This is a genomic window from Streptomyces sp. NPDC031225, assembly GCF_055570355.1.
Genome location: NZ_JBVIHJ010000008.1, coordinates 214,932 through 327,603 on the forward strand (window position 1 = coordinate 214,932; position 112,672 = coordinate 327,603).

The window sequence follows — 112,672 nt, forward strand, 5'->3', positions numbered from 1 at the left end:
GGACGAGCCGCCGCAGATCGGTCTGGCCGTCTCCGGCGAGCAGTCCTGCAAGCTCGCGGGCCGGCTCGCCGACCTCGTCATCGCCACGGAGCCCAAGGCGGGTCTGCTGGAGGCGTTCGACCGGCACGGGGGCGAGGGCAAGCCGCGTGTGGGCCAACTGCCCGTCTGCTACGACCCCGACCGGGAGGCGGCCGTCAAGCGGGCGCATTCCCAGTTCCGCTGGTTCGGCGGCGGCTGGAAGGTCAACTCCGAGCTCCCGCACCCGGATGCGTTCGAGGCGGCCACGCAGTTCGTCACCCCCGACGACGTCGCGGCGTCCATCCCGTGCGGTGACGACCCGGACGACTTCGTCGAGGCCGTGCGGCCGTATGCGGAGGCGGGTTTCACCGAGGTCGCCCTGGTGCAGATCGGCGGCGACACACAGCCGGAGTTCCTGGACTGGTCGGCGAAGACGCTGCTGCCCGCGCTGCGCGACGCGCTCGGCTGAGCGGGCCGCGCTGCCCGGGCGGCACCCGGGGGTGCCATAGGCTTCCGAGCCGCACATCGTGCGGTCCCGACGAGCCTGCCCAGGAGAAGCACCCGTGACCCTAGCGATCGACCCGTCCGAGACATCGGCCGAAACGTCCGCCGAGACGTCCACCGAGGCGTCGACGGAGGCATCCGTCGAGACGCCGGTGGAGACACCGGCGGAGCCGTCCCCCGCGCCCCTGAACGACCTCGTCGCCCGCGACGCCCGCGAGTTCGGTGTCTACGCACGGACCGGCGGATGGGCCTTCGGCCTGATGGTGGCGCGCAGTGTGCGGCCCGGCGGCCAGAGCGCGGACCAGACTCCGAAGGTCTCCGCGAAGGAGTTCGCCGAGCTCGCCGGCTGCTCGCCCGAGCGCGTCATGCGCTACTACAAGGCGTGGGACCGGGCCGCCGACGACGGCATGGTCCCGCACTTCGAGGCGCTGGCGCCGGGCCAGGACGTGGAGCTGCCGGACGCGGACGTGTGGCTCGGCTACTACGTCTCCCGCAGCAGCGCCACCTCCGAGCGCGGCGCGGCGATCACCGAGGCCGCCGAGGCCGAGGGCATCCGCCCCACCAAGGCCCTGGAGGTGGCCGAGAACCCGACCGCGCTGCGTGCCGCGATCCTCGCCGACCCGTCCACCGCGCGGGCCGCGCGCAGCGCCCTCCTCGACCGGATCAAGGAGGACCCCGACCTCCAGGCCGAACTGGCCCGGGACGTCGTGCGCACGGACGACCTGAAGAAGGCCGTGGCCACCGAGAGCAGGGCGGCCGACCGGATCGGGTACGTCCGCCAGATCGCCGAGTCCGGACAGGTCAAGACCCCGGCCGGGCAGACCATCGACGCGCCCGTGGAGCTGCGTCAGGAGGCCGAGCGGCATCTGTCCCTCCTCGACGAGCTGGAGGAGGACGAGGACACCGGCGAGTGGGCGGCCGAGGCGTTCGACACGATGAAGTCCCTCGTCGTCGAGGCCGTGGAGGCCGATCCCGAACTCCGGGTCCAGGAGCGGCGGACGAAGTTCTACAGCAGCCTCCAGAAGGCCACGAGGGCGTTCGAGGAGCTGACCTTCGACGACGCGCAGGACTTCTACGAGGACGACATGCTCCAGCGCCTGGAGGAACTCCAGCAGGCCATCGCCTCGTGCCTGACCTCTTTGCGCGGCGCAAAGGGGAATCACCCGGAAGGCTGAGCATCTTGGGCTTGGGAGGGGTACTAGAGGGCTCTACATCGTGCTCCCCGGAGGCCTCCAGGTGAACTCCTTCGCCCACAAGACCGCGCACAAGACTCTCGTCGTGCAGCTCCAGACCGGCGGCACGGGTCGTTGCCCCGTGCTCGCCCACCTGGAGTACGACGCGGCGGACCCGTTCGCCGTCACCGCCGTGTTCAGCCATGACGGCCGGGTGCTGGCGCGGTGGCGGCTGGACCGGGAGATGCTCGCCGAGGGACTGACCGGTCCGGTCGGGGTCGGTGACGTGCGCCTGAGCCCCGTCTCGACAGGCGTCTGGGAGGAGCTGCGCATGGAGTTCTTCGGCGACGCCCGCTCCGACGGGGGCCGCCAGCACGCAGTGGTCTTCGCCTGGGCCCCGGCGCTGGCCTCCTTCCTCCGTGAGACCCGCGAGATCGTCCCGCCGGGCCAGGAGGAGGTCAGCGTCGACGACTTCCTGGCCTCCGTCATCGCAGGCGGCTGATACCCGCACCTGACCGGCCACTCATACACACGGGCGTTGAGTAGCCGTACTCATGTCGCGGCCGGCCCCCTGCCCGACGATGAGGACTCCTACGACGAGGAGCACCTCATGACCGCTGTGCGACGGCCCCTGCCCGTCCTGCTCGCCTGTGCCGTGGTCGTCGCGCTGGCCCTGTCCGCCTGGGGCCCGCGCGACCGCACCACCTGGTTCCTGGAGACGGTGTGGGTCCTGGTCGGGCTGCCGCTGATCGTGCTCACCTGGCGTCGCTTCCCCCTGACCGACCTGCTGTGCTGTCTCCTGGCGGCCCACGCGCTCGTGCTCATGGTGGGCGGTCACTACACCTACGCGCAGGTGCCGCTCGGTGACTGGGTGCGCGACACCTTCGGTCTCGACCGCAATCCGTACGACCGTTTCGGCCACCTCATGCAGGGCTTCGTACCGGCGGTCCTGGTACGGGAGCTGCTCAGCCGTACGTCACCGCTGCGCGGCAGTCGCTGGCTGGCACCGCTGACGGTGTGCGCGTGTCTGGCCTTCAGCGCCGTCTTCGAGATGCTGGAGTGGGCGGCCGCGGTGATCGGCGGTCAGGCGGCGGACGCCTTCCTGGCCACGCAGGGCGATGTGTGGGACACGCAGTGGGACATGTTCTGTGCGCTGATCGGCGCCACGGTCTCGGTCCTGGTCCTCTCACGCCTGCACGACCGGCAGCTGGACGCGCCGGCCCTCACTCCGTCGTGTAGCGGCGCCGGGTCCACAGCGGCAGCACGAACCAGCACAGCAGGTACCAGCCGACGACTCCCGTGACGAGCCAGGGCACCCAGTCGTCGTGGGTCGCCACCCGCAGGACCAGCAGCAGGGCGGCCGTCATCGTCGCCAGGAGCAGGACGAGGCCCACGAAGGTCAGCCGGGAGGCCCACTGAACGGCCTGCGACTTGATACGCCGGCCCGACACCAGGCGGTGCAGCGACACCGGGCCTATGAGGGCGCCGGTCGCACAGGCGCCGAGGACGACGGTCACGATGTAGATGACCTGGTCCGTGTGGGCCAGGCCGGCGTACTTCGGTGTGAACACCACGGTGAGCAGGAAGCCGAACAGGATCTGCACGCCCGTCTGCGCGACACGGACCTCCTGGATGAGTTCGCCCCACATGCGGTCCGCGCGCTCGTCCTCGGTCTCGTCGCGGCCTGTCCGTCTCACCGTCTCAACCATGCGGTCCATGTATCCGGTGACTGATCGTTCAAACAGACAGGCTCCGGAGCGGCCCTGTGGCCGCTCACGAAGCCCCGCGGGGTCACCAGCGGTTCTCGACCTGATCCTTGATCCGGCGGTCGTAGAGGTCGCGGATCGCCGAAAGGGTCTCGGCGGACAGCGGCGGCAGCTTTCCGGCGGCAGCGTTGGCGCGGGCCTGCTCGGGTGAGCGGGCGCCGGGGATGACGGTGGTGACGCCGGGCTGCTCGATGATCCAGCGCAGGGCGAGCTGGGCCGGGGTGCAGCCCTCGGGGGCGAGGGCGGAGAACTCGGCCGCGGCCTCCACGCCGGTCGTGTAGTCGACGCCGGAGAAGGTCTCGCCGACGTCGAAGGACTCGCCGTGCCGGTTGTAGGCGCGGTGGTCGTTCTCCGGGAAGACCGTGTCCTTGGTGTACTTGCCGGACAGCAGACCCGAGGCCAGCGGGACGCGGGCGATGATGCCGACGCCCGCCTCCCGGGCGGCGGGGAGCACCTCGCGCAGGGGCTTCATGCGGAAGGCGTTGAGGATGATCTGCACACTGGCCACGCCCGGCCGGGCGATCGCGGTCAGCGCCTCCTCGCAGGTCTCCACGCTCACGCCGTAGTGGGCGATGCGCTCCTCCTCGACCAGGGTGTCGAGGGCGTCGAACACCTCGTCCGTGGAGTAGACGGGCGTCGGCGGGCAGTGCAGCTGGACCAGATCGACGCGGTCCACGCCGAGGTTGCGGCGGGAACGGTCGTTCCAGGCGCGGAAGTTGTCGAGGACGTAGTTCTCCGGGATCTGGTCGACGCGGCGGCCCATCTTCGTCGCGACCAGCACATGGAGGTCGGGCCTGCTCCGCAGGAACGTGGCGATGGTCTGCTCGCTGCGTCCGTCGCCGTACACGTCGGCCGTGTCGAAGAAGGTGACCCCCGACTCGGCCGCCGCCTCCAGTACCGAGAGGGCTTCCTTGTCGTCGACGTCTCCCCAGTCGGCCCCCAGCTGCCAGGTGCCGAGTCCGACGACGGATGCGTGCTGCTGAGACCTGCCGAAAGTGCGCTCGTCCATGACGTCAGTCTGTCATTCGCCGCCGACCTGCGCGGAACCGGCCGCTCCGGGCCACGTCCGTGAATTGTTCACTCACATGGGTGACACGTATCGGCGTGGGGCATGCACGTGTCAACAGGCACCTAGCGTGACCCCGTGACTGATCGTTCCGTGAGCAACCACCCGCAGGACGACTCGTCCTGGTCCCGTCGCGGCTTCCTCATGAGTGCCGCCGCCCTGGCCACCGTACCGATTCTGCTGCCCGCCGATCCGGCGGCGGCGGCCGAGGAACTGCCCGGCTTCCCGGCCGGTGTGCCCCTCTACCGCTCCGCCTACCGCAACTGGTCGGGCGAGATCACCGCCGACGGGCTGTGGGCCTGTGCGCCGAGAGACCCGGACGAGGTGGTCGAGATCGTCAACTGGGCCTGGCGGCACGGCTGGCGGGTCCGCGCCCGGGGCTCCTCACACGGCTGGTCACCCCTGACCGTCACCGAGGGCACGGACCCGGACGCGCCCGTCCTCCTCGTCGACACCGCCGCCCACCTCACCGGGCTGTCCGTGGACTCCGCCTCGTCGGTGCGCGCCGGCACCGGCCTCACGCTGGAGGCCCTGCTCACCCGTCTGGAGGAACACGGGCTCGGAGTCACCGCCGCGCCCGCGCCCGGCGACCTCACCCTGGGCGGGGCGCTGGCGATCGACGCACACGGCACCGCAGTCCCCGCCGACGGGGAGAAGCGGCTGCCGGGGCAGACGTACGGCTCACTGAGCAATCGCATCATGGCGCTGACGGCGGTGGTGTGGGACGAGGACAGCGGGACGTACGCGCTGCGGGAGTTCAGCCGTGCCGAGGCCGACAGCGCCGCGCTGCTCACCCATCTCGGGCGTGCCTTCGTCACCGAGGTCGTGCTGAGGGTGGGTGCGGACAGCAATCTGCGGTGCGTGAGCCGCGTCGACATCCCGGCTGCCGAGCTGTTCGCCGCACCCGGCGGTGGCGGGCGGACCTTCGCGAGCTTCCTTCAGGAGGCGGGCCGCGTCGAGGCGATCTGGTTCGCCTTCACGGAGTTCCCCTGGCTGAAGGTGTGGAGCGTGGCGCCGACCAGGCCGCTGACCTCACGGCGGGTGACGTCGCCGTACAACTATCCCTTCTCCGACAACGTGCCGACCCTGGTCGCGGACCTGGCCGGGCGGATGGTGTCGGACGCGGCCTGGTATCTGGCGCCGGTGCTCGGGAACGCGCAGCTCGACGTGGCGGCGGTGGGGCTCACGGCGACGCTGTCGGCGGACATCTGGGGGCCGTCCAAGAACACGCTGCTGTATGTCAGGCCGACGACCCTGCGGGTGACCGCGAACGGGTACGCGGTGCTGACCGGCCGGGATCAAGTCCAGCGGGTGGTCGCCGAGTTCACGGACTTCTACCGGGAACGGCTGACCGCGTACGCCGCGCAGGGGCGCTTCCCGGTCAACGGGACGGTCGAGATCCGGGTGACCGGGCTCGACGATCCCGCCGAGGTGGAGGTGGCGGGTGCGCGGGCTCCGCTGCTGTCGGCGTTGCGGGCGGATCCGGCCCGTCCCGAGCGGGACACGGCGGTGTGGCTGGACATCCTGACGCTGCCGGGGACGCCGTACTCGGAGGCCTTCCTGCGGGAGATCGAGCAGTTCCTCTTCGACGGCTACGACGGGACCCGCGTCGAGTGGTCCAAGGGGTGGGCCTATACGGACGCTGCTGCCTGGGACGACGAGCAGGTGCTGGGGACGACGGTTCCCGGATCGTTCGGTGAGGCGGTGTGGGGACAGGCGGCCGGGGTGCTGGACCGGCTCGATCCGCACGGCGTGTTCAGCAACGCCTTCCTGGACCGCCTGTTCCGTTAGGGCCCTTCTGATGGATCTCCGTGGGAGAAGGAGCGGCGTTCGGTGCGTGCGCTCGGCGTGCGGTGTGGAGGGTCATGTGGCGGAGCCACCTGGCCCTTCGCGCCGTGCGGCGAGGGGGCGTGCCGGGCGTCGCGACGCCGCGGAGATCCATCAGAAGGGCCCTAAGGCGTCAAGTGGGCCTGGACCGTGGGGGCGTAGCGGTTCACCACGTCCTCCACCGCCGTCGCCCTCAGGTCGGTGGCGCGGGCGATGCCGTACATCACGCCGAGGCCCAGCAGGGTGCCCACGGCCAGTTCGGCGCGCAGCCCGGCGTCGGGGCCCGGCAGGCGCTCCGCGAGGCGTTCGACCACCTGGGTGCGGAAGTTGACGCGCAGGATGTCGCCGTGTTCGCCCTGGACCGGGGCGAAGGCGATCCGCAGCAATGGGTCGGCACCGCGTTCGATCTGGCCCGTGAGGACGTGGCGGACCATGTGGCGGCCCAGTTCGTCCAGCGGTGCGTCGAGCAGGGCGGCCGCGTCGGACTCGAAGGACATGACACGGGCGAGCAGCGCGTCCTTGTTGCCGAAGTACTTCACGATCAACGGCGGGCTGACTCCGGCGCGTTCGGCGACCGCCTTGAGGGTGATGTCGGCGTGCGGGGTGCGGGCCAGGAGGTAGCGGGCGGCCCGCAGGATGGCGGCCTTGGTCGACTCGGCGTCCCGGCGGGTGGGCGTGGCGGTGGGGGGCGTGGTGCTCACGGCACTCATGTTCCCTCCATCGCCTCGTCCCGCGCTCCCCGGGTGCTGCCCTTGGCCCGGCGGGACTTCTCGGGCGCCGAGTCGCCGGGGATGGTCAGGGCCGCCGCGCAGGCCGCGAGAGCGACCGTACCCGCCATGGCGAAGGCCAGCAGGTAGCCGTGCAGGGTGGGCACCGCGATGCCGCCGAGCGGGCTGGCGTGGTGGACGAGTACCGCCGCGACCGCCGCGCTGGAGACTGCCTGGCCGATGGTGCGCATCAGGACGTTGACGCCGTTGGCGGAGGCCGTCTGCTCGGCGGGGACGGCCCGCAGGATCAGGGTGGGCAGGGCCGAGTAGGCGAGGGTGGTGCCGGTGGCCACCACGGTGGCGCCCAGGATGATCATCCACAGGTCCCGGCTGTCCGCGATGCGTACCGCGTAGCCGCACGCGATGACGGCTGCGCCGAGGGCGAGGGTGATGCGGGGACCGCGGGACGCGGAGATGCGGGCCGAGACGGGCGAGAACAGCAGCATGGTGACACCGCCGGGCAGCAGGCACAGGCCGGTGGCCACGATCGACAGGCCGAGTCCGTACCCGGTCTCCTTCGGGGCCTGCACCAGCTGGGCCGTCACCAGGGAGTTGGCGTAGAAGGCGAAGCCGGTGAGCAGGGCGGCCACATGTGAAAGGCCCACCCGTGGCCGGGTGACGAGCCGCAGGTCGACCAGCGGCTGGGCGGTGCGCAGTTGGTGCCACCACCACAAGGCGAGGACCGCGACCGAGGTGACGAACAGCGCCAGGACCCGGGGACTGGCCCAGCCCCACTGTCCGCCCTGGGAGACTCCGAGGAGCAGGCTGATCAGTCCCACTGCCAGTCCCAGGGCCCCTGACACGTCGAAGCGGCCGGGCTGCCGCACGGGCGACTCACGGACCGCCCACGACACGGCAGCGACGCCCAGCGCGCCGAGGGCGCTGGTCAGCCAGAACATGGTGTGCCAGTCGGCGTACTGGACGACCATCGCGGCCAGCGGCAGCCCCAGGGCGGCGCCGATACCGACCGTGGAGCTCATCATCGCGACCGCCGAACCCCGGCGCTCGGGCGGCAGTTCGTCGCGCAGGATACTGATCGACAACGGCACCACGGAGGCGGCGGCACCCTGAAGGGCCCGGGCCGCGATGAGCACCGTGATGTCGGACGAGAGGGCGCACATCACCGAGCCGACCGTCATGAGGGCGAGGGCTCCGGTCAGAACCCGGCGCTTGCCGTACATGTCGCCGGCCCTGCCGAGCACCGGGGTGAGGACGGCTCCGGCCAGCAAGGTCGCCGTGACCATCCAGGACACGGCGCCCGCCGAGGAGTGCGTCAGCCGGGGCAGGTCCGGAAGCAGCGGGACGACCACGGTCTGCATGACGGCCATGAGGACGCCGCACATCGCCAGGACCGGCACGGTGAGCCGGGTCCGCAGGCTCGCTCCGCGCGGCGGGGATATGGGGCCCTGCTGGTCCATCGACGCTCCGGAAATCGTGGGTGAATGGCAATTCACTCTATCGGTGAATCGCCATTCACCCAATACCGTTTCCGAATGGCGGGACGGCGGACTGCGGCCGACCGCGGCCGACTGCTGCGGACTACTTGCGGGCGTCCGAAGCGCGGCCGTCCGAGGCCCGGGCGGACAGCTCCCGCGCATGCATGGTCCGCGCGACCTTCGGGCCGAGCCAGCGCTTGAACCTGCGCAGCGCCTCCAGCTGCCCGGCGGCCTTGTCGATCCGGTAGTACAGCTGTGGCGGGACATAGGGCAGCAGCGGTGAGTGCCGCTGCCCGAGCAGCGCGAACATCTGCTCCGGCGGGAGGTCGATGTAGCGCGTCAGATTCTCGTACCACTGGGCGCTGTAGCGGGCCGCGCTCTGGATGGAGAGCAGTTCCGACCTGCGCTGCCGCTCGTAGCGGGCGAGCGCCTGCGGCAGCGACGTGTGCTCGCGCAGGGCGTCGGCCAGGGCGATGGCGTCCTCCAGGGCGAGGGTGGTGCCGGCACCGATGGAGTAGTGGGTGGTGTGGGCCGCGTCGCCGAGGAGGACGACGTTGTCGCGCTGCCAGGTGCGGTTGGTCAGGGTGCGGAAGCTGAGCCATTGGGCGCTGCCCGAGCCGGTGGAGCGGCCGATCAGCGGGTGGCCGTCGAGGATGTCGGCGAACAGCTTCTCCAGCAGGGCCATCCCCTCGGCTTCGTCGGCCCGGTCCAGGCCGAGGCCGCTCCAGGTCTCCGGTGCGCATTCGACGACGCAGGTGCTGCGTTCGGGGCTGAAGGCGTAGCCGTAGCACCAGATCCAGCCGTGGTCGGTCTCGGCGAAGGCGAAGGTGAAGGAGTCGAAGACCTTGCTGGTGCCGAGCCAGATGTAGTGGTTGCGGCCCACTTTGGTCTCGGCGCCGAAGTGGTCGGCGTGCCGGGTGCGCAGGGCGCTGTGCACTCCGTCGCCGGCCACGACGAGGTCGGCCTCGGGGAGGTCGTCGCCGCTGATCTCGTGCTCGAACTCCAGCCGTACGCCCAGGGAGCGGGCCCGCGCGGCGAGGATCTCCAGCAGACGGTGCCGGCCGATGCCGAAGCCCTCGTCGCTGGGGCGCCGGGTGACCAGGTCCCGTACCCGGGCTTCGCCCTCGTTCCAGGTGACCGAGGCCTCCTCGACGGCGCGGGCCGACTCGGGGTCGTGTTCGTGGAGCTTGTCGAGCAGTCCGCGCCAGTAGGTGACGCCCCAGCCGTAGGTCGAACCCTCCGGGTCGCGCTCGTGGACAGTGATGTCGTGGGACGGGTCCTGCCGTTTCAGCAGGATCGAGAGATACAGGCCGGCGGGCCCGCCGCCGACGCAGGCGACCTTCACGCGCACCCCTAGGAATTACTCAGAGCGGTCAATTGGCAGCGCAGAGTAGCAGCCCGGGAGGGTGGGGCCCGCGCATCGGATCGCGTCACTTCCTGCGGGTGAGGTGGGCCACTGCCTGCACGTTCACTCGCGAAGGATCACCGGATCCGTGGTCGCCGCGAGAAGTAATTCCTCCGTCCGGGGACGGCATAGCCCTCTCTGCCGCAAGATGGCCTTCATCCAATCCCGTACGACATGTAGTCACTTGTCCGGATGAGAGCCAACCGGTCGGGGATGATTTCTCCCGCTCTCGCCGGTGCCGATAGGCGTGCGGAGTCGTCAACTCAGGAGACTCACCGCACGCCGCCACTCACCCGCCGCACCTCGGGTGTCCGCCGAGGTCTACCGGGCTGGTGCCACCACGGACACTCCGTGTCGGTCAACGGCGTGGAACTGCATCTCCAGGGCGCCCCACTGCCCGCCAACCGACCGTCCCGTACGCCCTTTTGGAGTCCGGTCGGTGGACACCTCGGTCGTGATGGCCCCGCGGACCTGCCGGCCCACACCCGTCACCGCGCCTTCGACACCGACCGAAGATCTCCTTTCGGCGGTTTGCCCCTCAGGTCGTGCGGTACCCGCGTCCGACACACCGAGAGCACGAAGGAGGGATTCATCCATGTCGCAGGTCGAGGAATCCATCGAGGTCGGCGTGCCGGTGCACACCGCCTACAACCAGTGGACGCAGTTCGAGACGTTCCCGGAGTTCATGAGCGGGGTGGAGCGCATCGAGCAGCGCAGCGACACACTCACGCACTGGGTGACCAACGTCAACGGAGTCCACAGGGAGTTCGACGCGGAGATCACCGAGCAGATCCCCGACGAGCGGGTCGCGTGGACCACGATCGCCGGCGAGGCTCAGCAGGCCGGTGCGGTCACCTTCCACCGGCTCGACGAGGACCACACCAAGGTGATGCTGCAGTTGGACTTCCACCCGGACAGCCTCACCGAGAAGGTCGGCGACAAGCTCGGGTTCGTGAAGCGGCAGACCAAGGGCGACCTGGAGCGCTTCAAGACGTTCATCGAGGAGCGCGGCCGGGAGACCGGCCAGTGGCGCGGGGCGGTCATCTGACCTGCACGGCCGCCGGACCGCTTCCGCAGCGGACTAACCGGCCTCTTCCGTACGGCACTCCGGGTGCCCCCAGCCCTGGGCGTTCTTGGCGATGGGCTCGCCCGCCGCGTAGGAGCGTCCGCACAGGCACCGGCCGGGGAACTTGGCCTTGATCGTACGGGAGGCGGAACCACCGCTCCGCTTGGGCGACTTGGCCCGGGCGGGGCGGTCGCTTTTGGGGGTGTCCGGTGACGGCGGCGGCAAGGGGGAGCCGAGGGCGCTGCTCGCGGGTTCCTGGACGATTGCCGCCTGACTGGCCGCGCGGTCGGCGAAGTCGTTGAGCCTGTCGCCGTCGACCTGGTGGGCGGGGACGTAACGGAACTCGACGGAGCGCCCGTCGAGCAGTTCGTCGATCCGGACCACGAGGTCCTGGTTGGCGACCGGCTTGCCCGCGGAGGTCTTCCAGCCGTTGCGCTTCCAGCCGGGCAGCCAGGTGGTGACGGCCTTCATCGCGTACTGCGAGTCCATCCGGATCTCCAGCGGCACATCCGGCTCGACGGCGCTCAACAGCCGCTCCAGCGCGGTGAGTTCGGCGACGTTGTTGGTGGCCTTGCCGAGCGGCCCCGCCTCCCAGCGGTCCGGCGTCTCCGTCTCGTCGGCGACGACCCAGGCCCAGGCCGCGGGTCCGGGATTTCCCTTCGAAGCCCCGTCGCACGCGGCCACCAATCGTTCACGCATGCGCCCGATCATGCCATGCGCGGACGGGCGCCCCGACCCGAACCGGGTTCACTCCGACGCGGTGACCGTGGCCGACCGTGGACGCGGCTCTGCGCCTCGTCCGGCCCGGAGGTCGGCCTTCCGCGTCGGCGAACGGCGGATGCGCGGCGCCGACGATCCCCGCGGTTCGCGTCCCGCGACGAGCGGCTGGATCAGGTGCCACCGTCGGCGGCCACGGGCAGTGGCCCTCCATCGGTCGACCACGAAGGCCGCCGGGGCGTGCCGGGCCGGCAGCGGATGCGAGTCGTCAGCGACATCCTGCTGGGCCGGACGACCGTCGAGGGGCGCCTCTTCCAGGTCCGCAGGGGCTCGACGCCCCGCTATCCGGGCGCGAAGCTTCCCGGCGCACGGCACGGCCGGGGACCCACGGCGCTGCGGACGGCTCAGGGCACGTCGGTGACCTCGGGCAGTTCGCCCTGGGTCGTGGTCACGTCGATCACCGAGAAGCTCGCGCCCTGCGGGTCGCTCAGGGCGGCGAACCGGCCGAACGGGGAGTCCATGGGCCCGAAGCGCAGGACGCCGCCGAGCTTGGTGGCGCGGGCGACGGCGTCGTCGCAGTTGTCGACGGTGAAGTAGACGTTGATGTACGCCGGTACCTCGGGCGGGAAGTCGTCCGTCATCCGCATCCGGCCGAGGACGGTGTTGTCACCGAGGTTGAACATCCGGAAGTCCATGGCGTCGTCCTGCATCTGCCGGCTGCTGTAGCCGAAGACGGCGGGGAAGAACGTGTCGGACTTCTCCGGCTCGCGGGTGTAGATCTCGGCCCAGCAGAACGCCCCGGGCCGCTCGGGCGGCGCCTCGAAGCCCTCGTGGGTGCCCCCCTGCCAGACGCCGAAGACGACGCCGCTCGGGTCGCGGCCCAGGCACATCGTGCCGAAGTCGCCGACCTGCATGGGTTCCATGAGCACTTCGCCGCCGTGTTCCCGGATCTTGCCGGCGGTGGCGGCGGCATCAGGCGACGCGAGGTACAGGCACCACTGCGAATGGCCCTCCTGGCCGGGCATCGGCGGTACGACGGCGGCGACGGCCTTGCCGTCCGCGTAGGCCTGCGTGTAGTTGCCGTACTCCGACGACGACTCGCCGAAGGTCCAGCCCAGGACGTCGCCGTAGAAGCTCTTGGCTCCCTCGACGTCGCTGAACATCGCGTCGGCCCAACAGGGGGTTCCCTCAGGTTGTACGGCCATGATCGTGGCCCTTCCCGAATCGGTGGTCGGTCCGCTCCTCACGCTAACCACGGGTGCGCCCTCCCGCGCGTCGAACCGACCGCTCCGCGACGACCGCTCCGCGACAAGCGGTCTCAGCGCACGGGCGGTCCGACCGTGGTTCCGTCCTGCGGAAACGTCGCGTTGAGCACGTCCAGCGTGCCGTGCGCCCGCAGCAGCCGCCGGGTGTCCGCGGTGCACACCACGGAGAACGTTCCCCCGCCCTCCAGCACCCGACGGCGCAGGCGCAGCAGCAGGTTCAGGCCGGCGGAGTCCACGAAGGACACCGGACGGAGGTCGACGACGTACGCCGGGGCAGCCAGGGCGGCGAGGGAGTCGAACCAGCAGCGCAGGTCATTGGTGGTCGCGAGGTCTATGTCGCCGTGCAGCTCGGCGCGTACCAGTGCGTCGGTGCCGCGCGGGATGCGACAGCCGCCGGGTGGCGGTGGCCAGGACGCGGTGAGGACTGGTTCCGGGTTGTCGTCGTGCACGCTGTGCCGTCCCCGCTGTCGTACCGGACGTCCGCGCCGGGCTCCCGCTCCGGCGCGGACGCGTACGGCGGTCGCTTCTCCCCGCGCCGCACGCGTCCGGGCCGGAACTCCCCCGGGCGGCTCCCCCCTTGAACCGTGCCGCCTACTGTTCTACCTTCGCCAGATGGTCTGGGCATCAACGCCCGCTCATCAGCGACACAACGAGCGGGTACCGGGCGGGCCAGGTGATGCGGAATGCGTCCGCACCTTGCCCTGATCGAGGACGAGCCCGACTTCGCACTGATGTGCCGTTCCTATCTGGAGCGGGCCGGTTTCACCGTCACCTGGGCCGTGGACGCCCGCGCCGGGAAGTCCGTGCTGTACGAGAGCAGCGTGGACCTGGCGGTCCTGGACCTGGGGCTGCCCGACGGCAGCGGGCTCGAACTGTTGCGGGCGCTCAGGTCCACCAGCCGGCTTCCGGTCATCGTGGTCACGGGGCGCGGCGCGGAGGCGGACCGCGTGGCAGGGCTGGAGATCGGCGCGGACGACTATCTGGTCAAGCCGTTCTCGCAGCGCGAGTTGGTGGCCCGTATCCACGCCGTGCTGCGCCGCTCGCAGCCTCCGGACCTGCCGATGGTGATCCGGGCCGGTTCCCTGCTCGTCGACACCGCGGCCCGGCAGGCCTCCGTCGACGGCGTCCCGCTGGCCTTGCGGCCCAAGGAGTTCGCCCTCATGGAGATGCTGGCCGCCGCGCCCGGCCGGGTGTTCTCCACGGAGCAGCTCCTGGAGCGGATCTGGGGGGCGTCCTGGCAGCAGCAGGCGACCGTGGTCGAGCATGTGTACCGGCTGCGCGGCAAGCTCGCCGCACTGCCCGCCCCCGCACCCCGCATCACGACCGTCCGCGGCTACGGCTACCGCCTCGATCCCTGACACCCCCCGCCCGGCCAGGAGGGCCGCCCATGCCCGACGCCCCGGACTTCCGGCACCTGTTCGAATCGAACCTGTCCCCGCTGCTCGTTCTCACCCCCGACTTCGTCATCGTCGAGGTCAACCGCGCCTACCGGACGGCCACCCGCACCGGGCCCGACATCGTCGGGCGGCTGATCTTCGACGTGTTCCCCGACAACCCCGAGGACCCGTCCGCCGACGGCGTGACCAATCTGCGCCGCTCGCTGGAGACGGTCGTGTCGAGCGGCCGTACGGACACGATGGCGCTGCAGCGGTACGACATCCCGGCGGGCGAGGAGGGTGGGTTCGCCGAGCGGTACTGGAGTCCGGTGAACGCGCCGGTCCTGGACGCCGAGGGGCGGGTGACGCACATCATCCACCGGGTCGAGGACGTCACGGAGTTCGTGCATCTGCGGCGGGTGGGCCGGGAGCAGCAGCGGGCCGTGGCCGACGCGCAGATGCGCGCCGAGGGCATGGAGATCGACCTGTTCGTGCGGGCGCGGGAGATCCGCGAGGTGAACGAGCAGCTGAGCCGGGCCAACGCCGAGCTGGACGCGGCCGGGCGCCGGCTCCGGGAGGAGCAGCGGGCCAAGGACCGGTTCATCGCCACGCTCTCGCACGAGCTGCGCAACCCCCTCGCGGCCGCGACCGCGGCCACCGAACTGCTCGCCCTCGACATGCCGGAGGGCCACCCGGCACTGGGCGTGCTGGAGCGGCAGTTGGGCACGCTGGCCCGGATGAGCAACGACCTCCTGGACGGCACGCGGGCGGTGACCGGGCGCCTGGAGCTGGTGCGGGAACCGGTCGACGTGCGCTCGGTCGTGGAGGGGGCCTGCGCGGACATCCGCGGCCAGTTCGCGCACGAAGGCCGCACGCTCGACGTACGGCTGCCGCAAGCGCCCCTCGTCGTGGACGGCGACCGGTTGCGGCTCGCGCAGGTACTGACGAACCTGCTGTCGAACGCGCTCAAGTACACCCGGCCCGGTGGACACACCGAGGTGATGCTGTCTGTCGGGGACGAGGAGGCGCGGCTGACCGTGCGGGACGACGGCATCGGCTTCGCACCCGAGCAGGCCGAGGAACTGTTCGGTGTGTTCATGCGGGCGGTGCCGGCAGGTCCCGACACCCCGGAGGGCCTGGGGCTGGGGCTCGCCGTCGCACGGACGATCGCGGAACTGCACCAGGGTCGGATCGACGCGCACAGCGACGGACCCGGCGCGGGATCGACGTTCACCATGGTGCTGCCGGCCATCGACCCGGCCGCCTCACCGCGGCCCCGGGCCCCGGCCGTCCGGTCGACGCCGGCACGGCTGTCCATCCTGATCGTGGAGGACAACGAGGACCTGGCCGCGACCTGTCACACCCTGCTGGAGCGGCAGGGCCATCGTGTGACGACCGTGCACTCCGGGACGGCCGCCCTGGCCGCGACCCTGGCCGAGCCGTTCGACGTCGTGCTGTGCGACCTGGGTCTGCCGGACATCGACGGCTGCACGGTCGCCCGGCAGGTGCGTGCCCGGCCGGACGGCGGGCGGCCCCGTCTGATCGCGGTCTCCGGCTTCAGCCAGGGCACCGACCGCGCGCTGTCCCGGGCAGCCGGCTTCGACGCCCATCTGACCAAGCCGCTGCCGCTGACCGACCTGATGGAGTTCCTGGAGGGTCCCGGCGGCGACTGAACCGGGTCACGCGTCTTCCCCCCGGTGCCGGGTTGTGCTTGCCTGGGGAACCGTTTTTCGGCGACCGGGGCGGGAGTCACGCATGCGGAGGGCGTGGATCGTGGGGGTGCTGACCGGAGTTCTGCTGCTCGGGGCCTGCTCGGACCCGTCGGACGGGCCCGAGGTGCCACCGCCCACTCCGGACGTCTCCCGGGCGGCCACGACGCATCAGCGGGCCCAGGTCTCCCCGAGGGTTTCTTCCGCGGTCGTCGCCCCGCGCGTGCTGTATCTCGGCGACTCGCTCGCCATGGAGGCGCAACAGGTCCTCGGGCAGGAACTGCGCCGGACCCTGCGGGCGACGTACACGGCCGCGCCCTACTCGGGCACCACCCTGTGCGACTACCTGGAGGGCACCGGGAAGAAGTCGCTGGTGCCGGACCGGGACAAGGCCGCCGCGCTGGTCAGGGCGCTGCACCCGGACTTCGTGGTGCTGCAGTTCTGGGGCAACGCGTGGGGATACACCTGGTGCATGGACGGGATCAGCCATGCCGCCGCGCCGCAGAAGTACTTCAGCAGGTACCGGGCGGACCTGAGAAGGCTGACCGAGCAGATCGCGGCGGCGGGCGGCCAACGGCGCCCACGGATCGTGTGGGTGGCGCAGGGCCCGGACCCGATGACCCCCGACCGGGTCCGGCGCGTGAACGAGCTGTACCAGGCGCAGGCGGCCGCCTCGGGCGACGTCGTCGCCGACGCCGGGGCCACGGTGGCACCGGCCGGCTCCCGCTACACCTGGGCGCAGTACCTGCCGTGCACCGCCTACGAGCACGAGCACCCGGACTACTGCACCCAGCCGGACCACGACCGCACGGCCCTGCACATCGACACGGACTACCTGCACTTCTGTCTGGCGGCCACGACGCCCACACCGAAGCCCTGTCCGGTCCGCTCCCCCGGCATCCTGCGGATGGCCCGGGAGATCACACGGGTGATCGGGGCATCCTGAGCCGCCCCCAGAAGTGTTCAGGCGTGCTCACTCGCCCGCGTAGGCCTTGTCCAGTGCGGCGATGTCGAACTTGTGCATCGCCATGAACGCCTCGGTCACGCGGGCCGCCTTCGCCGGGTCCGGGTCGGTGACCATGGCCTGCAGCCGGTCCGGCACGACCTGCCAGGACACTCCGAACCTGTCCTTCAGCCAGCCGCAGGGGCCGGGCTCGCCGCCCTCGGTGAGCTTGGCCCAGTAGTAGTCGATCTCCTCCTGGTTCTCGCAGAACACCATGAAGGACACCGCCTCGGTGAACTTGAACTGCGGGCCGCCGTTCAGTGCGAGGAACCTGTGGCCGTTGGCCGTGAACTCGACGGTCATCACCGAACCGGCGGGCTGGAACGCGCCCTCCGGGTACCGGGCGACCGCCCCGGTGCTGGAGTTCTTGAAGATGGACACGTAGTGGTGGGCGGCCTCCTCGGCCTGGCCGTCGAACCAGAGACAAGTCGTGAAACCTTCGGTGGCCATGCGTACCTCCCGGGTCGTGGGAACGCCCCTCGTGGGAACGTCCGTCCTCCATGTCGACCGATCCTCGCCGCGAAACTCATCGGTCGGACGAGGAAGTAATCCAGGTGGCCGATACAGCCGTCCGAACTAGCATCCCGGCATGACGTCACCGCGCCCCGACCTCGTCCGGCCCTTCCGCCTCGACATCGCGCAGAGCGACCTGGACGACCTCCACGACCGGCTCGACCGCACCCGTTGGCCCGACGACCTCTCGGCCACCGGCTGGGCGTACGGCGTGCCGGCCGGCTACCTGCGCGAACTCGCCCACCACTGGCGGCACTCCTACGACTGGCGCGCGGCCGAGGCCCGGCTCAACGAGTGGCCGCAGTTCACGACCGTCATCGACGGGACGACCGTCCACTTCGCCCACGTCCGCTCCCCCGAGCCGGACGCCACTCCGCTGGTCATCACGCACGGCTGGCCGGGCTCGATCGTCGAGTTCCTTGATGTGGTGGGCCCGCTGACCGATCCGGTGGCCCACGGCGGCGACCGGGCCGACGCCTTCCATGTCGTCGTACCGAGCATTCCCGGCTTCGGGCTGTCCGGTCCGCCCGCGGACACCGGCTGGGAGGCGGGCCGGATCGCCGACGCGTGGGCCGAGCTGATGACGCGGCTCGGCTACGAGAGGTTCGGCGCGCAGGGCGGGGACTGGGGCTCGGCGATCTCCCGCGAGCTGGGCCGCGCCCACCCCGAGCGGATCATCGGCGTCCACCTCAATCTGCTGCCGGGTGCGCAGGCGACCCATGAACCGACCGAGGAGGAACTCGCCGCGCTCGGCCCGAAGGAACGCGAGTGCGCCCTCGAATCGTGGCGCCGGTGGAGCGACTGGTCGCGTGAGGGCACCGGGTACGCCGTCCTGCACTCCACCCGCCCGCAGACCCTCGCCTACGCGCTCACCGACTCGCCGGTCGGCCAACTCGCCTGGATCGTCGAGAAGTTCCAGGCGTGGACGGACTCCGCGGAGCTGCCCGAGGAGGCCGTGGACCGGGACCGGATGCTGACCAACGTGATGCTGTACTGGCTGACCGGGACCGCCGGTTCGGCCGCACGGATCTACTACGAGCGGGCCCACGCCAGGAGCGAGCGGGCGGCCCGGCCCACCGAACCCTCGACCGCGCCGACCGCCCTCGCCGTGTTCCCCGCGGAGATCCAGATCCCGCTCCGCCACAAGGCGGAGCGCACCGAGAACCTTGTGCGCTGGACCGAGCTCGGCCGGGGCGGCCACTTCGCGGCGATGGAGGAGCCGGACCTGCTGGTGGACGACGTGCGGGCGTTCTTCCGGCAGCTGCGCGACAAGGGCTGAGCGCACCGGTCGTCCCGCGCTCTGCCGGTGGCGAATCTGCCACCGGCAGAGAAACCGCGTCAGGGCATCGTCCGAGGTCAAGAGTGGAGTCGACAGCACCCCTACGACCACGAGGACCGCCCATGACTTCCATCAGGGCCGAGGAGGGCGACACCCCTCCCTCCCGCTTCGACGACCATCTCGCCGCCCAGCTCCTCACCCAGCGCATCGTGCTCCTGGGCACCCAGGTCGACGAGGTCTCCGCCAACCGGGTCTGCTCCCAGCTGCTGATCCTGTCGGCGGAGGACCCGCGCACCGACATCAGCCTCTACGTCAACAGCCCGGGCGGCTCGGTGCACGCGGGTCTGGCGATCTACGACACCATGCAGCTCATCCCCAACGACGTGTCGACGCTCGCCATGGGCTTCGCCGCGAGCATGGGGCAGTTCCTGCTCAGCGTGGGCACGCCAGGCAAACGCTTTTCGCTGCCCCACGCGCGGATCATGATGCACCAGCCGTCGGCGGGCATCGGCGGCACCACCGCGGACATCGAGATCCAGGCACAGAACCTGGAACACACCAAGCGGACCATCGAGCGGCTCACCGCGGAGCACACCGGCCAGAGCCCGGAGACCATCTCCCGGGACGGCGACCGCGACCGCTGGTTCACGGCCGAGGAGGCCAGGGAGTACGGCATGGTGGACCGGGTCGTGGAGTCCCTCGCGGATGTCCGCCCGGCCGCCTCGAAGCGACGGATGGGACTCTGACATGGGGACGTACACGATTCCGAACGTCGTCGAGCGGACCCCGCAGGGCGAGCGGTCGTACGACGTGTTCAGCCGGCTGCTGTCGGAGCGGATCATCTTCCTCGGCACCGAGATCGACGACGGCGTCGCCAACGTCGTCATCGCACAGCTCCTGCATCTGGAGTCGTCGGCCCCGGAGAACGAGATCGCCGTCTACATCAACTCTCCCGGCGGCTCGTTCACCTCGCTGATGGCGATCTACGACACGATGAGCTACGTCCAGTCGCCGATCTCGACGTTCTGCGTCGGGCAGGCGGCCTCCACGGCCGCCGTGCTGCTGGCGGGAGGCGATCCCGGGCGCCGGTTCGTCCTTGAGCACGCGCGCGTGCTGCTCGGGCAGCCGGCCAGCGGGGGCAGCCGGGGCGTGGTCTCGGACCTCGCGCTCCAGGCCAAGGAGATGGTCCGGATCCGCTCCCAGGTGGAGGAGGTGCTGGCCCGGCACACCCACCAGGACATCGGGACCCTGCGCGCCGACATGGACCGCGACAAGGTGTTCACCGCCGAGGACGCGGTGGCGTACGGGCTGGCCGACGAGGTGGTGAGCCGGCGCCTCGTGCGGGTCTGAGGCGCCGGTCCCCGCGTCAGGCGGCCAGGCACATCCCGTCGTACGACGATCCCGGCACCGCGCGGCGGCTGCGGGCGGAGTGCCGGGTGAGCTCGCTCTGAGCGAGGGAGAGCAGATCGCCGAGGCCGAGCCCCAGGGCGTGGGCGGCGGCCGCGAGGACCTCCGAGGAGGCCTCCTTGCGGCCGCGCTCCACCTCGGAGAGGTAGGGCATCGAGATCCTGGCCGCGTCGGACACGTCCTTGAGCGTGCGCTCCTGGGCGAGGCGCTCACGGCGCAGGACGTCTCCGACGAGGTCACGCCACAGGGGCTCCCTCGTTTCTCCCGCGGCGGGATGCTGCGGTGCGATCGGACGGGGCGGTGTCGTGGCGGGGCGTTCGGACACCGGGCGGGCGGTCCCATGGCGCGCGGACTGCGGGCGCAGGGGGATCACGCGGGCTTGGTTCAACGCTTCGTTGCTCACCGTCCCAGCCTAGATTCCGTGACCGCGCTGGGAAGGGGTCGGCATTTCGCCCTGGGTGAATCGCCGCCGGGGCAGGTGCGGGATCCGGCCACTTCGCGAGGGCTGATGCCGGCCGCGTCCGAGGTCCGTCAGGACACAGCGGCGTTCGGAAGCCGCCCGGGACCTCGACATACTGCTCACCTGTTCGAGTCAGCGGAGGCCCGCCGCGAGGGCCTTCCGCGCTGTTCGGAGATCTGACCGGGGCCCGCCACGACGGTCGCATCACCAGGTGCCACCTCCACGAACTCGCCGTCGCGGGGACCAGCGATTTTGCGCCGTAGGCGAACCTCACGGACATGCGACGTCACACCCCGGGTACGCGCAGGGTGAGGGAGCTGCGGGCAGATTGGTCTGCCGGTGGCCGGGGACGCATATGTCGGCGCGTTCCGGGTACCCGGGAGACCTCACACTATTTGCAGGACCCGAGACAACCCAGGCCGAAGAGGCAGACGTCGAGCCGTGACTTTCGTGGGAGAGGCAATGCATACCGCCGTCACCGCCGTGAACCGTTCGGGGGCAGCAGCCACCGAGCTCGCAAGCGGAACCAGGACCGGTGGGACACCGCTGCCGGGAGTCGAAGAACCGCGGTCCGTCGCACCTCGGGACGCGAGGGAGCTGTCTCGCCAGTTCTTCCGCCGCCTGACGGAGCTCGAGGAGGGCACGCACGAGTACCAGTACGCGCGCAACACCCTCATCGAGATGAACATGTCGCTCGTGCGGTTCGCGGCCGGAAGGTTCAGGGGCCGCGGCGACGACATGGAGGACATCGTCCAGACCGGCATGATCGGCCTGATCAAGGCGATCGACCGGTTCGAGGTGTCGCGCGAGGTCGAGTTCACGTCCTTCGCCCTTCCTTACATCGTCGGCGAGATCAAGCGGTTCTTCCGCGACACCACCTGGGCGGTACACGTCCCCCGCCGCCTCCAGGAGCTGCGCGTCGAGCTGGCCAAGGCGCGTGAGGAACTCGCCAGCCGCCTGGACCGCGACCCGTCGGTGGCCGAACTCGCCACCCTGATGAACATCACCGAGAAAGAGGTCGTCGAGGGGCAGATCGCCTCCAACGGCTACAACTCCTCGTCCCTGGACGCCGCCCTGACCGGCGACGGCCCCGAGGGCGGCGAATCGGTGCTCGCCGACTTCATCGGCGTCGAGGAAGAGGGACTGCGGCTCGTCGAGGACTTCCAGTCGCTCGCTCCGCTGATGGCCGAGCTCAGCGACCGCGACCGCGAGATCATCCACATGCGGTTCGTGGAGGAGGCCACCCAGTCGGAGATCGGTGAGCGTCTCGGCTGCTCGCAGATGCATGTGTCCCGGCTGATCAAGCGCATCATCACGCGGTTGCGCGAGGGCATGCTGGGCGAGCTGGGCTGCGCCTGACCCGAACGCGACACAGAAGCGCCCCAGCGCACACACCGAAAGGCGGGTGCCGTCCCAGGACGGCACCCGCTGTGCGAGCGTTCGGGCTCATTCCTTGGCGCCGAACCCCACCACGGCACGTACCCGCTTGCCCACCGGCACGCGTTCCGCCGCCACCTCCTGTGCCAGGACGTGCACGATCTCCAGACCGTGCCGGCCGATGCGTTCGGGATCCCGCGGAAACCTGCGGGGCAGGGCGGCGCTGCTGTCGTAGACCGTGACGGACACTGCGACGTCGGAACCCTCCAGCTCGAGGATGTACGGCCCGTTGCTGTGCCGGTCGGCGTTGGTGACGAGCTCACTCACGACGAGGAGAACGGCGTGCTCGGAACGGTCACCGATCTCGGCACACCACTCGTTTCTGAGCCTGCCGACGAAATCCGCGGCGAACGACCGCGCCTCGGCGATACATCCCGGCTCGCCTGTGTAGTGCGCCGCCTGGCGTAGCGGTTCCACGGGCACGTCGAAACCAGTCGGTATCACTGCCCCGTCCAGGTGATCGATCATGCGTTTCTCTCTCGGAAGCCGGACTGGCCGGACGCTGCTGCATCAGTGCTCGTACCCCGAGTCTCGCGTCGCAGTCCCGCGAAGGCGTCACACCCCTGACCGCGGGGATCCGCCGGAGAGCCCCTACGTCACCGGTTCGTTGTACAGGCTCGTCCCGGGCGTGGTGTCGGAGGCGAGCGGTGACTGTGGTCCCGAGGAGTCGGGTGGCGCGGGCTCGTCACCCGAGGATGAGCTGCCGGGCGGCGACGACGAGGGGGGCACGAGGCCCGGGGCGGGCGAGGACGGGGCGGACGAGGTCGGCGGACATGTGCTCGGGCTCGCCGATCCGGAGGGGGTCCCGGTCGGGGTTCCGGCCGACGTGGAGACGCAGGGCGACGGAGAGCTGGGGGAGGTCGGTGCGCTCGGCGTGGTCGGGGGTGTGGGAGTCGTCAAGGTCACCGACGGGGAGGGGCGGACCGGCGGGCGGGTCGTGTGGTCCTTGTGGCCGGTGTCGCCACGGTGCCGGGCGATCCAGTCGTGGCGGTCGGGGTCGTAGATCACGAAGATGTTGATGATCGTCGTGGAGGGCGCGACCACGACCACGTTCGAGGGGTGATACGACGACCAGGTGTCGCCGGCGCGCTTCGGTGCGGTCTGCTGGGCGACCGGCGGGGTGAGCGGGTTGCCGCAGGCGCAGCGCGTGCGGGGCACTCCGTGGTCGTCGACGAGAACGGCGGTGCCGGCCTGGAGAACGGCCTGGTAGCCGGTGGCGGCGCCGTCGCGGTAGCCGTGGTTGGTGACGCGGGTGTCCATGCGCAGCTGGACGGGGGTCAGCGAGCGCAGGTAGGCCGGGACTCCGGACGGCTGGACGCCGGCGACCGAGGCGAAGGCGCTGTTCTTCGCGGGGGCCGCCTGGAGGGCCTTGATCTGCTTCTCGACGTCGCAGCTGGAGACGTTGCGGGTGCCGCCGTAGAGGCCGGGAGCGGCACCGTCGACACCTCGTACGGCGTTCGCGGACTCGTCGGGGGCGGTCGGGGACGCGGCGACGGGTGGGGCCGAGCTGTCCTTCGCCGTCGACTCGGTGAAGGGGTCGGGGCCCGTCTTGGCGGCGGCCTGAAGGAAGACCTCGCCGTTGCCGCTCGCCGATTTCGACCCGCTGTCGGAGCGGGTGAAGACGACAGCGAGAACCACGGCGGCGACCACCGCGGCGGCGATCATCGCGACCCTGGGCGCCGATCTCCACCAGGGGCGACGGGGTTCGGGCGGGATCGCCCCGCCGCCGCTGCCCGGGGGCTGCGAGGGCGGGCCCGAGGGCGGCTGTGAAGGCCCGGACAGCGGGCCGGAGGGCGGTCCTGTGGGGCGTCCTGATGACGGTGGTTCGACGCTCACGAGCTCTTCCTCCCGGCGCGGGATTCCTGCCCCTGTGTTGCAGTTGCCCCGAACAGGCAGCATTTTTCCGCTCCACACCTATTGTCTGCTCCGGTCCGGTGCCGACCGCAAGCGGACGCGGACGGACCTCCCGGCAGGCGAGCCGCCCCAGGGCTGTCTAGCGTGGCAGGGTGAGTCCGCGACCCCCCTCCGACCAGGCAGTCATCGCTCGGCACGGCTGGATGCCGGCCGGGGCCACGGTCCTGGGCACCCTCCTGGCCATGGGGGTGGTCGCCGCCCTCGGACTGTGGGCGGCGGGCGCCTCCGACCTCCCGGACCACGCGTTCCCCCGGATCGTCGCGGCGACCGTCGTCACGGCCGTCGGCGGCACGATCAAGCTGTCGGGAAGCGCGGGAGGAATCGCCGACAGCAAGGCCGGTCTCACCGTGATCCCCCTCTCCGTCACCCTCACCGGTGCCCTGGTGCTCGGCGCGGGTTTCCTGCGGCCGCTGCGGCACCGGGCGGTCGCCGGGGGCCGGGAGCTCGCCGGCTGGGCGGCCAGGATCGCCGTCCTGTGGCTGCTCGCCCTCCTCGCACTGGCCTACGCGGCCCGCCAGACGTTCAAGGTCTCCCTGGGCGACGACACGCTGAGTGACCTGGGCGATCTCTTCGGCGCCTCCCCCGAGGTCGGCTTCACCACGGACGTGCCGCGGACCCTGCTGTTCGGCCTGCTGTGGGCGGCCGGTGTGCTGATCCTGGCCCTGGCGGTGTCGCGCCGGGCTCCGCTCCCCGGCCGGCTGCTCCCGTTCCAGGAGTCGGTGCGGCCGGCCGCGCACGCCATGGTCGTCCTGCTGCTCGGGTACGTCGTCCTCGGCGCCCTCGTCGCCCTCGTCGTCGCCGTGACGCGAGGGCACACCCCGCAGACGCTCGCGGTGATCCTGCTGGGCCTGCCGAACCTGGTCTGGCTCACCCTGACCCTGGGCCTCGGCGCCACCTGGAACGGCCGCGTCGAGGGACCCTTCGGACTGCCCATGCCGCACGTCCTGGACGAGGTGCTGCGCTCCAAGGACACCACCGCACTCAACCTGCACACACTCGCCGAACACGACGGCCGGGTCTGGTGGCTCGTTGTCGTCGACGCGGTCCTGCTGCTGTCCGTGGCGTTCCTGATGGCGGCCCGCTCCCCCGCCCGTGTCCGCGCCTGGCAGCACGCCCTCCATCTGGCCGTCGCCCTCGCCCTCACGGTGCTGATGATCTGCCTGGTCGGCCGGATCTCCGCCCACTTCGGCCTGTCGGTGCTCGGGATCGGCGACCTCGGCGGCGGCCTGGGCGGAAAGCTCTTCCTCCAGCCGGAACTGTGGACAGCCGTCGGACTCGGCGCGCTCTGGGGCCTGGTCACCGGCTTCCTGGGCGCGCTGCTGGCCCGGCCGATCCACCGCAAAGGAGAGATCAAACCGGCTGACGTGTGACGCGGGGCGTGGCAGGGTGCCCTGATCCGAGGAAGGGGCTCCCCATGGCGTTGGCTCTCGAAGACCGCCTGGCCGTCACCGAGTTGATCGCTCTGCACGGCCACCTCGTGGACGCCGGGGAACTGGACCGCACGCACGAGGTGTTCACCGCGGACGTCGTCCACGACCTGTCCGACTTCGGCCGGGGCGAGGTCGTCGGGCTCGCCGCGCTGACCGAGGCGGCTCTCGCACTGGGCGCGGGCAACCCGGTCGCGCACCACGTCACGAACGTGGTGGTCGAGGAGGTGTCCGAGAGCCTGGTCCGGGCCCGGTCCAAGGGACTCGGCCTCATGGCGAACGGCTCGTGCGGCTCGGTCACCTACGAGGACACGGTGATCCGCGTCGGCGCGTCCGGCCGGCGCATCAGCCACGGCAGGGTACTGGCGCGCACAGTGCCCCTGAACGGCCTGGGCCAGGGCTGACTACCGCCCTCTGACGACCGGCTCGGCCCAACGGGGCGGGGGCCTCGGGCGGGTCTCCTCAGGTTCCACGGCTCTCAGGGCGACCTCCGTCGGCGCGTGACCGCCCGCCGCCGCCTTACGCAGGGCCGCGACGAAGGCGAGGCAGGAGTCGTGGCGGTCGTCGGGGCTCTTGGCCAGCGCCTTCGCGAACACGGGGTCGAGCCGCCGGCCGAACTCTGGCCGGGACTCGGAGAGCGGGGGCGGGGGGTCGTACTGGTGGGCCCAGAGCAGGGCCATGTCGTCGTCCCGCCGGAAGGGCGGGTGTCCCGTCAGGGACTCGTAGACCACGCAGGCGAAGCCGTAGACGTCGCAGCGGCCGTCGACCGGGCGGCCGGAGATCTGCTCGGGGGCCACGTAGTCGAGGGTGCCGACGAACTGGCCGACGGTCGTGAAGCCGGTGAGCGACAGGGACTTCTTCGTCAGGCCGAAGTCGGTGAGGTAGGTGTGCTCGGGGTGGTCGCTGTCGGTGCCGCGGGCGACCAGGATGTTGCCGGGCTTCACATCCCGGTGGACCAGTCCGTGCTCGTGCGCCGCGTCGAGCGCGGAGGCGATCTGGGCGGCGATCCGCAGGGCGGTCGGGAGCGCCAACGGCCCCTGCCGGTCCAGGAGATGGCGCAGATCGCTGCCCTCGACATACCGCATGGCGATGTACAGGACGCCGTCCGTCTCGCCCGCCTCGAAGACGGGGACGATGTGCGGATGGTCGATCGCGGCGGCCACCCGGGACTCGTGGCTGAAACGGTTGCGGAAGGTGTCGTTGCGGACGAGTTCGGGGGCCAGCAGCTTCAGGGCCACCGTGCGGTCCAGGCGCAGGTCCCTGGCGCGGTAGACGACGGCCATGCCGCCGCGGCCGATCTCGCGCTCGATGCGGTAGCTCGCGACCTGTCTGCCGACCAGTTCGGAGGGACGGCCCGAGAAGAGCCCTGTCTCATGTGCCATCCGGGGTCACCACCTGGGTGGGGGCGTGCCCGGGGCTGTCGGCGGCGGCGCGGGGCGCCTCGTCGGTGGCGTAGGTGTTCAGGCGGGTCCCGTCCGCGTACACCCAGCGGCCGTGCTGGGCGTCGTACAGCCACACGTGCTCCCCGTCGACGACCACCCCGATCCGCAGTCCCCGCGTGCGGCCGCGGAAGGCCTCTCCGTCGAGGCCGCCGCCGGCCAGTTCCTCGACGGCGGCCCGGTAGCGGGCGAGGGTCTCGTCGGCGCGGGCCAGCAGTGGCCGCGGGTCGGCGGTGCGGGTGAGCGGGCCTTCGGGGGCGGGCGGGTCCTGCGGGACGTCGACCAGGTGACGGCCGTCGACCCACGCCGACCAGCCGTTGGCGCACAGGACGTACGCCCAGTCGCCGCGCCGCTCCAAGAGCTGGACGGGCAGCAGCGGGTCGAGGGGGACGGTGGGCCGGGCGGGGTCCGGGGCCTCCCAGGCGGGCATGCCGTGCCCGGGTACGACATGGGTGGGCCGGAAGCCGGGGGTCGTCATCGGCGCCTACTTCCGCATGACCGCGGGTTCGTGGCGGCGCAGCAGCCGGGAGACGACGTATCCGAAGAGGACGGACAGGACGAGGAGCATGCCGATGTTCAGCAGCCAGACGCCCGTCGCGTGCTTGAACAGCGGGTCGCCGGTGAGGTCGCCGGGCACGAGCCGGGCGAGGCCGATGGTGCCGGCCATCGCGCCGAGCGCCCACCGGGAGGGCACCAGCCAGGACAGCTGCTCCAGGCCGGGCACGCCGTCGAGCTTCAGCAGGGCGCCGCAGAAGACGACCTGGACGATGGCGAGCAGCACGAGCAGCGGCATCGTCACCTCCTCCTTGCGCACCAGCGCGGAGACCAGCAGGCCGAGCATCATCGCCGTGAACGCCAGCAGGGCGACGGCGATCGTGATCTCGGCGAGGGGCGGCAGCAGCACGCCTTCGCCGCCGGGCGCGTCGAGGTCGACGCCGAGCAGGGCGACGAGGGTGAGCACCACCGCCTGCACGACGGTGATCGTGCCCAGGACGACGACCTTGGACATCAGGTAGGCCGATCTGGACAGGCCGACCGCTCGCTCCCGCTGGTAGATGACCCGTTCCTTCACGAGTTCGCGTACGGCGTTGGCCGCGCCGGTGAGGACGCCGCCGACGCACAGGATGAGCAGGGCGTTCATCGCGGTTTCCTGGGTGAGCCGGCTGCCCGCGAGGGCCCGGGCCATGGCGCCCATCACGAAGGGCAGGGCGATCATGATGGCGAGGAAGGTGCGGTCGGCGCCGAGGGCCGCGGTGTAGCGCCGGATCAGAGTGCCGAGCTGGGCGCCGCGGCTGCGGGGCCTGGGCGGAGGGGCGATGATGACCGGCTCGGAGCGAAGCATGCGGGGCTGTGCGGTGGCCTCGGCGACGTACTGGTGCTGGAAGGCCGAGAGGCGGAAGTCGCCGGCCCAGTCCCGGTCCTGGTCCCGTTCGAAGGCCTCGAAGGCCTCGGGCCACTGCTCGAAGCCGAAGTAGGCGAGGGCGTCCTCGGGCGGCCCGTAGTAGGCGATCCTGCCGCCGGGGGCGAGGACGAGGAGACGGTCGCAGACGTCGAGGCTCAGGACGCTGTGGGTGACGACGATGACCGTGCGGCCGTCGTCGGCGAGGCCGCGCAGCATGTGCATCACGGAGCGGTCCATGCCGGGGTCGAGGCCGGACGTCGGTTCGTCCAGGAAGAGCAGGGACGGCTTGGTCAGCAGCTCCAGGGCGACGCTCACGCGCTTGCGCTGTCCGCCGGAGAGGCTGTGCACGGGCTGGCCCGCGCGCTGTTCCAGGCCGAGTTCGCGGATGACCTCGTCGACCCGTTCGCGGCGCTCGGCCTTGGCGGTGTCCTGCGGGAAGCGCAGTTCGGCGGCGTAGGTCAGGGCGCTGCGGACGGTCAGCTGGGCGTGCAGGATGTCGTCCTGCGGGACCAGGCCGATGCGCTGGCGCAGTTCGGCGTAGTCGCGGTAGAGGTCGCGGCCGTCGTAGAGGACGGTGCCGTGGTCGGCGGGGCGCTGGCCGGTGAGGGCGTTGAGGAGCGTGGACTTTCCGGCGCCGCTCGGGCCGACGACCGCGAGCAGGCACTTCTCCCCCACCGGGAAGGACACGTGGTCGAGCAGGGTCTTGCGGCCGTGGTCGACGGCGACCGTGAGGTCCTGGACGTCGAGGGAGACCTCACCGGTGTCGACGTACTCCTGGAGTGTGTCGCCGACCAGGCAGAACGCCGAGTGACCGATGCCGACGATGTCACCGGGGCCGATCGGGGCGCCGCTGACGGGCCGGCCGTTGAGGTAGGTGCCGTTGTGGCTGCCGAGGTCGGCGATCTCGTACGTCCCGTCGGGCAGGGCGCGCAGCTCTGCGTGGTGGCGGGAGACGACCAGGTCGTCGATGACGAGGTCGTTGTCGTCGGCGCGGCCGATGCGGACCGTGCGGGTGGGGAGCGGGCGTACGGCGGTGGGCTGCCGGAAGGTTCCGGTGAGGCCAGGCATCGACACAGCGGCGGCCGAGGGGCGCTCGGGGGCGGGCAGGCCCAGCAGGACCGCGCAGGGGCCGTCGGCGAGACTGCCGAAGTGGATCACGCTGCCGGGGCCGACGTCCCACTCGTGGACGCGGCGGCCGTCGGCGTAGGTGCCGTTGGTGCTGTTCTCGTCCTCGAGGGTCCAGTGGTCGGCCTCGGGCCGCAGCACCGCGTGGTGCCAGGAGACCCGGGCGTCGTCGATGACGATGTCGCTCAACGGGTCGCGCCCGACATGGTAGTCGTGGCCCGGGCTCATCACCGTGGAGCCGGTGTCGGTCTCCAGGACGAGCTCGGGCGCCGTCGGTGCGGTCGATGGCTCCGCCATGCCAGAATTCTACCGATTCACCCCATTGGGCGCCCGGTGGCGGCCTCGGGAGGCGTACAGCCCGCTCAGGCGACGGGCGTGAAGAGGGTGGAGGCCGTCCGGTGCATGCGCACCGCGTCCACGGACTCGGCGAGCAGTTCGTACTCCGTGGTGTCGTCGTTGACGGCGATCCGGATCAGCCGTCCGGCCGCCAACTCGTCGGCGACCAGATCCTGTTGGTCGGGGTTCGCACACCAGGCCCGCATGACGGTGGGCACGTCGAGCACCGTGTCGCCGACCGGGGCCAGGGATCCGGCCGGGAAGTGCTCGGCCTCGGGCTGCGGGTCAAGACGGTCGGCGATCCACAGGGCCCGGTCCCGTAACCACCACAGAGCGAGGGCGAGGGTGGGTGCGCGGTAGGTCCCGAGGGGTACACCGATGCGCCGCCCGTCGCAGGTGCCGTACCCCGTGACATGACACAGGAATTCGTCGTGCACGATCCACTCCCCCGCTTGCCGTTCCCCTGTGGGCAGGGTCTCGCTTTCCGTGCGGCTCCTATGCGGTGCGCGACTCTCGCTGCTGTCCGTGACGGGCACTTCGCTCGATGTGAAGGCCCTGTCAGACGAGTATGTTCACTACTGAAACACTGTCACCACATCTTTTTGGCCAGTCTCCTGGCATATTCGCCGCTCCTCCTGGCCGAAATCTGACGGGTACACACTCAAACGTCATTACCCGAGAAGTAATCGACGATTCCCGGCCGCGCGGGCAGGGTGGTCTCACCAGGTCCCACCAGCACAGACGACCTCAATGGAGGCTGATCACCCATGCCCGCGAACACGGACCGTCACGAGAACGCCGTAGCCCGGTACTTCGAAGCCTGGAACGCCCGGGACCCGCAAGCACGGGTCAAAGCCGTGGCGGCCGCCTGGGCGGTCGGCGGCGGATACACCGACCCCCTCGCCGACGTGGCCGGCCACGAGCAGATCAGCGCGGTGATCGCGGCGGCCCACGAGCAGTTCCCCGGATTCGCCTTCCGGCTGACCGGCGCCGTCGAGGGGCACCACGACACCGCGCGGTTCTCCTGGGAGCTGGTGAGCGAGGCCGACGGTTCGGCTCCCGTCGCCGGATCCGACGTGATCACGCTGGATGAGGACGGCCGGATCAGGGCCGTCCTCGGATTCCTGGACCGGGTCCCTGCCGGCCTCTGAGGTCCACCGCGACGAGTTTCTCCCCTCGCCGACAAAAGCCGGGCACCGGCCTGATGAAGCCGGTGCCCGGTCCGCTCAGCCTCCCGTGCCGCTCACACTCCCGTCGGTCACGCCTTGACGATCGCCTCGATCCTCGCCAGTTCGTCCGCGTCGAAGTCCAGGTTGGCGATGGTGCCGACGCTGTCCTCGATCTGCTGCGGGCTGCTCGCGCCGACCAGGGCCGAGGTGACACGGCCGCCGCGCAGGACCCACGCCAGCGCCATCTGGGCGAGGGTCTGGCCGCGGCCCTTCGCGATGTCGTTGAGCTCGCGCAGCCGCTGGACCAGGTCCTCGGTGACCGCGTCCGAGTTCAGGAAGGGGCTGTCGCTCGCGGCGCGGGAGTCCTCGGGGATGCCGTCGAGGTAGCGGCCGGTGAGCAGGCCCTGCTCCAGCGGGGAGAAGACGATGGAGCCGACCTGGAGCTCGTCCAGCGCGTCCAGGAGGCCGCCGTCCTCGGGGCGGCGGTCCAGCATGGAGTAGCGCGGCTGGTGGATGAGGAGCGGGGTGCCCAGCTCACCGAGGATGCGGGCGGCCTCACGGGTCTGCTCGGCCGAGTAGTTGGAGATGCCGACGTAGAGCGCCTTGCCCTGCTGGACCGCGGTGTGCAGGGCGCCCATCGTCTCCTCCAGGGGAGTCTCCGGGTCGGGGCGGTGCGAGTAGAAGATGTCGACGTAGTCCAGGCCCATCCGGGTGAGGCTCTGGTCCAGCGAGGACAGCAGGTACTTGCGGGAGCCCCACTCGCCGTACGGGCCGGGCCACATCAGGTAGCCGGCCTTGGTGGAGATGATCAGCTCGTCGCGGTAGGACGCGAGGTCCGCCTGCAGGGCCTCGCCGAACGCGGACTCGGCGGCGCCGGGCGGCGGGCCGTAGTTGTTGGCGAGGTCGAAGTGGGTGACGCCGAGGTCGAAGGCGCGGCGCAGGATGGCCCGCTGGGTCTCGACGGTACGGTCCGCCGGACCGAAGTTGTGCCACAGGCCGAGCGAGATCGCGGGAAGCTTCAGGCCGCTGCGGCCGGTGCGCCGGTAGGGCATGTCCGCGTAGCGGTCGGGGTGTGCGGTGTACAACGCGACTCCAGAGGGGTTGGCACGGTTGTCCTGGAAAACCACGGTCGGCTGCGAACCGAGGTCGCCCTAGATCCTGCGTCCCACTCTCGCGCGACCTGGGGACATTGGTCCAACAGAAGAATCCGATGGAATTCAGCGGCTAGGCTTCTCAATCATGGAACTGCGCCATCTCCAGCATTTCGTCGCGGTCGCCGAGGACCAGCACTTCACCCGGGCCGCCGAGCGGCTGCTCGTGTCCCAGTCGGGTCTGTCCGCGTCCATCAGGTCGCTGGAGCGGGAGCTCCAGACCCCGCTGTTCGTGCGGACCACCCGCCGGGTGACGCTCACCCCGGCGGGCCGGGCGCTGCTCGGTGAGGCCGAGCGGATCCTCGCCCAGGTGCGGTCGGCGCACGAGGCGGTGGCCGCGGTGCAGGGGGTGCTGCGCGGGATGCTCGCGATCGGGTCCGAGCAGTGCATCGCCGGGCTGCACGTGGCGGGGCTGCTCGCCGCGTTCCGGCGGCAGCATCCGGACGTCGAGATCTGTCTGCGCCAGGCGGGGTCGGCCGCGCTCGCGGAGGAGGTGGCCGCCGGGCGCCTGGACCTGGCGTTCGCCGTCCGGGCGGCGCAGGAGGACACCGACCAGTTGCGGGTCGTGCCGCTGTCGAGCGAGCCCATGACCGTGCTGTGCCATCCCAGCCACCGACTCGCGGACGCCGGTGCGGCCGTGACGCCGGAGGATCTGAGCGGTGAGGTCTTCGTCGACTTCCATCCGGACTGGGGCCCGCGCCGGACCACCGACGCCGCGTTCGCCGCCGCGGGCCTGCGCCGCAATGTTGCGCTGGAGGTCAACGACGTGCACAGCCTCCTCGATCTCGTGGACGAGAACCTCGGGGTGGCCGTCGTTCCGCAGCACTTCCGGGACAAGCGGTCGTCACTGACGGCCCTGCCCGTCAAGGGCACCGGCGAGACCGTGTACGAAACGGTCGCCCTGCTGCCGCCCCCGCAGGCCACCAGTCCGGCGGCGCGGGCGCTGATGGCCCTGCTGGAGAACTGAGCCGCCGAGGGGCAACAGGGGGTGTGACACCACCCCCAGGACGGGGTCCACCACTCCTGACCGCAGCCGTCGCACAGCACAGACTTTTGACCGTCCCCGAAGCACAACTGCGGTCAGGAGTAGGGAAGATGACGAACCCCACACGACGGAACGTACTGCGCGGCGCGGCGGCGGTCGCGGCAGCGGGCGGACTGGCCGGGACGGGAGCGGTCGCGACACCCGCCTCGGCGGCACCGCGCTCGACGCCGACGCGTCACTTCCCGTTCCTGGAGGGCGCCTTCAAGCCGGTCACCGAGGAGTTGACGGCCTTCGATCTGCCGGTCACCGGACGTGTCCCCCGCGAGCTGAACGGCCGCTATCTGCGCACCGGCCCCAACGTGCTGGGCCTGGAGGATCCGCGCGCCCACCACTGGATGCTGGGTGACGGCATGGTGCACGGGGTGCGGCTGCGCGAGGGCCGCGCCGAGTGGTACCGCAACCGCTGGGTGCGCTCCTCGCAGGTGGCGAAGAAGCTCGGCGAGCCGTATCCGGGTCCGGTGCCGCCGGACGACTTCCCGTGCAACACCCATGTGATCCCCTACCGCGGCCGGATCCTCGCGCTCCAGGAGAGCGGGCCGCTGCCGTACGAGCTCGACGACGAGCTGAACACCGTGGGCACGTACGACTTCCGGGGCACCCTGGAGGGCGCGTTCACCGCTCACACCAAGTTCGACGCCCACGCGGGCGAGTTGCACGCGATCGCCTACTACCCGACCTGGGACCACGTCCGGCACCTGGTCGTGGCCCCGACGGGCCGTGTCTCGTGCAGTACGCGGATCCCGGTGGCGGACGCGCCGATGATCCACGACTTCGCGCTCACCGAGAACCACGTGGTGATCCTGGACATGCCGGTCACCTTCGACCCGGCGGGCGCCGAGCGCGGTGACATCGTGCCGTACGTCTGGAACGACCGGCATCCGGCACGGGTCGGTGTGCTGCCCCGGGCGGGGGGTGCGGTCCGCTGGTTCGAGGTCGACCCGGTGTACTACTCGCACACCCTGAACGCGTACGAGGAGGGCCCGAACCTGGTCATCGACATGACCAACTTCGACGCACCCTTCCTCGTGGCGGGAAACGGGTCGGGCGGCCCGTACTCGCCGGGCACCCCCCGGCTGGACCGCTGGACGGTCGACCTGCGTCAGGGCCGGGTGCGGACCCGCACCCTCGACGACCGCCCGCAGGAGTTCCCGCGGGTCAACGAGGCGCTGGTGTCGCGCCGGCACCGCTACGGCTACTCGGCGGCGTCCGCGGAGATGGCGGTGGCCTATCAGGCGGTCGACGGCAACCCGCCGCCCGACCGGGCGTTCAGCAACGCGCTCATCAAGCACGACCTGCTGCGGGGCACCTCGCAGGTACACCGGCTGCCCCGGGGCGCGGCGGCGAGCGAGGCCGTGTTCGTGCCGTCCGACCCCTGCGACGACACGGCCGCCGAGGACGACGGGTACGCGATCGCGTATGTGCACAACCCCGATCGCGGGGCCTCGGACCTGGTGATCCTCGCCGCCCAGGACTTCACGGCCGAACCGGTCGCCCGCATCCATCTGCCGGGGCGGGTGCCACTGGGTTTCCACGGGAGCTGGATCGCCGACGCGTGACGCGGGAGCGGGATGCTCGGCAGACGCCCCGGGGCCGGGGTCCGGCGCGGGACACGGAAGCTGGAATCCCGGCACGACACGGGAGCCCGACACTCGGCGCACGCCCCGGGGCCGGGGTCCGGCGCGGGACACGGACTCCGGAGGCCCGGCACGACGAGAAAGCAGCCGTCCAGCTCGCCACGCGGGAGCCGGATGCTCGGCGCACGACCCGGAGCCGGGGCCCCGACGCGGGACACGGACACCACAAGCCCGGCGCATGACGCGGAAGCCGCAGCTCTGACGCGAGACACGGGAGCCGGATGCTCGGCGCACGCAGGGCCGGGGCCCCGACCCGGACACGCAAGCTGGAATCCCGGCACGACACGGGAGCCCGACACTCGGCACACGGCCCGAGGCCGGGGTCCGGCACGGGACACGGACACCGCAAGCCCGGCGCATGACGCGAAAGCCGCAGCCCCGACGCGGGACACGGGAGCCCGACACTCGGCGCACGACCCGGAGCCGGGGCCCCGACGCCGGACGCCGGACGCCGGACGCCGGACGCCGGAGCAGAATTCCCGGCGTCACGCGGCGCGATGCGCGAGGGTGGTTGTCATGCATGCAAAGGACATCCTCATCGACGGTTTCAGCCGCATCCAGGAAGAGGTCCACGCCGCCGTCGAGGGCCTGACCCTCGACGACCTCCACCACCGCCCCGGCGCGGACACCAACTCCGTCGCCTGGCTGGTCTGGCATCTCACCCGCGTCCAGGACGACCACGTGGCCGGCGCCTTCGGCCTCGACCAGGTCTGGCTGACGCAGGACTGGGAGAAGCGCTTCGGCCTCGGCCTGAAGCCCCGCGACATCGGTTACGGCCACACGTCCGCGCAGGTCGCCCAGGTGCGGGTCGACTCGGCCGACCTGCTGACCGGCTACTACGACGCCGTGCACGCCCAGAGTCTGCAAGCCCTGCGTGGCCTGTCCGCCGAGGACCTGGAGCGGGTCGTGGACGAGAGGTGGGATCCGCCGGTCACCCTGGGCGTGCGCCTGGTCAGCGTCCTGTCCGACGATCTCCAGCACGCCGGACAGGCCGCCTATCTGCGGGGGCTGCTTCAGAGCGCGTAGCCCGGCAGGACGACGTCCTCGATGAGGGCCCTGCGCTCGTCGAACGGGAGGAAGGCGCTCTTGAGCGCGTTCACCGTGACGGTGCGCAGGTCCTCGACGGTCCAGCCCGCCTCCTCGACCAGCAGGGACATCTCCCGGGTCATCGTCGTGCCGGACACGAGTCGGTTGTCGGTGTTGAGGGTGACGCGGAAGCCCAGGTCCTTCAGGGCCGTGATGGGGTGCTCGGCGATCGAGGTGGCCGCGCCGGTCTGGAGGTTGGACGTCGGGCACATCTCCAGGGCGATCCGGCGGTCCCGGACCCAGCCCGCGAGCCGGCCGAGCTTGCCGCCCGCGAGGTCGGGGATGTCCTCGGTGATCCGCACACCGTGGCCGATGCGCTGGGCGCCACACACCTGCAGGGCCTGGTGGATGCTGGGCAGGCCGTGGGCCTCGCCCGCGTGGATGGTGAACGGCACGTTCTCGCGGCGCAGTTGCTCGAAGGCTGCGAGGTGGTCGGCGGGCGGGAAGCCGTCCTCGGCGCCCGCGATGTCGAAGCCGACGACACCGGCGTCCCGGAAGGCCACCGCGAGGTCGGCGGCCTCGCGCACCCGGTCGAACATCCGCATTCCGCACAGCAGGGTGCCGACCCGCACCGGGGTGCCCGCGGCGGCGGCCTTGGCCATACCGGCGGCGAGGCCCTCCTGGACGGTCTCGACCACCTCGGCCATGGTCAGCCCGCCGTTGGTGTTCAGCTCGGGGGCGTAGCGCACCTCGCCGTAGACGACTCCGTCGGCGGCCAGGTCGAGGACGTACTCCTCGGCCGTGCGCAGCAGGCCCTCACGGGTCTGCATGACGGCGAGGGTGTGCTCGAAGGTGGCTATGTAGCGCACCAGGTCGCCGGAGTTCGCGGCCTCGACGTACCAGGCGGCGAGCTCGTCGGGGTCGGTGGTGGGCAGGGTGTGGCCGACCTCGCGCGCGAGCTCCACCAAGGTGGCGGGGCGCAGGCCGCCGTCGAGGTGGTCGTGCAGGACGGCCTTGGGGAGGCGACGGATCAGATCGGCGTCTACGCGCGTAGCGGTCATGGCTGGGTCTTTCTTCGAACAGGGTGGCGGGAGGGTCAGGCGGCGGGCTGGAGCAGGTCCCAGCGGTTTCCGTAGAGGTCCTGGAAGACGGCCACCGAGCCGTAGGGCTCGTGGCGCGGCTCCTCCAGGAAGGTCACGCCCGCGGCGAGCATGCGGGCGTGGTCGCGGGCGAAGTCGTCGGTGTGCAGGAAGAAGCCGACGCGTCCGCCGGTCTGGTTCCCCACCCGGCCCTGCTGGGCCTCGCCCTTGGCGCGGGCGAGCAGCAGGTCGGTGCCGCCCTCGCGGGCGTCCGGCCGTACGACGACCCAGCGGGAGCCGTCGGGGCGGGGCGCGTCCTCGACCAGCCGGAAGCCGAGGGCTTCGGTGTAGAAGCGGATCGCCTCGTCGTAGTCGTCGACGACGAGGGTGACCAGGGCGACGCGTCTCATCGGAACCTCTCGGGACGGGTGGTTGACGGGAGAGGTTATACGTAAAACGTCGGAGGCGCCAGTCCGGTTCCGCGAGTGCCGTGATCATGCTGTGCGACCCGTGACAGGCTGGTGATCACCGCCGGAGTCGCGGCTCCGGCGCGCCCCCACCACCGGACTGCCGCAGAGGAGCCGAGCACCATGACGGAACTTCCGAAGTCGACCGGAGCTCCCGCCCATCAGAACGTCACCTTCCCCAGCGGTGGCACCACCGCCCACGGTTTTCTGGAGCTGCGCCGTCCGGCCGCGGCCCCGGGGTCATCGTGATCCAGGAGTGGTGGGGCCTGACCGACCACATCGCCGACGTGGCCGACCGGCTGGCGGCGGAGGGCTTCGTCGCCCTGACCCCGACCTGTACGGCGGCAACGTCGCGCACGACGGTGCCCTTCCTGCACGAGCGGCTGGGCCAGGACTGTCGTCGCATCAGGCCGACTGCGGGGCGCGGCGACGGGCCCGGGCACCCCGTGCCCCGGTGTCTCGGTCCGGGGGCGTAGGGCCCTGGACCGAGGCGCCGGAGCGGGGCCGCCGGTAGCGTCCCGGTCATGACGATCAGTGAGAGCCGCACCCTCGACCAGCGCAAGCGCGACGTACTGGCCCGTCTGGAGCGGGAGACGGACATCTGGGTCGCCTCGGCGGACGTCGACGGGCTGCCGTGTCTGGTCGCGCTGTGGTTCGTCTGGGACGGCGAGTCCGTGTGGCTGTCCACCCGGATCACCAACCCCACGGGCCGCAACCTGCGCGACGGCGGACGTACCCGACTGGCTTTCGGGGACACCCAGGACGTCGTGCTCATCGACGGTGACGTACGGGCTTACGGCGGGCAGGACGTGCCGGCCGCGGCGATCGACGCCTTCATGGCGAAGACGGGCTGGGATCCGCGCGCGGACAGTGCGTCCTACGCCTTCTTCCAGGTGCGCCCGCACGCGGTGCAGGCCCTCAACGGTATTCACGAGATGCGCGGGCGGCACGTCATGACGGACGGCGTGTGGGCCGTATGACCCCTCAACCGGCTTTCTGATGCAGCGAGTTGAGCGTGTGCAGTTCGTCGTCGGTGAGCCGGAGTGCGCCCGCCGCGATGTTCTCGGTGAGGTGGTCGGGGTTGCCGGTGCCGGGGATCGCGAGCACGTGCGGGCCCTGGGCGAGGGACCAGGCGAGCCGGATCTGGGCGGGAGTCGCGTCGTGCGCCCGCGCGATGGCCAGGACCGCCTCGTCGTGGTCGGCGGTGGCACCGTGGGCACCGCCCCCGCCCGCGATGGCGAAGAACGGCACGAAGGCGATGCCCTGTTCGCCGCAGTTCCGCAGGATGTCGCCGGTGGCGGAACCGGCGGACCCCAGTCCGAACCGGTTCTGCACACACACCACGGGCGCGATGGCCTGGGCCTCGGCGAGATGGCGGGGCTGGACGTTGGAGACACCCAGGTGCCGGATCAGGCCCTTCTCACGCAGGTCGGCGAGGGCCCCGAAGTGCTCGGCGATGGACTCCTGGCCCATCCGCCGCAGGTTCACCACGTCGAGGTGGTCGCGGCCGAGCTGGCGGAGGTTCTCCTCGACATGGCCGCGCAGGTCTTCGGGACGCGCCGAAGTGGCCCACTCCCCCGAGTAGTCACGGAAGGGGCCCACCTTCGCGACGATGACGAGGTCGTCGGGGTACGGGGACAGCGCGCTGTTGATGATCTCGTTGGCGGAGCGCAGCGAGGAGAAGTAGAACGCGGCCGTGTCGATGTGGTTCACGCCGAGCTCCATCGCCCTGCGCAGCACGGCGATCGACCGCTGCCGGTCGCTCGGGGTCCCGAGATGGAAGGCCGCGCTGCCCGTCAGCCGCATCGCGCCGAAGCCGATGCGGTTGACGGTGAGATCGCCGAGTGTCCAGGTGCCTGCCGCGTCCGCGGTGATCGTTTCGGAGGTCATCGGCGGATGATGACACACACCAGGCGCACTTCCGCAGCCGTTTCGCCGACCCCTGCACGACTCTCACCCGACGCCTTCGGGTCGGGTCACCTCCGCTGCGCCGCCAGCCGGATGGGCGCGTTGGCCGCACCGAACCCCGAGTAGCCGCCGGAGCGTTGCACGAACTCGAAGAAGACGTGGCCGACCGTCTCGGTGTAGCAGTGACGGAACTCGCCGCCGCGCTCGTCCCGGTCGTAGAGGATGCCGAGCTCCCGGTAGGTCTCCAGCTCCCCCTCCGTGAACGCGAACCGCGCCTCCAGGTCGTCGTAGTAGTTCGCCGGAACACGCAGCAGCCCTGCTCCCGCCGCCCGGAATCGGCGCACCGCGGCGACGATGTCGTCGACGGCGAACGCCACATGCCGGGCCCGGACCTCGCCGCCCTCCTCGGGAGAGGGTGCGAGGTTGAGGACCAGCCGGGGCCCGCCGGAGGAGGCGGACAGGGCACGGCTGCGGAAGAGTCCGTAGGGGTCGGCGAGTTCGACGGTGTCGTGCGGGCTGAGACCCAGCACCGTGCGGTGGAAGAGCACCGACTCGTCGAAGTGGTGCCACGGCTGGGTGAGCGCGAGGTGGTCGATGGCCGTGACACCGGCGGGACCGCTCTTCTCCGTGTACGTGAAGTCGTCGGTCCAGCTGGGAAGTTCGGGCCGTCCGGTGGCGCAGAAGAGGACTTCGGTGCCGTCCGGGGCGGCGATCGACTCCAGCGGGACGTCCTGAGCGGTGCGGCGCTTGGGCAGGGCGGGGGCGAGCAGGGCTTCCGCGCGGCGGGCGGAGGCCGCCGGATCGGCCGTCTCCAGGCCTACGGCGGCCAGGGCGGTGTCGCTACGGCGGCCGGGGGCGCCCGAGTTGACCAGGACGCGCGCCTCGCCCTGCTCCCACAGGTCGACGGGCTTGCCGTGGTGGCGGGCCGTGCGGTGGAAGCCGAGTGCCGTGAGGAGTTCACCGACGGGTTCGGGGTCGCTGGTGGCGAGTTCGGCGAAGGCGACGCCGGAGGGGATCACGGGGGCCGGCAGCGGGGAGACTCCGGCGTTCTCCTCCAGGGCGAGCAGGGAACGCAGTCCGTCCAGGGCGGTGCGGCCCGCGTCGGCCTGGCGGAAGACGTCGTTGAAGACCTCCAGGGACAGGGGTCCCGCATATCCCGTGTTCAGGACGTGCCGGAGGAAACCCGCGACGTCGAAGCCGCCCTGGCCTGGGAAGCAGCGGTAGTGGCGGCTCCACTGGAGGACGTCCATGGCCATCAGCGGGGCGTCGGCGAGCTGGAGGAAGTAGATCTTGTCGCCGGGGATGTCCGCGATGCCCTTGAGGTCCTCGGGTCCAGAACTCCGGGAGAGGATGTGGAAGCTGTCCAGGCAGGTGCCGAGGGCAGGGTGTCCTGCGGCCTCGACAACTCGCCAGGCGTGGTCGTAGGTGCTGATGTGCCGCCCCCACGCCAGCGCCTCGTACGCCACCCGGATGCCGAACTCCTGGGCCAGGTCGGCGAGTCGGCTCAGCTGCTCCGCGGCGACATCGTCGTCGTCGACCGCCTGCGGGGAGACGCTGGAGCAGACGAGGACGGTGTCGGCGCCGAGCCTGCGCATCAGGTCGAACTTGTGCCGGGCGCGCCGCAGGTTGCGGGCGAAGACCTCCTCCGGCACCGCCTCGATGTCCCGCATCGGCTGGTACAGGTCGATGCCCAGACCCAGGTCGGCCGTGCGTGCGGCGACCTCCTCGGGGGCGAGGGGGCTCGCGAGGAGGTCGTTCTCGAAGATCTCGACACCGTCGAAGCCGGCCCGTGAGGCGGCCGTCAGTTTCTCGGTGAGGGTGCCACTGAGGCAGACGGTGGCGATGGACTTGCGCATGCTCGCTCCCTGGGACACCGGCCCGCTTGCTCGTCGGCCGTCTTGGTCCGTTCCAACGTGAGGACCACTAGATGGTTCATTCGATCCGCTGTGCGGTCAGCCTAGGGGTGGTCGGCTGCCCGAACAAGGGTGTGGCAGGCAGGAAGGGCTGCCTCGGGAGGAGTCACGGCGGTTCCAGCAGGCGGTCAGGCCACCGCAGACCGGGTCCACCCTGCGGTTCTCAGGGACCGAAAATCAGCTCCCGCAGAAGGTCGACTTTGGAGCCTGCCCAGCCGGCGGGGAAGGGCTTCTCCCCAGTGCCGCGGTTTCCTCGGTCCGCACAGCGGACTACCGTCGAGGCATCATGGACGACTGCCGCTCCGGAGCACCGAGGCGGACGCAGCGGGGAGGCAGTGGGTGAGCGAGGAACAGACGCGGCCAGGGGGAGAACCGGACCCGCACTCCGGCGGGGTGCGCAGTGTGCGACGAGCCTTCGACATCCTCGCCCTGCTCAGCGAGGACCGGCCCGTGGTCACCCTGCGGGAGATCACCGAGGCCACCGGGCTCGCGAAGACGACCGCGCTGCGCCTGGTGCAGACCCTGGAGGAGACCGGACTGCTCGGCTCGCACCCGTCCGGCTACACCGCGGGGCCCGCACTGTGGCGCTGGGCCCACCTCGCCCGCAGCCAGTGGGAGGTCCCCCAGGAGACCCGCAAGGTGATGCGCGACCTCGCGGACCGGCTCGGCGAGACCGTCAACCTCTTCGTCGCCCGGGGCGTCCACCGCATCTGCGTGGCCCACGAGGAAAGCCCGCACCCGCTGCGCCATGTCGTCGACGTCGGCGACGAGCAGCCCCTGTGGGCCGGCGCTTCCTCGAAGATCCTGCTGCGCGACGCCTCCGAGGCGCTCCTGCACCGCGTCGCCGTCGCCTCGCCGCAGGGCGAACCCCATGCCGAACGGCTACGGAGCCAGGCCGCGGAGGCGTCGGAGCGGGGTTACGCCGTCAGCAGCAGTGAGTGGGACGAGGGGCTCACCGCCGTGGCGGTGCCGGTCACGGGTCGCAGCGGCCAGGTCGTCGCCTCCCTCTCGCTCAGCGGCCCCAGCCACCGCTTCCCCTACGAGGCCGTCGAGCGCTTCGCCACGGAACTCGCCGAGGGCGCCCGCCTCATCTCCGGCCAGGGTTTCAGCCACCCGCTGAGCAGCAGCACCTGAGCGGAGGGGTCCCTCAGGGGCGCCTGCCGTGACCGGGGCGGCAGTCCGACCGCGGACGGCGACGCACCAGCCTGCCGCCGTAGTGGGTTCGCCATCACGCAGCTTGGACATGAGGCGGCCTCCTGGACGTGAGGCGGTGCGGTCTCGGTGTCAGGCGTTCTCGTCGAAGCTCGCGAAGTAGGCGGCGGCCATGTCCTCGTCGCCGTGGCCCTGGGCGGCGGCGCGCTCGAAGCGTTCGGCGCTCGCCGCGGCCACGTCCAGGCGGACGCCACCGCGCTCACCGGCCTCGACGATCAGACGGGCGTCCTTGGCAGCGGTGGAGACCGCGAACTGGGCCGGTGACAACCGGCCTTCGAGGACCATGGCCGACTTCGCCCGCAGGTAGCCCATGTCGAGCGGGCCGCCGTCGATGGCGTCGAAAAAGCTCTGCGGGTCCACGCCGAGGGCCTTCGCCAGGGCGAGCATCTCCCCGGCCGCGTTGGTCACCGCGAGCACCCAGCTGTTGGCGACCAGCTTCAGCCGGGTCGCGCTGCCCTCGCCGCCGTCCTCGCCCGTCCACACGGTGCGCGCACCGACCGCGTCGAGGACCGGGATCACGGCGTCACGGCCGTCGGCCGGTCCGGCCGCGAGGACCAGCAGCTGACCGGCCTCGGCGGGCTGGCGGGTGCCCAGAACGGGGGCGTCGAAGAAGACCAGTTCATGGGCGCGGGCGAAGGCGGCAAGGTCGGCGATCGCCTCGACGCCTGCGGTGGTCGACTGCACCCATGCGGCCCCCGGGCGCAGGGCCTCGGCGGCCTGGCGCATGACGTCCAGGGCAGCGGGTCCGTCGTAGAGCATCGTCAGCACGACATCGGCGCCCCGCACGGCCTCCGCGGGGCTTTCGGCGATCTGCACGCCGTCCGCGGCCAGCGGCTGCGCCTTGGCCGCGCTGCGGTTCCAGGCGCGGACGGTGTGCCCGGCGCGGACGAGGTTGCGGGCCATCGCGGCGCCCATGATGCCGGTGCCCAGGACGCTCACGGTGAGTTTGTCGGTCATGGCGTCAACTCTCTGCGGGGATGCGGAATTACTGTCAGTCGAGTTTGCCGGATGCCGCCCGGATCAGCCCGTCCGGCCACACTCGGTGACCGGTCGGGTTGGGGCTACTGGCGGCGGGTGCCCGGCCCCCACGATGTGCGAACTCCTCACACGCCTGCCCCGCGGCGTACGGCCCTCCTCCGGCTCCCGACACCGGCAGGCCGGACTCACTCCGTGGCCGGGAGCGGCTCCAGCGTGACGAATCCCTGCGTGTCCGCCGCCGGGAACAGCGCGTCAGGGCCGTAGAGGAAGCCCGCGAGGGCCGGCGTGGCACGGTAGGCGAAGACGGACGCCGGTACGCCGAGGACGGCCGGGGTGTCGAGGAGGAACGGGAGTTCGCAGTCCAAGTACTCGGCTCCTGCGGCCAGTTGGTCGGCGGTCGGGGCCCAGTCGGCGGGCATCGTGGTGCGCAGGACGCCGGTGACCATACGGGTGCAGGTGGTGTGGAACGCGGGCTGTTCCTGATGCGCGCGGGCGAGGCGCTCGCGGGCGGCGCGGTAGGCGGGCACGTCGTAGAACTCGGAGAACTCGGCGACCCGGAGCCGGGCCGGGTCGATCCGGGCGGTGGCCACGGCCCGGGAGACCCGGTTGGCGGTCTGGCGTACGTCCCGGTGGGCGCGGGCCCGGGCGTGCCGGGGTTCGTATCCGCGGCCGAGGTAGGTGCAGGCGACGGTGTCGGTGTCGGGGTGGGCGATCTCGACACGGGTGAAGCGGGCGGCGGCCCAGCGCAGCAGCGCGACGAGCCGGTCCTCGGAGAAGTACCCGTTGCCGGGGCTGATCCCGAGGAACACGTGGTGTCCGGTGTCGACGAGTTCCGCGCAGCGTGCGGAGAAGGGGGTGGCGACGAAGCCGTCCCCCCGGCGGGCCGCGATCGAGGCCGCCCGTGGCGTCGGCATCGCCCAGTCGTGCATCCGGCGTTCCCCCGTCTCTGCGCACGACCGGTGCGCTGCGCTGCTTCCGGCACCGAGCCTAGAAGAGCCCGTGGGGCCGCCGCCGCCTCGGCCGGGGAACTCGCGCGGATGGCCCAACGGTGCCCTGGACCGCCCTGCTGTGACGGATCCCTCAGCGCGTCCCGTTCGGAACGGGTCGCTGTCTCCCCTGTCCAGGGCGGATCGTGGGCGGCATGAATGATCACGGCACGGCATCCGTCGGTGAGGAGGCCGGCGAGGTCCGGCGTTTCTGGGAGCGGCTCGGCCTTCCGGGGCTGATCGACGTCCACACCCACTTCATGCCCGAGCGGGTCCTGCACAAGGTGTGGGAGTACTTCGACACCAACGGGCCGCTGATCGGCACAGCGGGGTGGCCGATCACGTACCGGCAGGAGGAGGCGGAGAGGACGGCCGTGCTTCGGGAGTTCGGCGTCCGGGCCTTCACCGCGATGCTGTACCCGCACAAGCCCGGCATGGCCAGGTGGCTGAACGGCTGGGCGGCCGACTTCGCCCGCCGCACCCCCGACTGTCTGCACACCGCCACGCTCTACCCCGAGCCGGATGTCGCGGCCTACGTCGGCGATGCCGTCGAAGCGGGGGCGCGCGTGTTCAAGGCCCACGTCCAGGTCGGAGCCTACGATCCGGCCGACGAACGTCTCCGGGAGGCGTGGGGACTGCTCGCCGAGGCCGGGATCCCCGTGGTGATCCACTGCGGCTCCGGGCCCGCGCCCGGCAAGCACACCGGGCCCGGGCCCGTCGCGCAGGTCCTGGCGCGGCACCCGGGGTTGCGGCTGATCGTCGCGCACATGGGCATGTCCGAGTACGAGGAGTTCCTCGACCTCGCCGAGCGGTACGACGAGGTGCGGCTGGACACGACGATGGCGTTCACCGACTTCACCGAGGCCTTCATGCCGTTCCCGGTCCGGGCCCTGCCCCGCCTGTACGCGCTCGGCGACCGCATCCTGTTCGGCTCCGACTTCCCCAACATCCCCTACCCGTACCTGCACCAGCTCCAGGCCCTGGAACGGCTGGAGCTGGGGCAGGAGTGGCTGCGGGCCGTGTGCCACGACAACGCGGCGGACCTGTTCGGCAGACCGGCGTCCTAGCCGAGGGGCTTCTCCAGGATCGCCTTGCGGTGGCTGAACGTCTCGATGGAGTACCGGCCGTGGTAGTTGCCCATGCCGCTCTCCCCGACCCCGCCGAACGGCAGGTCGGAGACGGTGAGATGGGCCAGGGGCAGGCCGTAGCCGAGGCCGCCGGAGGAGGTCTCGTCGGCGATGCGGCTGCGGGTCGTGTCGGAGTCGGTGAAGACGTACAGCGCGAGGGGCTTGTCCCGGTCGTTGATGAAGTCGATGGCCTCGTCGAGGCCGGGGACGGTGACGATCGGCAGGATGGGGCCGAAGATCTCCTCCTGCATGACCGGCGCCTCGGGGGCCACGTCGGCGAGGACGGTGGGCGCGATGTACTTGGTCGTACGGTCGCTCGCGCCGCCGACGACGGTGCGGCCCGAGTCGAGCAGGCCGGTGAGGCGGTCGAAGTGCCGCTCGTTGACGATGCGGCCGTACTCGCCGGAGTCGGCGGGGTCGCTGCCGAACAGCTTCTCGACGGCGCCCGCGAGCAGCGGCTCCAGGGCGGCCCCGGTGTCCGGGTCGGTCAGGACGTAGTCGGGGGCGACGCAGGTCTGGCCGGCGTTGAGGAACTTCCCGCGGACGAGGCGGTCGGCGACGACGGCGAGGTCGGCGTCACGGTCGACGAACGCCGGGGACTTGCCGCCCAGTTCGAGGGTTACCGGCGTGAGGTGCTCGGCGGCGGCGCGCAGGACGATGCGCCCGACGGCGCCGTTGCCGGTGTAGAAGATGTGGTCGAAGCGCTCGGCGAGCAGGGCCGTGGTCTCCGGGATGCCGCCCTCGACGACCGCGACGGCGTCGGTGTCCAGATACGCGGGCAGCAGCCGGGCCAGCGTGGCGGAGGTGGCCGGGGCCATCTCGCTGGGCTTGACAACCACCGCGTTGCCCGCGGCGAGGGCGCCCACCACGGGGGCGAGCAGCAGCTGGGCCGGGTAGTTCCACGGGGCGATGACGAGGACGACACCCAGCGGGTCGTACTGCGTCCAGGCGGTGGCGTCGGTGCCGAGGTGCGCGGGGACGGGGGCGGATTCGGGGCGCAGCCAGTCGGTGAGGTGGTCGAGGGTGTGGTCGACCTCGCGGATCACGAAGTCGATCTCGGTGCGGAAGGCCTCGGTGGAGCTCTTGCCGAGGTCGGTGTGGAGGGCGGCGGCCAGCTCCGTGCCGTTCTCCGTGAGCATCTCGCGCAGGCGGCGCAGCTGGGTCGTGCGCCACTCGACGGGCTTGGTGCGGCCGGTGCGGAAGGTGGCGCGCAGCCGGGCCACGACGTCGGCGGGCTGCTCGGACAGGGGCTGCTGGTTCACGGTGCCTCGCTGGGGGTGCGCGGGCCTTGCGGCCTGGATATCGACAGTCAGATGTATATACCAACCTTTTGGTCGGCGAATAAATTCCACGCCGACGGAAACCACTTTCCGTGACTTGTTGGCAGCAGACAGTGATCCATGACGGTCTTCGGGAGAATCCCTTGCATGACCACCGCAGCGCACCCCCTCCTCGTCACCGCCCGCACCCTCGCCGAGGGTCTCCTCGCCCCGCACGCGGCCCGGGTCGACCAGGAAGGCGTGCCCGCGAGTCACATCGAGGCCGTCAAGCGGTCGGGCCTGCTCGGGGTGAGCGCGCCGAAGGAGTACGGCGGTGCGGGCGCCCCCGACGCGGTGGCACGGGAGGTCCAGGAGATCCTGGCCGGGGCGTGCTGCTCGACGTGGTTCGTACAGACCCAGCACCACTCGCCGGTCAGGCTGCTCACGCAGTCCGGTCTGCCGGTGCGGGAACGGCTGCTCGGGCCGCTGGCGTCCGGCGAGCTCCTGGCGGGCATCGCGTTCGCCCACGTCCGTGCGTTTCCCCGGGTGCCGGTGCGGGTGACGGCCGAGCGGGGCGGCCTGCGCTTCGACGGGAGGGTGCCCTGGTTCACCGGCTGGGGGCTGAACGACGTGATGCTGCTGGCCGGGGTGACCGAGGCGGACGAGGTGGTGTTCGCGTTCACCGAGGCACGTGAGCAGCCGGGGCTGCGGGCCTCGCCGCCGATGCGGCTCGCGGCGCTCTCCGCGGCCCGCACGGTCTCCCTGGACCTGGACGGACTGTGGCTGCCCGAGGACTCGGTGGTACTGCGCACCCCGCAGGAGCAGTTCGCGCTGGTCGACCGGCCCCGTGCCACCAACGCCTCCCCCGCCGTCTTCGGCGTGGCGTACGCGGCGCTCAGAGTCGCCGAGGAGGCCGGGGAGTTGAAGACATCGGCTGCTCTGCGGTGGCGCCTCGACGAGGTGCGCCGCCAGGTGTACGACCTCGCCGAGCACCCCGTCCCGCATGAGCACGTCGCGGAGCGGCTGGCGCTCAAGACCCGGTCGTACGACCTCATGCGTGCCGCCACCACCGCGGCTGTCGTGGCCGGTGGCGGCCGGGCCACGGGCCTCGACAGTACGGCCCAACGGCTGTTCCGCGAGGGGATGTTCCTCCTCGTGCAGGGACAGACGACCGAGGTGCGGCGCGCGCATCTCGACTCGCTGGCGGACAGCTAGGCGGGCCGGCGGATGGCCGCCCGTGGCCCACGGGCGGTTCCTCTCGGCGGGGAGTCCGTGGGCGTACGCGGTCCTCCCCCGCTAGCTCGCGAACGGCACCTGCGCCGAGGTCGCCGCCCGCTCGCCGGACGGGTGCTGCCACAGGCCCTGCGCGGCGAGGCGCGGCAGGACGCCCTCGCCGAACCAGTAGGCCTCCTCCAGATGCGGGTAACCGGAGAGCACGAACTCGTCGATGCCGAGGGCGTGGTACTCCTTGATCCGCTCGGCGACCTCGTCGTGGCTGCCGACCAGCGCAGTTCCCGCGCCGCCGCGCACCAGGCCGATCCCGGCCCACAGGTTGGGGTGGATCTCCAGGCCGTTCCGGTCGCCGCCGCCGTGCAGGGCGAGCATCCGCTGCTGCCCCTCGGACTCGCTGCGGGCCAGTCCCGCCTGCACCGACCTGACGGTCTCCGGGTCGAAGCCCTTGAGCAGCCGGTCCGCCTCCGCCCAGGCCTGCTCGGAGGTGTCGCGGGTGATGACGTGCAGCCGGATCCCGAAGCGCAGGGTGCGGCCCTCCTTCGCCGCGAGCTCCCGGATCCGGGCGATCTTCCCGGCGACCTGGGCGGGCGGCTCACCCCAGGTGAGGTACACGTCGACGTACTTGGCGGCGACCTCCCCGGCGATCGGCGAGGACCCGCCGAAGTACACCTCGGGCACCGGGTCGGGAAGCCGGGCGAGTTTCGCGTCCTCGACGTGCAGGTGCTCACCGTGCAGGTCGACGGTCTTGCCCGCCCACAACCCCCGTACGATTTCGAGGAATTCCCCGGTACGGCGATAGCGGGCGTCCTTGTCGAGGAAGTCCCCGTAGGCCCGCTGCTCGTGGCTCTCGCCGCCGGTGACCACGTTGAGCAGCAGCCGTCCTCCGGACTGGCGCTGGAAGGTGGACGCCATCTGCGCGGCGAGGGTCGGTGAGACGAAACCGGGCCGGAAGGCGACCAGAAACTTCAGGCGCTCGGTGTTCTGGCTGACCATCGCGGTGGTCAGCCACGCGTCCTCGCACCAGGCACCGGTGGGGGTGAGCGCCCCGACGAAGCCCAACTCCTCGGCCGCGCGGCCGATCTGGCTCAGATAGGCGACCGTCGGCGGCCGGTCCCGTCCGGAGACGGTGGCGGGCGTGCCGTGGCCACCTCCGACGACGTGGCGGCTGTCGCCGTTGGTGGGCAGGAACCAGTGGAAGGTGAGGGACACGTGGGGTCTCCGATCAGAGCAGGCCGTGCCGGGGCGGCCGGGTTCCGTTGAGCACGTACCGGCCGATGTGCTGGATCTTCCAGCGGGCCGGATCGTGCAGGGTGTGGGTGCGGGCGTCTCGCCAGTGCCGGTGCAGGTTCAGGGAGTTGAGCGCCGATCGGGTCCCGGACACCTCGAAGAGCGCGCTCGCCACCTCCACCGCCGCCTGTGCCGCCTGCACCTTGGCGGCGGCCACGGCGATGGAGGCCTCGGCCGCGGAGTCGTCGGTGAGAGCGGCCTGAGCCGCGTCGACGGCGCGGGCGGCCTCCCGCAGCAGCGCCTCGGACGCCCGCACCTGGAGGGCGAGTTCACCGAAGCGCTGGATCAGCAAGGGGTCCTCGGCAGCCGCCTCGACGCCGCTCTCGAACCACGGCCGGCTCTTCGTCCGGACGAACTCGGCCGCCTCCGCGAGTGCTCCCCCGGCGATTCCGGCGTCGATGGCGGCGTGCAGCAACTGGGCCACCGCGCCATGGAGTTGGGGTCCCTCGAAGGTGAGGTGGTGGGGCAGGACGCGGTCGGCCGGAACCTCGACGCCTTCGAGACGGACGGTGCCGCTGGCCGTCGTGCGCTGGCCGAGTCCGTCCCAGTCGTCGATCACCGTGACGCCGGGTGCATCCGCGGGAACGTAGGCGACGTGCAACTTGTCGTCGTCGGCGCGGGCCAGCACCGGGATCCAGTCGGCGAACAGGGCGCCGGTGGAGTAGTGCTTGACGCCGTCCAGGCGGTACGAGCCGTCCGGCCGCGGGTGCAGGCGGGTGCGGATGTCCTGGACGTGCTTGGTGCCCGCCTCGGACTGCGCGTTGCCCAGGCGGCGGCCGGCGAGCAGCTCCGCGAAGGAGAACTTCCGCTGCTCGTCGGTGCCCTGACGACGGATCACGTTCACATAGACGAAGTGGCTCTGCGGGATCTGGGAGAGGCTTCCGTCGGCGGAGGCGAGCAGCCGGAAGACCTCCGCGAGCGTCGAGGCGCTCACGTCCGCCCCGCCGTGCTCGGCGGGGACGGTGACGGCGAGCAGCCCGGAGGCCGAGAGACGGTCCAACTCCTCGCGGGGCAGCCTGCGTTCGGCGTCCCTGGCGGCGGCGCCCGGGCGGAACTCCGCGGCCAGTGACGCGGCGACCGCGAGGGCCTCCGTGTCGTCGGCGATCACATGGGCGGGTGCGTGACCTGGCGTGGCCGCCGGGGCGGGTGTGGTCACGGCGCTCAGCTCGCCGCCGCCAGTACCGGCAGCCGGCCCAGCGCGGTCGAGAACTGGTCCACCACCTGGGTGAGTGCCTCGGTCGCGGCCGGTGCGACGGTCAGCGAGCCGTCCTCCCGCACGGTGATGTCCTTGTCGAGGGTGAACCAGCCCTGCACGATGTGGGCCGCGCCCATGGAGCTGAGCACCGGACGGAGCGCGTAGTCGATGGCCAGGACATGGGCGGTGGAGCCGCCGGTGGCGAGCGGCAGCACGGTCTTGCCGGTGAGGGCGTACTGCGGGAGCAGGTCCAGGAGTGCCTTGAGGACTCCGGAGTACGACGCCTTGTAGACGGGGGTGCCGAAGACGACCCCGTCGGCGCGCGCGAACAGCTCGGTCGCCTCGACGATCGCCGGGTGCCTGAAGTCGGCACCGAGCAGGGCCTCGGCGGGGATGGTGCGGACGTCGAGCGGGATCACCTCGTGGCCCTGTGCGGTCAGGCGCCCGTCGAGATGGCGCAGCAGACGGTTGGTGCGGGAGGAGGCGGAGGGGCTGCCGGAGACGGACAGGACGGTGGCCATGCGGTCCTCTTTCGGGGAGGCGGGGCGCCCCTTGTTCAGGAAGGGGCGCCCCTGGGGAAGCGGTCAGGAGTACCAGGTGGGTTCGGGCAGTTCGCCCTCCAGAACCCAGCGGCCGACCTCGCGCCGCTTGTACGCGACAGGGTCGTGGAGCGTGTGGGTGCGGACATTGCGCCAGAACCGGTCCAGGCCCTCGGAGGAGGCGGTGGAACGGGCGCCCGTCACCTCGAAGATCCGCTGGGAGATCTCCAGGGACACGTCGGTGGCGCGGGCCTTGACGGCGGCGACCCGGACCTCGAAGTCGCCACGTGCCTTCTCCGTGACCGCGTCGGGGTCGTCGTGCAGTTTCTGGCCCTCGGCGGCGACGGCGTCGGCGAGGGCCTCGGCCGCCCAGAGCTTGGCGGTGAGGTCGCCGTAGACGTCGATGACGTACGGCTCGTCGACCGCGCGCTCATGGCCGCCGTGCAGCCAGGAGCGGGACTTCTCGCGGGTGTAGGTGGCCGCGGTCTCCAGCGCGCCGCCCGCGATGCCCAGGTAGAAGTTGACGAAGACCAGCTGGATGGTGGGGACGTTGAGGGTGTTGTAGACGCGCGGCTGGAACACCTTGTCGACATAGCCGGCGGCGGAGGACCACGGCGTGCGGACGCCGTCGAGGGTGACGCCGCCACTCTCGGTGAGGCGCTGGCCGATGTTGTCCCAGTCGTCGTGGAAGGTCAGGCCCTCGGAGTCGGAGGGCACGATGGCGAAGACATGCTGGTCGGTGCCTTCCAGAACGCCTTCGAGGACGGTGACGTCGGAGACCTTGCTGCCGGTGGAGAAGGTCTTGCGGCCGGTGTAGACGAGGTCGTCGCCGTCCTCGGTCACGACGACGTCCTTGTCGCGCGGGTTGACCGCGCCGCCGAAGAACCAGCGGTTGCGGCTGGCCTCGGCCTCCACGTGCTCCCACTGCTCCCGGGTGCCGACCAGGCGGGCGGCCCAGAACCACAGGTAGTGGTAGCCGAGGAGCTGGCCGATGGAGCCGTCGGCCTTGGCGATCTCGCGGACGACACGGTAGGCGGTGGGCCAGTCCTGGCCTGCGCCGCCGTGCTCGGTGGGGCCGAGCAGGGTGACGAGGCCGGCGTCCTTGAGGAGCTGGACCTCGGCGTAGGGGGTGGCACCGGCGCGGTCGCGCTCGGCGGCGTCGGTGGCGAGGACGGCGGCGGCCTCGGCAGCGCGGGCGATCCAGTCCTGGGCGGTTTCCGGGGCGGGGCGGGTCTGCCAGTGGGTGGGCGTGACGGTGCTCATGTGGATGACCTCTCTCGCGGCGGGCTCAGGCGTGGACGGACACGGACGCGGGCTCGGTGTCCGGGAGCTGGGCCTCCAGCTCGCGCACCAGCGGCAGCACCCGCCGGCCGAAGTACTCGACCTCCTCGTGGTAGTGCAGGAAGCCGAGGAGAAGCAGGTCGACGCCGAGTTTGCGGTACGCCACGATGCGCTCGGCGATCTGCTCGGGTGTGCCGATCAGACCGGTGCGGAAGCCGTCGTTGTACTGGACGAGGTCCTCGAAGGTGGAGTCCTGCCACATGCCCTTCTTGTCGGCGGTGGACTGGCCCGCCTGCTTCACGGCCGCGCCGAACCCCTCGACGGCCTCGCTGTCGGCCTTGGCGACGATCTCCCGCAGGGTGTCGCGGGCCTCGGCCTCGGTGTCCCGGGCGATGAGGAAGGCGTTGAGGCCGAACTTCGGTGCCGTGCGCCCGACTTCGGCGGCGGACTTGCGGACGTCGTCGAGCTGCTCGACGACCCCGTCGAAGTCCTTGCCGTTGGAGAAGTACCAGTCGGAGACCCGGCCGGCCATGGCACGGGCGGCGCTGGAGTTGCCGCCCTGGAAGATCTCCGGGTGCGGCCGCTCCTCGGTGTTGAGGGGCTTGGGCTTGAGGGAGAAGTCACGCAACCGGTAGAAGTCACCGGCCAGTTCGGCGTGGTCCTCGGTCCAGATGCTGCGCAGGGCGGTGATGAACTCCTCGGAGCGGCGGTACCGCTCGTCGTGCTCCAGCCAGGGCTCACCGAGGGCGGTGAACTCGCCCTTGAACCACCCCGACACGACGTTCACGGCGAAGCGGCCCTTGGACAGGTGGTCGGCGGTGGCGCCGAGCTTGGCGAGGACGCCGGGGTGCCACAGACCCGGGTGGACGGCGGCGATGACCTTCAGCCTCTCGGTGGCGAGCAGCAGGGCCAGGCTGAAGCTGGTCGACTCGTGCTGGTACTCGGCGCCGTAGCTGGCCATGTAGCGGACCTGGCTGAGGGCGTACTCGAAGCCGTTGTTCTCGGCGAGGACCGCGAGTTCGCGGTTGTAGTCGTACCCCCAGTCGGTGCGCTGTTCGATCTTGCTGGTGACGAGGCCTCCGCTGACGTTGGGGACCCAGTAGGCGAATTTCACGGGTGCGGGCATGCGGAACTCCTGGTGCGGAATGTTTTCGAGCACGCCGAATTCAGGGATGCGGTCAACAGACGCGCGGGCACGCCGAATTCAGGCGGGGAAAAGGGAAAACGCGGCGGATCGAAGAGGGTTGATCAGGCCGCGGCGCAACAGGAGGCGCTGGAGACGCGCGCGAGGTCGACATGGCGTCGCCGCGTGAGGTCCAGTCGCGTGTTCATGGCATCGATCGTGACAGCCGCCGCCGAGAGGCGTCAAGGAAATCCCGGCCGGTCTCGTATCGCGGACCAGCTATTTCACGAACGTGCGGTGGGGAACCCCTTGAACGTGCCGTGAATACGCGCGTATTCGCGGTTCACGCCGAAGGGAGCGGTGCGAAGGGCGCACCGGATCCGGTGGAGTGGCCGCGGCCGGGCGGACCCGTGGGCCGGCGCCCGGTGGCGGCCGTCCGTGTCAGTCCTCGTCACGCCCCGGGACGACCACGAGGAACGCGTCCGCCTGCAGATCCATCACGACGGTCGCGGGCTCCCCTTTGGCGCGGCGCTCCGCCGCGTACTCCTCCGCCGGCCATGATCCGCGAGGAGCTCCCGCTGGAAACCGCTCCAACACCTTCGCGCCCATAGTGGCCGACACCTCCAGCATCGAACTGCGACTCGAACCGTTCTCTCGTATCAGTGCGGCTTCCCGCGATGCGCGTGACCATGTACCCGCCTTCGCCCCTTCGTCTGTCGCCCGCTCGGCGCATCCGAACCGGGCCCCCGCGCGGAAGTGATCGGGAGGGGGCACCGAGACGAGGGACCGAGGGCCGATGGAGCGCGACGACACCCGAGAGGGACTGCACTGCCTGGTGACCGGCGCCACGGGGTACATCGGCGGCCGGCTCGTTCCGGAACTGCTCGTCGCGGGACACCGGGTGCGCTGCCTGGCCCGCTCCCCGGACCGGCTGCGCGACCATCCCTGGGCCAACCACGCCGAGGTGACGGGTGGCGACGTCACCGACGCCGAGGCCGTGGCCCGCGCCCTGGACGGTGTGGACGTGGCGTACTACCTGGTGCACGCGATGAGCTCCGGCAAGGACTTCGAGGCCACCGATCGCAGGGCCGCGCGGATCTTCGCCGAGCAGGCCCGGGCCGCGGGCGTGCGCCGGATCGTCCACCTCAGTGGGCTCACCCCCGCGGGCGTGCCCGAGGACGACCTGTCCCCGCATCTGCGCTCACGCGCCGAGGTGGCGCGCATCCTGCTGGCCTCCGGGGTGCCGACCACCGTTCTGCGGGCGGCCGTGGTCATCGGCTCGGGATCGGCCTCCTTCGAGATGCTGCGGTATCTGACCGAGCGCCTCCCCGTGATGGTCACGCCCAGCTGGGTGCACACCCGTATCCAGCCCGTGGCGGTCCGCGACGTGCTCGGCGCCCTCGTCGGCAGCGCCCGGATGCCGTCGGAGGTCAGCCGGGCCTTCGACGTCGGCGGACCCGAGGTGCTGACGTACCGGCAGATGATGCTCAGGTACGCGGCGGTCGCCGGGCTGCCGCGCCGCATCGTCCTTCCGCTGCCGGTCCTCACCCCCGGGCTCTCCAGCCACTGGGTGGGGCTGGTGACGCCGGTGCCCGCGTCCATCGCGCGGCCGCTCACCGAGTCGCTGCGGCACGAGGTGGTGTGCCACGAGCACGACATCGCCCGTTACGTCCCCGGAACCCCCGGCGGTCCGATCGGGTTCGACGACGCCGTACGACTGGCTCTGCAAAGGGTGCGGGAAGCGCGGGTCACCACCCGCTGGTCGTCCGCGTCGGTGCCCGGCGCCCCCAGCGACCCGCTGCCCACCGACCCCGACTGGGCCGGCGGAAGTCTCTACAGCGACCACCGGGAGCTCGACGTCGACGCCTCGCCCGAGGCGTTGTGGCGGGTCATCGAAGGCATCGGCGGTGAGAACGGCTGGTACTCCTTCCCGCTCGCGTGGGCGGTGCGGGGAGTGCTGGACCGGCTGGCGGGCGGGGTCGGGCTGCGCCGGGGGCGCCGGGACGCGGCGCGGCTGCGGGTCGGCGACTCGCTGGACTTCTGGCGGGTCGAGGAGATCGAACCCGGCAGGCTGCTGCGGCTGCGGGCCGAGATGCGCCTGCCGGGACTGGCCTGGCTGGAGATGAGGGCGAGCACCGGCGACGACGGCCGCACCCGCTACCGGCAGCGCGCCGTGTTCCATCCACGCGGTCTGCTCGGCCACGCCTACTGGTGGAGCGTGTCCCCCTTCCACGCGGTCGTGTTCGGCGGCATGGCCCGCAACATCGCGCGGGCCGCGGCGAGCACGCACGCGTCCGCACCGCATCGCGCTCCCGTTGTCTGAGCCTCCCGCCCGCCACCCGGCCCGTCGCCGCGACGGGAAACCGATCACCACCGGATCACGCGGATCCGCCCCACTCCCCGGAGTACGTGTCATGAGCATCTCGGTCGTCCTGTTCACCTGCGACCTGCGCCTGCACGACCATCCGCCGCTCACCGCGGCCCTCGACGGCACCGAGCAGGTCGTCCCGCTGTTCGTGCGGGACCGGGCCGTGGACATGGCCGGGTTCGCGGTGCCGAACCGGCTGGCGTTCCTCGCGGACTGTCTGCGCGATCTCGACGCCGGTCTGCGCGAGCGGGGCGGCCGCCTGGTCGTGCGCCACGGTGACCTCGTCGACCAGGTGTGCAAGGTCGCCGCCGAGGCGGACGCCGACGAGGTGCACATGGCATCCGACGTCAGCGCCCACGCGCACCGGCGGGAGGAACGGCTGCGGCGGGCCCTGGAGGCGGAGGGCGTACGTCTCCACGTCCACGACACGGTGACCACGGCCGTCGCTCCGGGCGCGGTGGTGCCGGGCTCCTCGGACCACTTCGCCGTCTTCACCCCCTACTTCCGGCACTGGTCGCAGGAGCGGCTGCGGGACCCGCTCGCGGCCCCGCGGACCGTGCGGGTCCCCGACTGGGTCGGATCCGAGCCGCTGCCGTCCCGCGCCGGATTGTCCGGCCTTTCGGCAGGACTCGCCGAGGGTGGCGAGGCGGAGGGCCGCAGGCGGTTCACGGCCTGGCTGCGCGGCGACATGGCCACGTACGAGGACGGCCACGACGACCTGGCCGGCGACGCGACCTCCCGGCTCTCCCCGCATCTGCACTTCGGCACCCTCTCCCCCGTCGAACTCGTCCACCGGGCGCGCCGGGTGGGCGGTCCGGGCGCCGAGGCCTTCGTCCGGCAGCTCTCCTGGCGTGACTTCCACCGGCAGGTGCTCGCGGCCCGCCCCGCCGTGGCCACCCTCGACTACCGCACCCAGCGCGACAGTTGGCGCTCCGAACAGGAGGCTCACGACGACGTCGAGGCGTGGCGGGAGGGCCGCACCGGCTACCCGGTCGTGGACGCGGCGATGCGTCAGCTGCGGCACGAGGGGTGGATGCACAACCGCGGCCGCCTGCTGACGGCGAGTTTCCTCGCCAAGACGCTGTACGTGGACTGGCGCGTGGGTGCCCGGCACTTCCTGGACCTGCTGGTCGACGGCGACGTGGCCAACAACCAGCTCAACTGGCAGTGGATGGCGGGTACCGGCACCGACTCCCGGCCCAACCGGGTCCTCAACCCGGTCACCCAGGCCAAGCGGTACGACCCCGACGGTGCCTACGTCCGCCGCTGGGTGCCCGAACTGGCCGCGCTGGAGGGGCCGGTGGTGCACGAGCCGTGGAAGCTGGGGGGTCTGGACCGTGCCGCCGTCGACTACCCGGATCCGATCATGGAACTGTCCGACGGGCTCGCCCGCTTCAGACGGGCCCGCGGCCGCGACTGAGTCCGTCCGGACCCGGGCCCATGGGCAGCGCACCCCCGACTACTTGACGCTGTACAGCCCGTCCAGGGTGTCCAGGGCGTCCCCGAGGGTGGTCGGCCGGAGCATTCCCTGGCTGGAGCGGCCGAGCCAGCCGGGTCCGCCGAGCATCACCAAGGGCCTCCTGCGCGCCCCCTTCACCCCCCACTGGGCTGCGGCCACGTGCCGGGCCAGCGGCAGGTCCGCCGAGGAGCGGGCCTGCGCCCACAGGACGACGGCGGCCGGGCCGAGCCGTTCGACCGCGGCCAGCAGCGCCTCGGCGGGTACGGCGGCCCCGAACATCCGGGCGGGCAGGTGCCGTTCGCCCAGCCCGGCGTTGAGCGCCTCCAGCGCCAGTGTGTGCTGCTCGCCGGGAACGCACGCCAGCACGACCGGACCGGGACCGGCGGCCTCGCCGTGGCGGGCCCGCGGATGGGTGCGGCGGCGCAGCGCGGTGGACATGTGCCAGGACAGCAGATGCTCGACCTCGATGTAACGGTCCCCGGACGAGGCCCACTTGCGGCCCACCGCGTGCAGCGTGGGCACCATCACCTCCTGCCAGGCCACGGTGAGGCCGTGGGTCTCGACGGCCGTGGCCAACTGCTCCTCCACGGCGGGTGCGTCGAGTCGTACGGCGGCGCGGGCGAGACCGCGGCACTCCTGGCGCACGTCGCCCAGGGGGAGCGTGCCCGCCGCCCTGGACCGGGGGCGGCTCGACGGTTCCGGGGCGCCCTCCGGTTGCGGGGAGCCCGGCTCCTTCGCAGCTCGCGCCGCCTCGGCGGGCGGCACCCCCGCGGACGTCAGCCGGCACATCGCCTCCAGAACGGCGACGTCCCGCGGGGCCCACCTGCGGTGCCGGCCGTCGGCGCGGACGGCGGGGCCGATGCCGTAGCGGCGGTCCCAGGAGCGCAGCGTGGTGGGCGACACCCCGAGCCGACGGGCCAGGGCCCCGGTGGTGAGGTTCGTCGCGAGGCCATGGGAGGACGCCTCCGGCCGCTCCCGGCTCTCTTCGCTGTCCGGATTGTCACGCATGGGCCGACTATACGACGCAGAACCGATGCAACTTGATGACCTTGTCCCGGGGCTCGGACGATGGCGGCTCGTCACACACCTGGGCCGGCGCGAGTTTCGGCATCCACCGGACCGTCCGTCCGTCGGAGCCGTCCACCGTGGCCGTACACCGCGAGGAGCCTCCGCCATGAACGCGCAGTCGAGCACCCTCCCGGTCGTGCCGTCGGACGCGGCAACCGGGGTGCACGGGTGGCACGCGTCCGAAGGTCCGCCTGCCGAAGCGGAGTTGGCGCGGGGCCTGGCGGCGGGTGACGAGGCGTGTCTGGCAGCGGCGTACCGCCGCTGGTCGCCGCTGGTGCTCACGCTGGCCCGGCGCTCACTGGGCGACGCGAAGGAGGCCGAGGACGTCACCCAGCAGGTGTTCATCGGCGTGTGGCACGGACGGCGGGGTTACCGCCCCGAGCGCGGCACACTCACCGGGTGGATCGTGGGCATCACCCGGCGCAAGATCGCCGACGCCCTGCTCGCGCGGACCCGCCGGTCCGATCTGGTCGCCGCGGCGGGTGCCCGTTTCGCGCTCGACGGACACACCGGCGACCGGACGGACGCGGCCCTGGACCGGGTCGTGGTCGGCGCCGAACTCGCCAAACTCCCCTCCGCCCAGCAGCGGGTGCTGCGTCTGACGTTCTACGAGGATCTGAGCCAGACCCAGATCGCCGAGTGCACGGGGTGGCCGTTGGGCACGGTCAAGAGCCATGCGCGGCGCGGCCTGTACAGACTGCGGCGCGGCCTCGAAGTCGCTTTCGACGCAGAAACGCCGCGTTGAGCGCTCCGAGACCGCGACGCTCCCAGCGGGACGGACATCCACCCAGCTACACATAAAGGGAAAATAAGAGCACACTGTACAGAGGCGGCGCTTACCGCAAACCGCACCAGACGCGGTCAGGCCTGTAAGTCAAAGGAGACGACCCATGGCCAACGTCTCGCCCACCAGAGGTGACATCACCAGCCACCCCGACGCCTCGGAAATGCGGGAACGCTACGCCCGCATGCTCGGCGGTCGCGATGTGGCGCTCGTGGACGGACCGGTGTTCCTGCTCGGTCTGTACTGCGCGGTGTCCCCCTGGATACTCCACTACACGACGAGCCAGCCCGCCCTCGTGACCCACAACCTCATCGTGGGCATCGCGATCGGACTGCTGGCCCTCGGGTTCACCCAGACCCCGGAGCGCATGTACGGCCTCAGCTGGGCCTTCTGCGCCGTCGGGATCTGGATGATCATCGCCCCCTGGGTCGTCGGCGACAGCCCCGACGCCGGTGTGGCACTGAACAACATCATCATCGGCGCCCTCGCTCTGGTCCTGGGGCTGATGTGCACCGTCACGGCGGCGAGGAGCGCCCCCAAGCCGTAGGAGAACCCGCGACCATGAGACGCGAGGGCCGGTCCACCACGTGCGGACCGGCCCTCGCGCATGGTCAGCGGCCCGGTACCGGCCAGGACTCCTGGGGCCGCCCGGTCAGTCCAGGAAGGCGCCCAGTTCCCGCCGCCGCGCGGCGACCCACGTCCACGCGGCCCGCACCTCGTCGACGGCCCCCTGCTCACGCAGCGCGGCCATGGCCGGTTCTCCCCGCAGCGCCGCCGCCTCGATCCCCCTCCAGCACCGGTCCTGCCACCACAGCACGGTGTCCAGCACCTCGTCCCGCCCGTCGAGGCCGTAGGCGTCGCAGATCAGCCGGATGCGGCGAGCGGTCTCCGGTACGTCGGTGATGTCCGGCCCCAGGCCGAGGTACTGCCAGCACACATGGGCGATGTCGTGGATCCGTGCACCCGGCGCGGCAAGGTCCCAGTCGATGAGGGCCACGGGCCGCCACCCGCCTTCGCCAACCCTGTACACGGTGTTCTTCGGTGCGAGGTCGTTGTGGCAGACGACGTCCTGGTCACCGGCGAGGGGCGTTCCGTGCGTCAGGTCGTGGAAGGCGCGGACGAGCCGGGCGACCTCCACGAGAGCCTCGTCGGAACGGGCAGCGGTGCGCTCCCGTTCGGTCACGGCGGCCCGTCCCTCGATGTAGCGGAAGATCTCCCGGCCCTGTTCGTCCGTGCCGAGGACCCGGGGCGCGATCTGCCTGCCGTCGCTCTCGAACAGCGCGAGCAACTCCCCCACGAATGCCGACCGCTGCGTCGGTGTGCGCCGCACGGTCGCTCCGATCCGGACGACTTCGTTGACCGCGCCGCCGCCGAGGACCCTCTCCGTCACCTGACCGCCCTCCCGGGGCAGGATCGCCCCATGGACATCGACGGAACCTTCGCCCTCGTCCCGCCCGTACGTCTCGAAGGCTACGGCGTCCGGCTCCGCGCGTGGGAGGACGCCGACCTCGCCGACCTGGTGGCGCTCTACGACGATCCCGAGATGGCCCGCTGGACCCCGGTGCCCTCCCCGTTCGACCTGGACGCGGCGCGCCGCTATCTCGCCGGGGCACGGGAGGGGCAGGCCGAGGGCCACAAGGTCCAGTTGGCCATCACCACGGACGGTGTCCTGCCCCGGGGCGAGGTCCTGATGTTCCGCAGCGGCTCGGACGAACGGGACCTGGAGCTCGCCTACGGTGTCGGCTCCGCCCACCGGGGACAGGGGCTGGCCGGGAGGGCGGTGCGGCTGGCGGCCGAGTACGCGGTCCGGGAGATCCGGCCACGCCGTGTGGTGCTGCGCATCGACGCAGCCAACGCTGCGAGCGAGGCGGTCGCCCGGTCCTGCGCCTTCGAGCCCGCGGACGAGCCGCAGGTCAGGAGGGCGTCACGGGACCGGGAGGCCGTCCTGCGGACGTGGCAGCTGCGCGCCTGAAACCCCGTGGCCCGGAGAGGACTTGGGCTGCCGCCATCGCCGTATGGGTCACTCGGAGGCGCGGCTCATCGGTGGACGGGCCGGAGTCGGCAGGACGACCGCGGACGCGCGTGCGCCCGCCGGCACGCTGCGCGTGGTGACCGACGGGCGCTCGGTGATCGACGTCGCGGACGGGGTGACGGCCGCGACCGGGCGGGTCCCGGTGCGGCTCAGCTGACGTTCAGGGCCGTGTCGTCGATGACGAACGACGTCTGGAGGGTGGAGCCCTCCGTGCCGGTGAACTTGAGGGTGACGGCCTGCCCCGCGTAGCTCGCCAGGCTGAAGCTGCGCTGGGTGTAGCCGGAGGCCGCGTTGAGGTTCGAGTACGTCGCCAGGGTGCCCAGGACCGTTCCCGAGCTGTTGAGCACCTGCACCTTGAGGGTGTCGTAGGCGGTGCTGGTGGTGGTCTCGGCGGTGTCGACGTGCAGGTAGAAGCTGAGCGTGGCCGTGGTGCACGCCGACGGCACGGTCACCGACTGGGACAGGGTGTCGGTGCGCGCGGAGCCGTAGCCGTCCAGCCAGGCGTAGTAGGAGCCGGTGCGCGCGGACTCGCTGCCGGAGTTGGTGATCACCCCGCTGCTCGCGGCCCAGGTCGAACTGCCGGACTCGAAGCCGTTGTTGCCGAGGAGCTGGGCGGCTGTGCAGGTGGAACCGCCGCCCCCGCCACCGCCGCTGCTGCTCCCGCCGGTCAGCCACTCGGTGGCGTTGAGGGCGAGAGCCGCGTTGGTGGCGCCGGTGTCGTTCCAGCCGTCGTAGAGGGTGTTGCCGGACTGGCCGGTGCCGTCGTCGATGGGTGAGCTGTCGCCCCAGAAGGCGACGCGGCCGCTGCCGAAGGTGCTCGTGGCGAAGAAGGCGCCGGTGTTGCCGGAGTAACCGGAGCGGTAGACCAGGCCCTTGACACTGGAGTTGTCGGCGGGCTTCAGGGTGACCGTGGTGCCGTCGGCGATCAGGCTCTTGGTGACGGTGCCGAAGGAGCCGTGCAGCACGGGGTCGCTGCTGTCGCTGATGGCGGCCGGATAGCCGGAACTGATGTCGAGCGAGTCGATGGAGAAGCCGAACGGGTCGGTGGAGTCGACGCTGTTGTTGGTCATCAGGTCGTTGAGGATCTCGACCGCGTCCTCGCCGTCGTTGTTGCGGTCGGCGCCGGTGTGGTCGGAGACCATGAAGAGGCCGCCGCCGTTCTTCACGAAGGTCATGATCGCCGTCTTCTCGGCGGCCGTGAAGAGCGTGTTGGGCTCGGGCAGGACCAGGGTGTCGAAGTTCGACAGGTCGGTTGCCGAGGAGCCGCCGTACGTAAGGGCGCTGGTCGAGGTCTTGAGGCTGTAGGCGCCGGTCTTCTGGAGGGCCACGCCCCAGGAGGAGAGGGCGCCGGTCCAGTCGGTCTCGGCGGAGGGCGAGGAGTCCTGCCCGGTGGGGTCGGGCTGGCTGGTCGAGATGATCCAGTCCGCGTTGCCGGCCGTCTCGGCGTGGGCGTTGTCGAAGAGGACACGGTGCGGGGTGGCAGCGGCGGCGGGGGTGGCCTGCACGGCGACGCCCGTGGCGGCCAGGGTGAGTCCGGCGAGTACCGCGCCGAATCTGCAGCGGGGTCCGGTAGATCCGAGCATCCGGCATACCTCCGTGAGGAGTTGGGGAAGGGTGATGCGGGGACGGGAACTACGCGCATAGATACACGACTAATTTGAACGGTACATGACACCAAGAAAGCTGAACAGAACATTCCGGTCCACCCGCCGAGGATTGACCGGGTATTGACCGACAGCAGGACAAGAGTCGGACTGTCCCCGCCTCCAGCGGGCACCAGCACTACACGAAGGTCAACGAAGAAGGGGCGGAGATGGAGATCTCGGGCATCATCAGTGCCATCGTCATCGGCATCATCATCGGTGTCCTGGGTCGGCTGGTGGTCCCCGGCCGTCAGCGGATCGGGATCCTGTGGACCATCGCGGTCGGCATCGTGGCCGCGCTCATCGGTGCGGCGATCGCCAGTGCCCTTGACGTGGCCGACACCAACGGCATCGACTGGATCGAGTGGCTCATCCAGATCGGTCTCGCCGCGATAGGCGTGGTGGCTCTGGACCGGGCGAAGGCTCGTCGCTGACGGTCGAACGGTAAACAGCGCGACCCCGGCAGGGGCGAAGAGGGCGGTGCGCCGGAATTTCCGGCGCACCGTCGCGCGTCCGGGCCCAGGCCGCAAATCCCGTTGCGGGCGTCGGAGCGCGGCGGCAGGCTGCAACCACCGCCCGACCCGCCTCCCCGACGGAGACCCGCTTGTCGCTCCACATCACCCCGCTCGCCGATCCCGGACCCGCCGTCTCCAGCCGCCGCCTCGCCTGGCTGGCCTCCGGGGACGACGGGGTACCGCTCGGGTCCGCCTTCCTGCGGCTGTTCACCAAGGAGGGCCAGGAGCACCTCGCCGAGCTGGAACTCGCCGTGCACAGCGCCGAGCGTCGGCAGGGCGTCGGGACCCGGCTCCTGGAGGCCGCCGTGGACGCGGCGAAGGCGGAGCGCAGGCGGTCGGTGATCGCCCAGGCCGTCCAGGGCGCCCCCGCCGACCCGTTCCTGGCCGCGCGGGGATTCCGGCAGGTGCTGACCCTCGTCCACGCCCGGCTCCCACTGGCCGGCCTGGACCGGGCCGCGCTCGACACCATGGCCGAACTGCCGCACCCCGGCTACCGGTTGACCGAGTGGGAGGGCACCGTGCCACCACAGTTGGCGCGGTCGTTCGCCGACTCACGGCGCGCGATGGACGACATGCCGATGGACGGCACGGACTTCGGCACGGTCGTCTGGGACGTGGACCGGGTGGTCGCGGCGGCCGAGGCTGTCGCCCGGCGAGGTGAGCTGCTGCACACCGTGGCCGCCGTGGACGCGGCGGACGGCAGCGTGGTCGGATTCTCCGAACTGGTCTTCCCCGGCGACGGCTTGGGCGACGGACAGCACTACGGCACCGCCGTACTCCCCGGACACCGGGGCCACGGCCTGGCCCGCTGGATGAAGGCCGCAGGCATCCGCCACGCCCGTGAACGGCACCCTGAACTCGCCGGGTTGCGCACCGACACCGCGGACGGCAACGCGCCGATGCGCGCTGTCAACGACGCCCTCGGATACGTACCGACGCACACGGCCGTGGAGTACCAGCTCGACCTGTGATCACCGGGCGTCACGGCTGGACGGGCGTCCAGCAGTCCGTAGCGCGGTGCGGCGAGCGGGCGTAGCTGGCATCGCGAGGCAGGCGGGAGGGTGACGACGGGCCCTAGGGCCGGTACACGTGCGGCTGCGTGATCGTCAGCGGTTCGAAGCCGAGGCGTTCCAGGATGGGGCGGCTTGTGGGCATCGCGTCGACCTGGAGATAGCGGTAGCCGCGCTCCACGGCGGCGCGGGCGCGGTGGGCGACCAAGGCGCGGTAGATGCCGCGGCCGCGCCAGCCCTCGACGGTGCCGCCGCCCCACAGGCCGGCGAAGCGGGTGCCGGGCACCAGTTCCATGCGAGCCGCGCTGACCGGCACGTCACCGGCGAGCGCGACCACCGCGACGACGGTGTCGGGATCGTCCTGCAGCCGGGCCTGCAGTTGGTGCCGCAGTCGGGTGCTGTCGGTGCCGAAGGCCTTCTCGTGCACGTCCGCCACCAGGTCGACGGCCGCCCGGTCGGTGACCGGAAGGAAGCGGATCCCCTCGGGCGCCTCGGCGTCCAGGGTGAGTCCGGCGACCTCGGCGATCATCAGGGTCTCCTCGGGCCCGGGGGTGAACCCGGCCGCCCTGAGCCGCTGTCCCAGATCGATGGGCAGATCATGGCCGTACAGCTTCCACTCGAACTCACGGCCGAGGTTCGTGTAGTGGGCGATCTGCTCGGCGATGGCCTTGTCGGCGCTCGCCTCGTCGAGATCGGACCAGACGACGCCGTTCCAGCCGTGCTCGGCACCGATCTGACGGACCACCCCGCCGACTCGCTCGACACGGGCGCCTGGGCCGTCCGGTTGTGCGCCTTCGCGCATGTCCCGGTCGTAGAGAGCGAGTACCGCAACATGATCCATGCGCTCACTTCATCACCCGGACGCCTCCGCGGCAATGGCGTTTACGGCCGTCCGGCCTCCGCGCGCACCGCCGCCAGGTAGGCGCTCAGCCGGTCGCGGTTGCGGGCCAGGCAGTCGATCCTGCTCTGGATGCGGTCGACGTGGGCCTCCAGGAGGGCGGCCGTGCGGGGTGTCAGGTGCTCGGGCGGCAGCAGGATCTCCTCCGGCCCGGACAGGTACGGCAGGATCGCGCGGATCATCTCGGTGGTCAGGCCCGAGTCCAGCAGCCCGCGGATCTGCTGGACGTCCCGGACCGTCGCCTCGCCGTAGTCGCGGTACCCGTTGTGGTTCCGCTCGGGGTGCAGGAGATCCTGCTCCTCGTAGTAGCGCAGCAGCCTGGTGGGGACTCCGGTGCGACGGGACAGTTCACCGATCCTCATGACACGCTCCAGGGTCGCCCTTGCCTTCACACTGGTGTGAAGGTCCGAGCATGGTCCCATGTCCACCACTTCCCTGGCCGAGGGCACAGCCCTGCCCACGCCCGCACCCCTGCCGTGGTCCGCCCTGCTGGCCCTGTCGACGGCGGCCTTCACGGCCGTGCTGACCGAACTGCTGCCCGCGGGGCTGCTGCCCCGCATGGCTCCGGCGCTGGGTGTCTCCGAGGCCCGGGTGGGCTTCCTCGTCACCGGGTACGCGGGGGCGTCCTTCGCCGCCGCGATACCCCTCACGGCGTTGCTGCGCGGGCTGCCGCGCCGGACGGTGCTCGTCGGCGCGCTGCTCGGCTTCGCGCTGAGCAACGCGGTGGTGGCGCTGTCCTCGTCGTACGCCCTGACGTTCGCGGCACGGCTGGTGGCCGGGGGCATGGGCGGGACGCTCTGGGCGATGCTCGCCGGGTACGCGGCGCGGATGGTGCCGGCCGACCGGCGCGGCCGGGCGATCGCGATCGTGCTCGCCGGGATCACCCTCGCACTGTCCCTGGGTGTCCCCGCCGGGACGCTGCTGGCCGGGGCTGTGGGCTGGCGGGCGGCGTTCGGGGTACTGGCGGGGCTCGCGGTGCTGCTGGTGGGCTGGGTGAGGTGGCGGGTGCCCGCCTTTCCCGGTGAGGCGCCGGAGGCACGCGTGCCGCTCGTCCGGGTAGCCGCGCTGCCGGGGATTCCGGCCGTCCTGTCCGTCACGCTGTTCCTGCTGGTGGGGCACCAGGTGATGTACACCTACGTGGCCCCGTTCGCGGCGCATGCCGGCTTCGGTCGTACGGGGCTTGTGCTGCTGGTGTTCGGGGCGGCGACGGTGGTGGGGATCTGGATCACGGGGGTGCTGGTGGACGGGCATCTGCGGGCGGCGCTTCTGGGCGCGCTGGGGCTGTGCGCGGCCGTGATGCTCGCGCTGGGCCTGGCTGCCGGGGTACCCGGGATCCTGCTGGTCTCGGTCGCCCTCTGGGGGCTCGCCTTCGGGGGTGCGCCGACGCTCATCCAGACGGCGTTGGTGGACGCCTCGGGTCCTGAACGGGCGGACGTGGCCACGTCGTTGCAGACCACGGTGTACAACGCGGGGATCGCCGCGGGTTCACTGACCGGCGGTGTCGTGCTGGAGGACGCAGGCGCCGGGGCGCTGCCGTGGACCGCGCTGCCACTGCTCGTGCTCGCCCTGGCCGTGGTCGTGGTCGCCCGCCGTGACGCGTTCCCGATGCGACGCGGGGGCTCGGTGACACCGTGAACAGTTGCCGGGACATCGCGGCGCTCTCGGCGGAGCGCTCAGGCTCGTTGCGAGGAGGACGTATCCCATGGTCGTGAAGGACACCGAACTGCCGTATCTGCGCCGCTGCGTGGAGCTGGCGACCGAGGCGCTGGAAGCCGGGGACGAGCCGTTCGGTTCCGTCCTGGTGGACGCGGGCGGTGAGATCCTCGCCGAGGACCACAACCGTGTGGCCTCCGGCGACCGCACCCGGCATCCCGAGTTCGAGTTGGCCCGCTGGGCGGCGGCGCACATGACACCCCCGGAACGCGCGGCGGCGACGGTGTACACCTCCGGCGAGCACTGTCCGATGTGCGCGGCCGCGCATGCCTGGGTGGGTCTGGGACGCATCGTGTACGTCGCCTCGTCCGAGCAACTGACCGAGTGGCTGGGCCAGTTGGGCGTCCCGGCCCCACCGGTACGGGCCCTGCCGGTCAACGAGGTCGCCCCCGGGGTGATCGTGGAGGGCCCGGTCCCCGGGTTGACGGACGCCGTACGGCAGTTGCACCACCGGTTCCACCGGCGCTGACATCCGCTCTCCCGGGAGGCGGGGCGTCGTACGGCGGAGGCCCCGCCGGCCGATGTCCGGGAGGGCCTTCCGTCGTCCGTCAGCGCATCGCCCGCGGGCGGGAGCGGCGGTAGACCGCCGCTCCGCCGAGGACCAGCGCGGCACTGCCCAGCGCGGCGGGCAGGACGGGGTCCGCACCCGTGTGGGCGAGGGCGGCCCCGAGGTCCGGCGGCAGGGGCACGGCCTGTTCGGGGCCAGGCCCGTGCTTCGGCGGAGTGCCGGGCGTGGGGTTCGTCGGCCGGTCGGGGGTGGTGGGTGCGTCGGGGAGGTCCCCGGAGGTGTTCACGGAGTCGTTGCCGAAGGACGGGTTGCCGACGCCGACCGCGTTCACGGAGTTTCCGCTGACATTGACCGGCAGATGGACCGGGAGCCGCACCCCGTTGCCTGAGAGCAGACCTGGCGAGTCCGTCCCGTGGCCCTCAGCGCTCGCCCCGCCATGCACCGACCCGGCACGCGCCGCCGTGTCACCGCTCGCGGCCCGTTCACCGGACACCGCCCGGTCGTGGCCGCCGGAGTCCTCGTTGACGCAGGTGTTGCCCGCGGCGGGGTTCAGGAGCCCCACCACGTCGACGGTGTTCCCGCACACGTTCACCGGAACGTGCACCGGAAGCTGAACGGTGTTGCCGGAGATCAGCCCGGGCGAACCCGCCGCGACACCGTCGGCCGTACTGCCCCCACCGGCCGCGAACGCGGCGGACACCGGCATCGTCACGGCCATCGCCCCGGACGCGGCGACGACGGCGAGGAGACCGTTTCGGGTAACCCTTCTCATAGGTTGCCTGCCTTCCAGACATCGACGCGGGCACTCACCCGCACCGCGTAAAACGCGGGCGAACCATCGGAGTTATGGCTAATCGGCCTTTCACCCCATCGAGCGAAATGGTTGTCGAACTTCAGGCAAAACAGACTCATCGGCACCGAGCGGGCGAAGAGTAGGGCACGTTCCGTGATCCCGCTCGCGCGGAGGCGTGCCGTCAGAGGGCCGCTTATCGTGATCGAGGGCGCCGGTGATCCGGTCCGCTAGGGGCGTCCCTGGAGGAATCCATGCCGGCCAAGCTGTCGAGGGGGCAGTGCGCTCTCTTCGGAGCCATGGGGCTCGCCCTGCTCGGCGCCGGACTTCCCGCGACGGCCGCGGACGGCTCGGGGCCCGACCTGTCGCGCTTCTACCGGCAGCGGATCAGCTGGTCGAAGTGCGTGGGCATGGAGGCCCCCGACGACCTCCAGTGCGCGAAGGTCACCGTCCCCCTCGACTACGCGAAGCCCCGCGCGGGCACCCTCGACCTGGCCCTCGCCCGCTACCGGGCGGCGACCCGGCACAAGAGGGGCTCGGTACTGCTGAACTTCGGCGGTCCGGGCGGCGCCGGCGTGCCCGGGCTCGCGGCCGCAGGCGACGAGTTCATGGGCCTCACGGACGAGTACGACGTGGTGTCCTTCGATCCGCGAGGCGTGGGCCGGTCCTCCCCGGTCAGCTGCGGCGAGGGCACCGACGCGGCACTGGAGGCGACGGACGACGACACGGCCCTCACCGACAATCCGCGGGCCGTACTGGGTCGGTTGCGGAAGGCGGCCGACCAGTGCGCCAAGCACTCCGGGCCCGTGCTCCCCCACATCGGCACGGTGAACGCCGCGCGCGACCTGGACATCATGCGCCAGGCCCTGGGCGACAGGAAGCTCACCTACCTCGGCTTCTCCTACGGCACCAGGCTGGGCGCGGTGTACGCGGCCCGGTTCCCCGGGAAGGTGGGCCGGATGGTGCTCGACGGCGTCGACACACTCACCGAGCCGCTGGCCGAGCAGGGTGTGGCGGGTGCCGCCGGGCAGCAGACGGCCCTGGAGAACTTCGTCGACTGGTGCGTGAAGGACATCGCCTGTCCGTTCGGCACCGACGCGCGTGGCGCCCGGGAGCAGGTCGTACGACTCGTCGCCTCGCTGGACGAGGATCCGGTGCCGACGGGCTTCGGCCCCGACTTCACCGGCCAGGATCTCGTGGGCGCCATCGGCCAGGCCCTCTACAGCGAGGATCTGTGGCCCTCGCTGGAGCGGGCGCTCGCCGAACTGGTGGAGCAGGGCGACACGACGGGCGTCCTCGGCTTCGCGGGCGGCGGGTCCGGGTTCCTCGCCGCTGCGCGTTCGGCCGCCCCCACCACCGGTACCCCGTCCGACGACCCTACGGACAGCCCCCTGGCCGACGTGGAGGACGTGCCGCTCGACAACCTGGTGGCGGCGATGACGGCGGTGAACTGCGCGGACGACCCCGACCGCCCCGGCGCCGACCGGATCGGCAAGGACCTGGCCCGGCTGCGGGCCGCGTACGAGCAGGCGTCCCCGGTCTTCGGCCGCTACCGCCTCACCGAGTACCTGATGTGCTACGGCCGCCCGAAGGGCACCGACTACATCCGCGAGAAGGTGCGCGACGTCCACACTCCGAAGATGCTTCTCGTGGGCACCCGCGGGGACCCGGCGACGCCGTACCGGTGGACCGTGGAGACCGCGAAGCGTCTGGGCGGGTCGGCCGTGGTCCTCGACAACAGGGGCGAGGGACACACCGGTTACGGCTCCTCGAAGTGCGTGCACCGCAAGGTCGACGACTTCCTGCTCTACGGCAGCCTGCCGCCGAACGGCAGTTCCTGCGGGCCCGGACACGACGACTGACACCGGCCGGTGAGCCGGGCGCTAACCCTCCCAGTGCGCGAGCCGGTGCATGGCCGTGGCCGCCCCGGTGAAGCCGTCCTCGCCCAGCACCACCCGCAGTTCGGCGTTGAAGCGGTCGATCTCCGGCTGGGCGGCCCGCAGGGCGCCGACCCCCGCGTCGGTCAACTCCAGCACCACGGCCCGGTGTTCGTGCGGATGCGCGTCCTTGGCGACGAGGCCGGCCGCGGTCAGCCGCCCGATCAGTCCCGTCACGGCGGACTCGCGCAGTCCGGCCTTGGCGTACGCGTACACACCGGCGTCGAGATCCGGGCGGCGGACGGCCAGGTTCTGGAAGACGAAGGCCGGCATCAGCATGCCGAAACCGGCGACCGCCCACGCGATGAGCGCCCCGGCCACGCCCGTCTCCTGGGCGAACCGGCGGGGCAGCGAGAAGACCCCGGCGCCGACCATGGAACCCACGACCATGATGGTCAGGGTCGGCAGGCTCAGCTTCGCGGTGGCCGCGGGAGCCTCGGTCTCCGCGTCGTTCTTCGTCATGAGATCACCACATTAACAACGAAATACACCGAATGCCCGATCAAGTTGCCCCAAATGCCTGATCGGTGAATCAGTTCTATGGTGCTCTTATGGAGCACGCACTCAGCCCTGCGACCCTCTCCGAACTGCGCCGCCCGCGCGCCTATCCGGCGGTGTCCGTACTGACGCCGACACACCGCCGCGAACCCGAGAACGCCCAGGATCCGGTCCGGCTGCGCAATGTCGTGGCCGAGGCCAAGAAGCAGCTCGAAGCCGACCCGGCCGTCCCGCGGGAGCGGCGCATCGACGTCTCCCGGCAGCTCGACCAGGCGCTCGCCGAGATCGACCTGGCACACGTCGAGGACGGACTGGTGATCTTCGCCGCGCCGGGCGAGCACCAGGTGTGGTCGCTGGCCCGCGAAGTGCCGGAGCGGGTGGTGCTCTCGGACACCTTCCTCACCCGCAACCTCGTCTCCGCACAGGCCTCCGAGCGGCCGTTCTGGGTGCTGTCGGTCTCCGCGGACCACGTCACGCTGTGGAACGGCGGCGTCGACCGGGTCTCCGAGCACCGCGCCGGCGGCTTCCCGCTGTCCAGGAGCCGCGAGAACTTCGACGCCGAGCGCCAGGAGCGGATCGGCGATCTGCCGAGCACCTTCCGGGACGAGGGCACCCGGCACTTCCTGCGCGAGGCGGACTCCGCGCTGGGCAAGCTCCTGCACGAGGATCCGCGCCCGCTGTACGTCACCGGCGAGACCGCCGCGCTGTCCGCGCTGGACGATGTCGGCAGTGCCACCAGGAACGCGGTGCACGTCCCGCACGGCGGGCTCGCGCACGGCACCCCGGACGCGGTGTGGCAGGCGGTGCGGCCACTGGTCGCGGCGGAGGCCCGCAAGAGCACCGAAGCCGTGGCCCGGGAGCTCGAATCGGCGCGCGGACGGCGGGCGTTCGCGGCCGGCGTCGACGAGATCTGGCAGAGCGCCCGGGAGGGCCGACTGCGACTGCTTGCCGTCGAGGAGAACTACCGGGTGACGGTGCGCGACGGGGGCGGCGACCATCTGATGCCGGCCGACAGCGGTGACCTCGATGCCCGCGAGGACATCGTGGACGAGATCGTCGAACAGTGCCTGGAGACCGGTGCCGACGTCCGCTTCGTACCGGACGGCACCCTCGGCGGCGCCGACGGCATCGCGGGGGTCCTGCGGTACTGAACGGTGGCAGGGCGGACATCGGGGCGCCGAACGCCGCCCCGATGCTCAGCCGCCCAGCGCTCAAACGCTTCCGAAGAGCGCGCTGAGCCCCTGCTCGACGGCCTCGCCGAGGTCCTCCTCGCCGTCGCCGACCACGGCGTAGGTCCGCAGCAGGAAGCGGCGCAGGGTGGGTGTGTCGAACTGGAGGAGGGCGAGGCCGAACGGGGAGTGGAACTCGACGACGGTGGTGGCCCCGCCCCACGGCCACAGGTGCACGTCTCCGCCACCCGCCGGGCCGCTCAGCCCCTGCTCCAGCAGGGCTCGGGCGAAGGTCCAGGTCACCCCCCGCCCGTCCAGGGAGACTTCGGGCGGAAAGTCGACGCACACCGCCAGCGGGTCGGTTGAGCTGTAGCGCAGGGTGGCAGGGACAGGCAGTTCCTGGTTCTCCGCGGTGATCAGACGGGCGCGGGCCGGCTGCTCGAAGGTCGTGTCCATAGCGGTCTCCACTGCGGGCGAGAAGTCGGCCGGTTGTGCCGATGTGTAGGTACGACCTCGCAGGTGCCGTTTGCATTACGCCGGAGCGGGGGTGAATTTATGTGACCTGCGTCACAGCATGGGGTGCCGTCACCCTTCGGCGATCACCAACCCGTACACATCCACCACCACGCAACACCACGCCGGTCGCCGTGACCCCACCCCTCACCGCCGCGACCGCGATCCACACCCTCTGGCACGGCCCGATCCGCCTATGCCAAACTCCTTAGAACACAGGACCGTCGAACACACAAATGAACACCGGGCCGACCACCCCCACGACCCGTCAAGTCACGTACTGCGCCTACGACTTGAGATATCGAACGCCGTAGACGACATGCCCGGTACGACCGCTCCGTGAAGACTGTGGCATATGCCAGAAGCACCACCGTATCGTGTGCTGCCAAATCCCTTACAGCGCGTCGCGGCCTGTGCCACAGTCGTAACGGTCCCTCCGTCCCGCCTTGGTCGAACCGTCCCCGCATCGGAGTGCGTCATGTCGTCCCACCTCTCCGCGGACCGCCCAGCCGCCCAGCCGCCAGGACGCGGCTCGGTCGACGCGCTCATATCGCAGGCGCGACGGCTCAAGGGCAACGTGGACGCCGTGCGACGGGACGCACCCGGCGACGGTTCGGACCCCCAGGAGCGCTGGCAGCGCGCACTGTACGACCTCGCGCTCCATCAACTCAGCGATCTGGACGGCCACTTGGCTCAGCTGCGGGACGGGCCGCCACCCGTGCCGTCGAGGGCGGAGCCCGTCGAGCGAGCCGCGCCGCCCGCTCCCCGGCGAGGCTCGTTGCTCAGCCGGGTCGGCAGCGCGGAGTGGAACCTGCTGACGGACGAGGCGAGTTGGTCCGGGGAGCTGTACCAGATCCTTGGCCGCGACCGCACCGCTCCCCCGCTCACCCTCGACGAACTCCCCTCCCTCGTGCTCGACGAGGACCGGCCGAAGCTGACGGCCATGGTCACGGGCTGCCTGGTCGACGCCCAGCGCATGGACGGCGAGTTCCGTGTCGTGCGCCCGGACGGCGCGGTGCGCACCGTCCACATGATGGGCGAGCCCGTGCTGGCCGCCGACGGCAGCACCGCCTCGATGTGGGCCGTACTGCGGGACGTCAGCGAACTGCGGCGCAGCGAGCGGGTCGTGGGCGAGACCCGTGACTCGTTACAACGCCACAGGCAGCGCGCGCAGAGCGAACACCGGCTCGCGGTCGAGCTGCAGGAGGCCGTGCTGCCGCCGTGGCGCGGTTCCCTGCGGCTCCCGCACCAGGGCCCCGAGACCCTGGACCTGGCCGCCCACTACCTGCCGTCGTCGACGAGCGCCCTGATCGGCGGCGACTGGTACGACGCCCTCGAACTGGCCGACGGCGAGACCCTTCTCAGCGTCGGCGACCTCACCGGACACGGAGTCGCCGTGGCCTCGGGCATGGCGACCCTGCTGGGCGCCGTACGCGGCATGGCGATGGCCGGCACCCAGCCCGGCCAGTTGATGGCCCTGCTCAACCAGTTGCTCGACGCCACCGTGCAGCCGGCCCTCGGCAGCGCCGTTTGCTGCCGCTACCGGCCCGAGACCCGCACCCTGGTCTGGGCGCAGGCCGGGCACCCCGCCCCGCTGCTGTTCCGGGGCGGGACGGGGCGCAGGCTGAACTCCCCCGACGGCGTCCTCCTCGGCGCCACCTCCGGAGCCGTCTACGCGCAGGCCGAGGAGACCCTCGAACCGGGCGACGTACTCCTGCTGCACACGGACGGACTGGTGCCCGGGCACAGCGACGCCGCTGCCGTGAGCCGACTCCTGGACCTGGCCCCCCGTTTCGGCGGGGCGCGCACCGCCCAGGACTGTGTGCGGACAGTCGTGGAGGAGTTCGGTGAGACCGAACGCGCGGACGACGCATGCGTGCTCATCGCCAGGGTGGCTTCATAGAGGGGTACGGCACAGGAACCGGGCGTGCGAAGCCCCGCACCGGCAAGAGCCGTGTCTCGGCACGGTCCCCCTGTACCCGTGCTCACGTCCGTGCGCTGTTGCCGCCCCTTCCCTTCGGCTTCGGCAGCGCCAGCCTGATCTCCTCGCGCAGCTCGTTGATCTTCGGGTAGCCGGAGAACTCGGCGGTGAGCCGGTACATCTGGCGCAGCCTGTCCCAGGTGCGGTGGGAGGAGTTGGAGCCCATCGAGATCAGCGCCAACCGCGCGTACCGGTCCGCCTGTTCGGGGTCGTCGGCGATGAAGCAGGCCGAGGCCATCGACAGGAAGTCGAAGATCTTCGACCGCTGACGGCCGTCGACCCGCAGGGCGAGGGCCTTCTCCGCGTAGTGCTGGGCGTGCGCGGCGGCGCCGGGATCGTGCTCCGCCAGAGTGCGGTAGGCCAGGGCCTGCATGCCGTACAGGTCCTCCTCCTTGAAGGTCTGCATCCAGCTCGGCGGCGGGACGTCGCCCCGGTCGGAGACGAAGAGGTCCTCCGCCTGTCCGAGGGTGCGGCGCATGGCCTGGCCCTTGCCCATGGAGGCCTGTGCCCAGGCCTCGATGGTGTAGAGCATCGCCCTGGTGCGCGGCAGCACCTGTTCGCCGGAGCCGGACCGGGCGAGCTTCATCAGGTCGAGGGCGTCGTCGGGGCGGCCCAGGTGCACCATCTGACGGGCCGCCCTGGAGAGCGCCTCGCCGGCGCGGGGCCGGTCACCGCCCTCTCGCGCGGCATGGGCGGCGATGACGAAGTACTTCTGGGCCGTGGGTTCGAGGCCTACGTCGTGGGACATCCAGCCCGCGAGGACGGCCAGGTTGGCGGCGACGCCCCACAGGCGCCGCTGGAGATGGTCGGGGTGTCGGTAGGCGAGCATGCCGCCCACCTCGTTGAGCTGGCCCACGACCGCCTTGCGCTGAAGGCCGCCGCCGCGGGCCGCGTCCCAGGCCCGGAACACCTCGACCGAGCGCTCCAGTTCCTCGATCTCCTGCGACCCGATGGGGGCGGCCTCGTAACGGTCGTACCCGGCGGGGTCGGCGTGCAGGGGGTCGTGGAACTGGGGGGCATCGGCGGTGAGGGCCGGGTCGGTGTGCAGCCAGTCGTGCATGGCGCTGCTGAGTGCTGATCCCGCGGTGAGTGCGACGCCCGCACCCACCAAGCCGCGTCGGTTGAGCATGAGGTCCATTCCCGTGAATTCGGTGAGGACCGCGGCGGTCCGTTCGGGCGCCCACGGCACACCGTCGGGATGTTCAGCACTCCCGTCGCCCTGCCGTTTTCCCGTACGCCCGTGCCGGACCAGACCGAGGTCCTCCATGGTCACGACACGGCCGAGACGCTCGGTGAACAGAGCCGCCAACACCCGCGGCACCGGATCGCGTGGGATCTCCCCCATGTCGATCCAACGCCGCACCCGGGAGGTGTCGGTCGAGAGCTGGGGGTGGCCCATGGCCGCCGCCTGCCGGTTGACCAGCCTCGCGAGTTCACCCTTGGACCAGCCGGCCAGGCCGAACAGGTCCGAAAGTCGGGTGTTGGGTTGTCCGCTCACGTCAAGCCCCCAGGTTCTCGGCTGAGTTGACAGTAGCCCCGTGTCAGTTGCTCCGGGACTATTCGCCAGGGTTCGCCAGGGTGCGCCAGATGGTGTGCCACTGCACATCTGGTGTCAGGTAGGAACGCGCCACCCCGACCCGGTCGCCGTCCTGACAAGGCGGACGCATTCCCCAGGATGCGGCCGGGCGACCGGGCCGGGCAGCGCACTGCTTCTCCAGGCACAGCAGGCACACGAAGGGATCTGTCTCGCCCATGTACGCAGCATCGTCCTCCGTGTCCGCCCCGCCCCGGTCGCCGCATCTCCGTCCGGCGGGCGGCGGCCCCTACCTCGACCCCGCGCGGCCGACGGCCCCCGTACCGGGTACGGGCAGGGCACGGCGGCTTCCGGGGCTCGGCACCCAACCGCTCAGCGGGAGACTCGACTTGTCCGGCCCTCAGGGCGCCCAGCTGCGCACGGCGATCGCGTCGGTGCATCGGATCTGCCCGGAGTTCGCCCCGGTGCAGGTGCTGCGCCGCAGCGGACGCTCCGTGCTCCTGGTCGGCACGACGGGACGCAGCACGGCCGTCGCCAAGTGTTTACTCGACCACTCACCAGCATGGGCGGAGCGGATCCGGCACGAGATAGCGGCATACCGCTCGTTCGTCCGGCACCGGCCCCCGGTGCGCGTGCCCCGGCTGATCGCGGCGGACCCGGAGAACTGCACCCTGGTCATCGAGCGGATGCCCGGCCGGGTGGCGGCACTGCACCGGCACCCCGCAGAGGCTCCGCCGCGGGCGGACATCCGGGCCGCGCTCGGCGCGGTCTGCCGGCTCAACGCCTGGCGACCGCCGGCGGGCACCTTCGACGCCCCGCTCGACTACGCGGCCCGGATCTCCCGCTACCACGAGCTGGGTCTGCTGACCGACCGGGACATGGGCGACCTGCAGAAGCTGCTGCACGGCATCGCGCACTCGGCGGGCCGGCAGGGCATGGGTCAGTTCTGCCACGGCGACGCTCTGCTCTCGAACATCCTGCTCTCACCGGCCGGTCCAGTGCTGGTGGACTGGGAGCACGCGGGCTGGTATCTGCCGGGGTACGACCTGGCGACCCTGTGGTCGGTGCTCGGCGACGCCCCGGTGGCCCGCCGTCAGATCAGTCAGATCGCCCAGACGGCGGGCCCTGCCTCGCGGGACGCGTTCCTGGTGAACCTGATGCTCGTCCTGACCCGTGAGATCCGCACCTACGAGATGGCCGTGCAGCGTTCGATGCACGACTCGGCCCCGGTGGCACCGGGCCCGGCCCACCCGGGTGCCGCGCCGTCCGGCGAGGAACAGCGGCTGCTGCTGAGGCGGCTGCACGACGACTGCCAGCTGGCCCGTCGGGCCGTGCGTGCGGCGGTCGGCACTCGCTGACGGGGACGAAGGTCCGCGGAGCGCCCGGTGGAACGGCGCACCGCGGACCTTCGGCTGTGCGGCTCCTCCGCGCGGTTCCCGACAGCGGGACATTGGTGTACACCACTGACGCCCCGCAGGCCTGGAAGCAGCCGCCACGAAACTCCCGCCACCCCTCATTGACATGGGAAATCGCCTGCCCCTGGGCATGATTGACGGATCGTCGGCAAGCCGGTACCACTGACGCACGCCCGGCCCCGCACGGCTCATCGAGCCCGACCGTCCCAGGAGGCTGCATTGCGAGGATCCACGCCCGACCCCAACAGAGCCCCCGGCCCCGCCAGGAGAGTGGTCGGCACGCTGGCCGGCGCGGCGCTGCTGCTGCCCCTGCTCGGCGCCGCCCCGTCCGAGGCGGGCCCGTCCGTGTCCGCGGGCTCCTCGGCGGGCCTCCAGCGGGCCTTCGCCTCGGCCGCCGCCGAGTACCACGTGCCGCAGAGCGTCCTGCTCGGCGTCTCCTATCTCCAGTCCCGCTGGGACGGCCACGCCGGGGCGCCGAGCGTCACCGGCGGCTACGGTCCGATGCACCTCACCGACGCCCGTACCGCACTCGCCTCGGCACCGCACCACAGCGAGGGCACGGAGGACGCCCGCGGTGACAACGCCCGCGCCGCCCTGCTGCCCGAGACGAGAATTCCGGCGAGTACCGACATCCCGGCCCGGCTGGAGACCCTGCCGAAGGCGGCCGGACTGACCGGTCTGAGCGCCGGGGAACTGCGCACCGATCCCGCGGCGAACGTCGCCGGCGGGGCCGCGTTGCTGGCCGCCGCCCAGAAGGAGCTGGGCGAGCCGCTGAGCCAGGACCCTGCCGACTGGTACGGCGCGGTGGCCCGTTTCTCCGGCGCGGACGACAGCGCGACGGCGGCGGCGTACGCGAACGACGTCTACGAGGTGCTCCGCACCGGCGAGGAACGCACCACCGACGCCGGCCAGCAGATCGCCCTGGCCGCCCAGCCGAAGCTCGCCCCCGACACAGCCCAGCTCGCCCGGACGGGGCTGCGCACGGCGGGCGGCGGCGACACCGAGTGCCCGAAGACGGTGTCCTGCGAGTGGATCCCGGCGCCGTACGAGGAGTTCGGGAACAACGACTACGGCAACCACGACCTGGGCGACCGCCCGGCGTCGCAGAGCATCAAGTACATCGTCATCCATGACACGGAGGGCGCCTGGGAGGGTGTCCTCAACCTGGTGCAGGACCCGACCTATGTGTCGTGGAACTACACCCTGCGCTCGACCGACGGTCATATCGCCCAGCATGTGAAGGCGAAGGACGTGGCCTGGCACGCGGGCAACTGGTACATCAACGCCAAGTCGATCGGCCTGGAGCACGAGGGCTTCCTCGCGAATCCGGACGCCTGGTACACGGAGGCTATGTACCGGTCCTCGGCGCGGCTGGTGAAGTACCTCTCCGCGAAGTACCGCATCCCGCTGGACCGGCAGCACATCATCGGTCACGACAACGTGCCGGGCCCGACGACGTCGACCGTCTCGGGCATGCACACGGACCCCGGCCCGTACTGGGACTGGCGGCACTACTTCGAGCTGCTGGGCCACCCGTTCAAGGCCACCGCCGGCAAGCGGGGCGGCCTGGTGACGATCCGGCCCGACTACGCGGCCAACCAGCCCCAGTACACGGGCTGCGTCACCAAGGGTCAGCCCTGTGTGGCCCACGGTTCGAGCGAGGTGCGGCTCTACTCGGCACCCGACGAGAGTGCTCCCCTCATCTCGGACATCGGTGTCGGCAGGGCTCCCACGACCGACGTCAACGATTTGTCGTCGCGGGTCTCCACCGGCCAGCAGTACGCGGTCGCGGACCGTTCGGGCGACTGGACGGCGATCTGGTACCTGGGGCAGAAGGCCTGGTTCAGGAACCCGGGGAAGAACCCGACGGCCGTCAACGCCTCCGGTCTCGTCGTGACACCGAAGGAAGGACTCGACAGCGTCCCGGTGTACGGCCGCGCCTACCCCGAGGCCTCCGCGTATCCGACGGGGGTGCCCGCGCAGGCGGTGTCGCCGCTGCCGTACAAGGTGCTCAAGGGCCAGAGGTACGTGGTCGGCGCCAGGGTGCCGGGCGAGTACTACTACGCGGTGACGTTCACGACCGACTCGCACCGGGTCGTGGTCGGGAAGGACCTGTACTACGAGATCCAGTACGGCCACCGGGTGGCGTTCGTGCGGGCGGCGGACGTCGACGTGAAGCGTTCGGTCCGGCACTGATCGGGACGGTTTCCCCCGTGGGGGACGTCCGGCAGGTGGCGGCTCCACCCCTCGCGGGTGCGGCCGCCGGCCTGTCGCCGGCCCCTCCGACAGCCTGTGGCGCGGGGCGGGTTGGCCCTGGGGCGGGGTGGCGCCCCGATGGCGACGGACCGCCCCCGGCGGGTCAGCTCTGCTGGAACAGCTCCGCCGGCAGGGGCTTGAGGAGTGCGTAGAGGTCGTCCGTGATGGGGCGGTCCCAGGCGGCGATGGTCACCTGGACGTTGTCGCTGCGGTCGAACTGGACGCAGGAGATCCGGCTCTCGGAGAGCTTGAGGCGGCGCACGATCAGGAGGTTGTCGCCCTGCATCACGGGCATGTCCTCACCGCTGACGACGGTCACCTCCTCGTCGTTCTCCAGGGCGATCAGCAGCTGGGCCACCTCGAAGGGGACCTGGCCCTCGGGGACCTCGCGGGCCGGGGAGCCCTCGGGGAGGTTGCCGATGATCATCGCGGGGCCGCGGCCGCCGAAGAGGTCGTAGCGCAGGAAGACACCCTGGCAGGTGCCGTCGGGGGCGGGCAGGAGCCCGGCGCCGAGATTGCCGGGCCAGTCGCCCGGGTCCATGGCCAGTACGTCGAAGTCTGGCCCGGCGGGAGTGGCGCGACGGCGGAGGAACGACATGTGCCCATGGTAACGGGGCGCGCAGGTGGTCGGGCTACCGCGGGTGAGCGGACGTTGATCGCGCGCACGGGCGCCGCCGCACCCCGATACGGCCCTCGCCCCCGCATGCTCAATCGCCACGGCCCGCGCCCCTCAGGCGGGATCGGCCACGTCCCTCAGGCCGGTCCTGTCCGTTCCCAGCTTCCGGTAGACCGCAGACAGCAGGCGTACCGCTGTCGCCTCGTCGACGTGCATCTCCTTCGCCGTCTCCACCTCCGTGCGCCCCTGTGCGGCGAGGTTCGCCGCCGTGCGCTCGCGTGCCGTGAGGGTGTCCGTCTCCGTGCTGTGCAGCCGGCGCGGGCGCAGACCGGCGGCGGCCAGTTCGTCGCGCGCGGTGTCGACCAGGCCGTCGGCGCCGCACTGCACCGCGGTGTCGAGGCCCCGGTAGAGGTGTTCCGCGGCCTCGCGGGCACGGCCCGTGCGGCGCAGTTCGGTGCCGAGGGCGACCAGTGCGCAGGCGAGCTCGTATGCGGCCGGGGAGCGTTCCAGGTGGGTGACGGACTCCTCCAGGAGTTTCACGCGGGCCGATCCCGAGGAGACCTCCGCGGCCAGCCGCAGTGCCTGGCCGACGGCGGACGGGGCGCCGAACTGGCGGGCGCGGGCGACCGCTTCGAGGGCGGTGGCGACGGCACGCTCCGGTGCCTCGTGGCTCTCGGCGCGGGCCAGGTGGAGCTGCCAGGGGCACCAGGCGGGATTGCGCACGCCGCGCGGTTCCAGGCGGCGGCCCGCGGCGGCCAGCTCGGCGGCCGCCTCCTTGGGCAGGCCGCGGGCCAGCAGCAGCTCGCCGTACACGGTCTGGGCGTCGGGGAAGACCACGACGGCCGGGAAGGGGGCGTTGAAGGAGTAGTCCTCGCCGACCCGGGCGGCCTCGGCGACCCGGCCGCGGGCGAGAAGGACCTCGATGAGGATGCCCACGGCGTACCAGTGGGCCGGGGTCCCCGGGCCGACTCGCTCGGCGAGACGCAGTCCCGCGCGGACGAAGTCCTCGGCCTCGGCGAGACGGCCGCGGCGGAAGCGGACGTAGGCGAGGAGGGTGTAGGCGAAGGAGAGGTGGGCGCCGCGCCAGCCCTGCCGTTCGAAGTCGGCGATCCCGGCGGCGAAGAGTTCCTCGGTGCGGCCGGGGCGGTCGGCGTACATGAAGGCGAGCGAAACCAGGACGGGTACCTCGAAGCCGCGGTCGGGGTCGGCCCAGCCCAGGCCGCCCGCGAGGGCGCGCTCGGCGTGGTGGAGGGCGACGTGCGCGGGCTCGCCGCGCAGGACCGCGTCCCAGGTGCGCAGGCCGATGATGTACCGCTCGGTGAGGTCGCGGCCGGTGAGGCGGTCGGCGAGTTTGGTGAGGCGGCGGGAGCGCGCGGGGTGGTCGTGTTCGTCGGCGCGGAAGGCGTCCCACATGAACTGTTCGGCGACCATGCGCAGCTTGACGCGGGCGTCGCCGGTGACCTTGATCTCGTGGGCGAGGGTGTCGGACGCCTCGGCCAGGCGGTCGCTGTGGGCGAGGACCTGCGAGAGCCGGTAGACGATGCGGTGGCGCAGGTCGGGTGCGGCGATGGGCTCTTCGAGGGCGGCGCGCAGGTGGTTGACCGTGGTGGCCGGTTCGGTGAGCAGGGAGGCGCTGCCCAGTTCGCACAGGACGGCGGCCCGGTCCTCGAAGGCAGGGGGTTCGCGCAGGGCGCGGGCGAGATAGCTGCGGGCGGCGTCGGGTGCGCCGGAGCGGAGGGTCTCGGCGGCGGCGGCGCGCAGTTGCTGGACGACCCAGGGGTCGCTGTCGGGGTGGGTCTCCAGGAGGTGGCGGGCGGCGGCGGCCGAGCCGCGGCCCTCGTTGACCACGCACCAGGCTGCCTGGCCGTGCAGGGCGACCCGGAACCCGGCCGGGATGGCCCGGTACACGGCGGTCGCGATGAGCGGGTGGACGAACTCCAGGGACTCCACGCCGGTGAGGATGCGCGCGCCGCGCAGCGCGTCGGCCGCGTCGGCGGCCTCCTCGTGGCCGAGCCCGGCGACGGCGGCGGCGAGCAGCGGATGGATCTCGGTGCCGAGGACGGCGCAGGCCCAGGCGAAGCGGACGGTCGAGGCGCCGAGGCGTTCCAGGCGGGCGACCAGGCCGCTGCCCTTCACCGCGGCCGCGAGATCGCGCAGCAGGTGCGCCGCGCTCTCGGTCGGGGCGAATCCGCGGTCGCGCACCTTGGCGGCCAGCTCGACCGTCTCGAAGGGGTTGCCCGCGGTGACGGCCCAGCACTCCCGGCAGAACGCGTCGTCGGCGTGCGCGCCGAGCGCCTCCCGCACGATGCGCGCGACGGCGAAGGCGCTGAACGGTTCCAGGTCGAGCGGGCGTCCGCCGGCCCGGCCGGGAAGTGCCCTGAACGGTTCGGCGTGGTCGGGGAGTTCGTCGGGGCGGTAGGCGACGACGACCAGGATCGGGAGTTCCTCGGCCCGGGGTGCGAACGCGGCCAGCCAGCGCAGCGATTCGGGGTCGGCCCAGTGGGCGTCGTCCAGCACGAGCACCATGGGGGCGCGCAGGACGGCGAGGTGGGTGAGCACCCAGTCGAGTCCGTCGCGCAGGCCCTGCGGGTCGGGCGGCGCTCCGTCGGTGGGGGCGCACAGGCCGAGTGCGGGACCGACGATGTCGTACCAACTGCCCAGCTGTGCGCGGAGATCGGTTTCGGCCGCGCCGGCGAACTGGGGTTGCAGGAGTTGCCGGGCGACATGGAAGGCGACGCGCTGCTCCTGGTCGCCGCCGCGGGCGGCCAGTACGGTGCAGCCCCGGGCGGCGGCGCGGCGGCGGACCTCGGCGAGCAGGGTCGTCTTGCCGATGCCGGCCCGGCCGGCGACGGCGAGCAGGGCGCCGCGCGGGCCCGTGCGGGGTTCGGCGCCGTCCGTGCGCAGCCCGGTGAGCTCTCCCAACGCCTCGTCGATGGCGGCGAGTTCACTCTCCCGTTCCAGGAGAGTCCTTCTGCTGCGCGCGCTGCGCTGCACCATGGCGCACCCCCCGTCACGATGGCGGACCCGCGCGGGGAGCGAGCGCGCACCGTGACCTACAGGCACCTCAGCGTACGCTTCCGACGTGCCGAACGGGCCCTTGTCGGCCCACTCGGGACCTGCCTAGAAGACGAGTTCGTACAGGACGGCGAGCCCGTAGGTCAGCCCGCCGACGGCACTCGCCGCGGCGAGTGCGACGTCGGTGTCCTGTCCCGGGCGGCACACCCCTGTGTTCACCCTCAGGTGAGGTCGAACTCTCCTTCCCGCGCCCCTGACACGAACGCGCCCCACTCCGCGGGGGTGAAGATCAAGGAGGGGCTCTCCGGGCGGCCGCTGTTGCGCATCGCGATGAACCCCTCGACGAAGGCGATCTGGACATCACCCCGACCGCGGCTGCTCGAGTGCCAATCGGCGTTGCTCAGGTCCAGCTCCGGCTTGTCCCAGCCCATGAGCGGCTGCTGCTGGATGGTGGTCTCGGCCACGTCCGTGCTCCTCCCGATTGCGTCGTCCGCGGCCAGCCTAGCGATCCACTTCGGCTGCCGACAGGCCACGTGAGGGGGACCTTTCCGCGGGCATTTCACGCATCCGGGGGTTCGGACCCCACGAGCCACATGGAGAAGAACTGGGATCCGCCGCCGTAGGCGTGCCCGAGCACCCTGCGGGCACCGTCCACCTGGTGTTCCCCGGCCTGTCCGCGGGCCTGGAGCGCGGCCTCCGCGAAGCGGATCATGCCGGAGGCGCCGATCGGGTTGGTGGACAGGACGCCGCCCGACATGTTGACGGGCAGGTCGCCGTCCAGCTCGGTGACCCCGGCCTCGGTCAGCTTCCAGCCCTCGCCCTCGTCGGCGAAACCGAGGTTCTCCAGCCACATGGGCTCGTACCAGGAGAACGGCACGTACATCTCGACGGCGTCGATGTCCCGGCGCGGGTCGGCTATCCCGGCCTGCCGGTACACGTCGGCCGCGCAGTCCTTGCCGGCCTGCGGCGACACCGCATCCTTGCCGGCGAAGAGGGTGGGCTCGCTGCGCATGGCGCCGCCCAGCATCCAGGCCGGCGGCCTGGGAGCACGCGCCGCACCGGCCCGGTCGGTGAGCACCATCGCGCAGGCGCCGTCGGAGGAGGGGCAGGTCTCCGAGTAGCGGATCGGGTCCCAGAGCATGGGCGAGGCCTGGACCTTCTCCAGGGTGATGTCGTGCTCGTGCAGATGCGCGTACGGGTTCTTGAGGGCGTTGCGGCGGTCCTTGTACGCCACCAGCGAGCCGACGGTGTCGGGGGCACCGGTGCGCCGCATGTACGCGCGCACGTGCGGCGCGAAGAAGCCGCCCGCGCCGGCCAGCAGGGGTTGCTGGAAGGGGATCGGGAGGGACAGGCCCCACATGGCGTTGGACTCGGACTGCTTCTCGAAGGCGAGGGTGAGCACCGTGGAGTGCGCGCGGGAGGCCACCAGGTTGGCGGCGACCAGTGCGGTGGAGCCGCCGACGCTGCCCGCCGTGTGCACGCGCAGCATCGGCTTGCCCACCGCCCCGAGCGCGTCGGCCAGGTACAGCTCCGGCATCATGACGCCCTCGAAGAAGTCGGGCGCCTTGCCGATCACCACGGCGTCGACGTCGGCCCAGGTCAGCTCGGCGTCGTCGAGCGCCCTTCGGGCAGCCTCCCGGACAAGCCCGGCGATCGACACGTCCCGGCGGGCCGCGACGTGCTTGGTCTGGCCGATTCCTACGACGGCCACGGGCTCCTTGCTCATCGGGGATCCCCTTCGAGTACGGCGACCAGGTTCTGCTGCAGGCAGGGCCCGGAGGTGGCGTGGGCGAGGGCCCGGTCGGACTCGCCCCGGTGGATGCGGGCGGCTGCCTCGCCGATGCGGGCGAGCCCGGCGGCCATCATGGGGTTGGCGGCGAGGGCCCCGCCGGACGGGTTGACGACGACCTCGTCGCCGAGCCTGAGGGCCTTGCGCAGGACGACTTCCTGGGAGGTGAACGGCGCGTGCAACTCGGCGGTGTCCACGGGCCGTTCGAAGGCGCCCGCCTTCTCGGCGGCCAGGCGGGCGGACGGCGAGTCGGTGAGGTCGCGGACACCGAGCGAGTGCGCCTCGATGCGGTGGTCGATCCCGCGGATCCAGGCGGGGCGTTCGCACAGCTGCCTGGCCCGCTCCCCCGCCGCGAGTATCACGGCGGCCGCCCCGTCGCCGATGGGCGGGCAGTCGCCGGTACGCAGCGGCCGCACCAGGTAGTCGCCGTGCGGAACCGGGCCCTTGAGCTGGGCGCGCGGGTTGTCGGTCGCACGGCTGCGGGCGCCGATCGCCGCCAGTTCCGGCTCGTCCGTGTCGCCCGCGTCGATGAGTGCCTGGGCCTGGAGGGCGGCGAGGGCGACGGAGTCGGGCCACAGGGGGGCGACGTAGTACGGGTCGAGCTGGCGGGTGAGCACATCGCGCAGGGAGCCGGGCGACGACTTGCCGTAGGAGTACACGAGCGCGGTGTCGGCGTCCCCGGTCAGCAGCTTGATCCACGCCTCGTACAGGGCCCACGCGCCGTCCATCTCGACATGCGACTCGGAGATCGGCGGCCAGGCGCCCACGCCGTCCAGGGCGAGGGTGAAGGAGAATGCGCGGCCCGCGAGGTAGTCGCAGGAGCCGGAGCAGGTGAAGCCGATGTCGGCGGCCCTGAGGCCGGTCTGCGCGCGGACGTCGTGCAGGACCGGCATCAGCATTTCCACCTCGGACACGTCCGAGGTGGTGCGCAGGGTGTCGGACTGGGCGAAGGCCACGACGGCGATGTCGCGGGGCCCCGGGGCTGCTTCGCTGGTCACAGAAGCTCCTTGTACGTCTCGTAGTCCGCGTCCGGTTCGCCGGTCGGCCGGTAGTGGTCCGGGTAGCTGCCGCCCTCGCTCCACACCGGCTCGACCCTGAGACCCATGCGCACCTGGTCGTAGGGGATACCTCCGATGCGGCCGTGGAGGGCGAGGTCGGCGCCGTCGAGGGCGATGTGGGCGTAGACGTACGGCACCTCGATGTCGAGGTTCTTCGCCTTGATGTTGACGATGCAGAACGTGGTGACCGTGCCGCCCGGCCCCACTTCCACCTGTTCCGATGTGGCCACGCCACATGTGGGGCACGCACCCCTCGGCGGGACGTACACCTTGCGGCAGGAAGGGCAGCGCTCGCCGACGGCGCGACGTTCGGCGAGGGCGTTGATGTAGGCGGTCTGGGCGCGGCCCGGTGAGTAGGTGTAGTCGAGACGGGCCTGGGCGACGATGCCGTGCACCGGGTCCTCGAACTCGCCGGCGTGGACGGTGACGGCGGATTCGTCTCCGTCGTCCGGCTCGAAGCAGGCGATGTCGGTGATGGCGCCGGTGGGTTCCTCGGCCCAGCGGATGCGGACGCGCATGCCGGTGCGGACGGCGTCGGGGCCCGGGGCGTCGAGGGCGTGCAGCAGGGCGGTGTCGGCGCCGTCGAGCTTGACCAGGACCCAGGCGAAGGGCGTGTCCAGCGGCTGGCCGCGGCGGGGTTCGTGGTTCCACGCCCAGGTGGTGACGGTGCCGGTGATGCCGACGTGGACGAGTTCGCTGATCTCCTCGGCGGTGACGGGGTCGTACTCGACGGGTGGGACCAGGGTGCGGCCGTCGCGGGTCTTGACCCCGAGGACCACGCGTTCACGAAGACCGGTCAGGAAGGCGCTCTGGACGGGGCTGAGAGAGCGGGTGAAGGGAAATTCGACGACCAGGGGGGCTTTGAGCACGTCGGGCATAGGGGGCGTGTCTCCTTCGGAGATCGGTGCGGGGGGCGCCGTTCAGGGGCGCGGGCGGTGACATTTGGGGCTCCGCCGCGTGGGCGCGACCGGCCACAACGAAGCCGCAGCCGTAGACCGGTCCAAGCCGTCGCAGCGCTACGCCCGCTTGTAAACGGCCGGCCTCTTCTCCGCGAAGGCACGGGCGCCTTCCTTCGCATCAGCGGTGTCGAAGATCGGCCAGCCGCGCTTCAGTTCGGCGGCGAGTCCGTCCGCCTCGGTCATCGCGGCCGTCTCGTACACCGACGCTTTCACCGCCTCGACGGCCAACGGCCCGCAGGCGTTGATCAGTTCGGCGATCTCCAGGGCCTTGGCGAGCGCGGTGCCGTCCGGGACGACATGCCCGACGAGGCCGATGCCGGCAGCCTCCTGTGCGGTGTACGGCCGCCCCGTGAGCAGCATCTCCAGCGCGTGGGTCCGCGGGATCTGACGCTGCAGGCGGACCGTGGAGCCGCCGATCGGGAAGAGACCGCGCTTGACCTCGAAGAGGCCGAAGGTCGCGGACTCGCCGGCGACGCGGATGTCGGTGCCCTGGAGCATCTCCGTGCCGCCTGCCACGCAGTAGCCCTCGACCGCCGCGATCACCGGCTTGCGGGGTCGGTGATGGCGCAGCATCGCCTTCCAGTGGAGGTCCGGGTCGGCGGTCAGCCGGTCCCGGTACTGCTCGCCCCCGGTGCCCTTGCCCGCGAGGGCCTTGAGGTCCATGCCGGCGCAGAACGAGTCGCCGGCGCCGGTGAAGACGATCGAACGGATCGAGTCGTCCGCGTCCGCCTCCAACCAGCCGTCGTAGAGGCCGACCAGCATCGGCAACGAGAGCGCGTTCTTCGCCTCCGGCCTGTTGAGCGTGAGCACCAGTGTGGCGCCCTCGCGCTGGATGTCGAGATGTTCGGTCCCACCCATCGCCCGTCTCCCCTCTGCCAGAACGAGAACAGGTTGCAGGAGGCGCCGAAGCACTTCAAGAGTTTTCTGACAGTCAGTCAGATTTCTTCGCGCGAACCCTTCACAGTCAAGCCACCCTTTGCTCTGATGACGGCGAACCGCCACAGAGCCGGACCGCGCCAGCACAGGAGGAACGGTGGAGTACAACCTTGCCGACCTGTTCGAGTCGGTCGTCGACGTGGTGCCGGAACGTGAGGCGCTCGCGTACCTCGACATTCCCGGTACGGGTGCGGAGCGTCGGCTGACGTACGCGGAACTGGACGCCGCGGCCAATCGCATCGGCCACCATCTGCTGGACAGTGGAATCCAGGCCGGTGAGCACGTCGGGCTGCATCTGTACAACGGCGTGGAGTACGTGCAGACACTGCTGGGCTGCATGAAGGCGCGGATCGTCCCCGTCAACGTCAACTACCGTTATGTCGAGGACGAGTTGGTCTATCTCTACCGGGACGCCGATCTGGTCGGGCTCGTCTTCGACACGGAGTTCTCCGGCCGGGTGGCGGCCGCGCTGCCCCGCGCGGAACGGCTGCGGCACCTGGTGCGGGTCGGGGCCCCGGAGCCGAGTGGGCCACCGGCGGTGGACTTCGCCGACGCGGAGGCCGCCGGGTCGGCGCGGCGCGGGTTCCCGGCGCGCTCGGGCGACGACCAGTTCATCATCTACACCGGCGGCACCACGGGGATGCCCAAGGGTGTGATGTGGCGTCAGGAGGACCTGTTCTTCTCGGGGTTGGGCGGAGGTGCGCCGACCGGTGAGCCGGTCGAAGGGCCTGAGGAACTCGCCGAGCGGGTCGCCGCGGGCGGTTCGGGCATCACCTTCTTCCCCACTCCCCCGCTGATGCACGGCACCTCCACGCTCACGGCGCTCATCGGCTTCAACTTCGGCCAACGGGTGGTGCTGCACCGCAAGTTCGAGCCCGTGGAGGTGCTGCGGACCATCGAGGCGGAACGCGTCAACGCCATCTCGCTGGTGGGCGACGCGATGCTGCGGCCCCTCATCGACGCACTGGAGGGTCCGATGAAGGGCACCGACATGTCGTCGGTGTTCAGCGTGTCCTCGTCGGGCGCGATCATGTCGGACACGGTGAGCAGGCAGTTCAGGGCGCTCGTCCCGAACGCCATGCTGCTCAACAACTTCGGCTCCTCCGAGTCCGGCTTCAACGGCACGGCGACCGACGACTCCGGGCCCGAGCGCGGCTTCCGCGTCCGGGTCAACTCCCGTACCCAGGTGGTCGATCCGGCCACGCACGAACCCGTCACTGCGGGCGAGGTGGGGCGGGTCGCGCAGTGCGGACACGTCCCGCTCGGCTACTACAACGACCCGCGGAAAACCGCCGAGACCTTCTTCGAGAAGGACGGTCAGCGGTGGGTCCTGCTCGGTGACATGGCCACCGTCGACGAGGAGGGCGTAGTCACCGTTCTCGGACGGGGCTCGCAGTGCATCAACACGGGTGGCGAGAAGGTGTACCCGGAGGAGGTCGAACAGGCCCTCAAGGCACATCCGGACGTGTACGACGCGCTCGTGGCCGGGGTGCCGGACGTGAAGTGGGGGCACCATGTGGCGGCGGTGGTGCAGCTGCGTGAGGGCGCGTCCCGGATGTCCCTGGACGAACTCCAGACGCACTGCCGCCCGCGGCTCGCGGGATACAAGGTCCCGCGTCAGCTGGTGCTCGCAGAGTCCATCCGCCGGTCGCCGAGCGGCAAGGCGGACTATCGGTGGGCGCAGAAGGTGGCGGTGTCGGCGGACGAATGACGGTCGACTCCCGACCTCGTGCGATTGAACAGAACGTGACGTGCGAACGTAGTGGTGGTGGCAGGCTCGGGCATCGGGCCCTGTTCGTCATGCCGTCGTGGCAGGACCGCACCACCATCGCAAGACAGCACGGAAGGACCACCGGGTGTCACTCTTCACTCGCGCTCGCCAACTGCCGGGTACCGCTGAGGACGATGCGAGAGCGGACGGTGGGGGTGCCACGGGGGAAGAGGTGACGGGAGAGACCGTGGAGGCGACTCGGCCTGCCGAGTCCACCGAGTCCACCGAGTCCACCGAGTCCACCGAGTCCACCGAGTCCACCGAGGATGCGGTGATCTCCGAGGCCGGTGGCGAGACCGGCCCGCCCGACCCGCCCGGCTCCCCGCGCCCCGGCTGGTTCGGCTGGCGCCGTCGCTACCCCCGTACGGCACGCGGGGTGTCCGTGGGGGCGAGCGTCCTGGCCGGTCTGCTGGTGCTGCTGGTGCTGCTCTTCCCCAACCGGCTCGACCACATGAACCTGCGGTCGTTCTTCCGTCTCCCCGTCGAGGCGATCGTCCTGGTGGCCGTCCTCCTCGTGCTGCCGCCCAGGGCACGCCGGATCGCCGCCGTCGTCTCGGGGCTGTTCCTCGGACTGTTCGCGGTCATGAAGTTCATGGACATGGGCTTCTACCAGACCCTGGCCCGGCCGTTCGACCTGGTCTTCGACTGGATCATGCTGGGCAACGCGACGGACTGGCTCAAGGAGACGTTCGGCCGCACCGGCGAGATCCTCGCGGTGGCCGGGGTGATCGTCCTGTTCATCGCCCTGCTCGCGCTGTGCACATGGGCGACGCTACGGCTGACGAACGTGATGTCCCGGCACCGCTCCAGGTCCGTCGGCACCATCCTCGTCCTCGGCACCGTGTGGGTCACCTGCTTCACGGTGGGCGTGCAGTTCGGCGGCGTCCCGTTCGCCACCAAGGGCAACACCGAGTTCCTCGCCAACCGTGTGCAGCAGGTGCGCAACGGGCTGGGCGACGCCCAGGTCTTCGAGAAGCAGTCCGCCGTCGACGCCTTCGCCGCCACCCCGCCCGACCAGCTCCTGACCGGACTGCACGGCAAGGACGTCCTGTTCACGTTCATCGAGAGCTACGGCCGGGTGGCGATCGACGACCCGGCGATGGCACCGGAGATGGACGCGACGCTCAAGAAGGGCGACGCGACGCTCAAGTCGGCCGGGTTCGCGTCGCGCAGCGGCTGGCTGAGGTCCCCCGTGACCGGCGCCGGCAGCTGGATGGCGCACTCGACGTTCCTGTCCGGCCTGTGGGTCAAGAACCAGCAGCGGTACCTGAACCTCACCGGCAGTGACCGCGCGACCCTCACCAGCTACTTCCAGAAGACCGGCGACTGGCGCACGGTCGGCATCGTGCCGGGTGTGCGCAAGTCCTGGCCCGAGGGCAAGTACTTCGGCCTCGACCACATCTACGACTCCACGCATCTCGGCTACAAGGGTCCTTACTTCAGTTGGACGCCGGTGCCGGACCAGTTCAGCCTGGAGGCCTTCCAGAAGCTGGAGCACGGCAAGAAGAACCGTGACCCGATCATGGCGGAGATCATCCTGGCGTCCAGCCACAACCCCTGGTCGCCGATCGCCCACACGATCGACTGGAACGACCTCGGGGACGGTTCGATCTTCGAGCAGATCAAGAAGGAGGGCACGAACCCGACGGAGGTCTGGAAGAGCCAGGACCGCGTGCGCACCGAGTACCGCAAGGCCATCCAGTACTCCGTGGACAGCCTGACCCAGTGGATGCAGCGCTACGGCGACGACAACACGGTCCTCGTCTTCCTCGGCGACCACCAGCCCGTCCCGACCGTCACCAAGGGCTCCACCAGCAGGGACGTGCCGATCACGATCGTCGCCAAGGATCCGAAGGTGCTGGACCGGGTCGCCGACTGGCACTGGACCGAGGGCCTCAAGCCCGCCGACGACGCGCCCGAGTGGGGCATGGACAAGTTCCGCGACCGCTTCATGACGGCGTTCGCGAAGTGACGTCCCGCGCCCGGGGTGATGCCGTTCGTCCCGACGGTGTCCAGGCGGGGGACCCGTCGGAGTGGTGACCGGCGGCGCGCCTCCTGCGGCCGAGGCAGCGCGCCGTTTCCGGTGGTTCCATGCGCGCGAGGTGCCGATGCGCGGCCGGCACCGTCCGCAATGTGCGCCGACCCCTTGCCTCCGCGCGAATCGCCTGGATTACTGATCCACAGCACCACGACCGAATGATCGGTCGCCCGGAATGCGGCGATGGGCGAAAGGGACGTTCCGATGGCTGATGCGGCGGAGCTGCTGGACTCGGGGGAACGACTGGATGCCGAGGCGTTGCGGACGTTGCAGTTGGAGCGCTTGCGGCACTCGCTTCGGCACGCGTACGAGAAGGTGCCGTTCTACCGGGAGTCCTTCGACAAGGCGGGTGTCCGGCCGGAGGACTGCCGGTCCCTGACCGACCTGGCTCACTTCCCCTTCACCACCAAGGCCGACCTGCGCGAGAACTATCCGTACGGGATGTTCGCCGTGCCCCGGGACCAGGTGCGTCGCATCCATGCCTCCAGCGGGACCACCGGACGCCCCACAGTCGTCGGCTACACCGACAACGACCTCTCTGTGTGGGCCGACATGGTGGCGCGCTCCATCAGGGCGGCGGGCGGGCGGCCCGGGGACGTCGTGCATGTGGCGTACGGCTATGGGCTGTTCACCGGTGGGCTCGGCGCACACTACGGGGCCGAGCGGCTCGGCTGTACGGTCGTCCCCGCGTCCGGTGGCATGACGGCCCGCCAGGTCCAGCTCATCCAGGACCTGGAACCCGGGGTCATCATGGTGACCCCGTCGTACATGCTGACCCTCCTCGACGAGTTCGAACGGCAGGGCGTCGATCCGCGCGGCACCTCCCTGCGGGTGGGTGTCTTCGGCGCCGAGCCCTGGACCGAGGAGATGCGCCGCGAGATCGAGGAGCGGTTCGCGATCGACGCCGTCGACATCTACGGACTGTCGGAGGTGATGGGCCCGGGTGTCGCGCAGGAGTGTGTGGAGACCAAGGACGGGCTCCATGTGTGGGAGGACCACTTCCTCCCCGAGGTCGTCGATCCGATCACCGGGGAAGTGCTGCCGGACGGTGAGAGCGGTGAGCTGGTGTTCACCTCGCTCACCAAGGAGGCGATGCCCGTCATCCGGTACCGGACGCGGGATCTGACCCGGTTGCTGCCGGGCACCGCCCGTGTGTTCCGGCGGATCGAGAAGATCACCGGCCGCAGCGACGACATGGTCATCCTGCGCGGAGTGAATCTCTTCCCCACCCAGATCGAGGAGATCGTCCTGCGCACTCCGGGTGTCGCACCCCATTTCCAGCTCCGTCTCACCCGTGAGGGCCGTCTCGACGCCCTCACCGTGCGGGCCGAAGCCCGGCCTGGCGCCGACTCCGGGTCCCGCGACGCGGCCGCGCACGCCATCGCGGCGGCCGTGAAGAACGGCATCGGGGTCTCGGTCACCGTGGAGATCGTCGAGCCCGAGTCCTTGGAGCGGTCCGTCGGAAAGATCCGCCGGATCGTCGACCTGCGTCCCCGCTAACCGGCGAACCGGTCCCTCAACTCCCGCTTCAGGATCTTCCCGCTGGCGTTCCGCGGCAGCTCGTCCACGAACAGGACCCGTTTCGGTGCCTTGAAGTGGGCGAGCTTCTCGCGCGCGTGGTCGAGGAGTTCGGCCTCGGTGACCTCGCCGCGCGGGACGACGACCGCCGTGACGGCCTCGATCCACCGCTCGTCGGGCAGGCCGATCACCGCGACCTCGGCGACCGCCTCGTGCGTGTACAGGGCGTCCTCGACCTGGCGTGAAGCGACCAGCACACCGCCGGAGTTGATGACGTCCTTCACCCGGTCGACGATCGTGAAGTAGCCGTGCGCGTCCCGCACCGCGAGGTCGCCGGAGTGGAACCAGCCGTTCCTGAAGGCCGCTTCGGTCTCCTCGGGCTTGTCCCAGTACCCCTCGCACAACTGCGGTGACCTGTAGACGATCTCGCCGGGTGTGCCGTCGGGCACGTCCTTGCCGTCCTCGTCCACGACCCGCGCGTCGACGAACAGCACAGTACGGCCGCAGGAGTCCATCCGCCCCTTGTGCTCGTCGGGCGCGAGGACGGTGGCGAGCGGGCCGATCTCGCTCTGGCCGAAGCAGTTGTAGAAGGCCAGCTTCGGCAGCCGCTCACGGAGCCGTTCCAGGACCGGCACCGGCATGATCGAGGCGCCGTAGTAGGCCTTGCGCAGGCCGCTGAGGTCACGCGTGGCGAAGTCGGGCCGGTTGGACAGGCCGATCCACACGGTGGGCGGGGCGAACAGGCTGTCCGCGCGGCCCTCTTCGATCAGGTCGAAGAGGCGGTCGCCGTCGGGTGCGTCGAGGATGACGTTGGTCGCGCCGACCGCGAGGTAGGGCAGCAGGAAGACGTGCATCTGCGCCGAGTGGTACAGCGGCAAGGAGTGGACGGGCCGGTCGCCGGCGCTCAGGTCGCAGGCGGTGATCGCGCTCAGGTATTCGTGCACCAGGGCGCGGTGGGTCATCATCGCGCCCTTGGGCTGGGCCGTCGTCCCGGACGTGTACAGCAGCTGGACGAGGTCCTCGCCCTGCGGCTCGGGTCCGTCGTACGGCGGTGTCGCGCCCAGGCGTGCGAGCAGGGACTCCTCGTCGTCCCGCAGGGGCAACGTCCACACGCCGTCCGGAAGTCGGTCCGCGAGGTCCGGATCGGCGAGGACGAGCGTGCAGCCCGACTGGCCGACGATGTACGCGAGGTCGTCCCCGGTGAGGTTCTGGTTCACCGGCACGTGCACCAGGCCCGCGCGGGCGCAGGCGAGGAAGCCGATGAGATACGCGTCGGAGTTGTGGCCGTAGGCGCCGACCCGGTCACCGGGGCCGAGGCCCTGGTCGAGGAGCAGCCGCGCCGCGCGGGAGACGGCCTCGTCGAGTTCCGAGTACGTCCACGTGCGGTCGGCGTACTCCACCGCGACCCGGGCCGGGGTGCGCCCGGCGCTGCGGCGCAGCACCCCGTCAACCGTACTGCCGTGTCCTGACGTCATACGGGACAACCTACCGGTTGGTACGCTCAACCGCTCCTTCCCTCAACGACGTTGGGAGGCACCATGCGCACCCGCCTCAGACGCGCCGTCGTCGCGGCCGTGGCCCTGTCCGCCGCCGTCGCCACGCTGCCGTCCGCAGCCGCGCAGAACCAGCACGGACAGGATCATCCGTCCCACGGCGGTCTGTCCGCCACCATCCGCTACACCGAGTACGGCATCCCGCACATCCTCGCCAAGAACTACGCCGACCTCGGCTTCGGCACCGGCTGGGCGCAGGCGGCCGACCAGGTGTGCACGCTCGCCGACGGTTTCGTGACCGTGCGCGGCGAGCGTTCCCGTTTCTTCGGGGCCGACGCGGCCTCCGACTCCGCGCTCTCCTCGGCCACGAAGAACCTGTCGAGCGATCTGTACTTCCGCGGGGTGCGGGAGACCGGCACCGTGGAGCACCTGCTGGCCACGCCCGCGCCGCGCGGCCCCAGCCGGGATGTGAAGGACCTGATGCGGGGCTTCGCGGCGGGCTACAACACCTGGCTGGCGAAGAACCGGATCACCGATCCCGCCTGCGAGGGCGCCGACTGGGTGCGTCCCGTGTCCGTCCAGGACGTGGCGGCGCGCAACTTCGCGCTGGCCGTCCTCGGCGGACAGGGCCGGGCCGTGGACGGCATCACGGCCGCACAGCCGCCCGCCTCCACGACGGCCGGGGCCAGAACGCCCGACGCCCAGGACACCGCCCGCGCCGCCCATGACCTCTTCGCCGCCGACTCCGCCGACATGGGCTCCAACGCCGTGGCCTTCAGCGGGGCCACGACGGCCAACGGCCGCGGGCTGCTGCTCGGCAACCCGCACTACCCCTGGCAGGGCGGCCGCCGCTTCTGGCAGTCGCAGCAGACCATCCCCGGTGAGCTGAACATCGCGGGCGGTTCGCTGCTCGGTTCGGCGACGGTCTCCATAGGTCACAACGCACATGTGGCGTGGAGCCACACCGTGGCCACCGGCGTCACCCTCAACCTGCACCAGCTGAGCCTCGACCCGGCCGACCCGACCACGTATCTCGTGGACGGCAGGCCGGAACGGATGACCCAGCGCCGGGTGACCGTCGCCGTCAAGGGCGGCGAACCGGTGACGAGGACCCAGTGGTGGACGCGGTACGGCCCCGTCGTCACCTCGCTCGGCGCCGCGCTGCCGCTGCCGTGGACGGCCACGACCGCGTACGCGCTCGGCGACCCGAACGCGGGCAACCTGCGCGCCTCCGACACGGCCCTCGGCTTCAGCAAGGCGCGCAGCACGGACGACGTGCTCGGCGCACTGAAGCGCACGCAGGGGCTGCCGTGGGTCAACACGATCGCCGCCGACTCGCGGGGCCACACCCTGTTCACCCAGTCCCAGGTGCTCCCCCGGATCACCGACGAGCTGGCCCAGCGCTGCTCCACCCCCCTGGGCAGGGTCACCTACCCGGCGTCGGGGGTGGCGATCCTCGACGGGTCACGCGGTGACTGTGCCCTGGGCAGTGATCCGGACGCCGTGCAGCCGGGCATCTTCGGGCCGTCGAGGATGCCGGTCCTCAAGGACGCGCCCTACGCGGAGAACTCCAACGACAGTGCCTGGCTCGCCAACGCCGAACGTCCGCTGACCGGTTACGAGCGGGTCTTCGGCACCGTGGGGACCCAGCGTTCGCTGCGCACGCGCGGTGCTGTGCAGGACGTGTCGGCGATGGCCGCGCGAGGTCGGTTGACCGTGCGGGACCTGCAGGCGCACCAGTTCGCCAACCGGGTGCCCGCGGGTGACCTCGTGGCGGCGGACGCGGCGAAGGCGTGTGCGGCTCTGCCCGGCGGCACGGCAACGGGCAGCGGCGGCAAGGTCGTTGACGTCACCGAGGCCTGCGGGGTGCTCGCGGGGTGGGACCGCACGGCGAACACCGACAGCCGGGGCGCGCTGCTCTTCGACCGGCTGTGGCGGAAGCTGCCCGTGTCCCAGCTGTGGACGGTGCCGTTCTCGGCTGCCGACCCGGTGAACACCCCGAACACCCTCAACACCGGCTCACCCGCCTTCGCGACGGCTCTCGCGGACACGGTCACCGAGCTGACGTCGGCCGGCATCCCGCTGGACTCCCGGCTCGGGGAGCACCAGTTCGTCGTACGGAACGGGAAACGCATCGCCGTTCCCGGCGGTACGGAGTCGCTGGGCGTGTGGAACAAGGTCGAGCCGGTGTGGGACCCGGCCGGCGGTGGATACACGGAGGTGTCGACCGGGTCCAGTTACATCCAGGCGGTGGGCTGGGACGGCGGCCGCTGCCCGGTGGCCCGGACCCTGCTGACGTACTCCCAGTCCGCGAACCCGAACTCGCCGCACTTCAGCGACCAGACGCGGCTGTTCTCGGCGGAGAAGTGGGTGACGTCCCGGTTCTGCGAGAAGGACATCCTGTCGTCGCCCGCCCTGAAGATCGTGCGGGTGCGCGGACACTGAGCCTGTGGTCCCGCCACACACGTGGCGGGACCACAGCACCACGCGGAGCGAGCCCCGGTCACACGGGCCGGGAACGGCCCTCCCAGTACGGGTCCCGCAGGCGCCGCTTGTACAGCTTGCCGTTGGGGTCGCGGGGCATCTCGGTGATGAAGTCGACGCTCTTGGGCCGTTTGTAGCCGGCGAGCTGCTCCGCGCAGTGGTCGAGGATCGCGGCGGCGAGGTCCGGTCCCGGTTCCTGGCCGGGCGCCGGTTCCACCACGGCCTTGACCTCCTCGCCCCAGTCGTCGTGCGGTATGCCGAAGGCGGCGGCGTCGGCGACGGCGGGGTGCTGGAGCAGGACGGACTCGATCTCGGCCGGGTAGATGTTGACCCCGCCCGAGATGATCATGTCGATCTTGCGGTCGCGCAGGAAGAGGTAGCCGTCCTCGTCGAGGAGGCCGAGATCGCCGACGGTGAAGAAGTCGCCGATGCGGTTCTTCTTCGTCTTGGCCTCGTCCTTGTGATAGGCGAAGCCGCCTGTGTTCATCTTCAGGTAGACGGTGCCGAGTTCACCGGGCGGCAGCCGGTTGCCGTCGTCGTCGAAGATCGCGAGTTCGCTGATGGGCCAGGCCTTGCCGACCGTGCCGGGTTTCTTCAGCCAGTCCTCGGCGGTCGCGAAGGCACCGCCCCCCTCGCTGGCCGCGTAGTACTCCTCCACGCAGGGCCCCCACCAGTCGAGCATCGCCCGCTTGACGTGGTCGGGGCAGGGAGCGGCCCCGTGGATGGCGTGCCGCATGGACGAGACGTCGTAGCGCGCCCGGACGTCCTCGGGCAGGGCGAGCAGGCGGTGGAACTGGGTCGGGACCATGTGGGTGTCGGTGCACCGATGCGCGTCGATCAGCCGCAGCATCTCCTCGGGCGTCCACTTGTCCATCAGCACCAGCGGGTGGCCGATGTGCAGGGACGCCGCCGCGAACTGCAGGACGGCCGTGTGGTACAGCGGCGAGCAGACGAGGTGGACGTCGTCACCGAAGGGCCGGATGCCGAAGATCCCGAGGAACCCGCCGAGGTACGCCTCCTCCGGGAGCTTCCCGAGCAGCGGACGCCGGATGCCGCGAGGGCGGCCCGTGGTGCCGGAGGTGTAGTTCATGACCCAGCCGAGCTCACGGTCCGCGGGCGCCGACTCCGGTTGCCCGTCGAGGAGTTCGGCGTACGGCCGGAAGCCATCGACCTCGCCGAGGGCGTAGCGCCGGTCCTTGGGAAGGCCGGCCTCGTCGGCGGCCCGGCGCGCGGTCTCCCCGAAACGTTCGTCAGCGATGAGCACCTTGGCACCCGAGTCGGCGACGATCCAGGCGATCTCGGGGGCGACGAAGTGGTGGTTGACCGGCACCAGGTAGAGGCCGGCCTGGCTGGCGGCGAGGTGCGCGGTGAAGAACTCCGCGCTGTTGGGCAGGACGACCGCGAAGGCGTCGCCGCGTTCGAGACCGGCGGCGCGCAGACCGTGGACCAGCTGGTTGGCGGCGGCGTGGAGGCGGCCGGCGGTCCAGGGCTCGCCGTCGGGGGCGATGAGGACCGTACGGGAGGGGTCCTGGGCGGCCTGGGCCCAGAAGCCCGCGGGGGGTGTGCTCGTCACTGGCCGCTCCTTCCGGCGATGCGGTTGATGCGATCGACGGCTTTCTCGAAGCCGCGGGTGAGGTCGTCGAAGACGGCCTGGACGCTGCGTTCGCTGTTCATCCGGCCCACGATCTGGCCGACGGGCGTGCCGAGGAGCGGCTCGACCTCGTACTTCTGGATGCGCGAGACGGCCTCGGCGACCAGCAGGCCCTGCAAGGGCATGGGGAGGGTGCCGGGCCCGTCGGCGGAGTCCCAGGCGTCGGTCCATTCGGTACGCAGCTGACGTGCGGGCTTCCCGGTCAGCGCACGGGAGCGCACGGTGTCGCCGGAACCGGCGGCGAGGAGTTTCTGTATGAGCCTGGGTGAGGTCAGTTCGGCCTCTGTGGTGGTCAGCCATATGGAGCCCAGCCACACACCCTGGGCCCCCAGTGCCAGTGCGGCCGCCACCTGCTGCCCGCTGCCGATGCCGCCCGCCGCCAGGACGGGCAGCGGGTCCACGGCGTCGACGACCTCCGGGGTGAGGACCATGGAGGCGATGTCACCGGTGTGGCCGCCGGCCTCGTAGCCCTGTGCGACCACGATGTCGATGCCGGCTTCCCGGTGCTTGACGGCGTGCCGGGCACTGCCCGCGAGGGCGGCGACGAGCACGTCCTGTTCGTGGGCGCGGTCCACCACGTCGGCGGGCGGCGATCCGAGGGCGTTGGCGAGCAGCCGGATCGGGTAGTCGAAGGCGACGTCCAGCTGACTGCGGGCGACCTGCTCCATCCAGCCCGTGATGCGCCACCCGGACGCCTCGCCCTCGGCGAGTTCGGGTACGCCGTATTTGGCGAGGGTGTCGTTGACGAACTGCCGGTGCCCCTCGGGGATCATCGCCTCGACGTCGGCCTCGGTCACCCCCTCGACCTTCCTGGCCGGCATGACCACGTCCAGGCCGTACGGCTTGCCGTCGACGTGGGCCTCGATCCAGTCGAGGTCGCGTTTGAGGTCGTCGGGTGCCGTGTAACGGACCGCGCCGAGCACTCCGAAACCGCCGGCCCGGCTGATGGCCGCGGCGACGGCGGGGAACGGCGTGAAGCCGAAGACGGCGTGCTCCAGTCCCAGTTTCTTGCTCAGCTCCGTCTGCATGGCCGCAGGATGCCGCAGTCCTCCGGACGACGGAAGAGGTTTTCTGATGCTCCGTCAGATTCAGGTCGCCGGATCTCCGTTCAGAGCTCCACGACGACCGTCGGGCAACCACCGCAGCAGACGGGCGCATCCGGCGAACGCGACCCGCGTGAAGGCCCGCGGCTGTTGCGCACCCGGCGGCCGACGGATCAGCCGGGCACGTCCAGCCGCTGGGTGCCCACGACCGACAGCAGCCGCAGTGCCTCTTCGGACGCCGAGCCCGGGGTGGCCGTGTAGATCACGACGCGCTGGTCGCGGTCGGCGATGTCCAGGACGTCGCAGTTCACCGTGACCGGGCCGACCAGGGGGTGGTCGAAGGTCTTGCAGAGGGTGGGGCGGGCCGTGACCTCGTGGGCGGCCCATATATGGGCGAACTCCGCGCTCCCGTCGAGGAGTTCCGCGACCAGGCCGGTGAGTTCGGGATCGTCGGGATAGCGGGCGGAGGCGGCGCGCAGTTGCTGGACCGAGGAGCGCGCGAACTCCTCACCGTCCGACACGCCGTAGAGCCGGCGCCCCTGCGGGTGCGGGCCGAGGAACGAACGGCGGACGAGGTTGCGGTCGCGGCGGGAGAGGGCGGAGAAGTCCTCCATGAGCGCCGCGGCCAGGTCGTTCCAGGCGATCACCTCATGGGACGCTGAGATGACGATCGCGGCGGCCTGCGGCAGCCGGTGCAGCAGGTCGACGATGCTCTGGCGCACCTCGCGCGAGGGGCCGGGCGGCGGGCCCGGCGGGGTGCCGGCGAGGTGGTGGAGGTGGTCGCGTTCGGCGTCCGACAGCCGCAGGGCGCGGACGACCTGCGCCAGGACCTCACGGGACGGGCGGGGCGCACGGGCCTGTTCGAGGCGGGTGTAGTACTCGGTGGAGATGTACGCCAGCTGTGCCACCTCCTCGCGGCGCAGTCCCGGGGTACGGCGGCGCGGTCCGGCGGGCAGTCCCACGTCGGCGGGGGTGATGCGCTCGCGTCGGATGCGCAGGAAGTCGGCCAGTTCTCGTCGGTCCACGGTCCCAGTGTGCGCGGGCACCGGGCCGCCGAGCCAGGTACCACCGGTGCCTGGATGAGTCCGGGCACCGGGCGCAGGCTCGTCGGCATGACCGACAAGACCACCACCACAGCCCTGCTCGCCGACAAGGTCGCCTTCGTCACCGGTGCCGGACGCGGTATCGGCGCCGCCGCCGCGCGGCTCTTCGCCCGGGAGGGAGCCAGGGTCCTGCTCGCGGCCCGCACCGAGAGCCAGCTCAAGGCGGTGACCGAGGAGATCCGCGCCGCGGGCGGCACGGCCGACCACGTCCACTGCGACCTGGCCGACCCCGCGAGTGTCCGCGCCGCCGTGGACCGGGCCGTCGAGCTGTACGGCAGGCTCGACGTCGCCTTCAACAACGGGGCGACCATCCAGCAGCCCGGGCCCATGGACCAGCTGGCCGAAGCCGACTTCGACCATGTATTCGCCGTCAATCTCAAGGGCCCCTGGCTGGCGATGAACGCCGAGATCGCCGCGATCCGGGCCACCGCCGGGACCGGCGCGATCGTCAACAACTCCAGTGTGGGCAGCCTGATGGCCAACCCGTGGCTGCCCGCGTACGGCGCCGCCAAGCGGGCGGTCAACAGCCTCACCGCGTCGGCCGCCGCCACGTACGGCCCGGAGGGCATCCGCGTCAACGCCATCGCCCCCGGCACCACGCTGACCGAGATGATCGACGAGTGGGAGACGGCCACTCCCGGCATCGTCGACGAGCTCACCGCCCGGACCCCGCTGGGCCGGGCCGCCGCTCCGGACGAGATCGCCGAGGCCGCCGCCTGGCTGCTCAGCGACCGGGCCTCCTACGTGACCGGGACGGTGCTGCGGGTCGACGGCGGCAGCCTGGCCTAGTCGGAGGAGGAGCCCTCCAGCACGGCCATGGCCGCGTTGTGCCCCGGCACCCCGCTCACCCCGCCGCCGCGCACCGCGCCCGCCCCGCACAGCAGCACGTTCGCGTGCCGGGTCTCCACACCCCAGCGGCCGGTGTCCGCCTGGGCGTACGGCCAGGACAGTTCGCGGTGGAAGATGTTGCCGCCGGGCAGCCGCAGGTCCCGCTCCAGGTCGAGCGGGGTCCTGGCCTCGATGCAGGGCCGGCCGTCCGCGTCGGTGGCCAGACAGTCGGCCAGCGGTTCGGCGAGGTGGGCGTCGAGCTGGGCGAGGGTCGCCGCCAGGAGTTCCTCGCGTACGGCGTCGTTGTCCCGGTCGAAGAGCCGGGCCGGGGTGTGCAGGCCGAACAGGGTGAGCGTCTGGAAACCCTGCTCGGCCAGGTCCGGGCCGAGGATCGACGGGTCGGTGAGCGAGTGGCAGTAGATCTCGGAGGGTGGGGCGGCGGGCAGGTGTCCGGCGGCGGCCTGGGCGTGGGCGGTGGCCAACTGCCGGTAACCCTCGGCGACGTGGAAGGTGCCCGCGAACGCCTCGCGCGGGTCGACGGAGTCGTCGCGCAGTCGTGGCAGGCGCTTGAGAAGCATGTTCACCTTGAGCTGGGCGCCCTCGGCGGGCGGGGGCGCCTGGTCGCCGGTGAGGGTGGCCAGGGCCTGCGGGGACGCGTTGACCAGGACGTGCCGGGCGTCGACCGCCCCCTCGCCGTCGGCGGTGCGGTACGTGATCTGCGCCGCGTGCCCGTCCGTGGAGATCCGCACGGCCTCGTGCCCGGTGGCGATGACCGCGCCCGCCTGCCGCGCCGCCGTCGCCAGCGCGTCGGTGAGGGCGCCCATGCCGCCGACGGGCACGTCCCAGGCGCCGGTCCCGCCGCCGATCACGTGGTAGAGGAAGCAGCGGTTCTGCTGGAGCGAGGGCTCGTGGGCGTCGGCGAACGTTCCGATCAGCGCGTCCGTCAGGACCACGCCCCGGACCAGGTCGTCGGCGAACCGGTTCTCCACGGCCACCCCGATCGGCTCCTCGAACAGGACCCGCCACGCCTCCTCGTCGTCCACCCGCAGGCGCAGTTCGTCCCGCGTGGGCAACGGTTCGGTGAGCGTGGGGAACACCCGCTGCGCTACGCGGCCGGTCATGCCGTAGAACCGCTGCCACTGCTCGTACTCGCGCTCGCCGCCGGTGAGATGGGCGAAGGCCTCCCTGGTGCGCCGCTCGCCGCCCCCGACGAGGAGGCCGGTCGGCCTGCCGTCGCGTTCGACCGGGGTGTACGACGACACGTTGCGGGTGCGGACGCGGAAGTCCAGACCGAGGTCCCGGACGATCTTCTTGGGCAGCAGGCTGACCAGGTACGAGTAGCGGGACAGCCGGGCGTCCACCCCGGTGAAGGGCCGGGTGGAGACCGCGGCGCCTCCCGTGTGCCCGAGCCGTTCGAGGACCAGTACGGAGCGTCCGGCCCGGGCCAGGTAGGCGGCCGCGACCAGGCCGTTGTGGCCGCCGCCGACGATGACGGCGTCGTAGCTCCGCTGGGGTCCCTCGTGTGCAGGCATGGTTCTTCGTAACACGTCGTGATCTAGCTCGGCCAGGGGGGAGGCGGCACCCGGCTCACCGGGTGCCCGACGCCCGTTGCTGCCGTAGCACCGCGACTCTGCGGTAGAGCTCCACCGCCTCCGCGCCCCGGCCGAGCTGCTCCAGGCAGTGGGCCTCGTCGTTGCGGCTGGCGAGGGTGTCGGGATGGTCTGCGCCCAGGACGCGTTCGCGGGCGGTGGCCACCCTGCCGTACTCGGTGAGGGCGTCCGTCCAGCGGCCGAGCCAGCCGAGGCCCACGGCGACCTCACGGCGGCTCACCAGGGTGTCCGGGTGGTCGGGACCCAGGACGCGTTCGCGGATCGCGCACACGTCGCGGGACTCGGCGAGGGCCTCCTCCCAGCGGCCGAGGCGGCCGAGGTTGACGCCGAGGCCGTGGCGGGCGCGCAGCGTCTCGGGGTGGGCGGAGCCGTGGATGCGGGTCCGGTCCTCGATCAGTTCGCGGTAGAGCTGGAGGGCCTCCGCGCTGCGGCCGAGGCGGCCGAGGCTGATGCCGACCTCGTAGCGGGCCGCGAGGGTGTCGGGGTGGTCGGGGCCGAGGGCCTGCGCGCGGGCCTCGGCGACCTCGTGATAGGTCCGCAGGGCTTCCTCCCAGCGTCCCAACTGTCCGAGGGCGTAGGCCACTTCGTACCGAGTGACGAGCGTGTCGGGGTGGTGGGCACCGAGGACCCGCACACGGGCGGCGGCCACCTCGCAGGCCATGCGGTACGAGTCCTCCAGTCGGCCCAGTCTGCTGAGGTTGAAGGCGAGGTTGTGGCGGCAGCGCAGGGTGTCGGGGTGGTCGGGGCCCATCCGGCTCTCCCGCGCGGCGAGCACCGAGTTGTAGACCTGGTGGGCGTCGAAGTGCCGGCCCAACTGGCCCAGGACGTACGCCATTTCCTGGCGGGCGGCGAGGGTGTCGGGGTGGTCGGCGCCCAGCGCGCGGGTCCTGGTCGCGGCCACGTGCTTGTACTCGCGCAGGGCGTCGGCTGCGCGGCCGGTGCGGCTGAGCGAGAAGGCGACCTCGTACCGGCTGGCCAGGGTGTCGGGGTGATCGGGTCCCAGCAGGTGCGCGCGCTCGGCGGCGACCGCGCGGTGCACCTCGCCGGCCTCGGCCCAGCGGCCCAGGCGGCCGAGACTGAGCCCCGCGTTGTGCCGTCCGGCGAGTGCGCTGACGGCCTGCGGGGAGGGCGCGGGCGGCTCGTCGGGCACGGACTGCTCGGCGCGGCCGTCGACGGGGCGGGCGATCCACTCGCCGGTGAGGCCGGCGCCGGCGTCCGGGGGTGTGACGGCGAGGCCGGCGCCGGTGGCCTTGTGGCCGGTGGTCATGCCGTGGGTCCAGGACGGCAGCCGGGTCTCACGGGGGCCGGCGGACGCGGGCGACTCCAGCGGCCGGAAGCCGGGCTGCTGGGTCACCACGGTGGGCACGTACGCCGGGGTGGTACGGCCCAGAGTGATCCGGCGGCCCAGCTCACGCGCGTCGTGCGGGCGTTCCTCCGGGAGCTTGGCCAGCAGGTCCAGGATGACCTTGTCGAGGTACTCGGGCAGTTCGGCGCGGTGGCTGCGCGGCGGGCGGGGCGGGGTGTCGCGGTGGCCGACGAGGATCGCCCACGCGTCCTCCAGGTCGAACGGCGGGGCGCCGGTGGCGATTTCGTAGAGCACACATCCCAGCGAGTACAGGTCGCTGCGCAGGTCGACCTCGGAACCCCCTATCTGCTCCGGCGACATGTAGTGCGGGGTGCCCATCGCGATGCCGGTGCCGGTCAGCCGGGAGGTGAAGCCGATGTCGTGGCCGAGGCGGGCGATGCCGAAGTCGCAGATCTTCACCGTGCCGTCGGTGAGGCGGACGATGTTCGCGGGCTTCAGGTCCCGGTGCACGATGCCCTGCTGGTGGGTGTAGGCGAGCGCGGCGGCGACCTGGTCGGCGATCTCGACGACGTCGGCGACGGGCAGCGGATGCTGCTTGTTGTCCTCCAGGAGCTGGCTGAGGTTGCGGCCGTCCAGGAGTTCCATCACCAGGTAGAGCACGCCGTCGGACTCGCCGAAGTCGTGGACGACGGTCACCCCGCGGTGGCTGAGGGCCGCGGCCACCCGTGCCTCACGCCGGAACCGCTCCCGCAGGACCCGGGTGAAGGTCTGGTCGTGGTGTGCGCCCATCGGCTTGAGGCACTTCACGGCGACATGACGGCCCAGCGACTCGTCGCGCGCCCGCCACACCTCGCCCATGCCCCCGCGCCCGATCAGATCGAGCAGTCGGTACCGCCCCTGGATGAGCCTGTTGTCCCCCATCTCCTGCGACCGCCCCCGTCATGTCCGCCCCGCCCTCCCCTGGCCCGTACCAGTATGGCGACCTATCGTCCGAGTTTGTACGGGGAGGGTCGGGAGCCCGGGCCGAGCCGGTCCATGGCCCGCAGGATGTGCTTGGGCGGGAGCTGCCAGCGCAGCCGGGCGGGAACGCAGCGCAGCAGGGTTCCGGTGGCGCGCAACTGGCGGGTGACGGTGGTGGGTTCGGGGGCTTTCCTGCCGTACAGCTCATGGGCGTACGGCGGCAGGGCGGCGTACGCCAGCTGCGCCACGCGCCGCCACAGCACCTCGCGCGCCGGGACGAGGAGGGGGTGCGTCGGGGGGCGGAGGAGGAAGTCGTCCACTTCGCGGGCCTCGGGCGTAGCGGCGAGCTCGGGGCGCACCTTCTCGAAGTAGGCGGCCATCTCGTCCTGCTTCACCGGTACGGCCTCGGGGTCGAGGCCGACCAGGCGGGCACTGACCCGGTGTTCGGACACGTATCGGTCCGCCTGCTCCTCCGTGAGGCGGAAGCCGGAGCGGCGGGCGACCTGGAGGTAGGAGTCGATCTCGGCGCAGTGCACCCACAGCAGGAGTTCCGGTTCGTCGACGCCGTAGCGCTCACCGGTGTCGGGGTCGGTCGCACCGAGCGCTTTGTGGATCCTGCGGACCTGGGCGCCGGCCTGCTCGGCGGCCTCGGCGGTGCCGTAGGTCGTGGTGGCGACGAAGTTCGCGATGCCCATGAGCCGGCCCCAGGCGTCGCGCCGGAAGCCGGAGTTCTGCGTGACCCCGCGTACGGCGCGCGGGTGCAGTGCCTGGAGGTAGAGCGCGCGGATACCGGCGACCCACATCATCGGGTCGCCGTGCAGCTGCCAGGTCACCGACTGTGGTGTGAACAGTCCGGGATCACCCATGCCCGCAGTGTGACCAGGATCGGTAGTTGGCACAAGGCAACCTTCGTGACCTGCACTGATGCCAAGTGGCTTCAACGGCTGGAGGCACGGATCAGGGAGATGGTTGGCACTTTGGTACAGCGCAGGTCACAAGGGGTGCCGCCGCACTTGGGCATCCAATCCAACTCGGGCGTTTCATTTGGATCATCGTGCTGACCAGATGAAGATGCCGGCGAGGTAGGACCTTGCTGCACTCACGGTAGGCCTGGTCCGCCGTACCGACGTGGAGTCTTCTTCGACGCGGGCTGCGGTGACCGCACTCGTGTGGGCTCGCGTGACGCAGGGCGACCACCTGCACAGCCCATCGGTGCAAGCGCTCCGCGATGCGCAGCAAAGTACCAAGCTCTTGGTATCCGCCATCGGGCGGTTGCAGACCCCCTGCAACCGCAGAGGAGCCGGACTCCGCTTCCTTCAATGCATCAGCGAATACGCCGATTGCCTCACCCAGACGCGCATTGAAGGGGACCGGTGTAGTTGAGAGGCCGGTCCATTTCCGGACACGCGACGCTGCTTGCGCGATTCGTCCGTCCGAAGATGTGGTCGGTCGACATATGGATGCCGACGGTACGGGCGCTGTCCCTCCCTGCTGTCGGCACTGCCGATTGCGGGAGCCCCGGCGGACTGTGCGGAAGGTCGGGAGCCCACTTCCTCTCCCCCGCCTACGTCGGGAGAAAGCTCAGCTCCGTCAGCGAGCAAACAGGCTGAGAGACGCCACGAGCAACATCGCCGCCTGATCACCCTTTGCCCGGACGGATCACGGCAACGGGGCAGTCCGCGTGGTGCAGTGCCGCCCGGCTGACCGGGCCCAGCAGTGCGCCCGCGAGGCGGTCCCGGTTTCGCGAGCCGACCACGACGAGCTGTGCTCGGGAGCTCGCCTCCACGAGCGCCCGGCAGAGCCCGCCTCGGACGCGGGCACGGTGCACGGTGACGTCCGGGTACTTCTCGCCCAGCACGGACAGAGCGTCGGCGAAGCCGTTGTGCGACCGGCTGTTCCACGTGGCCGTCCTGTCCAGCACGACCAGGTTCGCGCCACGGGACGACGCCTCGGCGTAGGCGAACTCCGCCGCTGTCAGTGCCTCCTGTGTGTGGCCGCCGACCAAAACGACGGGGCCGGTCGGGTCGGGCCTGCCTCGCACCACCAGCACCGGAGAACGTCCATGGGCTGCCAACTGCCCGGCCACCGAGCCACCTCGCAGTGAGCCGGACCTGCCCGGCGGACGGCTGCCCACCACCACTAGAGACGCCTCACGGGATCCGGACTCCAGCACCGCCACGGGGGAACCCATGAGGACTTCGTGCGTCACACGGACATGGGGCGCGGCGCGAAGGGCCCATCCCCCGGCCTCGGTCAACGCGCCCCTCACCACACGGCACGCCCCGGCCCCACCCTGGTCCCAGGGTGGAACACCGGACGGCACATGGGCCGACGACCACTCAATGGCGTGCGCCAACCGGAGTTCCACCCCGATTCGGTCAGCCTCGTGCGCCGCGGCCTCCACCGCGGCCATGCCCGACTGCGAGCCATCGACTCCTACTACGACCGGGCCGCTCATGTCGGTTCTCCCTTTCCCTTGCGCAGTCTCAGAACCTGGGGGCCTCGCTCAGCGGTTCACCGACGGGCGACCGCGTGCTGCCGGATCCGCAACCTTGCGGCGTCGGGCTCGGCGGCCTCGGTCCTGCTTCCCAGGCCTCGAGCCTCGCCCTCTGCGCCGCACCCCCGACAGGGGCCGGATGGGCCCCTCAAGCACGCCGTACGGCCCCCTCACCCCGTTCCGTCCGGTCACCGCAGGCCCTGGCCGCCGTGTAGAGCGCGAAATCGCCGAGGCGCTGCGGCAGTTGGGCAGCGTGTCGGCGAGGACCAGCGTCCTCACCCGGCACGCGGTGCCGACCGTGCGCCTGGTCAACCGTGTTGTGTACTACGGGACATCGTCATCCGTATCCACGAGGGGTCCGTCCAGCTCGTGACTGATCCCGGAGAACTGGCGTGCTGCCGGGCGATGTTGCGGCCTGGGTGGCAACGGCCGTGGAACGAACAGACGATCCGTATCCGCCCTGACGTGGTCACCGGCATCCGCTGGGGACGACGACCACGGGGCAGTGCGAGTGATGCAGGAGGGTGCGCGCGGCCGGCCCCAGGTGGCCGCCGTGCCGGCTGCCCGGCCGGTGCGATCCGATGACCACGACGACGGCGTCCCGGGTGGCCTCCACCATGGCCTTCGCCGGGGCGGTGTGAACCGTCCGGCTCTCCACCGCCACCCTCGGGCGGCTCTGCTGTCCCGGACTCGTCGCCGGTATCAGCGAGGGCAGTTCGGGATTCGTGTGCCGGTGCGTCCAGGAGTGCAGGACGCGCAGTTGCACGCCGCGCGACTCCGCCTCCTCAAGGGCGTAGAGGGCTGCCTCCGTGTCCGTGTCGGTCTCCAGACCGAGCAGTACATCGCGGCGGTCGTCGTGCGGGCATTCCCCGCGTACGACCAGCAGTGGACCGTGCGCCTGCGCGGCCAGCCGTGAACTCACCGCACCGCACACGAGACCGGCCAGTCCGCCGAGTCCCCGAGGGCCGACGACTGTGAGCACCGCGTCCGCGCTCTCCCGGGCCAGCGTTCGCACGACGCCGTCCGCTACGGCCCTGGTGTCCACGGGCAGGTCGGGGTGCCGTTCCCGCACGCGCGAGGCGGCGGACGCGAGAACCGGGCCGGCTTCGTCGCGGTCGAGCACGGCATACACCACGCGCAGCGCGATGCCGCGCCGTGCCGCTTCTTCCGCGGCCTGGTCCAACGCCCGTACGGAGACCAGTGAGCCGTCCACTCCGACGACCACGTGTGGGAGAGTCATGGACCTGCTTCCCTTCTGCGTGCTCAGGGTGTGCCCGGGACGTGTTCCTGGGCACGGGAGGCGCCGAAGGCGGGTTCGCGGCGGGCCAGGGGCGCCGCCCCGACGACCCGGGCCGGAGTGCCTCCACCGACGATGCTCGTCGTCCGCCGGCCCGCGGGGCAGGAGCCATGAGTACCCGTCAGAACGCCGAACGGCCCCTGGAACAGGGCCGTTCGGCTTGCGACGCAGGGAGGGGAAAGGGGCGCCCACCCGGACCATGCCGGACGGCGATGTCTGCGTCACACGGTGATCCGCCGTCCCGTGACCGCCTGCATGTCAACCCGCACCCACAGTTCGCGCTCGCCTCCCGACCACGGCCTGCTGTGGGCAACGTCCGCGAGCCGACGTACCTCGTCGGGGTCCGTCACCGCTCGGCCACGCCCGCGCACGAGCACACTCCAACCCCGGCTGAACGCGTCGTCGATGCGGTCGACCTCGAAGGCCACCCGATGGTCGACGGCCAGCGAAGGCGTCGCACCGGGGGCTGTCCGGAACACGATCGCGCCTTCGATGAAGCTGTAGTTGACCGGCACGACGACAGGTCCCGAATCGGTTGCCACCGCGATTCTCCCAACGCCGTGCGTGCCGAGCAGGGCCGTGCACTCGCCCGTGCTCAGCTCCGTGAACTCGGGTCTGCCAGCGGCCTGTTCAAGCCCGGGCGGCAGATCGACGGCTCCGCCGGCGAGTTCCGACACCGTGGTCTCCAAGACGTCGGCCAGGCAGAGGAGGGCGCCCCTGCTCGGCGCGGCACCAGGATGCTCCTCCAAGTACTTCAGGTAGCTGGGCGCCATGTCCGCCCGGGTGGCCGCCTCCGGGAGGGGCAGGCCCAGTTGCACGCGGCGGGTGGCGAGGCGGCGGCCCAGGTCACCCAGAGGTCGTTCCGCCGGCGTATCGGTGTTGGTCCGTGTCTGTTCGGGCATGGTCGTCACGTCTCTCGGCTTGCTGATGGTCAGGGGCGGGATCTCGGCTGCCAATACGAGTCCGGCGTCCCATCGCGCCGGTTCGCCCCGCACATCCAGCGTGACCTGTGCACGAGCGGACCGCTTGGGCCGGTCGGGCCATCGTCCCGACCGGACGGGCCCTGCTGGGTGCGGCACGTACCGGGGTCTGCCCTCGGAACTCCCCGCCCTTCCCTGAGCGCAGATTCGTCCAGGCCATCCACGCGCTCGATCCGTTCGTCGTTCCGTCTGCCACCAGCGCCCTGCCGGTCAAGATGGTCCGCCTCGTCTCACAGCCCGCGCAGCCAGTCGTCGCTCACGCCGTGCAGAGCGTGCTCGTCGGCCCGCACCCGTGCGTCGTCCAGCCGGTGGGTGAGTTTGTCGACCACGCCGACCACGCCGTCGATCTGGCGGGTCATCGAGACGGCGATATCCGTCTCGCTCCTGCGCTCCAGCCGGCCGGTGAGGGTGACGACTCCACGGAGACGTCGATGCCGTGGGGCGGCGCCCACAGGGTGCGCCCGAGCACGTCCTGGACGACCTCTTCATGGATCTCCGTGTCTGGCCGCAGGAAAACCTGGAGCAGGTCGCGGCGGGTGACGATGCCGACGAGCCGGTCCGCCTCGTCGAGAATCGGCAGGCGCTCGACGCGATGCTGGGCCATGGTCCGGGCGGCCTCGACGATGGTGTCGTCGGCGTGCACGGTGACCGGCGGCCCGGTCATCAGTTGACCGGCTGTACGGGCCTCGGTCTTCGCGGTCTGCTGCCGGCCGCCGCGTGTGAACGCGGCGAACCGCCGACGGCGCGGGGGTTCGTAGGGGTCGGGGGTCGTCGCCTGGCGGACCACGAGGTCCGTCTCGGAGATGACGCCGATCACCTTGTCGTCCTCGTCGACGACGGGCAGTCCGCTGATCCGGTGGGCGACGAGCAGTCGCGCCACCTCCTTGGACGGCGTACCGTATTCGGCTCGGACGACGTCACTGGTCATCACGGAGCCGACCTTGTTGTGCTTCATGGCTGATCCTCCTCAGCGGAGTCGACGCAGGTAGGGGTCGTGGGGCTGGCGCGGCAGCAGGCGGAGGTGTGCGTCGAGCACGGTGACCTGGTCCGGTGCCGCGAGGACCGGGTTGAAGTCGGCCTCGGCGAGCTGCGGCAGGTCGCTCGCCATCCGGGACAGGCGCAGCAGCAGTTGTTCCAGGGCTTGTAGGTCCACGGGGCCGCTGCCGTCCGCGCCGAACAGCAGTGGGGCGCAGCGCGGGGACGTGATCAGGTCGTGCACGTCGTGGTCGGTGAGCGGGGCGAGCCGGGCCGCGTGGTCGGCGAGTACCTCGGTGGCCGTACCGCCGAGTCCGAACAGGACGAGCGGCCCGAAGACCTCGTCCTGGACGACGCCGGCGAACAGTTCGGTGCCGCGGGCGGCGAGCGGCTGTACGACCACTCCGGTCATCAGGCCCGCGAACCGTGTCTCCAGGTCCCGGAACGCGGACCGGACTTGGGAGTCGCCCTGCAGGTCGAGGTGGACCGCGTGCTGCTGCGTCTTGTGTACAAGGCCGGGCCAGTGCGCCTTCATGACCACTCGTCCGTCGAAGCCGCGCAGCCGGTCCGCGGCCAGGACGGCGTCGTCCTCGGTCTCGGCCCAGGCCCACGGGATCTGCGGGATGCCGTAGCAGGCCAGCAGGTCGGCGCAGGTGCGCGGGTCGAGCAGGCCGCCGTCGGGATGCGCCCGCAGATGGTCCTCGACGATCGTGTGGGCGCGTTGGGTGTCGACGTCCGGGAGTTCCAGGACGGTGCCTGCGACACGGGCGAGCCAGGCCGCGCGGTGGGCCGCGTGGGCGAGTGCGCGGGCCGCCGTGTGCGGTTCGGCGTAGGAGGGGATCGTGCCGCCGTCGGCGGGCAACAGCTCGACCTGCAGGGCTTGTTCCAGGCGTACGACGGCGACCGGTCGGGCCCGGCGTGCGGATGCCCGGGTGAGCGCCCGGACCAGGTCGTCGCCGGTCGCCTCGGCGGCCGCGGTGGGGACGAGGGCCACCAGCACCGAGTCGATGCCCGGACACTTCACGAGCCGGTCCAGGCACGCGCCGAGTTGTTCCTCGCTCACCGCGGCGGTGGCGTCGACCGGGTTTCCGACCACGGCCCCCTCGGGCAGTACGGCGACCAGGTCGGCGACCGTCTCGGGGCTGAGCGGCGGCAGGGTGAGCCCTGCCTCGGCGCAGGCGTCCGCTGCCAGGACGCCCACGGCGC

At 71.4% G+C, this 112,672-nt stretch carries 100 protein-coding genes and 3 pseudogenes (2 of these 103 only partly in view); 44 read left to right on the plus strand and 59 right to left on the minus strand.

Annotation, left to right across the window (positions count from 1 at the left end):
* The 4 genes from ACZ48Z_RS16400 to ACZ48Z_RS16415 form a co-directional block, all read left to right on the plus strand.
* On the plus strand, positions 1–487 hold the 3' portion of the coding sequence (locus ACZ48Z_RS16400; protein WP_468736518.1) for an LLM class F420-dependent oxidoreductase. It extends 485 nt beyond the left edge of the window; 487 of the gene's 972 nt are visible here — the last part of the coding sequence; its start codon lies off the left edge, out of view; its stop codon occupies positions 485–487.
* Between the two features lie 187 nt (positions 488–674).
* Positions 675–1,697 (plus strand): hypothetical protein, encoded by a 1,023-nt coding sequence (locus ACZ48Z_RS16405; RefSeq protein WP_468736632.1) that lies wholly within the window; start codon positions 675–677, stop codon positions 1,695–1,697.
* Between the two features lie 61 nt (positions 1,698–1,758).
* Positions 1,759–2,196 (plus strand): SsgA family sporulation/cell division regulator, encoded by a 438-nt coding sequence (locus ACZ48Z_RS16410; protein WP_468736633.1) that lies wholly within the window; start codon positions 1,759–1,761, stop codon positions 2,194–2,196.
* Between the two features lie 108 nt (positions 2,197–2,304).
* On the plus strand, positions 2,305–2,997 hold the full coding sequence (locus ACZ48Z_RS16415) for a DUF2238 domain-containing protein (RefSeq protein ID WP_468736634.1): 693 nt from the start codon (positions 2,305–2,307) through the stop codon (positions 2,995–2,997).
* Here ACZ48Z_RS16415 and ACZ48Z_RS16420 read toward each other — a convergent pair.
* Positions 2,918–3,403, minus strand: coding sequence for a DUF6328 family protein (locus ACZ48Z_RS16420; protein ID WP_468736519.1), 486 nt, complete (start codon positions 3,401–3,403; stop codon positions 2,918–2,920). The genes ACZ48Z_RS16415 and ACZ48Z_RS16420 overlap by 80 nt on opposite strands.
* Positions 3,404–3,485: 82 nt before the next feature.
* Complete coding sequence (locus ACZ48Z_RS16425; RefSeq protein WP_468736520.1) at positions 3,486–4,469, minus strand: aldo/keto reductase; 984 nt, start codon at positions 4,467–4,469, stop codon at positions 3,486–3,488.
* A 201-nt stretch (positions 4,470–4,670) separates the two neighbouring features.
* On the opposite strand from ACZ48Z_RS16425, the gene ACZ48Z_RS16430 reads away from it, so the two are divergent.
* The gene (locus ACZ48Z_RS16430; RefSeq protein WP_468736635.1) at positions 4,671–6,317 is read left to right on the plus strand and encodes a cholesterol oxidase substrate-binding domain-containing protein; all 1,647 of its coding nucleotides are present in this window, start codon (positions 4,671–4,673) and stop codon (positions 6,315–6,317) included.
* 161 nt (positions 6,318–6,478) lie between these two features.
* Here ACZ48Z_RS16430 and ACZ48Z_RS16435 read toward each other — a convergent pair whose 3' ends face one another.
* From ACZ48Z_RS16435 to ACZ48Z_RS16445, 3 genes are all read right to left on the minus strand, one after another.
* Positions 6,479–7,063, minus strand: a complete 585-nt coding sequence (locus tag ACZ48Z_RS16435) for a TetR/AcrR family transcriptional regulator (protein ID WP_468736521.1) — start codon at positions 7,061–7,063, stop codon at positions 6,479–6,481.
* Positions 7,060–8,538: an MFS transporter gene (locus ACZ48Z_RS16440; RefSeq protein ID WP_468736522.1), complete on the minus strand. Its 1,479-nt coding sequence runs from the start codon at positions 8,536–8,538 to the stop codon at positions 7,060–7,062. The genes ACZ48Z_RS16435 and ACZ48Z_RS16440 overlap by 4 nt, the downstream gene beginning before the upstream one ends.
* Before the next feature lie 121 nt (positions 8,539–8,659).
* A complete protein-coding gene (locus ACZ48Z_RS16445; RefSeq protein WP_468736523.1) occupies positions 8,660–9,907 on the minus strand; it encodes an FAD-dependent monooxygenase in 1,248 nt (415 codons plus the stop codon).
* Positions 9,908–10,556: 649 nt separating this feature from the next.
* Here ACZ48Z_RS16445 and ACZ48Z_RS16450 point away from each other — a divergent pair.
* A complete protein-coding gene (locus ACZ48Z_RS16450) occupies positions 10,557–11,009 on the plus strand; it encodes an SRPBCC family protein (protein ID WP_468736524.1) in 453 nt (150 codons plus the stop codon).
* A gap of 33 nt (positions 11,010–11,042) precedes the next feature.
* Here ACZ48Z_RS16450 and ACZ48Z_RS16455 read toward each other — a convergent pair whose 3' ends face one another.
* The 3 genes from ACZ48Z_RS16455 to ACZ48Z_RS16465 form a co-directional block, all read right to left on the minus strand.
* Positions 11,043–11,738 (minus strand): ribonuclease H family protein, encoded by a 696-nt coding sequence (locus tag ACZ48Z_RS16455; RefSeq protein ID WP_468736525.1) that lies wholly within the window; start codon positions 11,736–11,738, stop codon positions 11,043–11,045.
* 410 nt (positions 11,739–12,148) lie between these two features.
* Positions 12,149–12,949: a VOC family protein gene (locus tag ACZ48Z_RS16460; protein ID WP_468736526.1), complete on the minus strand. Its 801-nt coding sequence runs from the start codon at positions 12,947–12,949 to the stop codon at positions 12,149–12,151.
* A gap of 113 nt (positions 12,950–13,062) precedes the next feature.
* On the minus strand, positions 13,063–13,458 hold the full coding sequence (locus ACZ48Z_RS16465) for an STAS domain-containing protein (protein WP_468736527.1): 396 nt from the start codon (positions 13,456–13,458) through the stop codon (positions 13,063–13,065).
* Between the two features lie 234 nt (positions 13,459–13,692).
* On the opposite strand from ACZ48Z_RS16465, the gene ACZ48Z_RS16470 reads away from it, so the two are divergent.
* From ACZ48Z_RS16470 to ACZ48Z_RS16480, 3 genes are all read left to right on the plus strand, one after another.
* Positions 13,693–14,367 carry a response regulator transcription factor gene (locus ACZ48Z_RS16470; protein WP_468736528.1) on the plus strand — a complete coding sequence of 225 codons (675 nt, stop codon included), beginning with the start codon at positions 13,693–13,695 and terminating at the stop codon, positions 14,365–14,367.
* Between the two features lie 29 nt (positions 14,368–14,396).
* Entirely contained in the window at positions 14,397–16,058 is a 1,662-nt protein-coding gene (locus tag ACZ48Z_RS16475) for an ATP-binding protein (protein ID WP_468736529.1), read from the plus strand.
* Positions 16,059–16,140: 82 nt separating this feature from the next.
* Complete coding sequence (locus ACZ48Z_RS16480; RefSeq protein WP_468736530.1) at positions 16,141–17,040, plus strand: SGNH/GDSL hydrolase family protein; 900 nt, start codon at positions 16,141–16,143, stop codon at positions 17,038–17,040.
* Positions 17,041–17,067: 27 nt separating this feature from the next.
* Here ACZ48Z_RS16480 and ACZ48Z_RS16485 read toward each other — a convergent pair whose 3' ends face one another.
* Positions 17,068–17,547 (minus strand): VOC family protein, encoded by a 480-nt coding sequence (locus ACZ48Z_RS16485; protein ID WP_468736531.1) that lies wholly within the window; start codon positions 17,545–17,547, stop codon positions 17,068–17,070.
* Between the two features lie 139 nt (positions 17,548–17,686).
* On the opposite strand from ACZ48Z_RS16485, the gene ACZ48Z_RS16490 reads away from it, so the two are divergent.
* The 3 genes from ACZ48Z_RS16490 to ACZ48Z_RS16500 all read left to right on the plus strand — a co-directional run bounded on the left by ACZ48Z_RS16490 (position 17,687) and on the right by ACZ48Z_RS16500 (position 20,239).
* Positions 17,687–18,889 (plus strand): epoxide hydrolase family protein, encoded by a 1,203-nt coding sequence (locus tag ACZ48Z_RS16490; RefSeq protein ID WP_468736532.1) that lies wholly within the window; start codon positions 17,687–17,689, stop codon positions 18,887–18,889.
* Positions 18,890–19,011: 122 nt separating this feature from the next.
* Positions 19,012–19,635 (plus strand): ATP-dependent Clp protease proteolytic subunit, encoded by a 624-nt coding sequence (locus ACZ48Z_RS16495; RefSeq protein WP_468736533.1) that lies wholly within the window; start codon positions 19,012–19,014, stop codon positions 19,633–19,635.
* Between the two features lies 1 nt (position 19,636).
* Positions 19,637–20,239, plus strand: a complete 603-nt coding sequence (locus tag ACZ48Z_RS16500; protein WP_468736534.1) for a ClpP family protease — start codon at positions 19,637–19,639, stop codon at positions 20,237–20,239.
* Between the two features lie 16 nt (positions 20,240–20,255).
* On the opposite strand, the gene ACZ48Z_RS16505 is transcribed toward ACZ48Z_RS16500, so the two are convergent.
* Entirely contained in the window at positions 20,256–20,699 is a 444-nt protein-coding gene (locus ACZ48Z_RS16505) for a helix-turn-helix domain-containing protein (protein WP_468736535.1), read from the minus strand.
* Positions 20,700–21,218: 519 nt separating this feature from the next.
* Between ACZ48Z_RS16505 and ACZ48Z_RS16510 the strand changes: the two genes are divergently transcribed.
* Positions 21,219–22,115 (plus strand): RNA polymerase sigma factor SigF, encoded by an 897-nt coding sequence (locus ACZ48Z_RS16510; protein ID WP_468736536.1) that lies wholly within the window; start codon positions 21,219–21,221, stop codon positions 22,113–22,115.
* Between the two features lie 87 nt (positions 22,116–22,202).
* Here ACZ48Z_RS16510 and ACZ48Z_RS16515 read toward each other — a convergent pair whose 3' ends face one another.
* Positions 22,203–22,661 (minus strand): ATP-binding protein, encoded by a 459-nt coding sequence (locus ACZ48Z_RS16515; protein ID WP_468736537.1) that lies wholly within the window; start codon positions 22,659–22,661, stop codon positions 22,203–22,205.
* Positions 22,662–22,784: 123 nt separating this feature from the next.
* Positions 22,785–24,029, minus strand: a complete 1,245-nt coding sequence (locus ACZ48Z_RS16520; protein ID WP_468736538.1) for a DUF6777 domain-containing protein — start codon at positions 24,027–24,029, stop codon at positions 22,785–22,787.
* Between the two features lie 170 nt (positions 24,030–24,199).
* Here ACZ48Z_RS16520 and ACZ48Z_RS16525 point away from each other — a divergent pair, with 170 nt between their 5' ends.
* Together ACZ48Z_RS16525 and ACZ48Z_RS16530 are read left to right on the plus strand one after the other, a co-directional pair.
* Entirely contained in the window at positions 24,200–25,477 is a 1,278-nt protein-coding gene (locus tag ACZ48Z_RS16525; RefSeq protein WP_468736539.1) for a streptophobe family protein, read from the plus strand.
* A 44-nt stretch (positions 25,478–25,521) separates the two neighbouring features.
* Positions 25,522–25,938 carry a nuclear transport factor 2 family protein gene (locus ACZ48Z_RS16530; RefSeq protein WP_468736540.1) on the plus strand — a complete coding sequence of 139 codons (417 nt, stop codon included), beginning with the start codon at positions 25,522–25,524 and terminating at the stop codon, positions 25,936–25,938.
* Here the strand turns inward: ACZ48Z_RS16530 and ACZ48Z_RS16535 are convergent, their stop codons facing one another.
* The 4 genes from ACZ48Z_RS16535 to ACZ48Z_RS16550 form a co-directional block, all read right to left on the minus strand.
* The gene (locus tag ACZ48Z_RS16535; RefSeq protein WP_468736541.1) at positions 25,939–26,916 is read right to left on the minus strand and encodes a serine/threonine-protein kinase; all 978 of its coding nucleotides are present in this window, start codon (positions 26,914–26,916) and stop codon (positions 25,939–25,941) included.
* Positions 26,906–27,451 carry an SH3 domain-containing protein gene (locus ACZ48Z_RS16540; RefSeq protein WP_468736542.1) on the minus strand — a complete coding sequence of 182 codons (546 nt, stop codon included), beginning with the start codon at positions 27,449–27,451 and terminating at the stop codon, positions 26,906–26,908. The genes ACZ48Z_RS16535 and ACZ48Z_RS16540 overlap by 11 nt, the downstream gene beginning before the upstream one ends.
* A 6-nt stretch (positions 27,452–27,457) precedes the next feature.
* On the minus strand, positions 27,458–29,797 hold the full coding sequence (locus ACZ48Z_RS16545) for an ABC transporter ATP-binding protein/permease (RefSeq protein ID WP_468736543.1): 2,340 nt from the start codon (positions 29,795–29,797) through the stop codon (positions 27,458–27,460).
* Positions 29,798–29,862: 65 nt separating this feature from the next.
* Positions 29,863–30,273, minus strand: a complete 411-nt coding sequence (locus tag ACZ48Z_RS16550; protein ID WP_468736544.1) for a hypothetical protein — start codon at positions 30,271–30,273, stop codon at positions 29,863–29,865.
* A 330-nt stretch (positions 30,274–30,603) separates the two neighbouring features.
* On the opposite strand from ACZ48Z_RS16550, the gene ACZ48Z_RS16555 reads away from it, so the two are divergent.
* On the plus strand, positions 30,604–30,987 hold the full coding sequence (locus ACZ48Z_RS16555; RefSeq protein ID WP_468736545.1) for a nuclear transport factor 2 family protein: 384 nt from the start codon (positions 30,604–30,606) through the stop codon (positions 30,985–30,987).
* Positions 30,988–31,094: 107 nt separating this feature from the next.
* On the opposite strand, the gene mgrA is transcribed toward ACZ48Z_RS16555, so the two are convergent.
* The gene (gene mgrA / locus ACZ48Z_RS16560; protein WP_468736546.1) at positions 31,095–32,090 is read right to left on the minus strand and encodes an L-glyceraldehyde 3-phosphate reductase; all 996 of its coding nucleotides are present in this window, start codon (positions 32,088–32,090) and stop codon (positions 31,095–31,097) included.
* Between the two features lie 154 nt (positions 32,091–32,244).
* On the opposite strand from mgrA, the gene ACZ48Z_RS16565 reads away from it, so the two are divergent.
* From ACZ48Z_RS16565 to ACZ48Z_RS16575, 3 genes are all read left to right on the plus strand, one after another.
* The gene (locus ACZ48Z_RS16565) at positions 32,245–33,123 is read left to right on the plus strand and encodes a LysR family transcriptional regulator (RefSeq protein ID WP_468736547.1); all 879 of its coding nucleotides are present in this window, start codon (positions 32,245–32,247) and stop codon (positions 33,121–33,123) included.
* A 128-nt stretch (positions 33,124–33,251) separates the two neighbouring features.
* Positions 33,252–34,757, plus strand: coding sequence for a carotenoid oxygenase family protein (locus ACZ48Z_RS16570; protein WP_468736548.1), 1,506 nt, complete (start codon positions 33,252–33,254; stop codon positions 34,755–34,757).
* A 594-nt stretch (positions 34,758–35,351) separates the two neighbouring features.
* The gene (locus tag ACZ48Z_RS16575) at positions 35,352–35,861 is read left to right on the plus strand and encodes a mycothiol transferase (protein WP_468736549.1); all 510 of its coding nucleotides are present in this window, start codon (positions 35,352–35,354) and stop codon (positions 35,859–35,861) included.
* Here the strand turns inward: ACZ48Z_RS16575 and ACZ48Z_RS16580 are convergent.
* A complete protein-coding gene (locus ACZ48Z_RS16580) occupies positions 35,849–36,922 on the minus strand; it encodes an adenosine deaminase (protein ID WP_468736550.1) in 1,074 nt (357 codons plus the stop codon). The genes ACZ48Z_RS16575 and ACZ48Z_RS16580 overlap by 13 nt on opposite strands.
* Positions 36,923–36,957: 35 nt before the next feature.
* Positions 36,958–37,350, minus strand: a complete 393-nt coding sequence (locus ACZ48Z_RS16585; protein ID WP_468736551.1) for a VOC family protein — start codon at positions 37,348–37,350, stop codon at positions 36,958–36,960.
* 180 nt (positions 37,351–37,530) lie between these two features.
* Between ACZ48Z_RS16585 and ACZ48Z_RS16590 the strand changes: the two are divergent.
* Both ACZ48Z_RS16590 and ACZ48Z_RS16595 read left to right on the plus strand, forming a co-directional pair.
* Positions 37,531–37,768, plus strand: a pseudogene (locus ACZ48Z_RS16590) (dienelactone hydrolase family protein); the annotation flags it as partial.
* Between the two features lie 163 nt (positions 37,769–37,931).
* Entirely contained in the window at positions 37,932–38,387 is a 456-nt protein-coding gene (locus tag ACZ48Z_RS16595; protein ID WP_468736552.1) for a pyridoxamine 5'-phosphate oxidase family protein, read from the plus strand.
* A 4-nt stretch (positions 38,388–38,391) separates the two neighbouring features.
* On the opposite strand, the gene ACZ48Z_RS16600 is transcribed toward ACZ48Z_RS16595, so the two are convergent.
* Entirely contained in the window at positions 38,392–39,297 is a 906-nt protein-coding gene (locus ACZ48Z_RS16600) for an oxidoreductase (RefSeq protein ID WP_468736553.1), read from the minus strand.
* Between the two features lie 86 nt (positions 39,298–39,383).
* The gene (locus ACZ48Z_RS16605) at positions 39,384–41,171 is read right to left on the minus strand and encodes a bifunctional sugar phosphate isomerase/epimerase/4-hydroxyphenylpyruvate dioxygenase family protein (protein WP_468736554.1); all 1,788 of its coding nucleotides are present in this window, start codon (positions 41,169–41,171) and stop codon (positions 39,384–39,386) included.
* Positions 41,172–41,567: 396 nt separating this feature from the next.
* On the opposite strand from ACZ48Z_RS16605, the gene ACZ48Z_RS16610 reads away from it, so the two are divergent.
* Positions 41,568–42,362, plus strand: coding sequence for an IclR family transcriptional regulator (locus ACZ48Z_RS16610; RefSeq protein ID WP_468736555.1), 795 nt, complete (start codon positions 41,568–41,570; stop codon positions 42,360–42,362).
* Between the two features lie 150 nt (positions 42,363–42,512).
* Here ACZ48Z_RS16610 and ACZ48Z_RS16615 read toward each other — a convergent pair whose 3' ends face one another.
* Positions 42,513–43,397, minus strand: coding sequence for an NAD(P)-dependent oxidoreductase (locus ACZ48Z_RS16615; protein ID WP_468736556.1), 885 nt, complete (start codon positions 43,395–43,397; stop codon positions 42,513–42,515).
* Positions 43,398–43,603: 206 nt separating this feature from the next.
* Positions 43,604–44,347 (minus strand): tRNA-dependent cyclodipeptide synthase, encoded by a 744-nt coding sequence (locus ACZ48Z_RS16620; RefSeq protein WP_468736557.1) that lies wholly within the window; start codon positions 44,345–44,347, stop codon positions 43,604–43,606.
* A gap of 212 nt (positions 44,348–44,559) precedes the next feature.
* Between ACZ48Z_RS16620 and ACZ48Z_RS16625 the strand changes: the two genes are divergently transcribed.
* Positions 44,560–45,471 carry an amidohydrolase family protein gene (locus tag ACZ48Z_RS16625; protein WP_468736558.1) on the plus strand — a complete coding sequence of 304 codons (912 nt, stop codon included), beginning with the start codon at positions 44,560–44,562 and terminating at the stop codon, positions 45,469–45,471.
* Here ACZ48Z_RS16625 and ACZ48Z_RS16630 read toward each other — a convergent pair.
* Positions 45,468–46,793 carry an aldehyde dehydrogenase family protein gene (locus ACZ48Z_RS16630; RefSeq protein ID WP_468736559.1) on the minus strand — a complete coding sequence of 442 codons (1,326 nt, stop codon included), beginning with the start codon at positions 46,791–46,793 and terminating at the stop codon, positions 45,468–45,470. The genes ACZ48Z_RS16625 and ACZ48Z_RS16630 overlap by 4 nt on opposite strands.
* Before the next feature lie 165 nt (positions 46,794–46,958).
* Here ACZ48Z_RS16630 and ACZ48Z_RS16635 point away from each other — a divergent pair, with 165 nt between their 5' ends.
* On the plus strand, positions 46,959–48,005 hold the full coding sequence (locus ACZ48Z_RS16635) for an acyl-CoA dehydrogenase family protein (protein WP_468736560.1): 1,047 nt from the start codon (positions 46,959–46,961) through the stop codon (positions 48,003–48,005).
* 81 nt (positions 48,006–48,086) lie between these two features.
* Here the strand turns inward: ACZ48Z_RS16635 and ACZ48Z_RS16640 are convergent, their stop codons facing one another.
* From ACZ48Z_RS16640 to ACZ48Z_RS16670, 7 genes are all read right to left on the minus strand, one after another.
* Complete coding sequence (locus tag ACZ48Z_RS16640) at positions 48,087–49,232, minus strand: LLM class flavin-dependent oxidoreductase (RefSeq protein WP_468736561.1); 1,146 nt, start codon at positions 49,230–49,232, stop codon at positions 48,087–48,089.
* Between the two features lie 13 nt (positions 49,233–49,245).
* A complete protein-coding gene (locus ACZ48Z_RS16645; RefSeq protein ID WP_468736562.1) occupies positions 49,246–50,466 on the minus strand; it encodes an SfnB family sulfur acquisition oxidoreductase in 1,221 nt (406 codons plus the stop codon).
* Positions 50,467–50,471: 5 nt separating this feature from the next.
* Positions 50,472–51,026 carry an NADPH-dependent FMN reductase gene (gene ssuE, locus ACZ48Z_RS16650; protein WP_468736563.1) on the minus strand — a complete coding sequence of 185 codons (555 nt, stop codon included), beginning with the start codon at positions 51,024–51,026 and terminating at the stop codon, positions 50,472–50,474.
* A 63-nt stretch (positions 51,027–51,089) separates the two neighbouring features.
* Positions 51,090–52,307, minus strand: a complete 1,218-nt coding sequence (locus tag ACZ48Z_RS16655) for an acyl-CoA dehydrogenase family protein (protein ID WP_468736564.1) — start codon at positions 52,305–52,307, stop codon at positions 51,090–51,092.
* 25 nt (positions 52,308–52,332) lie between these two features.
* The gene (sfnG, locus tag ACZ48Z_RS16660) at positions 52,333–53,451 is read right to left on the minus strand and encodes a dimethylsulfone monooxygenase SfnG (RefSeq protein ID WP_468736565.1); all 1,119 of its coding nucleotides are present in this window, start codon (positions 53,449–53,451) and stop codon (positions 52,333–52,335) included.
* Between the two features lie 122 nt (positions 53,452–53,573).
* Positions 53,574–53,657, minus strand: a complete 84-nt coding sequence (locus ACZ48Z_RS16665; RefSeq protein ID WP_360339492.1) for a putative leader peptide — start codon at positions 53,655–53,657, stop codon at positions 53,574–53,576.
* Between the two features lie 232 nt (positions 53,658–53,889).
* Entirely contained in the window at positions 53,890–54,078 is a 189-nt protein-coding gene (locus ACZ48Z_RS16670; RefSeq protein WP_468736566.1) for a hypothetical protein, read from the minus strand.
* Positions 54,079–54,244: 166 nt separating this feature from the next.
* Between ACZ48Z_RS16670 and ACZ48Z_RS16675 the strand changes: the two genes are divergently transcribed.
* On the plus strand, positions 54,245–55,771 hold the full coding sequence (locus ACZ48Z_RS16675; RefSeq protein ID WP_468736567.1) for an SDR family oxidoreductase: 1,527 nt from the start codon (positions 54,245–54,247) through the stop codon (positions 55,769–55,771).
* A 91-nt stretch (positions 55,772–55,862) separates the two neighbouring features.
* Entirely contained in the window at positions 55,863–57,236 is a 1,374-nt protein-coding gene (locus ACZ48Z_RS16680) for a cryptochrome/photolyase family protein (RefSeq protein WP_468736568.1), read from the plus strand.
* A gap of 39 nt (positions 57,237–57,275) precedes the next feature.
* Here the strand turns inward: ACZ48Z_RS16680 and ACZ48Z_RS16685 are convergent, their stop codons facing one another.
* Positions 57,276–58,283 carry a MerR family transcriptional regulator gene (locus ACZ48Z_RS16685; protein WP_468736569.1) on the minus strand — a complete coding sequence of 336 codons (1,008 nt, stop codon included), beginning with the start codon at positions 58,281–58,283 and terminating at the stop codon, positions 57,276–57,278.
* A gap of 166 nt (positions 58,284–58,449) precedes the next feature.
* Here ACZ48Z_RS16685 and ACZ48Z_RS16690 point away from each other — a divergent pair, with 166 nt between their 5' ends.
* Positions 58,450–59,088 (plus strand): sigma-70 family RNA polymerase sigma factor, encoded by a 639-nt coding sequence (locus ACZ48Z_RS16690; protein WP_468736570.1) that lies wholly within the window; start codon positions 58,450–58,452, stop codon positions 59,086–59,088.
* Between the two features lie 145 nt (positions 59,089–59,233).
* Entirely contained in the window at positions 59,234–59,674 is a 441-nt protein-coding gene (locus ACZ48Z_RS16695; RefSeq protein WP_468736571.1) for an SPW repeat protein, read from the plus strand.
* A gap of 105 nt (positions 59,675–59,779) precedes the next feature.
* On the opposite strand, the gene ACZ48Z_RS16700 is transcribed toward ACZ48Z_RS16695, so the two are convergent.
* Complete coding sequence (locus ACZ48Z_RS16700) at positions 59,780–60,517, minus strand: phosphotransferase (protein ID WP_468736572.1); 738 nt, start codon at positions 60,515–60,517, stop codon at positions 59,780–59,782.
* Positions 60,518–60,547: 30 nt separating this feature from the next.
* Between ACZ48Z_RS16700 and ACZ48Z_RS16705 the strand changes: the two genes are divergently transcribed.
* The gene (locus tag ACZ48Z_RS16705; RefSeq protein ID WP_468736573.1) at positions 60,548–61,099 is read left to right on the plus strand and encodes a GNAT family N-acetyltransferase; all 552 of its coding nucleotides are present in this window, start codon (positions 60,548–60,550) and stop codon (positions 61,097–61,099) included.
* 43 nt (positions 61,100–61,142) lie between these two features.
* Entirely contained in the window at positions 61,143–61,316 is a 174-nt protein-coding gene (locus tag ACZ48Z_RS16710) for a hypothetical protein (RefSeq protein WP_468736574.1), read from the plus strand.
* Here ACZ48Z_RS16710 and ACZ48Z_RS16715 read toward each other — a convergent pair.
* On the minus strand, positions 61,309–62,742 hold the full coding sequence (locus ACZ48Z_RS16715; RefSeq protein ID WP_468736575.1) for a hydrolase: 1,434 nt from the start codon (positions 62,740–62,742) through the stop codon (positions 61,309–61,311). The two genes, ACZ48Z_RS16710 and ACZ48Z_RS16715, sit on opposite strands and share 8 nt — an antisense overlap.
* Positions 62,743–62,972: 230 nt before the next feature.
* Between ACZ48Z_RS16715 and ACZ48Z_RS16720 the strand changes: the two genes are divergently transcribed.
* A complete protein-coding gene (locus tag ACZ48Z_RS16720; protein ID WP_468736576.1) occupies positions 62,973–63,236 on the plus strand; it encodes a GlsB/YeaQ/YmgE family stress response membrane protein in 264 nt (87 codons plus the stop codon).
* 170 nt (positions 63,237–63,406) lie between these two features.
* Complete coding sequence (locus ACZ48Z_RS16725) at positions 63,407–64,288, plus strand: GNAT family N-acetyltransferase (protein ID WP_468736577.1); 882 nt, start codon at positions 63,407–63,409, stop codon at positions 64,286–64,288.
* Positions 64,289–64,391: 103 nt separating this feature from the next.
* Here ACZ48Z_RS16725 and ACZ48Z_RS16730 read toward each other — a convergent pair whose 3' ends face one another.
* Entirely contained in the window at positions 64,392–65,168 is a 777-nt protein-coding gene (locus tag ACZ48Z_RS16730) for a GNAT family N-acetyltransferase (protein WP_468736578.1), read from the minus strand.
* Between the two features lie 41 nt (positions 65,169–65,209).
* The gene (locus ACZ48Z_RS16735) at positions 65,210–65,587 is read right to left on the minus strand and encodes a MerR family transcriptional regulator (RefSeq protein ID WP_468736579.1); all 378 of its coding nucleotides are present in this window, start codon (positions 65,585–65,587) and stop codon (positions 65,210–65,212) included.
* 58 nt (positions 65,588–65,645) lie between these two features.
* Here ACZ48Z_RS16735 and ACZ48Z_RS16740 point away from each other — a divergent pair, with 58 nt between their 5' ends.
* Positions 65,646–66,860: an MFS transporter gene (locus tag ACZ48Z_RS16740; protein WP_468736580.1), complete on the plus strand. Its 1,215-nt coding sequence runs from the start codon at positions 65,646–65,648 to the stop codon at positions 66,858–66,860.
* Positions 66,861–66,927: 67 nt separating this feature from the next.
* The gene (locus ACZ48Z_RS16745) at positions 66,928–67,407 is read left to right on the plus strand and encodes a nucleoside deaminase (RefSeq protein ID WP_468736581.1); all 480 of its coding nucleotides are present in this window, start codon (positions 66,928–66,930) and stop codon (positions 67,405–67,407) included.
* 79 nt (positions 67,408–67,486) lie between these two features.
* Here the strand turns inward: ACZ48Z_RS16745 and ACZ48Z_RS16750 are convergent, their stop codons facing one another.
* A complete protein-coding gene (locus ACZ48Z_RS16750) occupies positions 67,487–68,218 on the minus strand; it encodes a chaplin (RefSeq protein WP_468736582.1) in 732 nt (243 codons plus the stop codon).
* A 272-nt stretch (positions 68,219–68,490) separates the two neighbouring features.
* Between ACZ48Z_RS16750 and ACZ48Z_RS16755 the strand changes: the two genes are divergently transcribed.
* Positions 68,491–70,098, plus strand: a complete 1,608-nt coding sequence (locus tag ACZ48Z_RS16755) for an alpha/beta hydrolase (protein WP_468736583.1) — start codon at positions 68,491–68,493, stop codon at positions 70,096–70,098.
* Positions 70,099–70,356: 258 nt separating this feature from the next.
* Here ACZ48Z_RS16755 and ACZ48Z_RS16760 read toward each other — a convergent pair.
* Positions 70,357–70,635, minus strand: a pseudogene (locus ACZ48Z_RS16760) (amino acid permease); the annotation flags it as partial.
* Positions 70,636–70,724: 89 nt separating this feature from the next.
* Between ACZ48Z_RS16760 and ACZ48Z_RS16765 the strand changes: the two are divergent.
* Positions 70,725–71,822, plus strand: coding sequence for a baeRF3 domain-containing protein (locus tag ACZ48Z_RS16765; RefSeq protein WP_468736584.1), 1,098 nt, complete (start codon positions 70,725–70,727; stop codon positions 71,820–71,822).
* A 60-nt stretch (positions 71,823–71,882) separates the two neighbouring features.
* On the opposite strand, the gene ACZ48Z_RS16770 is transcribed toward ACZ48Z_RS16765, so the two are convergent.
* Positions 71,883–72,296, minus strand: coding sequence for an SsgA family sporulation/cell division regulator (locus ACZ48Z_RS16770; protein ID WP_468736585.1), 414 nt, complete (start codon positions 72,294–72,296; stop codon positions 71,883–71,885).
* A gap of 535 nt (positions 72,297–72,831) precedes the next feature.
* Between ACZ48Z_RS16770 and ACZ48Z_RS16775 the strand changes: the two genes are divergently transcribed.
* Entirely contained in the window at positions 72,832–74,256 is a 1,425-nt protein-coding gene (locus tag ACZ48Z_RS16775) for a PP2C family protein-serine/threonine phosphatase (RefSeq protein ID WP_468736586.1), read from the plus strand.
* An 82-nt stretch (positions 74,257–74,338) separates the two neighbouring features.
* On the opposite strand, the gene ACZ48Z_RS16780 is transcribed toward ACZ48Z_RS16775, so the two are convergent.
* Positions 74,339–75,832 carry a DNA-binding protein NsdB gene (locus tag ACZ48Z_RS16780; RefSeq protein WP_468736587.1) on the minus strand — a complete coding sequence of 498 codons (1,494 nt, stop codon included), beginning with the start codon at positions 75,830–75,832 and terminating at the stop codon, positions 74,339–74,341.
* Positions 75,833–76,086: 254 nt separating this feature from the next.
* On the opposite strand from ACZ48Z_RS16780, the gene ACZ48Z_RS16785 reads away from it, so the two are divergent.
* Positions 76,087–77,226: an aminoglycoside phosphotransferase family protein gene (locus tag ACZ48Z_RS16785; protein WP_468736588.1), complete on the plus strand. Its 1,140-nt coding sequence runs from the start codon at positions 76,087–76,089 to the stop codon at positions 77,224–77,226.
* A 276-nt stretch (positions 77,227–77,502) separates the two neighbouring features.
* Positions 77,503–79,479, plus strand: a complete 1,977-nt coding sequence (locus ACZ48Z_RS16790; protein ID WP_468736589.1) for an N-acetylmuramoyl-L-alanine amidase — start codon at positions 77,503–77,505, stop codon at positions 79,477–79,479.
* A 163-nt stretch (positions 79,480–79,642) separates the two neighbouring features.
* On the opposite strand, the gene ACZ48Z_RS16795 is transcribed toward ACZ48Z_RS16790, so the two are convergent.
* The 7 genes from ACZ48Z_RS16795 to ACZ48Z_RS16825 form a co-directional block, all read right to left on the minus strand.
* Positions 79,643–80,137: a hypothetical protein gene (locus ACZ48Z_RS16795; protein ID WP_468736590.1), complete on the minus strand. Its 495-nt coding sequence runs from the start codon at positions 80,135–80,137 to the stop codon at positions 79,643–79,645.
* Between the two features lie 132 nt (positions 80,138–80,269).
* Positions 80,270–83,152 (minus strand): ATP-binding protein, encoded by a 2,883-nt coding sequence (locus ACZ48Z_RS16800; protein WP_468736591.1) that lies wholly within the window; start codon positions 83,150–83,152, stop codon positions 80,270–80,272.
* Between the two features lie 239 nt (positions 83,153–83,391).
* Complete coding sequence (locus tag ACZ48Z_RS16805) at positions 83,392–83,634, minus strand: DUF397 domain-containing protein (RefSeq protein ID WP_328744573.1); 243 nt, start codon at positions 83,632–83,634, stop codon at positions 83,392–83,394.
* 95 nt (positions 83,635–83,729) lie between these two features.
* A complete protein-coding gene (locus ACZ48Z_RS16810; protein WP_468736592.1) occupies positions 83,730–84,896 on the minus strand; it encodes a thiolase domain-containing protein in 1,167 nt (388 codons plus the stop codon).
* A complete protein-coding gene (locus tag ACZ48Z_RS16815) occupies positions 84,893–85,957 on the minus strand; it encodes a thiolase domain-containing protein (protein WP_468736593.1) in 1,065 nt (354 codons plus the stop codon). Before ACZ48Z_RS16815 ends, ACZ48Z_RS16810 begins: the two co-directional genes overlap by 4 nt.
* Complete coding sequence (locus ACZ48Z_RS16820; RefSeq protein WP_468736594.1) at positions 85,954–86,895, minus strand: Zn-ribbon domain-containing OB-fold protein; 942 nt, start codon at positions 86,893–86,895, stop codon at positions 85,954–85,956. The genes ACZ48Z_RS16815 and ACZ48Z_RS16820 overlap by 4 nt, the downstream gene beginning before the upstream one ends.
* Before the next feature lie 138 nt (positions 86,896–87,033).
* Entirely contained in the window at positions 87,034–87,834 is an 801-nt protein-coding gene (locus ACZ48Z_RS16825; protein WP_468736595.1) for a crotonase/enoyl-CoA hydratase family protein, read from the minus strand.
* A 175-nt stretch (positions 87,835–88,009) separates the two neighbouring features.
* Here ACZ48Z_RS16825 and ACZ48Z_RS16830 point away from each other — a divergent pair, with 175 nt between their 5' ends.
* The 3 genes from ACZ48Z_RS16830 (at position 88,010) to paaK (ending at position 93,221) form a co-directional block, all read left to right on the plus strand.
* Entirely contained in the window at positions 88,010–89,623 is a 1,614-nt protein-coding gene (locus ACZ48Z_RS16830) for an acyl-CoA synthetase (protein WP_468736596.1), read from the plus strand.
* 145 nt (positions 89,624–89,768) lie between these two features.
* Positions 89,769–91,655 carry an LTA synthase family protein gene (locus tag ACZ48Z_RS16835; protein ID WP_468736597.1) on the plus strand — a complete coding sequence of 629 codons (1,887 nt, stop codon included), beginning with the start codon at positions 89,769–89,771 and terminating at the stop codon, positions 91,653–91,655.
* A 270-nt stretch (positions 91,656–91,925) separates the two neighbouring features.
* Positions 91,926–93,221 (plus strand): phenylacetate--CoA ligase PaaK, encoded by a 1,296-nt coding sequence (gene paaK, locus ACZ48Z_RS16840; protein WP_468736598.1) that lies wholly within the window; start codon positions 91,926–91,928, stop codon positions 93,219–93,221.
* Here the strand turns inward: paaK and ACZ48Z_RS16845 are convergent.
* A complete protein-coding gene (locus tag ACZ48Z_RS16845; protein WP_468736599.1) occupies positions 93,218–94,714 on the minus strand; it encodes an acyl-CoA synthetase in 1,497 nt (498 codons plus the stop codon). The genes paaK and ACZ48Z_RS16845 overlap by 4 nt on opposite strands.
* Positions 94,715–94,777: 63 nt before the next feature.
* On the opposite strand from ACZ48Z_RS16845, the gene ACZ48Z_RS16850 reads away from it, so the two are divergent.
* Entirely contained in the window at positions 94,778–97,177 is a 2,400-nt protein-coding gene (locus ACZ48Z_RS16850) for a penicillin acylase family protein (protein WP_468736600.1), read from the plus strand.
* Between the two features lie 58 nt (positions 97,178–97,235).
* Here the strand turns inward: ACZ48Z_RS16850 and ACZ48Z_RS16855 are convergent, their stop codons facing one another.
* The 3 genes from ACZ48Z_RS16855 to ACZ48Z_RS16865 all read right to left on the minus strand — a co-directional run bounded on the left by ACZ48Z_RS16855 (position 97,236) and on the right by ACZ48Z_RS16865 (position 100,935).
* Positions 97,236–98,789, minus strand: coding sequence for an acyl-CoA synthetase (locus ACZ48Z_RS16855; protein ID WP_468736601.1), 1,554 nt, complete (start codon positions 98,787–98,789; stop codon positions 97,236–97,238).
* Positions 98,786–99,895, minus strand: coding sequence for a nitronate monooxygenase (locus ACZ48Z_RS16860; protein ID WP_468736602.1), 1,110 nt, complete (start codon positions 99,893–99,895; stop codon positions 98,786–98,788). Before ACZ48Z_RS16860 ends, ACZ48Z_RS16855 begins: the two co-directional genes overlap by 4 nt.
* Before the next feature lie 188 nt (positions 99,896–100,083).
* On the minus strand, positions 100,084–100,935 hold the full coding sequence (locus ACZ48Z_RS16865) for a helix-turn-helix transcriptional regulator (protein ID WP_468736603.1): 852 nt from the start codon (positions 100,933–100,935) through the stop codon (positions 100,084–100,086).
* A gap of 54 nt (positions 100,936–100,989) precedes the next feature.
* Here ACZ48Z_RS16865 and ACZ48Z_RS16870 point away from each other — a divergent pair, with 54 nt between their 5' ends.
* Positions 100,990–101,802 (plus strand): SDR family NAD(P)-dependent oxidoreductase, encoded by an 813-nt coding sequence (locus ACZ48Z_RS16870; RefSeq protein ID WP_468736604.1) that lies wholly within the window; start codon positions 100,990–100,992, stop codon positions 101,800–101,802.
* Here ACZ48Z_RS16870 and ACZ48Z_RS16875 read toward each other — a convergent pair.
* The 8 genes and pseudogenes from ACZ48Z_RS16875 to ACZ48Z_RS16910 all read right to left on the minus strand — a co-directional run.
* On the minus strand, positions 101,799–103,373 hold the full coding sequence (locus ACZ48Z_RS16875; protein ID WP_468736605.1) for a phytoene desaturase family protein: 1,575 nt from the start codon (positions 103,371–103,373) through the stop codon (positions 101,799–101,801). The two genes, ACZ48Z_RS16870 and ACZ48Z_RS16875, sit on opposite strands and share 4 nt — an antisense overlap.
* 55 nt (positions 103,374–103,428) lie before the next feature.
* A complete protein-coding gene (locus ACZ48Z_RS16880) occupies positions 103,429–105,678 on the minus strand; it encodes a serine/threonine-protein kinase (protein ID WP_468736606.1) in 2,250 nt (749 codons plus the stop codon).
* Positions 105,679–105,740: 62 nt separating this feature from the next.
* Positions 105,741–106,583: an oxygenase MpaB family protein gene (locus ACZ48Z_RS16885; RefSeq protein WP_468736607.1), complete on the minus strand. Its 843-nt coding sequence runs from the start codon at positions 106,581–106,583 to the stop codon at positions 105,741–105,743.
* 773 nt (positions 106,584–107,356) lie between these two features.
* Positions 107,357–108,175 carry a universal stress protein gene (locus ACZ48Z_RS16890; protein ID WP_468736608.1) on the minus strand — a complete coding sequence of 273 codons (819 nt, stop codon included), beginning with the start codon at positions 108,173–108,175 and terminating at the stop codon, positions 107,357–107,359.
* A gap of 508 nt (positions 108,176–108,683) precedes the next feature.
* Positions 108,684–109,454: a universal stress protein gene (locus ACZ48Z_RS16895; protein WP_468736609.1), complete on the minus strand. Its 771-nt coding sequence runs from the start codon at positions 109,452–109,454 to the stop codon at positions 108,684–108,686.
* 278 nt (positions 109,455–109,732) lie between these two features.
* A complete protein-coding gene (locus tag ACZ48Z_RS16900; RefSeq protein ID WP_468736610.1) occupies positions 109,733–110,413 on the minus strand; it encodes a helix-turn-helix domain-containing protein in 681 nt (226 codons plus the stop codon).
* A gap of 308 nt (positions 110,414–110,721) precedes the next feature.
* Positions 110,722–111,446: pseudogene (locus tag ACZ48Z_RS16905) on the minus strand (CBS domain-containing protein).
* A 12-nt stretch (positions 111,447–111,458) separates the two neighbouring features.
* Positions 111,459–112,672 carry the 3' portion of a bifunctional acetate--CoA ligase family protein/GNAT family N-acetyltransferase gene (locus tag ACZ48Z_RS16910; RefSeq protein WP_468736611.1) on the minus strand. 1,480 nt of this gene lie beyond the right edge of the window, so only the last 1,214 of its 2,694 coding nucleotides appear in the window; its start codon lies beyond the right edge, outside the window — the gene reads right to left on this strand; the stop codon is at positions 111,459–111,461.

Excerpts from the sequence above, each read along its gene's own strand:
- ACZ48Z_RS16535 (WP_468736541.1), bottom strand. The coding sequence starts at position 26,916 with ATGGCACATGAGACAGGGCTCTTCTCGGGCCGTCCCTCCGAACTGGTC.
- ACZ48Z_RS16475 (WP_468736529.1), top strand. The coding sequence starts at position 14,397 with ATGCCCGACGCCCCGGACTTCCGGCACCTGTTCGAATCGAACCTGTCC.
- ACZ48Z_RS16495 (WP_468736533.1), top strand. The coding sequence starts at position 19,012 with ATGACTTCCATCAGGGCCGAGGAGGGCGACACCCCTCCCTCCCGCTTC.
- ACZ48Z_RS16635 (WP_468736560.1), top strand. The coding sequence starts at position 46,959 with ATGACCACCGCAGCGCACCCCCTCCTCGTCACCGCCCGCACCCTCGCC.
- ACZ48Z_RS16430 (WP_468736635.1), top strand. The coding sequence starts at position 4,671 with ATGAGTGCCGCCGCCCTGGCCACCGTACCGATTCTGCTGCCCGCCGAT.
- ACZ48Z_RS16705 (WP_468736573.1), top strand. The coding sequence starts at position 60,548 with ATGGACATCGACGGAACCTTCGCCCTCGTCCCGCCCGTACGTCTCGAA.
- ACZ48Z_RS16750 (WP_468736582.1), bottom strand. The coding sequence starts at position 68,218 with ATGAGAAGGGTTACCCGAAACGGTCTCCTCGCCGTCGTCGCCGCGTCC.
- ACZ48Z_RS16530 (WP_468736540.1), top strand. The coding sequence starts at position 25,522 with ATGGCGTTGGCTCTCGAAGACCGCCTGGCCGTCACCGAGTTGATCGCT.
- ACZ48Z_RS16570 (WP_468736548.1), top strand. The coding sequence starts at position 33,252 with ATGACGAACCCCACACGACGGAACGTACTGCGCGGCGCGGCGGCGGTC.
- ACZ48Z_RS16470 (WP_468736528.1), top strand. The coding sequence starts at position 13,693 with ATGCGTCCGCACCTTGCCCTGATCGAGGACGAGCCCGACTTCGCACTG.
- ACZ48Z_RS16485 (WP_468736531.1), bottom strand. The coding sequence starts at position 17,547 with ATGGCCACCGAAGGTTTCACGACTTGTCTCTGGTTCGACGGCCAGGCC.
- ACZ48Z_RS16675 (WP_468736567.1), top strand. The coding sequence starts at position 54,245 with ATGGAGCGCGACGACACCCGAGAGGGACTGCACTGCCTGGTGACCGGC.
- ACZ48Z_RS16685 (WP_468736569.1), bottom strand. The coding sequence starts at position 58,283 with ATGCGTGACAATCCGGACAGCGAAGAGAGCCGGGAGCGGCCGGAGGCG.
- ACZ48Z_RS16885 (WP_468736607.1), bottom strand. The coding sequence starts at position 106,583 with ATGGGTGATCCCGGACTGTTCACACCACAGTCGGTGACCTGGCAGCTG.
- ACZ48Z_RS16415 (WP_468736634.1), top strand. The coding sequence starts at position 2,305 with ATGACCGCTGTGCGACGGCCCCTGCCCGTCCTGCTCGCCTGTGCCGTG.
- ACZ48Z_RS16800 (WP_468736591.1), bottom strand. The coding sequence starts at position 83,152 with ATGGTGCAGCGCAGCGCGCGCAGCAGAAGGACTCTCCTGGAACGGGAG.
- ACZ48Z_RS16870 (WP_468736604.1), top strand. The coding sequence starts at position 100,990 with ATGAGTCCGGGCACCGGGCGCAGGCTCGTCGGCATGACCGACAAGACC.
- ACZ48Z_RS16900 (WP_468736610.1), bottom strand. The coding sequence starts at position 110,413 with ATGCCCGAACAGACACGGACCAACACCGATACGCCGGCGGAACGACCT.
- ACZ48Z_RS16510 (WP_468736536.1), top strand. The coding sequence starts at position 21,219 with ATGCATACCGCCGTCACCGCCGTGAACCGTTCGGGGGCAGCAGCCACC.
- ACZ48Z_RS16425 (WP_468736520.1), bottom strand. The coding sequence starts at position 4,469 with ATGGACGAGCGCACTTTCGGCAGGTCTCAGCAGCACGCATCCGTCGTC.
- ACZ48Z_RS16820 (WP_468736594.1), bottom strand. The coding sequence starts at position 86,895 with ATGCCCGACGTGCTCAAAGCCCCCCTGGTCGTCGAATTTCCCTTCACC.
- ACZ48Z_RS16860 (WP_468736602.1), bottom strand. The coding sequence starts at position 99,895 with ATGCAGACGGAGCTGAGCAAGAAACTGGGACTGGAGCACGCCGTCTTC.
- ACZ48Z_RS16745 (WP_468736581.1), top strand. The coding sequence starts at position 66,928 with ATGGTCGTGAAGGACACCGAACTGCCGTATCTGCGCCGCTGCGTGGAG.
- ACZ48Z_RS16755 (WP_468736583.1), top strand. The coding sequence starts at position 68,491 with ATGCCGGCCAAGCTGTCGAGGGGGCAGTGCGCTCTCTTCGGAGCCATG.
- ACZ48Z_RS16555 (WP_468736545.1), top strand. The coding sequence starts at position 30,604 with ATGCCCGCGAACACGGACCGTCACGAGAACGCCGTAGCCCGGTACTTC.
- ACZ48Z_RS16690 (WP_468736570.1), top strand. The coding sequence starts at position 58,450 with ATGAACGCGCAGTCGAGCACCCTCCCGGTCGTGCCGTCGGACGCGGCA.
- ACZ48Z_RS16625 (WP_468736558.1), top strand. The coding sequence starts at position 44,560 with ATGAATGATCACGGCACGGCATCCGTCGGTGAGGAGGCCGGCGAGGTC.
- ACZ48Z_RS16545 (WP_468736543.1), bottom strand. The coding sequence starts at position 29,797 with ATGGCGGAGCCATCGACCGCACCGACGGCGCCCGAGCTCGTCCTGGAG.
- ACZ48Z_RS16540 (WP_468736542.1), bottom strand. The coding sequence starts at position 27,451 with ATGACGACCCCCGGCTTCCGGCCCACCCATGTCGTACCCGGGCACGGC.
- ACZ48Z_RS16665 (WP_360339492.1), bottom strand. The coding sequence starts at position 53,657 with ATGAACACGCGACTGGACCTCACGCGGCGACGCCATGTCGACCTCGCG.
- ACZ48Z_RS16580 (WP_468736550.1), bottom strand. The coding sequence starts at position 36,922 with ATGACCGCTACGCGCGTAGACGCCGATCTGATCCGTCGCCTCCCCAAG.
- ssuE (WP_468736563.1), bottom strand. The coding sequence starts at position 51,026 with ATGGCCACCGTCCTGTCCGTCTCCGGCAGCCCCTCCGCCTCCTCCCGC.
- ACZ48Z_RS16735 (WP_468736579.1), bottom strand. The coding sequence starts at position 65,587 with ATGAGGATCGGTGAACTGTCCCGTCGCACCGGAGTCCCCACCAGGCTG.
- ACZ48Z_RS16565 (WP_468736547.1), top strand. The coding sequence starts at position 32,245 with ATGGAACTGCGCCATCTCCAGCATTTCGTCGCGGTCGCCGAGGACCAG.
- ACZ48Z_RS16615 (WP_468736556.1), bottom strand. The coding sequence starts at position 43,397 with ATGACCGACAAACTCACCGTGAGCGTCCTGGGCACCGGCATCATGGGC.
- ACZ48Z_RS16620 (WP_468736557.1), bottom strand. The coding sequence starts at position 44,347 with ATGCACGACTGGGCGATGCCGACGCCACGGGCGGCCTCGATCGCGGCC.
- ACZ48Z_RS16890 (WP_468736608.1), bottom strand. The coding sequence starts at position 108,175 with ATGAGCGGCCCGGTCGTAGTAGGAGTCGATGGCTCGCAGTCGGGCATG.
- ACZ48Z_RS16490 (WP_468736532.1), top strand. The coding sequence starts at position 17,687 with ATGACGTCACCGCGCCCCGACCTCGTCCGGCCCTTCCGCCTCGACATC.
- ACZ48Z_RS16460 (WP_468736526.1), bottom strand. The coding sequence starts at position 12,949 with ATGGCCGTACAACCTGAGGGAACCCCCTGTTGGGCCGACGCGATGTTC.
- ACZ48Z_RS16730 (WP_468736578.1), bottom strand. The coding sequence starts at position 65,168 with ATGGATCATGTTGCGGTACTCGCTCTCTACGACCGGGACATGCGCGAA.
- ACZ48Z_RS16480 (WP_468736530.1), top strand. The coding sequence starts at position 16,141 with ATGCGGAGGGCGTGGATCGTGGGGGTGCTGACCGGAGTTCTGCTGCTC.
- ACZ48Z_RS16785 (WP_468736588.1), top strand. The coding sequence starts at position 76,087 with ATGTACGCAGCATCGTCCTCCGTGTCCGCCCCGCCCCGGTCGCCGCAT.
- ACZ48Z_RS16810 (WP_468736592.1), bottom strand. The coding sequence starts at position 84,896 with ATGAGCAAGGAGCCCGTGGCCGTCGTAGGAATCGGCCAGACCAAGCAC.
- ACZ48Z_RS16585 (WP_468736551.1), bottom strand. The coding sequence starts at position 37,350 with ATGAGACGCGTCGCCCTGGTCACCCTCGTCGTCGACGACTACGACGAG.
- ACZ48Z_RS16450 (WP_468736524.1), top strand. The coding sequence starts at position 10,557 with ATGTCGCAGGTCGAGGAATCCATCGAGGTCGGCGTGCCGGTGCACACC.
- ACZ48Z_RS16850 (WP_468736600.1), top strand. The coding sequence starts at position 94,778 with ATGCGCACCCGCCTCAGACGCGCCGTCGTCGCGGCCGTGGCCCTGTCC.
- ACZ48Z_RS16825 (WP_468736595.1), bottom strand. The coding sequence starts at position 87,834 with ATGGGTGGGACCGAACATCTCGACATCCAGCGCGAGGGCGCCACACTG.
- sfnG (WP_468736565.1), bottom strand. The coding sequence starts at position 53,451 with ATGCCCGCACCCGTGAAATTCGCCTACTGGGTCCCCAACGTCAGCGGA.
- ACZ48Z_RS16715 (WP_468736575.1), bottom strand. The coding sequence starts at position 62,742 with ATGCTCGGATCTACCGGACCCCGCTGCAGATTCGGCGCGGTACTCGCC.
- ACZ48Z_RS16435 (WP_468736521.1), bottom strand. The coding sequence starts at position 7,063 with ATGAGTGCCGTGAGCACCACGCCCCCCACCGCCACGCCCACCCGCCGG.
- ACZ48Z_RS16440 (WP_468736522.1), bottom strand. The coding sequence starts at position 8,538 with ATGGACCAGCAGGGCCCCATATCCCCGCCGCGCGGAGCGAGCCTGCGG.
- ACZ48Z_RS16710 (WP_468736574.1), top strand. The coding sequence starts at position 61,143 with ATGGGTCACTCGGAGGCGCGGCTCATCGGTGGACGGGCCGGAGTCGGC.
- ACZ48Z_RS16795 (WP_468736590.1), bottom strand. The coding sequence starts at position 80,137 with ATGTCGTTCCTCCGCCGTCGCGCCACTCCCGCCGGGCCAGACTTCGAC.
- ACZ48Z_RS16420 (WP_468736519.1), bottom strand. The coding sequence starts at position 3,403 with ATGGTTGAGACGGTGAGACGGACAGGCCGCGACGAGACCGAGGACGAG.
- ACZ48Z_RS16670 (WP_468736566.1), bottom strand. The coding sequence starts at position 54,078 with ATGCTGGAGGTGTCGGCCACTATGGGCGCGAAGGTGTTGGAGCGGTTT.
- ACZ48Z_RS16880 (WP_468736606.1), bottom strand. The coding sequence starts at position 105,678 with ATGGGGGACAACAGGCTCATCCAGGGGCGGTACCGACTGCTCGATCTG.
- ACZ48Z_RS16655 (WP_468736564.1), bottom strand. The coding sequence starts at position 52,307 with ATGAGCACCGTCACGCCCACCCACTGGCAGACCCGCCCCGCCCCGGAA.
- ACZ48Z_RS16455 (WP_468736525.1), bottom strand. The coding sequence starts at position 11,738 with ATGATCGGGCGCATGCGTGAACGATTGGTGGCCGCGTGCGACGGGGCT.
- ACZ48Z_RS16740 (WP_468736580.1), top strand. The coding sequence starts at position 65,646 with ATGTCCACCACTTCCCTGGCCGAGGGCACAGCCCTGCCCACGCCCGCA.
- ACZ48Z_RS16845 (WP_468736599.1), bottom strand. The coding sequence starts at position 94,714 with ATGACGTCAGGACACGGCAGTACGGTTGACGGGGTGCTGCGCCGCAGC.
- ACZ48Z_RS16605 (WP_468736554.1), bottom strand. The coding sequence starts at position 41,171 with ATGCGCAAGTCCATCGCCACCGTCTGCCTCAGTGGCACCCTCACCGAG.
- ACZ48Z_RS16595 (WP_468736552.1), top strand. The coding sequence starts at position 37,932 with ATGACGATCAGTGAGAGCCGCACCCTCGACCAGCGCAAGCGCGACGTA.
- ACZ48Z_RS16695 (WP_468736571.1), top strand. The coding sequence starts at position 59,234 with ATGGCCAACGTCTCGCCCACCAGAGGTGACATCACCAGCCACCCCGAC.
- ACZ48Z_RS16500 (WP_468736534.1), top strand. The coding sequence starts at position 19,637 with ATGGGGACGTACACGATTCCGAACGTCGTCGAGCGGACCCCGCAGGGC.
- ACZ48Z_RS16600 (WP_468736553.1), bottom strand. The coding sequence starts at position 39,297 with ATGACCTCCGAAACGATCACCGCGGACGCGGCAGGCACCTGGACACTC.
- ACZ48Z_RS16765 (WP_468736584.1), top strand. The coding sequence starts at position 70,725 with ATGGAGCACGCACTCAGCCCTGCGACCCTCTCCGAACTGCGCCGCCCG.
- ACZ48Z_RS16875 (WP_468736605.1), bottom strand. The coding sequence starts at position 103,373 with ATGCCTGCACACGAGGGACCCCAGCGGAGCTACGACGCCGTCATCGTC.
- paaK (WP_468736598.1), top strand. The coding sequence starts at position 91,926 with ATGGCTGATGCGGCGGAGCTGCTGGACTCGGGGGAACGACTGGATGCC.
- ACZ48Z_RS16895 (WP_468736609.1), bottom strand. The coding sequence starts at position 109,454 with ATGACTCTCCCACACGTGGTCGTCGGAGTGGACGGCTCACTGGTCTCC.
- ACZ48Z_RS16515 (WP_468736537.1), bottom strand. The coding sequence starts at position 22,661 with ATGATCGATCACCTGGACGGGGCAGTGATACCGACTGGTTTCGACGTG.
- ACZ48Z_RS16575 (WP_468736549.1), top strand. The coding sequence starts at position 35,352 with ATGCATGCAAAGGACATCCTCATCGACGGTTTCAGCCGCATCCAGGAA.
- ACZ48Z_RS16770 (WP_468736585.1), bottom strand. The coding sequence starts at position 72,296 with ATGGACACGACCTTCGAGCAGCCGGCCCGCGCCCGTCTGATCACCGCG.
- ACZ48Z_RS16680 (WP_468736568.1), top strand. The coding sequence starts at position 55,863 with ATGAGCATCTCGGTCGTCCTGTTCACCTGCGACCTGCGCCTGCACGAC.
- ACZ48Z_RS16720 (WP_468736576.1), top strand. The coding sequence starts at position 62,973 with ATGGAGATCTCGGGCATCATCAGTGCCATCGTCATCGGCATCATCATC.
- ACZ48Z_RS16775 (WP_468736586.1), top strand. The coding sequence starts at position 72,832 with ATGTCGTCCCACCTCTCCGCGGACCGCCCAGCCGCCCAGCCGCCAGGA.